Origin of the sequence: Roseivivax halotolerans (assembly GCF_900115815.1) — a bacterium.
Taxonomy (GTDB): domain Bacteria; phylum Pseudomonadota; class Alphaproteobacteria; order Rhodobacterales; family Rhodobacteraceae; genus Roseivivax; species Roseivivax halotolerans.
On the sequence record NZ_FOXV01000007.1, the window covers coordinates 57,672 to 171,136 of the forward strand.

A 113,465-nucleotide genomic window follows, 5' to 3' on the forward strand; every position below is an offset into this window, starting at 1 on the left:
CAGGCGTATCGAGCCGGCCGACCCCTTCCCAGCTCAGCACTTCGTCCCTGCGGTCGAGCGCGTCGAGCGGCGTCGCGCCCTGAGCTGCGGCGAGACAGGGCAGCAGGAGAAAGGCGAGGGCCGTACGGATCATGGCCGGAGGAACTTCGCGTCAGAGCCCGCGGAGCCCGATTGCGTGACCGTCTTCACCCCCGGCAAGCGGGCATTGAGGCTGTCGGCCTCGAGCGCGTCACGCAGCGTCGGCAACGCGGCTTCGACAGAGACGCCAAGGGAGACCGGCACGCCGTCAGATTCGGCCTTGGCAGAGACGATGGACACCACGCGCGGCGTGCCTGTCTCGAAGGAGAAGACGGGCGAGCCCGAGGCACCGAAATCCACTTTGCAGGACATCACGATTACGCCGTCCTGCAAGGATAGCACTTCGCAACGCTCTTGCAGCGACGGCGCGTCCTCGCCATCGGCGGCATAGGACACCGCGCCGATCCGGTCGCCGCGTGCGGGGTCGGTATCTGTCTCGAAGGGCGTAATCGTGGTGTTCTGGATCGGATGCTGCAGCTTGAGCAGCGCGATGTCACGCTCGACCCGCTCCGGGCTCGAAGGGCGGTTCGGGTCGTAATCGGGATGCGCCACGGCGCGGCGCACATGGCGGTAGGCGGCCGCCCGGCCGTTGCGCCAGCCGGCGAGGAACTGCACCTCGTCAACGGGAACGCGCGCGCCGGTCTCTCGGTCGAAGAGGCAATGGGCGGCTGTCAGGACGAGATCCGGTGCGATCAACGCTCCCGTACAGAACGCCTTGCCGCCGACCTCGAGCCGACCCACCCCGTCCCATGCGCCGCCGGAGGCCGATGAGCCGAGCGAAAAGATTCCCTGGGCGGGGCTCTGCCCGGCGGCGAGCATGAAAAGGGCGGCTAGGATAAGACGACGCGGCACTCAGGTCTCCTGCAGGTTCGGATCAGTCCGATCTAGCGATGCGGCATGACGGGAATGCGGCACCGATGGGGCAATGGGTCGCCGTCCTGCGATCAGAGTGTTTCCACGAGTTTCGCCGGTTTCGGCCCGCCTGTCGCCCAATCCAGTAGCTCGACCGTGTGCACGACCGGGATCTCCGTGCCCGAGCCGATCTGCATCATGCAGCCGATATTGCCGGCCGCGATGATGTCGGGGCTCTTGGCCTCGAGCGTACGCACCTTGCGCGTCTTGAGCTGACCCGAGATCTCCGGCTGCATCAGGTTGTAGGTGCCTGCAGAGCCGCAGCAGAGGTGGCTGTCGGCAGGTTCGACCACTTCGAACCCCGCCTGTTTCAACAGTGCCTTCGGATGCGTCTTGATCTGCTGTCCGTGCTGCAGCGAGCAGGCCGCGTGATAGGCCACGCGGAACGCGCCACCCCGCGTGGCTTGTGGTGGCGCAAAGATGCCATGACCGGGCGCGGCATCGATGCCCGCGATCCCGTCGCGCGCTTCCTGTGCCGTCTGCGTGGGCGGCTCCTTCATCAATTCGGCCAGCACCTCCGAGACATCGCGCGCAATGGCGGACACTCGCGCGGCATCCGCCGCCAGCGGCTCGGTGCGGAACATGTGCCCGTAATCCTTGACCGTCGTACCGCAGCCCGAGGTGTTGATGACGATGGCGTCGAGCCCGTCCCCGTCCATCTCGCCGCACCAGGCGCGGATATTGCGCGCCGCCGTGCCGTGCGCCTCGTCCGTCTTCCCCATGTGATGGGTCAGCGCGCCGCAGCAGCCCATGCCGCGCGCGATCACCACCTCCGCGCCAAGCCGAGTCAAAAGCCGGATCGTCGCGTCGTTGATATCGGTATCGAGCGCCTTCTGCGCGCAGCCGGTCATCAACGCGACCCGCATCCGGCGCGCGCCCTCTGCCGGAAAGACCTGGGGGTCGTCGTTGCGGCTGACCGGAGGGATCGTGGCCGGCGCCATGTCCAACATCGCGCGCAGCCGCTTGTCCGGCATCAGCCCCTTGAATGGCCGCCCGATCTTCGCGCCGAGTAGCGCAAGGCGGAAGCGACCCGGATAGGGCAGGATCCGCGCCAGCACCCAACGCAGGGCACGGTCCTGCCATGGGCGCTGGTAATTCTCTTCGATATAGGTCCGGGCATGATCGACGAGATGCATGTAATGCACGCCCGAAGGGCAGGTCGTCATGCAAGCGAGGCAGGACAAGCAGCGGTCGATATGCTTGACCGTCTTCTCGTCAGGCACGCGCTCGTTCTCGAGCATGTCCTTGATGAGATAGATCCGCCCACGCGGCGAATCGAGTTCGTCGCCCAGCACCTGGTAGGTCGGGCAGGTCGCGGTGCAGAAACCGCAATGCACGCAAGCGCGCAGGATCTCGTTCGATCGCTCGAAATCGGGGTTCTGCAATTGCTCGGGGCGAAATTCGGTCTGCATGATGGTCCTTGATCGGGTCAGGAAGTGAGGAATTGCGCGGTGGCGAGGCCGAACCACGGCAAGGTGGTCGCAAGGCTTCCGGTGACGCGGGCCCATTTGCGGAGTGGCGCGGACCTCATCGCGCGCATCGCCGCATGGGCCATGAAGGCGACCGCACTGACCCAGGCGAGCCAGAGACACGCCACGGCCGCGAACGGCGCGCGATCGACAAGGCTCGACCCCGCGACCATCAACGCCAGCGCACCGATGGCCAAAGCGGCCATAAGCGCGACCGAAGGTTCGGCCCGCGTCAGGATGAGAAACAGGAGGGGTCCGGCGCCGAAGGAAATCGCGAAGGCCAGAAGAAGCTCTGTCGTCATGCCGTCACGGGCTCCGACCGGAAGAGGCCTCTGGGGTCGAATTTCCGGCGCAGCCCATCGGTCAACTTCGCGATGGCCGGCGGTTCCGGCTGAAGGCGCGGGAGCTTTGCAAGGTCGGCGGGATCTGCGCGCACCAATGTCGCGTGACCGCTGATGCCGGTAAGCGCATGGCGGGCATCGTCGCCGCGCCGCAGGCACGCCCAGACGAGACCGCCGCCCCAATCGAAGAAATGCGCCTTCGCGCCAAGCCGCTCCGCGACGACCGGGCTGTCGCTCGGCTTGACCGAGATCCGCCAGATATTCCCCGCGCTTTCGGCGAGGTGTTCGGCATCCCGTATCGCTTGCCAGAGGATCGCGTTCTCGGCCGAATCGACAATCCGGTCCTGCGCCGCCTCGGCAAAGAGCTGGCCGAGCGCCTCAAGGCGATACTGCACCGAGCGTTCGAACCCCTCGATCCTGAGGCAGGTGCGCCCGCTGGCTGGCAGATGCGCGGCTCCCGTCACCTCGTAGGGCGAGCCGAGCGCGCGCGACATCGCTGCAACTGCGTCCCTGTCGTTGAGCCCGTGAAGCACCAGTGTCGCCTGCATCTCGGGGACCGGCAGAACCTTGAGCGAGATTTCAGTCAGAACCCCGAGCTGGCCCCAGCTTCCCGCCATCAGCTTCACGAGATCGTAGCCGGTGACGTTCTTCATCACCCGCCCACCATTCTTGACGATGGTCCCGCTGCCATCGACGAAGCGCACGCCCAGCATGAAATCCCGCGCCGCGCCCGCCTGGATCCGCCGGGGGCCGGAGATATTGCCCGCCGCGACGCCGCCCAAAGTCGGCTTGCCGCGCGTGCCCAGAAGCGCGCGATGGTCCATCGGCTCGAAGGCGAGGCGCTGGTTCTCACGGGCCAGCGCGTCCTCGATCTCCGACAGCGGCGTGCCAGCGCGCGCCACGAGCGTCAGCGCGCCCGGCTCGTAGAGCGTGATTCCCGACAGGCCACCGGTCTCGATCACCTCGCCGGTGCCAAAGCCGCCCCGAGTTCCGCCGCCCACGATCCTGACCGGGCCGGACGCCGCGCGGATCGCCTCGCTCATCTCCTGTTCGCTGCCGGGTCTCATCGGGCGGCCTCATGCTCTTTGGGTTGGGACAAATACCGTCGGGGGAGCGCGAGGGGGCAGACGGCCCCCTCGCTCATTCGGCTGCGATCTTTACGCTCCGCCGGGCATCCGAGGCGTCGAGCGGGAAGACCTTGGCCGGGTTCAGCAGCCAGCCGGGATCGAACACGTCCTTCACCGCCATCTGCGCCTCGAGATCCTCCGGCGCGTATTGCGTGTGCATCAGGTCGCGCTTCTCGATGCCGACGCCATGTTCGCCGGTCAGGCAGCCGCCGACCTCGACGCAAAGCTTCAGAATGTCGGCGCCGAGCGCTTCGCACTTTTCCAGCTGACCGGGTTCGTTGGCGTTGAAGAGGATCAGCGGGTGCATGTTGCCGTCGCCCGCATGGAAGACATTCGCCACGTCGAGCCCGTACTCCTTCGACATCTCGGCGATACGCGTCAAAACGCGCGGCAGTTCGGATACCGGGATCGTGCCGTCGAGACACATGTAATCGTTGATCTGGCCCATCGCTCCGAAGGCCGATTTCCGCCCGAGCCAGATCCGCCCGGCCTCGTCGGCATCCTTGGCCTCGCGCAGCTCGACCGGGTCGTGCCGACGCGCGATCTCCATGATGAGGCTCAGCTGGTGATCGATCTCGGCATCCGATCCTTCCACCTCCACGATCAGAAGCGCCTCGCAATCGGGATAGCCGGCCTTTGCGAACGCCTCGCAGGCGCGGATGCAGGGCCGGTCCATGAACTCGATCGCGACGGGCAGGACACCGGCCTTGATGATATCCGACACGCAGGCCCCGGCCACCTCATTCGAACCGAAACCCATCAACACCGGCCGTGCGCCTTCGGGTTTGCGAAGGATCCGCAATGTGGCCTCGGTCACGACGCCAAGCTGCCCTTCGGATCCGCAGATCACGCCCAGAAGATCGAGCCCGCCCGCATCGAGATGCGCGCCGCCGAGTTCGACAACGGTCCCATCCATCTGCACCATCGTGACGCCGAGAAGGTTGTTCGTCGTCACGCCGTATTTGAGGCAATGCGCGCCGCCCGAATTCATCGCGATATTGCCCGCGATGGCGCAGGCCAGCTGCGAGGAGGGGTCAGGGGCGTAGAAGAACTGCTCTTCCTCGACGGCGCCCGTCACCGACAGGTTGGTCCGCCCGGTCTGCACCCGGATGAAGCGGTTGTCGTAGTCGGTTTCGATCACTTCATTGAGGCGCGCGACGCCGAGGATCACGCAATCGGCAGTCGGCAGCGCGCCCCCGGCAAGGGAGGTGCCCGAGCCACGCGGCACGACCGGCACGCCCATCTCGTGGCAGATCCGCAAGACGTCCGAGACCTCTTCGGTGGAGGCGGGCAGCACGGCGGCAAGCGGCGGGCATTTATAGGCGGTTAATGCATCGCATTCGTAGGCGCGGGTTTCGGCCACATCCGCGATCACGGCATCCGCAGGCAGTACCTTTCGCAGTCGCGCGACGATCTCGTCCTTGCGGGACAGAACGGCACTGTCGGGTGTCGGCATATCCATGGCGCGGCCCTCCTCTGACGCGCGGGAAACATCTAGCATACGGGGCCTCAAGTCCAGTGCGCCGCATCTGTCATCTCGCCGCATCGCCCGCACGACATTAGCCTTGCGCGGACCTGTCCGATCGCTCAAACGAGAGACATGACCTGGATCAAGATCGTCCATATTCTCTGCGTGATGGGCTGGATGACCTCCATCTTCGCCGTGCCGCGCGCGCTCATCTACTGGAAGCGCGAATATGCGCGCCTCGGAGAGTTCGGTCCCTTGGGCGACCTGACGATCCGGCTCTACCGCTTTTCGCTGGGCCTCGGTGTGATCGCGCTCATCACCGGGCTTTGGCTCGGCGGGCTTCTGGCCATGCCGGACTGGGTCTGGCTGAAGCTCGCGCTGGTGATCCTTCTGGCCGCGCATTACGGGTGGACCGGTCGCATGGTCCTGCGCGCACGCAAGGGCACCTTCACCGAGAGCGACCGCTTCCTGCGGATCTTCAACGAGGCGAGCGTGTTCGGGGTCATCGCGATCCTCTGGGTCGTCGTCGCGAAGCCGTTCTGACCCATGCCGAGCGTCCTCGACCTTCTGACCTGGCTCGACTGGCTCGCTCTCGCGCTTCTGCTGATCGCCTGGCTCGCCACGACCCGCGCGGTCGAACATCCGCCTTCGCGGCGGCCCTCGACCTCGTCCTTGATGGCTTCCTACCGGCGTGCCTGGATGGTGCATTTCGTGACGCGTCAGCCGCGCATCTTCGACAGCCAGATTGTCGGTATCCTGCGGCAGGGCACGGCGTTCTTCGCTTCGGCCAGCATGATCGCGATCGGCGGCGGGCTCGCGCTGATCGGCAATGCCGATCAGCTTCGCGGGCTGGCGAGCGATCTTGCGCTGGGCACCGATCCGGTCGTCCTGTGGGAGCTGAAGGTGATCCTGATGCTGCTTTTCGCGATCAATGCCTTTCTGAAATTCGTCTGGTCGCACCGGCTGTTCGGCTATTGCGCGGTGCTCATGGCCGCGGTGCCGAACGATATCGCCGATCCGGGCACGTTCGAGAGGGCGCGGCAGGCGGGTGAGATCAACGTGACCGCCGCGCGCAGTTACAATCGCGGCCTCAGGGCCGTCTATTTCGGGATCGCCTCCACCGCATGGCTGGTCGGGGCCTGGGCGCTGATCCTCGCCACGGCTCTGACGACGGCGGTGATCCTCCGGCGCGAGTTCCTGTCGGACAGCCGCGAGGTGCTGTTGTCGAACCTGCCGAAAGACACGGAAAAATGAGCCCCGTTTCATCGCGTCGGTGCTAGCTAGAGACACATGAAATCACTGCTCCTGCCACTCCTCCTCGCCACCACCGCTGCTCATGCCGATCCGGTCACGATCGTCGATGCGTCGATGGAGAAGACGGGCATGGATTGGCGTGTCTCCGTAACGCTCGAACATCCCGATACCGGCTGGGATCATTATGCCGATGGCTGGCGCGTGGAGACCGAGGACGGACAGGTTCTCGGAACCCGGACCCTTCACCATCCTCACGTGACCGAGCAGCCCTTCACCCGGTCTCTGTCATCGGTTCAGGTGCCCGATGGCGTCTGGACAGTCTTCATCCGCGCGAAATGTTCGGTCGACGGCTGGGGAGAGGAGCGGTTGGCCGTGAAGGTGCGCCCGGAGCTGTAAGCCCGGAGCGCTTGCGGTCGTCTGGTTTTCGTGCCCAGCCCTTAGCGCCGTCCCTCGCGAAGCCACGCGCCCAGGATCAGCGCCGAGGCCAGCAGCAGCGTCAGCCAAGCCGGCAGCAGCGGCACGTTCCGTACATCCAGCGTCTGATAGGCGTCACGCGGCGTGATACCGATCCAGCCACGTCCCGCTGCCGGGCGCCCCTCTGCGACTTCGCGAATACGCGGCAGACCTTCTTCGAGGCGGAGGATTCCGCCGTCCCGGCTGTCGATCACCGGCTGCATGACTTCGCCCGAAGCGATGGTTTCCTCGAATTCGCGCGGCGCGGCGGGGCCGAGGCCGACCACGGCCTCCTGCTCGCCTTCCGCAAGCCGGTAGAGCCCGATCTCCGGTCCTTCGTAGAGGGCCTCGAACCGGCCGGGGCTGACCTCTTCCAGCGTGATCTCCTCGGTCTCTCCGTTGGGCCGAGTGACCGTCACTGGGCCGACCTCGTCACCCAGGGTCCGGCGGATGATCCGCATGGTCTGGCCTGTCGCCTTGGCATAGAGCGTCTCTTCCTCGAGCTCTGGCTCTTTCATCATCCAATGGGCGAGACGGCGCAGAAGCTCGAGCTGCGGGCCGCCGCCTTCGTAGCCACGCGACCAGAGCCAGGCCTGATCGGACGCCATGAGCGAGATACGCCCCTCGCCGACCCGGTCGAGCACCAGAAGCGGGCGGTCGCCCACGCCGGACATCAGGGTATCCCCCGCATCGGCACTCGTCTCGATCTCGATCTGCCTGAGCCAGCGTCCCCAGGTCTCCTCACCCAGAAGGCCCGCCGTCACCGGATGCTTGTCGCCGAGATCCGTGATCTGCGGGCGGAAACTCTCATCGATGACCCGAGCGGTCGGCGTGCCTGGCACGATGTCCCCGAGCGGCGACCGGAAGAGCGAATCCGCCGAGGCGAAATCCGGCCCGGCCGAGATCAGAACCGCGCCACCTTCCTCGACATAGTTGCGAACGTTGTCGAGATAGATCGCCGGCAGGATGCCGCGCCGCTTGTAACGGTCGAAGATGATGAGGTCGAAATCCTCGATCTTGTCGAGGAAAAGCTCGCGCGTCGGGAAAGCGATCAGCGAAAGCTCGTTGACCGGCACGCCGTCCTGCTTCTCCGGGGGGCGCAGGATGGTGAAGTGAACAAGGTCGACCGAGCTGTCGGATTTCAGAAGATTTCGCCATGTCCGACCGCCCGCATGCGGCTCGCCCGAGACAAGCAGCACCCGCAGCCGGTCGCGCACACCGTTGATCTGCACGAGCGCGGAATTGTTGCGGTCTGTGAGCTCGCCCTCTGCGGTGGGCGTCGTGAACTGGATCACATTGAGCCCGCCGTGGGGCAGGGTGATCGGCAGCTCGATATCCTCGCCCACGGGAACGGTGAAGGTCTGCGGCTCGGCCCCGTCGACCGAGATGTCGAGCGGCACGGTCCCCGCATCGGGCGCCGCGCCGTCATCCTCGAGCCGCACGGTCAGCGTCACCGGCTCGTCGAGGATCGCGAAGGCGGGCGCGTTCTTGACGATGAGACGTCGATCCCAGTCGTCCTCCTGCCCGGTCAGCAGAAGATGCATCGGCGCGGGCAGGTCGGGCGCACGATCGAGATCGTGCAGACGTCCGTCCGACGCGGTGATGATCCCCGCGATCCGGCCGCGCGGCTCTTCGGCGAGCGCGGTGTTGAGCGCCGTCATCAGGAGCGTGCCCTGATCTTCCTGGCCGTCGCCGACTGCGACGCGGCGAACCTCTGTATTGGGACGATCGGCAAGCTCGGCCTCGATGGCGTCAAGCGCGCTTGCGGTCGTACCTTCCCGTTCGGCCAGCCGCTGCGAGGCTGACCGGTCGTCAAGAAGGATCACGATATCCGACAGCGGCGCGCGGTCCTCGTCCTGCAGCGAAGGCTGCGTCAGCGCGGCGATGAGGACCAGTGCGGCGAGGCCCCGCAAGGCCCATCCCGCCAGTCCCCGGAACACCGCGACGACGAGGCCGCCAAAGGCGATTGCGGCCAGAACGCCGATGGCGATCCAGGGCAGAAGCGGGTCGAAGATGATGCCGTCGATCATTGGCCAAGCCTGTCCAGAAGGGCGGGCACATGCACCTGGTCGGATTTGTAATTGCCGGTCAGCACATGCATCACGAGGTTGACCCCGAAGCGGTAGGCGATCTCGCGTTGACGCTCACCTGAGAAGCCGCTGCCAATCGGGCGCAGGGGCTGCCCGGATTGATCGACCGCCCAAGCGGAGGCCCAGTCATTTCCGCCGATCACCACCGGGGTCACGTTGTCGTTGAGGTTGCGGAAGGGCATCCCCTCGATCTGTTCGGCATCGGGCGGCGCGGCCTCGACCCAGACATCGCGGCTTGCGTAGCGCCCGGGGAAATCCTGCAAGAGATAAAAGGTGCGCGTCAGAACATGGTCCTCGGGGACTGGCTCGAGCGGCGGCACGTCGAGCGGCTGCGCGAGTTCCTGCAGCTTGCGACCGTTGGGCGAGGAAGCTCCGAAACTCGCGATATCCGCATCGCGCGTATCGAACAGGATCATCCCGCCAGAGCGCAGGTATTCGTTGAGCTTGGCATAAGCGGCGGGCGAGGGCGTCGCCTGATCCGGTGTGACCGGCCAGTAGAGCATCGGGAAGAATGCCAGCTCGTCCTCTTCGAGATTCACGCCCACCGGATCACCGGGCTCCACCGAGGTGCGATAGAACAGCGTGTCGGAGAGGCCGCGCAAACCGGCCTGAGCCACGCGGTCGATCTCCTCGTCGCCGGTCAGAATGTGTCCGAGAGTCAACTCGGCGGTCACATCGATTGCAAAGGCGGTCTCGCCCTGAGGCTCGCTGCTCTCCTGAGCGCGCGCTTGCGGCACGGCAAGCGTCATCGCGGCAAGCACGACAGCCGCGGCCCGCGCCGCCATCAGGCGTCCCGAGAGCGCGAGAGAGGCGAGAATGTCCGCGACCAGTAGCAACGTCGCGAGGGCCAGAAGATACCCTGCGAGCGGCGTCTCCTCGGCGCGGTCCAGCCCCTCCACGGTGATCCGGTCGGGCCAGGCCGCCGGTGTCAGCTCCGCATCGCGTGGCGTCACGTTGCGCGACAGGCTGCGCTCGTCGCCTTGGTAGAGGCCGGGTCTCAGATCGGGGCCGAGCGGATCCTCGATCAGGGTCTCGCCGGACACGCCGGGCAGGTTCCCGGCCTCGCCAAGCCCGCCGAAGGCATCGAGTACACGCACCGGCTGCCAGGTCGTGCCCTCTAACTCGCTTGCCTCCGGCTCGGCGGGCATCGAGGACACGGCGAGCCGTTCAAGCATCTGCACGAAGAGGCCCGAGAGCGGCAGGGTCGACCATTCTGCATTCGCCGTGACATGGAAGAGCACGACCTGCCCCTGACCTTCGCGCTTGCGGGTCACGAGCGGTGTGCCATCTGTCAATTGCGCGATCACGCGGGAGGCCAGCGTCGGGTCGGGCTGCGCCATCACCTGCGCGGTGACCGTGACATCCTCGGGAAGTTCAAGGCCGAAGAACGGGCTTTCGGCGTCAAACGGCGCGAGCGTCTTGGGCTCGCCCCAGCTCATCGCGCCGCCCACCGTGCGGCCCCCGGCGCGCAGTCGCACCGGCATCAGCGCGTCTTCGGTCGCGCGGCTCACCTCGCTTGCGGCAAGGCGGGGACCGGCAAAGCGCAGGAGCATCCCGCCGCCCTCGACCCATTCGAGCAGTGCCTCTTTTTCAGCCTCGCTGACCGTGGCGACATCGGCAAGCACGATCACGTCGGGATTGGCGGGCAGGACATCGAGAAGTCCGCCGTCGATCAGGTCGGCGGTCGGCTCAAGCGCGCGGTTGAGATAGTGCAGCGGCGAGAGCAGCTCGAGCCCCTCGCGGTTTTCCGAGCCCGCGATCAGCGCGACCTCGCGGCGGCGCAGGCTGTCGTCGGGCAGCGTGACCGCCCCGGCGGACGACGAGGCTTCGACCTCGAACCGCTCGACGCGGGCGCGCAACTCCGCGGGCAGCGACAATGCGCCCTCGGCCGTGGTCGCGCCATCCTCGAAGGTCATCGGCAGGCGGGCCAGCACGGCAGGGTTGCCAGACGGATCTTGTCCCTCGGCCACGATGCCGACTTCCGCTTCTGCGCCGGCACGCAGACGATGCAGCGTCAATGCGACCTCGCCATCCTCGAACCGGGCAGGCTCGAGCGCATAGACCGGCGCGGGACTTTCGAAGACTGTCACCCGCCCGCGCGCCTCGAGCGCGTTCAGCACGTCGCTCCGGCTGTCGCGGGCGAGCCCGTCCGAGAACCAGAATGTGTCGAAATCTCCCTCCGGCAACGAGGCCAGCGCGGTTTCTACACGCGCTGTATCCGGCTCCCAGGGCTGCGGCGCGAGGCCCGACAACCTGTTGCGCAAGGTTTGCGCGCCTTGAAACGTCGCGGCTTCCGGGCTCGCGAGGTTCAGCGTCGCCACAGGCCTGTCGTTCCGTCCCGCCTCGGCCAAAAGCCCATCCAGCGCCAGTATCTTCGCGCGCCAGTTCTGCGCCGACGCCCAGGAGCCGTCAAAGAGAACGAGAAGCGGCGCGTCGCCATCGGCCGCCGTCTCTTCGTCCGGATTGAGGATCGGCCCGGACAAGCCGATGATGATCGCCGCCACGGCAAGCATCCGCAGCAGGAGAAGCCACCAGGGCGTGCGGTCGCTGACCTGCTCGTCGTCTTTCAGGCCCATCAGGAGCACGACGCCGGGGAACATCCGCCGCACCGGGGCGGGCGGGACAGCGCGCAGGATCACCCAGAGGATGGGAAGGGCCAGAAGACCCAGAAGCAGCCACGGCGTCGTGAAGCCGAGGATCCCGAACAACGTCATGCGGCGCCTCCGTCAATCGCGCGCCAAAGCCACAGAAGCGCGGATTGCGCCGTCGACGAGGTGTGATGGCATTCGTAGTGCCACCCCGTCAGCCGCGCGAGATGGGACAGGCGGTCTTTCCGCTCGGCCAGCCGTTCAAGGTAGCGATCGCGCAGATCGTTGGCCTTGAGCGTCTCGTGCGCCATCGCCCCGCCGACCGATTGAAAGATGGTGCGCCCGCGATAGGGAAAGGCTTCTTCGGCGGGGTCCAGAACCTGCAGGAGCACGCCCCGCACGCCGCGATCCGCAGCCTTTGTCAGCGCTGCCTCGACACCTTCGAAATCCCCCATGAAATCCGAGATGAAGACGGCCCGCGCATGCGGGATCATGCCCCGCGCCTCCGGAGCGGCATATTCCTCGGCGTCCTCGTCCGAGAAATATTCGGCAAGCCGCAAAAGCTGTTCCGACCCGCGCCGGGGCGGCAGTGTGAAGCCGGTCAGGCCCACGCGCTCCCCGCCGCGATTGAGCAGGATCGCGACCGCGAGGCCGAGAAGGCGCGCCCTGTCGGCTTTCTGGGGCAGTTTTTCCTCGGAGGCGAAGCGCATGGATGCCGCGCGGTCCACCCACAGAAGTACGCTCTGCGCGATTTGCCATTCGCGGTCCTTGACGAATTGCGAGTCCCCGCGCGCCGAGCGCCGCCAGTCGATGGAGCGGTAGCTGTCGCCCGGCATCAGCGGGCGGTACTGCCAGAAATCGTCGCCGAGCCCGGCGCGCCGGCGACCGTGATCGCCCAGGAGCACCGTTCCGGCGAGCTTTTCGGCGCGCGCCAGAAGTGGCGGGAGCCGCGAGGCCTCGGCCTCGGCGCGGGCGCGGAGGGCGAGTTCTGGTGTCAAGCGGCGGCCTCGCTCCGCAGGAGCCCGCCTGCAACCTCTTCGATGAGCGCGCCGAGATCCTCGCCACGTGCCCGGGCCGAGAAGGTCAGCGCCATCCGGTGAACAAGCACCGGCCGTGCCAGCGCCGTCACGTCCTCCATCGAAGGAGCGAGCCGACCTTGCAGAAGCGCGCGTGCCCGCACCGTCAGCATCAGCGCCTGCGCGGCGCGCGGTCCCGGCCCCCACGCCACGATATCGCGCACACGCTCGGGCGAGGACGGGTCCGCAGGCCGGAACGCGCGGACGAGATCAAGGATCGTCTCGACCACGGTGTCACCCACGGGCATCCGCCGCAGAAGGCGCTGCGCCGCGATGAGGCTCGCGGGATCGAAGACCTGGTAGGCCTCGGCTTCCTCGGCGCCGGTCGTGGCCAGAAGGATGTCCTTTTCGGTGTCCCGATCCGGGTACGCCACGTCGATCTGCACCAGAAAGCGGTCGAGCTGCGCCTCGGGCAGGGGATAGGTGCCTTCCTGCTCGATCGGGTTCTGCGTGGCGAGAACGTGGAACGGTGCTTCGAGCGCGCGGGTCTCCCCGGCGACAGTCACGACTTTTTCCTGCATCGCCTGAAGGAGCGCCGATTGCGTGCGCGGCGAGGCGCGGTTGATCTCGTCCGCCATCAGGAGCTGGCAGAAGATCGGACCTTCGATGAACTTGAACGCGCGGCTGCCATCCGCGCCCGTCTCGAGCACTTCGGAGCCGAGAATATCGGCGGGCATGAGGTCGGGCGTGAACTGCACGCGATTCCCGTTGAGGCCCATCACGGTCGAAAGCGTCTCGACGAGTCGCGTCTTTCCGAGGCCCGGCAGACCGATCAGCAGCGCGTGCCCGCCGCAGAGCATGGACGCGAGAGTAAGGTCCACAACCTGCTCCTGGCCAATGAAACGGCGGGTGATCGCGGTTTTGGCCTCGGAGAGCTTCGCCTCTAGCACTTCGATCTCGGCGACAAGGTCTTCTGCGTCGGCCATGGCATTGCTCCTCGGTGCGGCTACATTTGTGCTGAGAGTATCCTTCGACACGGAAATGGCAAAACCAATGACGTCACAAAATCGCGGGCAACCATCGGCGGACGGGATCGCGGCTTCTGCGAAGGCGGCCGCCAAGGGCAAGGGCCTGCCGCCCGTTGAGACGTGGGATCCGGCCTTCAGCGGCGATCTCGACATGCGTATCGCGCGTGACGGGACATGGTTCTACAACGGCTCGCCCATCAATCGCCGGGGGCTCGTGAAGCTCTTCTCCTCCATCCTCAAGAAAGAGGGCGACGCCTATTTTCTGGTCACACCGGTGGAGAAAGTCGGCATTACAGTCGAAGACGCGCCCTTCGTCGCCGTCGATTTCGAGGCGGAGGGCGAGGGCGAGTCGCAAATCCTGACCTTTATGACCCATGTCGACGATACGGCCACGGCCGGACCTGATCACCCGATCCGCGTCGAACGCGACCGCGAGACCGGAGAGCCTGCGCCCTATATCCTCGTGCGCCGGAATCTCGAGGCGCTGATCGACCGCAAATCGTTCTACCGCTTGGTGGAACTTGGAGCGGAGCGCGAGGTGGGCGGCACGGCCTGGTTCGGCCTCTGGTCCTCGGGCGAGTTCTTCCCGATGATCCCCAGCAGCGAATTGCCCGGGTAGGTCAAATCCCTATTGAAAAGCGAAAAAAGTGCTACGCTGATAAAATGAGGATCGCAGCGAACATCACCTTTCTGGACTTCGGCGTGCCGCTTGCCGGCCGCGCCCGGCTCGCGCACGAGGCTGGTTTCGACGGTGTGGAGTGCCTGTTCCCCTATGCGCTCAGCACCGGAGAGATGAGCCGCGCGCTCGACGAGATGCCGCTCGCGCTGATCAACACGCCGGTCGACGATTGGGAGGATGGCGCTCGCGGCCGGGCCGCGGTGCCCGGCGAGATGGCGACCTTCGCCGCCGAGATGCAGCGCGCGCTCGACTACGCGAAGGCGCTCGGCGTGCCGCGCATCCATGTGATGGCTGGAAAGGCGAGCGGCGCGCGGGCGCGGGACCGGTTCGAAGCCAACCTTCGCGCGGCCTGCCTTGCCGCGCCTGAGGTCACGATGCTGATCGAGCCGATCAATCCTCATGACGCACCCGGTTACTACCTGAACGATTTCGACCTGGCAGCGGATATCGTCGAGCGGATCGGGCTGCCGAACCTGAAGCTGCAATTCGACACTTGGCACGCTCGGCGCATTCACGGCGATCCCCTTGCCGTCTGGCAGCGTCATGCGCGGCTTGTAGGCCATGTGCAGATTTCCGGCTTCGAGAACCGAGGCGCGCCGCGTCCTGACACCGCCGAGGAGGCGGCGTTCTACGAAGCGGTGACCGCGTCGGGCTACGAGGGCTGGCTCAGCGCCGAATATCACGATCGCGGCGAAGGGTTCGGCTGGCTTTCGGAGCTGCGAGACAGGCTTGGCCGGGCGACGATGGCTGAAGCGTAAGGCGACCTAGTCGCCGAGCTTGGCGTGCACTTCATCAAGATCGATCTCGCCTGTGGGCATCTTGTTGCCCGGGTTCTCGAAATCGTACCTGAAAAGCTCGAAGTCGCGTTTGTAGATCTCATAGACAAGGTGCATCGACAGATCGTCGAAATAGTCTTCGACCGGATGCGCGCGCTTCGGCCCGTGTCCTTCGCTCTCGTTAAAGCGGGGCACGTCCTTGAGCTTTACCTTCTTCGGGGTTTCGATGTCGTTCAGAACCTGCTGCATGCCGTCGTTGAAGGCTTCGGTCCAGAAGATGCGATCGTAACGGCCGCCATTCACGATGAAGGTCGAGACATGGCCCGACATGGCCGACCAATGGATGTCGGGCTCCATCGGGCGGCGCCAGCGGATCGTGTCGCGGGCGAACAAGAGGAAGCGGCGGAACGACCTGATCTGGTCGAACTCCTCCGTCCCGTCGTCGCCGCCGACCTCGATTCCGTATTTCTGGATCAGAAGCGGCACCAGATTGCCGCGGTACCGCTTCCCGTTGCGCTGGATGCCGCAGATCTTGTCGAAGAAGGACGACAGGATGCGCGTGTAAGGGTTCCGCACGCAGGTGAACGCATAGGAGGAGCGGGTCTTCACGTTGGCACGGATGAGCGGCTGGCTTTCCTCGCGGGCCCATTTGTGCAGCCCTTCGGTCGCATCGTGGATGTCCCCGTCGAAGAATTTACCGTGGTCGGAATAGTACATGATCTGACCGATGGTCGAGCAGGCGCATTTCGGCACAACGCGATAAACCACGCTTTCGCTTTCGGTCATCCAGGTTCCGGGAAAGCCCATATTTCTGCTCTGCCTCTTGATCGCGCGCTTGCCTCGCGCGCCGGGTTTGAGCCAAACAAGCAAACAAACCGTGTTCTTTCAATCTAAGTTTAGGGTATCAACCTAGACAATCGGGCAAAAAATGGGCGCTGTGTTTCCTTAATGGCAAAGATCGCCTTCATTCTGCTGTGTCACAAGGACCCCGAGGCGATTGTCCGTCAGGCGCAATCGCTCACAGCCGTGGGCGACTACATCGCGATCCATTTCGACCGGAGCGCCTCGCCGACCGCCTATCGCCAGATCCGCGCGGCGCTGGCCGACAATCCAGGCGTCGTCTTCGCCAAGCGCCGCGTGCGCTGCGGCTGGGGCGAATGGAGCCTCGTGGAAGCCACGCTCGAGGCGCTGAAAGCCGCAGTCGATGCATTCCCGCGCGCCACGCATTTCTACATGCTTTCGGGCGATTGCATGGCGATCAAGACCGCGGAATACGCGCATGATTTCCTCGACCGGCGTGAATGCGACTACATCGAGAGCTTCGACTATTTCAAATCCGACTGGATCAAGACCGGCTGGAAGGAAGAGCGGCTGATCTACCGCCACTGGTTCAACGAGCGGAGTCAGAAAAAGCGCTTCTACGCGATGTTCGAGCTGCAAAAGCGGCTCGGCATCACGCGGCCGATCCCGCCCGACCTCGATATCATGATCGGCAGCCAATGGTGGTGCCTGCGGCGGCGCACTGTGGAATGGGTGCTCGACTTCACGCGGAGGCGGCCCGACGTGGTCTCGTTCTTCCGCACGACCTGGATCCCGGACGAGACCTTTTTCCAGACGCTGGTCCGCCATCTCGTGCCCGAACGGGAAATCGACAGCCGGACGCTGACCTTCCTGATGTTCACCGATTACGGAATGCCGGTCACGTTCTACAACGATCACTACGACGTGCTCTTGAGCCAGGATTTTCTTTTCGCGCGCAAGATCAGCCCCGAGGCGGCTGACCTGAAGCGCCGCCTCGGCGCGCTCTACTCGGCGGAGGGCGTGAAGTTTGACATCTCGAACGAGGGCCGTCAGCTTTTCAAGTTCCTGACCGAACGGGGCCGGATCGGGCGCAGGTTCGCGCCGCGATTCTGGGAGACGGAAAGCTCGCTCGGCCGGGAGCGCGAGCTTCTGATCGTCGTCTGCAAGAAGTGGCATGTGGCCAAACGGCTCCTCGACCGCATCCGGCAGATGACCAACATTCCCTGCATCGAGTACCTCTTCAACGAGGACAACACGGCGCTGCCCGATCTCGGCGGAATCCAGGCCACGATGTCCAAGCGGCATCGGCACCGTCGCGCGCTGATGCGGATGCTGTTCGAGTATTTCGAGAGCGAACGCATGATCATCTGCATGGACCCCGGCAATCTCGACCTTCTTGAGGATTTCTGCCGCGACCGCGCGCTGACGCGGATCCTCGAGGTAGAATGCCATTTCTCCGACGAATACCTGATCGGCCACGCCATGCGCGTCGGCCTTGCCGGGGACAATACCCCGCCCGAGACATTGCAGCGGCTGTTACCGACTATCCGCAACGACATGCTGCACGAAAGCGACCGTATCCGGGATGCCGAGTTCGACAACCATTTGCGTATCCGCGAGACCGATCCGCCCGAAGTGAACGCCCAGGCGATTGCGGCCTTTCTCTCGGTCGGGCAGGACAAGGCGCGCGAGATCGCGCGCACCGATCACCTATTCGCCGACTGAGGAGCCGCCATGCCCTTCGACTACGATGACCAGAACATCTTCGCCAAGATCCTGCGGGGCGAGATCCCGAACGACACGGTGCTCGAGACAGAGCATTCCCTCGCGTTCCGAGACATCCAGCCCCAGGCGCCCGTCCACGTACTGGTGATCCCGAAGGGGCCGTATGTCTCTTATGACCATTTCGCGCAGGAAGCGACCGAGGCGGAACTCGTCGACTACGTTCGCGCCATCGGAGAAGTCTGCCGCATGGAAGGCGTCGAAGAGGATGGCTTCCGGCTGATCTCCAATGCGGGACGGAACGGCGTGCAGGAAGTGCCGCATCTGCACGTGCATATCCTTGCAGGCCGTCCCCTCGGCCGAATGCTCGCCAAAGCCTGATCCGGCGGAGCGGGCGGCAGGGCCGCCCGCGCATCTTATGTCGTCCGGGGCCGGTGGCCCCGGCCTCCGGTATGCCTCCGGCGGGAGTATTTACGGCCGGCTCATACCAGGGGCGAGCGCCTCAGCCATGCGCGCCTTTCGTAAGGGCGAGGAAGACATCTTCGAGGTCCGGCTGTTCCGTCCGCACGTCGGAGATGCGGATGCCTGCGGCGCGGACCGCATCGAGCACATCCTCGGCCCGCATCTCGCGGGCATGATAGGTCAGCGCAAGGATGCCGCCGCCGCGCTCTTCCACCTCGACCCCTTCGAGGTCGGGGAGGGTTTCGGGCGTCGCCTCGGGCTCGATCACCATCGTACGCGCGTCAAGTTCGCCCAGAAGCGCCGATGTCGTGTTGCGGGCGACCAGTTCACCCTCGTTGATGATCGCGATCTCGTCGCACATCTCCTCGGCTTCCTGGAGGTAATGCGTGGTCAGGATGATCGTCATCCCTTCCTCGCGATTGAGGCGGCGCACATTGTCCCAGAGCATCTGGCGCAGCTCGATATCGACGCCCGCCGTGGGCTCGTCGAGCACGAGGATGTGCGGGCGATGCACGAGCGCCTTGCCGAGAAGAAGCCGCCGGCGCATGCCGCCCGAGAGCGTTCGCGCATAGGCTTCGGCCTTGTCGGCAAGGCCGACCATCTCGAGAATCTCGTCCGAGCGCCGCTCGCCTTTCGGCACGCCGTAGAGGCCGGCCTGCACTTCGAGCGCGCCGCGCGGCGTAAAGAACGGATCGAGGTTCAACTCCTGCGGCATCACCCCGATCGAGGCGCGCGACTGGCGCGGATTGCGGTCCTGATCGAAGCCCCAGATCTCCACGCTGCCGGCGCTTTTGAGAACGAGGCCCGCGAGTATATTGATGAGCGTCGACTTGCCCGCGCCGTTGGGGCCGAGCAGCCCGAAGACGGAGCCTTGCGGGATGGTCAGATCGATCCCCTTGAGCGCCACTTTCTCGGGCGCTTTGCCTTGCCCCCCATAGGTTTTCCTGAGGCCCTCTATCCGGATCGCGTCGCCTGCCATGCCTGCCTTGCTCCTTGGTCTGTCATCGGACATAACGCGCATAAGGCAAAGGCAACCGAATGGGAATTCGCAGCATGGCTCCGGACGCGCCAGAAACGAAGATCGTGGACAGCTACCGCGTCGCCTGCGACGGCGGCGAAGGGGCGCTCGGCCATCCGCGGGTCTGGCTCTCGATTCCCGAAGATCGCGGCTGGGTCGAATGCGGCTATTGCGATGCGCGGTTCGTCCATCGCGATTTCGCGGAGAAGGACGGGACGTAAGCCCACGTAGCCTCGCGCGCCCTCGTGCCGGGCGTTCTGCAACATTCCCCCGACTCCTTTCAGAAACGGGCGGGCGCTGGTCACCGTGCCCGCGGGGCGATATGTCCTCGGGCAGAAACGACACCGGTAAGGGAAGGCGGCGCCCATGAGCTTCGGCAAAGGCTCTCATCTGCATCTGATCGACGGCTCGGCCTTCATCTTCCGCGCCTTCCACGCCCTGCCACCGCTGACGCGAAAGTCGGACGGGCTGCCGGTGGGCGCGGTGCAGGGTTTCTGCGACATGCTGCGCCGCTACATAGCGAAGGATCACGGACGCGATGCGCCCACCCATATCGCGGTGATCTTCGACAAGGGCAGCCATACCTTCCGCAATGACCTTTACGATCAGTACAAGGCCAACCGCGACGAGATGCCGGAGGATCTGCGCCCGCAGATTCCGCTGACGCGCCGCGCGACCGAGGCGTTCAACATCGCCTGCAAGGAAGTCGAAGGCTACGAGGCCGACGACATCATCGGAACGCTCGCCTGCCAGGCGCGCGACGCGGGCGGCCGCGTCACGATCGTCTCCTCGGACAAGGATCTCATGCAGCTCGTCGGTGACGGCGTCGAGATGTTCGACGCGATGAAGAACCGGGTGATCGACCGTGAGGGCGTGATGGAAAAGTTCGGCGTCGCACCCGAACGGGTGGTGGACGTGCAGGCGCTTGCGGGCGACAGCGTCGACAATGTGCCCGGCGCGCCCGGGATCGGGATCAAGACGGCAGCACTTCTCATCAACGAGTACGGCACGCTCGAAGACCTTTTGGATCGCGCCGAAGAGATCAAGCAGCCCAAGCGCCGCGAGACGCTGATCGAAAAGCGCGAGCAGATCGAGCTTTCGAAGCGCCTGGTGCAGCTCGATCTCGACACGCCGCTCGATTTCACGCTCGAGGATCTCGAACTGCGCGACCCCGATCCGGACACGCTGCTGGGTTTTCTCGCGGAGATGGAGTTTCGCAGCCTGTCGCGCCGCATCGCCGAGACGCTGGGCGAGGAGGCGCCGGTCATCCCCGAGACAGCGCCCGAAGCCGCCGATGCCGGGGACGCGCCTGAACAGCCGGATTTCGCCGAGGCGAGCTACACGACGATCCGTGATGCAGAGACGCTGCAGACCTGGATCGACGCCGCGTTCGAGCGGGGGCATATCGCGTTCGATACCGAAACGACCGGCCTTGACGAGATGCGGGTCGCGCTTGTCGGCCTGTCCTTCTGCATCGAGGCCGGGACGGCGGGCTATCTGCCGCTTCTCCACCGGGCCAAGGATGATGGCGATCTCTTCACCTCGGACGCGCTGCTGGACGGACAGATGGACCGGGACGAGGCGCTTGCGATGCTGAAGCCGCTTCTGGAAGATCCGAGCGTCATGAAAATCGGCCAGAACGTGAAATACGATGCCAAGATCCTGGCCCGGGTCGGCATCGATGTCGCGCCGATCGATGACACCATGCTCATGTCCTACGCGATGCATGGGGGCTTGCACGGGCACGGGATGGATCAGCTCGCCGAGCGGTATCTCGGCCATCAGCCCATTCCGATCAAGGAGATCATCGGCACCGGCAAGAGCCAGATCACCTTCGACCGCGTGCCCATCGACGATGCGACCAAGTATGCCGCAGAGGATGCGGACATCACTCTGCGCCTGTGGCACCTTTTCAAACCGCAGCTCCATCGCGCACGCGTCACCCGCGTCTACGAGACGATGGAGCGCCCGCTCGTTCCGGTTCTCGCGGACATGGAACGCGCCGGCATCAGGGTCGACCGCAACACGCTCTCGCGCATGTCAGGGGCCTTTGCCCAGAAAATGGCGGCGCTCGAGGAGGAGATCCACGAGCTTGCAGGCGAGAAGTTCAACGTCGGCAGCCCCAAGCAGCTCGGCGAGATCCTCTTCGACAAGATGGGGCTCGAGGGCGGCAAGAAGGGCAAGACCGGCGCCTATGCTACGGGCGCGGACGTGCTCGAGGATCTGGCGACCGAACACGATCTGCCCGCCCGGGTTCTCGACTGGCGGCAGCTTTCGAAGCTGAAATCGACCTATACCGACGCGCTGCAGGAGCATATCCATCCCGAGACGGGGCGGGTGCATACCTCCTACGTGATTTCCGGCGCAAGCACCGGGCGGCTCGCCTCGACCGATCCGAACTTGCAGAACATTCCCGTCCGCTCCGAGGAAGGGCGCCGCATCCGCGAGGCCTTCGTCGCCGAGGAGGGGAAGGTGCTCGTCAGCCTCGACTATTCCCAGATCGAGCTCAGGATCCTCGCGCATATCGCCGGGATCGACGCGCTGAAAGAGGCCTTCCGCGACGGGCAGGACATTCACGCCGCCACCGCATCGGAGATGTTCGGAGTGCCGCTCGATGAGATGACGCCCAAGGTGCGCCGTCAGGCCAAGGCGATCAATTTCGGCGTGATCTACGGGATTTCAGGCTTCGGCCTTGCACGGAACCTGCGTATCCCGCGCGCCGAAGCGCAGGGTTTCATCGACCGTTATTTCGAGCGCTTTCCCGGCATCAAGGATTACATGAACGAGACGACCGCGTTCGCCAAGGAGCACAAGCGCGTCGAGACCCTGTTCGGCCGGGTCATCCATACGCCCGAGATCAGCGCGAGCGGTCCGCGCGCCGGCTTCGCCCGCCGCGCCGCGATCAACGCGCCGATTCAGGGCACTGCGGCTGACATCATCCGGCGCGCCATGGTGCGGATGCCGGACGCGATCGCGGACCTGCCGGCCCAGATGCTGTTGCAGGTGCATGACGAGCTGATCTTCGAGGTGGCCGAAGATTCCGTCGACGAGCTGGTCGACGCAGCGCGTGCCGTCATGGAAGGCGCGACCGATCCGGTACTGAAGCTCGACGTGCCGCTTGTCGTCGATGCCGGACAAGGCGCGAACTGGGCCGAGGCGCATTGAAACGCGCGGCCGGACAGGTCGCGGCATGAGCCTGCCACCGGATACGATCCCGGCGAGCTTGAGCGCCACGCCACACTCTTTGGATTGGCATAAATACCGGCGGGGGAGCGCGAGGGGGCAGCCGGCCCCCTCGCTCTAGCTCATCAGCCCGTGCTGGCGGAAGAGATCGGGGAGCGACGTCTCCGGACGAGGCCCCATATGGCTGATCACCTCGCGCGCGGCGGCGTGGCCCATCTTGCCCGCAATCTCCATATCCGCCCCGGTGACGAGCCCATAGAGGAAGCCAGCGGCGAACTGGTCGCCCGCGCCGGTCGCATCGACGGGCGTGATATGCTCCACCGGCACATCCGTGCGCACGCCGTCGCGGATAATCGAGCATCCATGACCCGAGCGGGTGCAGATCACCAAGGGGCAGATCGCGGCGACGGCCGCGAGATCTGCATCGAGATCATCGTTCTGATACAGCGCCCGGATCTCGGCCTCGTTGCCGATCACGTAATCGAGGTCGTGTTCGATGAGCCGCAGGAAATCCTCGCGATGCCGTTCCACGCAGAACGGATCGGAGATCGCGATCCCTGCGCGGCCCCCGGCGTTGCGGCAGGCGCGCGCCATCTTCTGGAAGGCATTCTTGCCCTTGTCCTTGTCGAAGAGATAGCCCTCTAGGAAGACCACCTCCGCGTCTGCGGCCACGCTCTCGTCCACATCGTCGGGGCCAAGCTCGGCGGAGATCCCGAGATAGGTGTTCATCGACCGCTCCCCGTCGGGCGAGACGAAGATCATCGATCGCGATGTCGGCAACTCGCCTTCGGCTTTCGGCGGATTGACGAACGCGGTGCCGATTTTCTCCATCTCCTCGGCGTAGAAGCGGCCCAGTCCGTCATCTTTCACACGGCCGACAAAGGCCGTGCGCAGGCCGAGGTTTCCAAGGCCCGCGAGCGTGTTCGCAACCGAGCCGCCCGGTGCCTGCACCCGGCCTTCCATCGCACCATAGAGCACCTCGGCCCGTTCCCGCTCAACGAGCTGCATGATGCCCTTCTCGATGCCCATATTGTCGAGGAAGCTGTCCTCGGCCCGGGTCAGCACGTCGACGATGGCGTTGCCGATCCCGGCAACCTGATAGGTCTTGCTCATAAGGTCTTGTCCTCGAATTGGCAGAGGTCGCGGATCAGGCAGGAGGGACATTTCGGCTTGCGCGCGACGCAGGTGTATCGCCCGTGCAGGATCATCCAGTGATGGGCGTGAAGTTGGTAATCGGCGGGCACATTGTCCTCGATGGCCCGCTCGACGGCGACGACATCCTTCCCGGACGCGATGCCCGAGCGATTGCCGAGACGGAAGATATGCGTGTCGACCGCCTGCGCCGGGTAGCGCCACCACATGTTGAGCACCACGTTCGCGGTCTTGCGTCCGACACCGGGCAGGCTCTCAAGAGCGGCGCGGGAATTCGGCACAACGCCGTCATATCGCTCGACCAGAATGCGGCTGAGCTTGATGACATTCTTGGCCTTGTTCCGATAGAGGCCAATCGTCTTGATATGCTCGATCACCCCCTCTTCGCCGAGTGCCAGCATCTTCTCGGGCGTGTCGGCGATCTCGAAAAGGGCGCGGGTCGCCTTGTTCACTCCCGCATCGGTCGCCTGTGCCGAGAGCGCGACCGCGACCACGAGCGTATAGGCGTTCACATGCTCGAGCTCGCCCTTGGGCTCGGGCTCCGCTTCATGGAATCGGCGGAAGATCTCGCGGATCGTCTTGTAGTCGAGCTGCTTGGCCATCCCGCTTGTCTTGCCCGCTGCCTGACGGATACGCAACAATCGGGTCGCCGGGACAGGCGCGGCCGCTGTAAAAAGGGGCGCAGGAGACACGCGGAGCCACGACAATGACCGATCAGACCCCTATCGCAGGCCGCAGCGCCTACCATTTCGAGGTCATGCGCCGGGCGATCGTGCTCGTGGACGAGCTCGGTCCCGGCGCGCGGCTCGACGATCTGGCGCGCGAGATGCAGATGAGCCCCGCGCATTTCCAGCGCGTCTTTTCGGAATGGGCCGGGGTCAGCCCGAAGCGCTACCAGCAATACCTGACGCTCGGCCATGCCAAGGCGCTTCTGCGCGAGCGGTTCACGACGCTCGAGGCCGCGCATGCGTCGGGGCTGTCTGGCACCGGGCGGCTGCACGATCTCTTCATGCGCTGGGAGGCGATGAGCCCAGGCGATTTCGCCAAGGGCGGCGCGGGTCTCAACATCACTTGGGGTATGGCGGACAGTCCGTTCGGCCCGGCGCTCCTGATGGCGACGGATCGCGGCATCTGCGGGATCGCCTTCACCTCCGAGGCCGGTGAGGCGGCCGCGTTCGAGGATCTGAGGTCTCGCTGGCCGGATGCACGCTACACCGAGGATGCCGCGCGCATTACGCCTAAGGCCGAGGCGATCTTCGGGCAGGGCGGCGAGGTGCCTCTGCATTTCATCGGTGCGCCGTTCCAGATCAAGGTCTGGGAGGCACTGATGCAGGTTCCCTCCGGCCACGTGACCACCTATTCCGAGATCGCCGCGGCGATCGGCCATCCCAAGGCTGTGCGCGCGGTCGGAACGGCGGTCGGGCGCAATCCGATCTCCCTGCTGATCCCATGTCACCGCGCGCTTCGGAAAAGCGGAGCGCTGGGCGGCTATCACTGGGGTCTGCCGGTCAAGCGCGCGATCCTCGCCTGGGAATCGGTGCGGGCCGACGCATGACGCCGGTGTCGGCGGAGCCCCGCCTATGCTTTCGGCAATGTTTTTGGATAACACGTGGCATGCGCGCTATGACCAGCGTGTCATTCCGACGAAAAACGTCAAACGGACGAGGACCTAATGATCCGAGCGAAGACTTCCCTGATCCTGTCGGCTGCAAGCCTGATTGCCATCACTGCTTGCGCGCCGCTGAACGATCCCAATAACCCCAACCGCCAGGCGCAAACCGGCGCCTTGATCGGTGCCGGTGTCGGCGCGCTTGCCGGTGCCGCCGCGGGCAACGATCCCGAAGAGCGTCGCCGCAACGCCGCCGCGGGCGCCCTTATCGGTGCAGCCGGCGGCGCGATTGTCGGCAACGAGCTCGATAAGCAGGAAGCCGCGCTGCGCCAGCAGATCGGCAACAACAATATCGACATCCAGAACACCGGTGACCGTCTCATCGTGACGCTGCCGCAGAACATCCTGTTCGCGACCGACTCGACCGCGGTCAGCCCCTCTATCCAAGGCGACCTGATCGCAGTGGCGCGGAACCTGCAGCAATACCCGGACACCAACGTCCAGGTGATCGGTCACACCGACAATACCGGCGATGCGGCGTACAACCAGGGTCTTTCGCAGCGCCGCGCGCAGGCAGTGGCCTCCATCCTGACCTCGAACGGCGTGCCGAGCTTCCGTGTCTCGTCGATCGGACGCGGCGAGGACCAGCCGGTTGCGTCGAACCTCACGCCCGAAGGCCGCGCGCAGAACCGCCGCGTCGAGATCGTGATCCTGCCGACGACTTGATCACGCACTTTTGGTGAAACGTACAGGAACACGCCGCGGCTTGCCGCGGCGTGTTTTCGTTGTAGCTCCTGCGCGGAACGCACCGCACCACGAAGGATCGTCCTATTCATGTCCGAATTGAAGCTGCTCACGATTTCCGGCTCGCTCCGCGCGGCCTCCACCAACCGCAAATTGGCAGCTGAAGCCGCGCGCCGCTTCGGGCCGGCCGAGGTGACCATCGCGGATATCGTCTTTCCGGTTTACGATGGCGACATCGAAGACGGTGAGGGCATACCGGTGCCGGTGCAGCTTCTGGCGGACCAGATTGCAGAGGCGGATGCCGTCGTGATCTCGACACCCGAATACAACAAGGGCATCTCCGGCGTCCTGAAGAACGCGCTGGACTGGATCAGCAGGACGGAGGGCAATCCCTGGCGGGACAAGCCGGTCGCACTGATATCCTCGGCTGCCGGGCGCGCGGGAGGCGAGCGGTCGCAGAACATGGCCCGGCTCTGTCTCAACCCGTTCCGTCCCTATTTGCTGCCGGGGCCTGAGGTGATGGTGGGCAACACGTCCCAGCATTGGGACGACGAGGATCGCTTGACCGACGAGCGCGCGATTAAGCTGCTTGACGAGCTGATGACGCTCCTGAGGGAAGCGGCGCAGTCGCGCCGCGCCTGATCAGCAGCCAGTGCCCTTGATGACGACTCGCACGGTCCGCAGCATCACCGACAGATCGGTCGCGAAGGACAATTCGCGCAGGTAGCTCGCATCGAAGCTCGCCCGTTCGACGAAGCTCGACTCGTTGCGGACGGAGGTTTGCCAGAACCCGGTGATCCCGGGACGCATCGCGTAATAGGCAGAGCCTGGATAGAGTTCTGCCTGTTCCACCATGATCGGGCGCGGGCCGACAATCGACATATCGCCCGTCAGCACGTTCCAGAGCTGCGGCAACTCGTCGAGTGAAGTCTTGCGGATCATTCGGCCGATCGGAGTGATCCGGGGGTCGTTGCGGAGCTTCTGGGTCCGGTCCCATTCCGCGGCGGCCAGCGGATCCTGCGCCAGGTGCTCGGCAAGACGCGCATGGGCGTTCGGCACCATGGAGCGGAGCTTCAACATCCAGAAGATCTCGCCGTTTCGGCCAAGTCGCTTCTGGCGATAGAACGGAGAACTACCATCGAGCGAGATCAGCGCAAGGAGCGGCAGCACGATCAGAAGCGCAGGCAGCGCGGCGATTGCGACCAAGGCGATATCCAGTGCGCGCTTGCCCGCACGCCAATACAGGCCGCCGGACTGCGGCGCGTGCAGGCGACGCGCGAGGTCGCGGTCGAAATCGGCCAGCGAGAATGAGTTCCGAATATGCAGCGTCACGTTGCCGTCCCCGAGTTTACGAACGCACTCGTCGACCGGCGCAGATCACAGCGATCTGCACAGCCGCGTCTCCGCGATGCGTTCAAAAGGTGAGGCACCAACCCCCAGGTGCGTTCGTTACAAGATGGCGGCTTTGGGACCGCCCCTTGCATCCGGAAGATATGCAAATGCGGCCTTTTTTAGTCAATGCGCTTGCGAGGGCGTGAGTGGCATCAGGGCCTGCGAAAACGACGCAAAGCTCAATCTATGCGTGTGCGATTTCGTTGGTTGAGCGCGGGTTTGCGCCGCGAGGCTGCTTTCCGTGACGGTAGACGCTGCTTTGAGAGCAGCGAATTTCGCGAAGTATTGTTTCGGAGAGCTCAGGAAATCTCAGGTTTCGACAGAAATTTCAGAGTATAGTTTCCAAAATTAACTTAAAGGCTCTTGGCTCGATGCGAGCCTGTAGAATTGTGGTGATCGCCTTTAGCGAAAGCACCGAGTGATGACACCGCGCGCGAAGTCGTGATTGCTTATGCCGCCAGGCTCGACGTCCAAATTCGGCCATATATCCCAACCGTTCCGATTTGCGCCACAAAGCGAGCCGTATTGGCGCCATTGTTCGCCCGAACTTCGCCACAATTCGCCCGATTCGCGCCATGAGTGTCCTCGATCCGCCGCTGTCGGGGCGTTGCGCGCCGCAACCGCTGCCTCTATGTCCGGTTCAAACGCAGCGTTGAGCCGGAGGTCCAATGGCCAACCATCTCTACAAGGGCGATCTGCCCGACGGCCTCGATCTCGGTCCCGAGGTCGCGATCGATTGCGAAACGATGGGTCTGAACCCGCATCGCGACCGGCTGTGCGTGGTGCAGCTTTCGGGCGGCGACGGCGATGCCCATCTCGTTCAGATCGAGCGCGGCCAGACGCGTGCGCCAAATCTCGAAGCGCTGCTGACCGATCCCGACACGCTGAAGCTGTTTCACTTTGGCCGTTTCGATATCGCGGCCATGTACAATACGCTCGGCGCGCTTGCGGCGCCGGTCTATTGCACGAAGATCGCCTCGCGGCTCGTGCGGACCTATACGGACCGCCATGGGCTCAAAGCTTTGCTGCAGGAACTTGTCGGCATCGACATCTCGAAACAGCAACAAAGTTCCGACTGGGGCGCAGCATCGCTGAGTGAGGCGCAGATGGAATATGCGGCGTCGGACGTTCTCTATCTGCATCGCCTGCGCGACGTCCTGAACGACATGCTCGAGCGTGAAGGCCGCCTTGAGATGGCGCAGGCCTGCTTCGATTTCCTGCCGATGCGGGCGCAGCTCGATCTGGCCGGATGGCCCGAGACCGACATCTTCGCGCATTCCTGAGCCATGGCGCGGGCGGCGGGAACCTATAGCCGGATCGTTGCGGGGCTGAAGGTGCTGCTGCCTTTCTTGGCCCTGGCGCTCCTGTCGACGCTGTTCCTGTTCGCGCGCAGCACGGATCCGACGCGCAATCTGCCCATGTCGACCGCTGAGGATCTCAGGGACCGGCAATCTCAAAGCGCGACCGGCGCGGTCTATACGGGCGTTGCGGACAACGGCGCGGAGGTCACGATGCGAGCCGAGATGACCCGACCCGATCCCGAGGCGGAGAACAACCTGCTCGCGGACCGCTTCGGGGCGACGCTCGACTTCCCGGATGGCAGCCGGATCGATCTATCCGCGCCGAGCGCGGCGATGGACACCTCTGCCGCGGCGACACGGCTGACCGGCGGCGTCGTCATCGAAAGCTCCACAGGCTACACGGTGCGGACCGAAACACTGAATTCCGCGATGGATCGCATCGACGTCGAGAGCGACGGCACGGTCGAGGCCGATGGTCCGGCCGGGCGTCTTACCGCTGGCAAGATGCGGATCCTGCCTGCCGAAACCGAGACCGGCGAGGAGGGCGACGTGCAACTGCTTTTCACGGACGGCGTTCAGATGGTATACGAGCCGCAACAACAAGACTGAGTGCGATCTATGGTGATGACCCGAACTCTGGCCCTCTTGGGGTGCCTCATTCCATTCGCGGCCTTCGGACAGGGCGCGGAAGTGGCGTTCGGGACCATGCAGCAAGACAGCTCGCTGCCAGTCGAGGTCAGTGCGGACCAGCTTTCGGTCAATCAGTCGAGCGGCACTGCGATCTATACCGGCAATGTCGTGATCGGGCAGGGCGATATGCGTCTCGCCGCGCCGCGGGTTCTGGTGGTCTACGCTGAAGGCGCAGGCCAGATCGACCGTCTCGAAGCGACGGGCGGTGTGACGCTCGTCTCTGGTGAGGAGGCGGCAGAGGCCGACCGCGCCGATTACAATGTCGCCGACGGGACGGTCGTCATGGTTGGCAACGTGCTGTTGACGCAAGGCGAGAATGCGCTGACCTCGGACCGCATGGTCGTGAACCTCGACGATGGCACGGCGCAGATGGACGGGCGCGTGCGGACCGTCTTCCAACCTGACGAGGAAGCGCCGCAAGGCGAGGGCCAATAGGGTGTCCCGTCCCGAGCTGAACGTCACCGAAGGTCAGGCCGGCCTGACGGTTTCGCATCTTCGCAAGAGCTACAAGAAGCGCGTGGTGATCCGCGATGTCTCGATGTCGCTCAAGCGCGGGGAGGTCGTGGCGCTGCTCGGTCCGAACGGCTCGGGCAAGACGACCAGTTTCTACGCCATCGCCGGGCTGGTGAACCCCGAGGGCGGCTCGGTGATGATCGACGGGATCGATGCGACCTATCTGCCGATGTATCGACGCGCCCGGCTCGGTATCGGCTACCTGCCTCAGGAAATGTCGATCTTTCGCGGCCTCTCGGTCGAGGACAACATCTCGGCCATTCTCGAGATCGCGGTCGATGACCACTCCCGGCGGCGCGAGCGTCTCGAAGACCTGCTGTCCGAGTTTTCGATCGAACATCTGCGCCGTGCGCCCGCGCTTGCGCTCTCGGGTGGTGAGCGGCGCCGGGTGGAGATTGCGCGCTGTCTCGCTGCGGATCCCAAGTACCTTCTTCTCGACGAGCCGTTCGCGGGGGTCGATCCGATCAGTGTCGGCGATATCCGGGCCCTTGTCGCGGATCTCAAGACACGGGGCCTCGGTGTTCTCATCACCGACCACAACGTGCGCGAAACGCTCGAGATCGTGGATCGCGCCTACATCCTGCACGATGGACAGGTCCTGATGTCGGGCTCGCCCGACGAGGTTGTTCGCAACGAGAATGTGCGCCGCGTCTATCTCGGCGACAGCTTCAAGATCGGCTGATCGAACGCCCAGCGAAAACGCGCCGGATTCGATTGACAGCCCCCCCGGCTCTGCCCTCAAATAGTCTCATGATGCCGCGCGCCTTCGCAGTTTCGAACCAGAGGACCCTTGCCGAAGGGAGTGCCGCTCACAAGCCGCCGCGCCGGCATCATGTTCCGGCATTTGCCCCGTTCGTTTCCTAGAGATCGATCGCAATCGACCGGACGGGTCGTGCCTCCCATAAGAAGGACAACACCTCATGCGCTACCAGATTTCCGGAAAACAAATCGACATCGGTGCAGCTCTGCAGACCCATGTTCAGACCGAACTGGGCAATGTGGTCGAAAAGTATGCCGGTCGCCCCACCGACGCGATGGTGGTGTTTTCCAAGTCCGGCCATGAGCATGTCTGCGAAGCCACAGTCCACCTGTCTACCGGGCTGACCTGCACGGCCAAGGGGAAAGCCCCTGAAATATATGGATCTTTCGACGCTACGATCGAGAAGATGGACAAGCAGCTGCGTCGCTACAAGCGCCGCCTGAAGGATCACCACAAGGAACGGACGACCCCGGTTGAACTCATTGGCGCTTCTTCGTATATCCTCGCCGGATCAGAAGACGCCGACGACACCGCTGAGCCTGACTCGCTTCAGCCGATCATCGTCGCCGAAATGGAAACCAAGATTCCTTCGCTCTCCGTGGGTGAGGCGGTCATGCAGATGGAACTCGCAGGCGCACCGGTGCTCGTGTTCCGGAACGACAAGAAAGACGGTGTTAACGTTGTATACCGCAGAGACGACGGGAATATCGGCTGGATCGACCCGTGACACGGTACTACGGCAGATCACCTGAAGCGATCTAACGTCTGAGCAGAAAAGTCGAGATACATGAAATTCGTCGATCTCCTGGTCCCGCAGGCGGTGAAAGTGTTCAGCGCGTCATCGAGCAAGAAACGCGTCATGCACGATCTCGCCGACGTGGTCGAAAGCGCTTATGACCTGCCGGCCTCCGGCGTGGTCGAGGCGCTGATCGAGCGCGAAAGCCTTGGCTGCACGGGCGTTGGCCACGGCGTCGCGCTGCCGCATGCGCGCCTCGACGGCATCAATGAGGTCAAAGGCGCGTTCCTGCTTCTCGAAAAGCCCGTCGACTTCAACGCGATCGACCGGCAGCCGGTCGACGTGATCTTCGGTCTTTTTGCACCGGAAGATGCAGGGGTCGAGCATCTGAAGGCGCTGGCGCTTGTCAGCCGGACGTTGCGTAATCCGGCCTTCTGCGACAAGCTCCGGGCAAATCCCGATCCGGCGAAGCTCTATACCATCCTGACCGAGGCGCAGTCCGTCCAAGCCGCGTGAGCGCGGCCGGTCAGCCCCAATCCGAAAAACCGAACATCGTATAGTCGCGGGAATAGGCGTCCTGCGCCAGTTCCTCGAGCGTATCGTCATAGATCTGCGCGAGGCCGAACGGGGCATCCGTGGCCTGCGCCACCGGGTCGGGCGGCGCCGTATGCCCAACCTGCATCGCCAAAGCTGGCAGGAAGACACTCATTTCTTCCTCGCGCACGACTATGTCCGGAAAGGTGAAATCCGCCATTCCGACAAGCGTCTGGCTTTGGCTCGCCCAATGTCCGTCGACGCGGATCGGGGTCTGGCCGGAGAGGTTCGCCTTGCAGAAGCGCAGGAAGCCGGTGAAGGCCTCGCGGTGATCCTCAAGCGTATAGGCGGACTGGTCGTCCTTCAGCGGAAGATCGTAGGCCTTGATGAGATGCGCGCGGATCTTGCCGAATGATCCGGGGCCCGTAGCGAGGATCTTGCTGCAGAAGGCGTCATGTGCGCGGGCCAGCGGATGGCGGATCACGGTGAAGCTGCGGTGGCCGGGCCGTTCGCGCTTCCATTGGCGCAGGCTGTTCTGGCTGAACTTGGTGAGAAGCGCGTCTTCCGCGACCGAGTCGAGCCGCGCCAGCCAATGCAGGACGCTCGCCTCGGGGCCCGAGCGGATCGGCATGTAGAGGAGGGCCGAGTTTGCAGCCGCCACGTAGCTCGGCACAAGCGGTCCCCGGCGCGGCTCGAAGTTCGGCGTGCGGGCGAGGTTGAATCCGTCGAGCCGGATGAGCGCCTCTTCCATCTCCTTGAAGTTCGCCACCTTCTCGGAGAGCGGCTTGGGGTTTTGAACCTTCAGCGACCGGTCCAGCGCCTCGAGCCGGTCGGGCACACCGAGCCAGGCGGCCAGACCGTTCATCACGTCCAGATCCTGCAGATCTTCGTAGGCGAGGTAGAAGGCCGTCTGCCCCGCCTTCTGGAGCGCGTTCAGGATCGTCGTCTGGAAGCCCTGCAATTCGGCCAAATGTCGCTCGAACTCGTCGGGTTTGAAGATCGCTTTCTCTTCCACGCGCCTGCGGACATTGGTCAGTTTCCATTGACCCGTCTGCTGCGCGATCTTCCAGCTGACATAGGACTCGACCGGATTGCGGGTCAGCACGATCTTCGCGCAGCGCGGATCTGCCAGGATCGCGTCCAGCACGCGCGGATCATGGTCGTGGAAATAGCGGAAACCGCCCATGCCCTGTGTCGCCCTGCGGATCTGCTGCAAGAGCCGCTCGGGCTTCCGGTCACGCTCGTCACGGGTGATGCCGAGGATCTCTTCGGAATTGGGATAGCCGATGAAATGCGGATTGAACGCCTCGCCGTGGCAGGTGATCGCGGGCAAGGCGTTCAGGTTCGTCTCGAGAAAGTTGGATCCGGTCCGCATCTCCGCGAACACCACGAAATAGTCGAAACGTTCGCTCATCGGGACCTATTTCTTCACCAGGTAGGGTTTGCGCTGCGGCCTCTGGCCGTGTCGCGGCGCGGGATCGACCGGGAAGTCGCCCATCAGGTAGGGGTGCATCCCGTGGTTCTTGAGGTTCTGCAGGAACTGGCCGAAGCCGGTCAGATCCTCGAGCCGCGGCGCCTCTGTCAGCCGGCGTGACGGGCGCTGGCCGATCTCGTCGATGATGAGCTGCAACGGCTCCATCGGGGCCTCGATGAACTCCGCCATGGTCCAGATGCGGATACGCGCCTTGGCGTCGGGAGAGCGCAGCTCGTCCAGCATCTTCGCCTCGATCTTCTGCAGCGCCGCCGCCTCCTGCCGCAGATCCGCGAAGTCGCGGTTCGACTTGAAGAGCGGCACTGCCCAGGCGCCGGAGATCACCGAGAATTGCGCGTTGGGATCGCGCGAGATCTGCCAGTTGATCTTGGTATTGTCGGCGGGCCCGTACTGAAAGCACTGTCGCTCGCCGCGTGTGTTCCAGATCAGGTTCGTCAGAAAGGCGCGGGGGTTGTAGTCCCGCAGCGCGGCACTGTCGGAAAGCGCCCCGTTCAGGATCCTCTGACCGCCTGCGAACTCCGCACGCTCTGGCGCGAAGAGATGCCCGTGAACCTGGGCGCCGGTGGCCTTGGTAAGCCAAGGCTCGAAGCCCTGGAACAGCTCGGCGAAGCCCTGGAAGACGGAGTATTTGCCGGCGGTCACGCCATTCTCCCAGCCCATGTTGGGATAGCGCGATTGCATGTAGAGACCGGCGCGCCCCCGCGTCCGGCGGTCCACGGCGCGGGCGAAGATGCGGTCGATCTTGCCGGGGTTGGGTTCCATGCGGTTTTTCTGGCGGGCCGCATCGGTCAGGAAGGCGTCGTAGATCCGTTCCGCATGGGGCCAGATCTTGCGGGCGACGAAGCAATCCGACCGCCGCAGAAGCTGGAGGTGATCGTCGTAGAAAATATGCGGTTTGCCCTGGAAATCGAATTTCGACAGCGTCAGGGACCGGCTCTCGATATTGGTCGAGTAGAGCCGCGCGAGCGTCTGGAAATAGGACTCGTCCGGAATCCAGACGGAGCGGAAATACGCATCGTACTTCGGGCGCTTGGGGTCTTGCAGGATCGCTGTCAGCGTCTGGCGCGTGAGGCACCACCATTGGCTGCCCATGTGCGGCACGATACCTGCAGGGATACGGCGGCGGTAGCCGACCGCGCGCTGCAATTCCACGAACCGGTCGAAGAGATAGCGCTGCCTCCGCCAGGAAAACGGAAAGCGCATGGTGAAGCGCTCCTCATCGAGCCCGCCGACCGTCCAGGGCACATCCGCCGTTGTCGCGCTCTCGATGAAATCGGTCCGGGGCCGCTCTGCAAGATAGGCGATCAGCTCCTCGACGGGACGCAGCGGCAGGCAGGACCCCGAAGCGAGATAGACATGGCGCACGTCGGGATGGGCCGCGAGCATCATCTCGCTGGCATCCTGGCTGGCCTGCACGAGCGCCCAACTGCCCCATTCGCATCGATACCGGCGCGAGAAGCGGATCATCGGATCGATCTCGAGCGCGTCCCGGAACGTTTCGTAAGCGGCTTTCGGCACCTTGCTGTCGACATGGATGACCACGGGGCAGCCCGCGGCGGTCCAGTGGCGGGCGACCTGCTCGGCGCGCCCGAGCGCGGTATGGACCAGCATCACGATCCCGACGCTCATGCCCAGTTGCCCTTGGACATGAGGCCCAGAATCTCGAGTTGGCGCCAGTTGATGTATTTCTCGGACCACTTGCACCAGAGGTCGGGGTTATCCTTCAGCCCCTCGGCATAGGCGATATATTCCTTGGAGCCGCCGTAATGCTGCCGGCGGTCCAGCTCTTCTTCGGCCTTCACCGAGAACGTGTCGAGGAACTTCGTGTGCAGAAGAACCCCGCTCGCCTTCTCGCCGCCCCACTCGTCGTAGACGAGGTTCAGGCCGCGCGGCAGCAGGTTGTGGGTGGAACTGACATACGCGTAGCGCCGGTTCCACTTGACCAGCGGGACCTTGTTGAGCGCGGGTGCGCGCGCGGGCTCCTCGGTGAAGAACATGCGCGCGCGGGGGCCGCCCTGTATCCACAGGTTTCCGAAGCGAGGGTTCTTCGAGATCGTGTAATTGCCCGCGTCGAACCAAGACGCGATCTCGAGCGGATCCTGGCCGGGGCTGTAGGGCGCGGCGTCGATACGGCCCTTGGGATACATGTCGAGAAGCATCGCCCCGAAGGACTTGATCGAAGAGGCATCGAGCCAATCTGTCAGCGCCCGGATCGGACGCGTGTCACAGAACGGGTAGAGAAACAGCTCATCGGGATCGACCGTCAGGCACCAGTGGTCGTGCCCGTATTTCATCTGCAGCCAGTTCATCCAGTCGACGCCGAAGCGCGCGCGCTTGTAGCTGGCACGCGTCGTCCAGACCGAAACATCCGGCTGCCGCGCGAGGTAGTCGAGCGAGCCGTCGGTGGAATCGTTGTCGACGATCAGGAAGTGATCGACCCCCATTTCCCTGTAATACTTCAGGAAATAGGGCAGACGCACACCTTCGTTGCGCTGCGTGGAGAACAGCAGGATATCGGAGCTGCGGATCTGGTCGGTCCGGTTCGAGATCGCGCGAAGGTTCCGGCGTTTGCGGAAAGCGCGGATGCGCCAGCGCCGACGCTGCAATCTCAGCATATATGATCGCCAGACGCCCAACCTGCGCTCTGCCCCGCTTTCCCCTCAAAGGCGGCATGCCGCCCGGTTCTTGTTCCGGCTATCAGACGTGGCTTAAGACGGTCTTGAAATGCGCATCCCAGCCGGGCGGAGCCCATTCCGCCGACTGGCTGTCACGATCGTCCTGCCGCGCGAGCCGCATTATATGTTCGCGCCAAAGATAACCGTCTGCCACATCTGCGTAAATGCCCTTGTCGCCGAGCACTTCGCGCGTGACGGGCAGATCGTTGCAGAGGGCCGGAACTCCGAGCGCGGCTGCCTCGAGAGGCGGCAACCCGTAGCCTTCTGCGAGCGAGGGAAAGACGAGGCCCCGCGAAGCCGCGAGAAGCGCGAAGACCTCGGGATCGTCAAGTCCTGGCAGCTCGTGGATGTGGGGCGGTGCGGCGTCGAGACGGGCAAAGACCCTCTCGTTCCTCCAGCCGCGTGATCCGAGGATCAAGAGATGCGGCGCGTCCGCGCCGTGTTCGGCCACGAGGCGCTCCCAGAGGTCCAGCAGAAACCCGTGGTTCTTGCGCGGCTCGATCGTGCCGAGGGCGACGAAGCAGGGTGCGCGTGACCAGGGCCCTATGGGTGGTGTCCCGAGCGGAGGCTGCGACACGCCGAGATGCGCCGCGATGACACCGTCGCGCCGTCCGCTGTGGCGGGCGATATCGGCGGCGGTCGCGCGAGAGTTGGCGATGATCGTATCTGCCTCTGCCGCAACGCGGTCGAACAGCATCTGGAAACGGGTGACGCTCCCCTCCCGCTGCATTTCCGGCAGATCGAGCGGGATCGTGTCGTGGATCATTACCCCGATGCGAAGACCGGGCACCGCGCGAAGCCCGGACAGCGTGTCCCGGCCGAGATTTGTGTGCCCGACATTGATGTAGCTTGTCCCTTCTGGCAGGTGCCGCCGCAGCATCGTGCCAAGCTTGCGCGGCCGCGCGCGCCCCACCGCATCTCGCCTCAGATCGCTTTCCATGCCTGCGCGGGCGGGATCGCCGCGGCGCGCGAGACGCGAAAAGAAGGTGGGCCTGCCGATCTCGCCGGCCCCGAGCCGGGACGCGAAGGCGCGGCAGCCGACATGGTCGATCAGAAGATAGCCGAGCGCTGTTCGGACCAGTCCGAAGAGCGGCTCGTTACGATGCGAAAGGTGCTCCAGATAAGCCCGCTCGACCCGGTCGACCCCCGTCGCCTGCCGCCCGGCGCGGCTGACAAGGCGCGTCAGGTCGAGACAGCGCGCTGGCGACTCAGCGCGCGTAATGGCCGTGCTGCTGCCAGCGCCAGGCATCTTCGATCATCCGGGGCATGGTGGAGCGGTCGGGCGTCCAGCCGAGCTCGCGCGCCGCGCGGTCCGAGCCCGAGACCAGCTTGGTCGCATCGCCTGCGCGGCGGGGGCCTTCGGTCATCGGCACCTCGCGGTTGGTCACGCTGCGCGATGCGTCGACCACCTCGCGGACCGAGAAGCCCGTCCCGGTCCCGAGATTGAACAGCGCGCTTTTATTGCCGTCTTCGAGCCATTTGAGGCCGAGGACGTGGGCATCCACGAGATCCGAGACATGCACGTAATCGCGGATGCAGGTGCCATCGGGCGTGTCGTAGTCGGTACCGTGAATGGTGAGCGCCGGACGCTTGCCCTGGATCGCCTCGAGCATGACGGGAATGAGATGTGTCTCCGGGCGGTGATGCTCTCCGATCTCGCCTTCGGGGTCGGCGCCGGCCACGTTGAAATAGCGGAAGATCACCGAGCGCAGACCATGCGCGGCCTCGAAATCGCCGAGCATATCCTCGATCGCGCGCTTCGATTTGCCATAGGCGTTGAGCGGCTCTTGAGGCGTCGTCTCGTCGAGGACGACATTGTCGTGCTCGCCATAGGTCGCGCAGGTCGATGAAAAGACGATCTGGTCGCAGCCATGCGCGACCATCGCCTCGAAGAGGTTGAGCGCGCCCATCACGTTGGTGCGCCAGTAGAGGCCCGGATTCTCCATTGCCTCGCCCACGAGCGACAGCGCGGCGAAATGCAGGACCGCCTCGGGCCGATGCATCTCGAAGGCCGCATCGAGACTGGCGCGGTCGAGCAGGTCGCCCTCGGCCAGCGGGCCGAACTTCACCGCGTCGCGCCAGCCTGTTGCGAAATTGTCGAAGGTCACCGGAGTATACCCGGCGCGGGCAAGCGCCTTGCAGGCGTGACTGCCGATATAGCCCGCGCCGCCGGTGACAAGGACCGTGCCTGACACGTCGCGCTACCCCGCGGCCTTGTCTTGCGCGACAACCTCGTGGAGGAAGGCGCGCAAATCGTCCCGCAGATCCGGGCGGCTAAGCCCGAAGGCGACGGTCGCCTGAAGGAAGCCCGATTTCGAGCCGCAATCGAAGCGCTCGCCCTCGAAGCAGAGACCGTGGACGCCTTCGCCGTCGATCTCCTGCGCGATGGCGTCGGTGAGTTGCACCTCACCGCCGGCGCCCGACTTCATCTTGTTGAGGTTCTTCAGAACCTGCGGCGTGAGGATGTAGCGGCCGATCACGGCAAGGTTCGACGGCGCCTTGTCGGCATCGGGCTTCTCGACCATGCCCTTGACCTTCACCAGCGGGTCTGCGCCCCGATCGGCGTCGAGGATACCATAGGCCGAGGTCTTCTCCTGCGGGACTTCCATCGCCGCGACCATGTTGCCGCCAGTCTCCGCATAGGCTTCGACCATCTGCTGCAGACACGGTTTCTCGGCGGCGATGACGTCATCCGGCAGCATGACGGCGAAGGGCTCGTCCCCGATCAGACGGCGCGCGCACCACACGGCGTGACCGAGGCCGAGCGCCTTGTGCTGGCGGGTATAGGCGATCTCGCCCGATTCCATGTTGGTCGATTTCAGGATTTCGAGAAGCTCGTCCTTGCCCTTCTTCTTCAGCTCCTGCTCGAGCTGAGGGGCGTGGTCGAAGTAATCCTCGAGAGCGCCCTTGCCGCGCGACGTGATGAAGATGAATTCCTTGATCCCCGCCGCACGCGCCTCGTCGATGGCGTATTGTACGAGCGGACGGTCCACGAGGGTCATGATCTCCTTCGGGACCGACTTCGTCGCTGGAAGGAACCGCGTTCCCATCCCCGCGACCGGAAAGATCGCCTTGGATACCTTTTTCTTCATGACCTCTGTCCTCTGTAAATTCTTTCAATAGTGCCGCATCTCGGTGCCTGCCGCGTGGCGGCTTTCCAGCACAAAATCTCAAACATTACGGAATTTCGAGAGTCGTCGTCCCTCGAGCGCGATTCTTCGCTTCAGTGTGGCTAACCGGAAGAGCGGGCCGCTGCGTTCCGCCCGGCCATATTGTCCGCCGATCTGCCGCCAGATGCCGTCCTCGCCGAAGCGCAGCGTATGATAGAGCGCGGTCGGACTGAGCGACAGGACGGTCGCCGTCTCGCCGGCGATCACAGCGGCGCGGGCCTCGTCTTCGAGTCGCTGCCGCACCCAGCTTCGTCCGGCATGGATGCGGTGCTTCGCACCGGGTCTCGCGGTGAAGGGGCGAAAGCCCTCGGAGGCCGCGGGCAGGGCGGACATGCGGGGGAGATCGCGTCCCGCGCCTTCCGCGATGCCCGCATCAAGGCTTCGCATGATGCGGAACACGTCACCGGCATCGAGCGGCCCGTCCCGCATCGCCCGCAGGAGGCGGGCTTTCTGCTCTGCCCGAAACCGCGCCAGCGCGCGCTTGTGCTCGTCTGGGGCGACGTGCTTGCGCAGAAACACCATCTTCGAGGCCCCGATCTGGTGCAGATCGCGCGGCGTCCGGTCGGCCGCGCGGCGGGCGCTCTCGGCGACGCCGTGATGCACGCGCGCCATCGGGGCGAGCGCGGTGGCATGATCGCGCGCGGCAAGGCGCAGATTCAGATCGGTCTCGTCGAGATAGAACCTGAAGGCCGGATCGAAGCCGCCCATCTCCGCCAGAAGAGAGCGGCGCACGGCCATGTTCGTGCCTTCGGTCTTGATCGCGCGGCCCTCCTGGGGATGCAGTGTGACGGGCTCTTCGCCCTCCAGAGACAGCGCGCAGCGCTCACCCGACGCATCGACGGAGCCAGCCCCCCACTGCAACGAGAAGCCGTTCCGTCCGATCACGTACCCGCCGACAGCCGCGACCTCCTCGTGCTCGAAAGGCGCGGTGAGCCGGGACAGCCAGGAGGGTTCCGGCACCGCGTCATCGTCGATGAAAGCGACGATCTCGCCGGCGGCCGCCGCGATGCCGCGATTGCGCGCTGCGGAGATATTGTCCTGATCGTAGGCAACAAGCTTGATTTCGTCCGCTTTGGGATGCGCGCGGACCGCCTCGCAGCCGGCGGGGCAGGCCACGACGACCACCTCGAAGGGACGGTGGTCGAGCTGCGCGATCCCGGTCAGGCAGCGTGCCAGCCAGCGCGGTCGCGCGCGGCTGACGACGACGACGCTGACCGGAACGGGCTCCATCGGCTCAGCCGTCCTTCAGCGTCACGCCGGGTGCGTGGGCAAGAAAGAACGGGTTGGCGAAGCCCGGTTTGCCATAGGTGAGCGGCGTGTGGTCGTCGAACCGAACGACGCGTCCGCCCGCGCCTGCCAGAACCGCTTGGCCCGCGGCGGTGTCCCATTCCATCGTGCGCCCGAGCCGCGGATAGAAATCCGCCTCACCCGTCGCCACAAGGCAGAATTTCAGCGATGAGCCCGCAGACCGCGAATCCTTTACGTCGTACTTGCCGATATATTCGTTGGTGGCCGCGTCCCGGTGCGATTTCGATGCAACGACCATCAATGCGGAATTGTCCGGCTCGGAGACATGGATCGGCTTGGTTGAGCCTGCCTCGTCGCTATCGAAGGGACCTTCCTCCTCGACCGCGCCGCCCACGCTGTCGGTATAGAACATCCGCTCCCGCGCCGGGGCGTAGACGATCCCCCGCGTCGGCAGGCCGTTTTCCACGAGCGCGATATTCACGGTGAAGTCGCCGCGACGGTTGATGAACTCCTTGGTTCCGTCGAGCGGATCGACGATGAGGAACGTGCTCACCTCCTGGCGGTGGCTGTCGGCTTGCTCCTCGGTGACGAGCGGAATGTCGGGGAAGGCAGCGCGCAGCCCGGCGGAGATAAGGGCATCGGCGGCCTCGTCCGCCTCTGTCACCGGGCTGGAATCGGACTTCGTTTTCACAGCAAAATCGTCGGCGTTGTAGATCTCCATGATCTTTTCACCGGCTTCGAGCGCGAGACGCCGCATGACCTTCGTCAATTCGGAATAATTCAAACTATTGCCTTTCCCGGGGCACATTTCCCGCGTTCATTGATTTGAAATCGCCCCGACCTTATGATCCGCCGTGCAAGCGCGGGCAAGCACGAGGGGCCCGCCACAGAGGCAAAGCAGGCCCGATGTTCGAAAAAGTCCAACCGCGCAGCAAGACGGCCGGTGCAATCCAGATCGCGGAGCTGATTTTTCACAACGCGGTTCGCTCCGTGCGCTCGGGCCACGCGAACGCGATCCTCGCTGTGGTGATGAACATGGCACAGGCGGTGATTTTCACGCTGGCCTTCTATTTCATGTTCCAGCTTCTGGGAATGAGGGGCTCGCCTATCCGGGGCGACTACCTCATCTTCATCATGTCCGGCGTCTTTCTTTACATGACGCATATCAAGACGATCGGCGCGGTGAAGAGCGCGGGCAACGCGCTCGGCCCGATGATGCAGCACGCGCCGATGAACACCGCGATCACCATTCTCTCCGCGATGCTGTCCACGCTCTATATCCAGACATTGTCGCTGATCGCGATCCTGTTCGTGTACGATGTTGTCGTCGCGCCGGGGGCTCTGGCTTCGATTCACGATCCGATCGGCGCCTACGGAATGCTGCTGCTCGCCTGGATGTCAGGTGCTGCGATCGGCCTCGTTTTCATGGCCCTCACGCCGTGGGCGCCGACGCCGATGGGTATCATCTCTACCGTCTACACACGGGCGAACATGATCGCGTCCGGCAAGATGTTCGCGGCCAACATGCTCACGCCGTCGATGCTGGCGATGTTCGACTGGAACCCGCTCTTTCATGCCATCGACCAGGCGCGCGGTTTCGCCTTTCTGAACTACTGGCCGCGCAACTCGTCGATCACGTATCCGGTCTGGGTCATCATCACCCTGGTGATGATCGGCCTCATGCTCGAATTCTACACGCGGCGACGGATCTCCGTCTCCTGGGGCGCACGGCGATGAGGGGGCTTGGCCTGCTCGCGCTGCTTATGGCCGGACCGCTGGCCGCGCAGGATTTGCCGGCGCTTTACGATGTCTCGGACGTGGCGGATTACGACGTTCTGAACGTGCGCGTCGCCCCCGATGCGAGCGCCGAGATGATCGGCGAGCTTGCCCCTGATGCGACCGGGATCGAGGTCACCGCTGCGGAGGACGGCTGGGGCCGGGTCAACGTGAACGGCCAATCGGGCTGGGCATCGCTCTCGTTCCTGACCCGCGCTGCAGATCAGTGGCCTGACGGTCAACCTGCCCCTGAGAGCTGTTTCGGAACGGAACCGTTCTGGACGCTTTCCTTCGACGGCCCGGACATGACGTTCGAGCAGATCGACGCCGCAGAACAAAATGGCCTCGTGACCCACCGCGCGCGATCGGTGAACCGCACCGACCGCTTCCTCATCGCGGGCGATTTGGAGGGCGCGCATGTGACAGCGACCCTCTCTCGACAAAGCTGTAGCGACGGAATGTCCGACCAGCTCTTCGGATTGTCCTCCGAGATCGTCATCGGCGGGACGCTCTATTCCGGCTGCTGCACGATGCAGAGCCGCTAGGTCACGACGCGCAGGGTCAGATTGATCCGGCCGCCCTGCGGCAGAAGACTGGAAGAGCCGTGCCGGATCCGGTCGATCCCGTGATAGCGCAGCCGCGCCTCCCCGCCCATCACCGCAACGTCGCCTGAACGGAGCCAGATCGACTCGGTCTTGCCGCCGCGCGTGTCGTTGCCGACACGGAAAAGCGCCTCGTCGCCGAGCGAGATCGAAACGACAGGCTCCGAGAAATCGATCTCGTCGCGGTCCTGGTGCAGACCCATCTTCGCTCCGTCACCGTACCAGTTGATGAGACAGCATTCGGGCGCGCGTGCCGATCCCGAGACCGCATTCCAGATCTCGAGAACGTCGTCCGGAATTTCGGGCCAGGGCATTCCGTCCGGATGCCGTTCCTCGTAGCGGTAGCCTTTGCGGTCCGTCACCCAGCCGAAGCGCCCCGCCGCCGACATCGCGACGGACATACGCTTGCCGCGCGGAGTAACGGGATGAAACAGGGGCGCTTGCCGCAAACAGCCGCGCAGGCTCTCTACCAGCGCCTCTTGTCGAGCGCGGTCGAGAAAGCCGTGATGCACCCGGACACCTCTGAGGAGAACCTCGGTCATATGCAGAGCCTGCCCGTCCTGCGCGCCGAAGAAAACAGCGCTCGGAGAAGACGAAGCAAATTGCCGGGATTCTTTGCGTCCGTGGCGCTTGCAGCCCCAAAACGCCCTTCTTATATACCCCACGACCGCGTGATCGGGTGTCCCGGTCCGCAACAGCCATCCGGGCACGGAATGCCATAAAGGGTCCGCGCCCCGGAGTATCGCCTTGAATTGAAGAAGGGATCGAAAATCATGGGTAAAGTGATCGGTATCGACCTCGGCACCACCAACTCCTGCGTCGCCATCATGGATGGCAGCCAGTCCCGAGTGATCGAGAACGCTGAAGGCGCACGCACGACGCCGTCCATCGTGGCATTCACCGACGACGAGCGTCTCGTCGGCCAGCCGGCCAAGCGCCAGGCAGTGACCAACCCCGAGAACACGATCTTTGGCGTGAAGCGCCTTGTCGGCCGCCGGTTCGACGACGCGGATCTTGCCAAGGACAAGAAGAACATGCCGTACGATATCATCGACGGCGGCAACGGAGACGCATGGGTCTCCGCCAAGGGTGACAAGTATTCGCCCTCGCAGATTTCCGCCTTCATCCTGCAGAAGATGAAGGAAACCGCCGAGAGCTATCTCGGTGAAGAGGTCACGCAGGCGGTCATCACCGTCCCGGCCTATTTCAACGACCAGCAGCGTCAGGCCACGAAGGATGCCGGCAAGATCGCGGGCCTCGAGGTCCTTCGCATCATCAACGAGCCGACCGCGGCGGCGCTGGCCTATGGCCTCGACAAGAAAGAGACCAAGACGATCGCGGTCTACGACCTCGGCGGCGGCACGTTCGACGTGACCATCCTCGAGATCGACGACGGCCTCTTCGAAGTGAAGTCCACCAACGGCGACACGTTCCTCGGCGGTGAAGACTTCGACATGCGGATCGTCAATTACCTCGCCGACGAGTTCAAGAAAGAGAACCAGGTCGACCTGACGCAGGACAAGATGGCGCTCCAGCGCCTCAAGGAAGCGGCCGAAAAGGCGAAGATCGAGCTGTCGAGCGCAAGCCAGACCGAGATCAACCAGCCGTTCATCTCGATGGGCTCCAACGGCTCGCCGCTGCACATGGTGATGAAGCTGACCCGCGCGAAGCTCGAAAGCCTCGTGGGCGATCTCATCAAGGCGTCGATCAAGCCGTGCCAGGCCGCTCTCAAGGACGCAGGTCTCTCGACCGACGATATCGACGAGATTGTCCTCGTTGGCGGTCAGACCCGGATGCCGAAAGTGGTCGAGGAAGTGACCAAGTTCTTCGGCAAGGAGCCGCATAAGGGCGTGAACCCCGACGAGGTCGTCGCGATGGGCGCCGCCATTCAGGCGGGTGTCCTGCAGGGCGACGTGAAGGACGTGGTCCTTCTGGACGTCACGCCCCTGTCGCTCGGCATCGAGACGCTGGGCGGTGTCTTCACCCGCCTCATCGACCGCAACACCACGATCCCGACGAAGAAGAGCCAGATCTTCTCAACCGCAGAGGACAACCAGTCCGCGGTGACGATCCGGGTTTTCCAGGGTGAGCGCGAGATGGCCTCCGACAACAAGATGCTCGGCCAGTTCAACCTCGAGGAGATCCCGCCCGCACCGCGCGGCATGCCCCAGATCGAGGTGACCTTCGACATTGACGCCAACGGCATCGTCTCCGTCGGCGCGAAGGACAAGGGCACCAACAAGGAGCAGAAGATCACCATCCAGGCCTCCGGCGGTCTGTCCGACGAGGACATCGACAAGATGGTCAAGGACGCCGAGGAGAACGCGGATGCCGACAAGAAGCGCCGCGAACTCGTCGAAGCCCGGAACCAGGCGGAAAGCCTGATCCACGCCACCGAGAAATCGGTCGAGGAGCATGGCGACAAGGTCGATCCGTCCACCGTCGAGGCGATCGAGCTTGCGGTTGCCGCGCTCAAGGACGAGCTTGAGAACGACGATGCCGAGAAGATCAAGTCCGGCATCCAGAACGTGACCGAGGCGTCGATGAAGCTTGGCGAGGCGATCTACAAGTCGCAAGCCGACAGCTCCGACGGCGATGACGGCTCCGAAAGCGGCGGCGGCAACAGCTCGGACGACGATGTCGTCGATGCCGATTTCGAAGATCTCGGCGAAGATCGGAAGCAGGGCTGAGCCCGGTGCGAAACGCCTGAGAGAGGGCCGGTCCGGATGCCGGGCCGGCCCTCTCCGCGTTTTGCCATGCGCGAAGGAGGCTTAGATGTCCAAACGCGATTATTACGATGTGCTCGGCATCTCCAAGGGCGCGTCGGCTGACGAGATCAAGAAGGCTTATCGCCAGAAGGCGAAGGAGCTGCACCCCGACCGCAACGCCGACAACCCCAACGCCGAGACCCAGTTCAAGGAAGCCAACGAGGCTTACGATGTTCTGAAGGACGCCGAGAAGAAGGCGGCTTATGACCGCTTCGGCCATGCGGCCTTCGAAGGCGGCATGGGCGGCGGAGGCGGCGGCCGTCCCGGCGGCGGTTTCCACGGTCAGGGCGACTTCGCCTCGGCATTCTCGGACGTGTTCGACGATCTCTTCGGCGATTTCATGGGCGGCGGCCGGGGTGGTCGCAGCCGGGCGGCGCGCGGCGCGGATCTGCGCTACAATCTGCGGATCACGCTCGAAGAGGCGTTCCAAGGCCTGCACAAGACCATCCAGGTGCCGACGGCAGTGCAATGCGGCTCGTGCAATGGCACCGGCGCCGAGGGCGGTGCCGAGCCGACGACCTGTCCGACCTGCTCCGGCATGGGCAAGGTGCGCGCAACGCAAGGCTTCTTTACGGTTGAGCGGACCTGCCCCACCTGTTCGGGTCTTGGCCAGACGGTCAAGAACCCCTGTGGCACCTGCCACGGCGCGGGCCGTGTCGAAAAGGAGCGTGCGCTGTCGGTGAACATCCCCAAGGGTGTCGAAACCGGGACGCGTATCCGTCTTGCCGGAGAGGGGGAAGCCGGGATGCGCGGCGGGCCTCCGGGAGATCTCTATATATTCGTGGAGGTCACCAGCCATCCGATCTTTGACCGTGACGGCGTGAACCTGCAATGCCGGGTGCCGGTCTCGATGACGGCGGCCGCCCTTGGCGGCGACATCGAGGTGCCGACGATCGACGGCGGGCGCAGCCGGGTTAAGATCCCCGCGGGCTCGCAATCGGGCCGGCAGATGCGCCTCCGCGGCAAGGGCATGCCGGCGCTTCGCGGCGGCGGATCGGGTGACATGTTCATCGAGCTTGCGGTCGAAACGCCCGTCAACCTGACCTCGAAGCAGAAGGAGCTTCTGCGCGAGTTCGAGGAGATGAGCGAAGACAACAACCCCGAATCGAAGAGCTTCTTCCGTTCGGTGAAGAGCTTCTGGGACAGCATGAAGAGCTGACAATCGCGAGGACGCCTGACCGGGCGGAGGAGCAGCTCCTCGAGTCCGGTCGGGCTCTCCTCGCGCTCTGACGCGACGTTGGGCATGACAGCCCAGCGCCCGTCATGTGAACTCCTGCGCGAACAGGGAGGCCCACATGACCGATTATCCGCATCTCCTCGCCCCGCTCGATCTGGGCTTCACCACGCTGCGCAACCGTGTGCTCATGGGGTCCATGCACACCAACCTCGAAGAGAGGGGCGACTGGAACCGCGTCGCTGAATTCTACGCAGCGCGCGCCCGCGGCGGGGCTGGTCTCATGGTTACCGGCGGCATGGCCCCGAACGAGGAAGGCGGTGTCTTCCCCGGCGCGGCTGGCCTCTTCTCGCCGCAGGACATCGACAATCACCGCTTGGTCACGGACCGTGTCCACGAGGCGGGCGGCAAGATCGCCATGCAGGTTCTGCATGCGGGCCGCTATGCCTACGGGCCGAAATGTGTCGCACCTTCCGCGATCAAATCCCCGATCTCGCCCTTCGCGCCGACCGAGCTCGACGAGGCCGGGATCGAGAAACAGATTGCCGACATCGTCACCTCCGCTGCTCGCGCGCGCGAAGCCGGATATGACGGCGTCGAGATCATGGGCTCCGAGGGATACTTCCTGAACCAGTTCCTCGTCACGCACACCAACAAGCGCGAGGATCGTTGGGGCGGCTCCTACGAGAACCGGATGCGCCTGCCGCTCGAGGTCGTGCGCCGCGTTCGTGAAGCCGTCGGGCCCGATTTCATCCTGATCTACCGTCTTTCGATGATCGACCTCGTGCCAAATGGCTCGACCTACGACGAGGTCGTCGAACTGGCAAAACGAGTCGAAGCGGCGGGCGTGACGATCATCAACACCGGCATCGGCTGGCACGAGGCGCGGGTGCCCACCATCGCGACCTCGGTGCCGCGCGCCGCCTTCGCCTGGGTCACGAAGAAGCTGATGGGTCAGGTCTCGATCCCGCTCATCACATCCAATCGGATCAACACGCCGGACGTCGCCGAAGAGGTGCTCGCCACGGGCTGCGCCGACATGGTTTCGATGGCGCGGCCCTGGCTCGCCGACGCGGAGTTCGTGACCAAGGCCGCCTCCGGCCGGACGCGCGAGATCGCACCCTGCATCGCCTGCAACCAGGCCTGCCTCGATCACACCTTTCAGGGCAAGGTTTCGTCCTGCCTCGTGAACCCGCGCGCCGCCTTCGAGACCGAGATCGTCATCGAGCCCGCCGCGGCGCCGCGTCGCATCGCGGTCGTTGGCGCCGGACCCGCCGGTCTCTCGGCGGCGATCACCGCGGCGGAGCGTGGGCATCAGGTGACGCTCTTCGACAAGGCAGAAGAGCTTGGCGGCCAGCTCAACATGGCGAAGGTCATCCCCGGCAAAGAGGAGTTCCGCGGTCTCGTCGACTGGTTCGCGCACATGGTCGAGATCCGCGGTATCGAGACCCGCCTCGGCACCGAGGCGACTTCCGAGACGCTTGCCGGCTTCGACGACGTGATCGTCGCCACGGGTGTTCTGCCGCGTGATCCGGGCATTCCCGGCCAGGAGGGCGAGAACGTTCTCGGCTATGTCGACGTCCTGCGCGGCAAGGCCCCGGTCGGTGCCCGCGTGGCCGTGATCGGCGCGGGCGGTATCGGCTTCGACGTCTCCGAATTCCTCGTCACCGATGACAGCGCCACCGAAAGCCTGCCCGACTGGATGCGCGAATGGGGCGTCGTCGATACATCCGAAGCGCGCTCGGGCCTTGATCCGGACGGGCCGAACCCGCACCCGGCGGTGCGGCAGGTCACGCTTCTTCAGCGCAAATCCGAAAAGCCCGGCAAGCGGCTCGGCAAGACCACCGGCTGGATTCACCGGGCCGGGCTCCAGATGAAGGCGGTCGAGATGAAAGCGGGCGTCAATTACGAGAAGATCGACGCCGAGGGGCTGCACATCTCTTATGGCGAGGCGCGCGAGCGGCCCGAGGTGATCGCCTGCGACAGCATCGTGCTCTGCGCGGGGCAGGTGAGCGAGCGCAGTCTGGCCGATGCGTTGGAGGCGAAGGGTGTGAGCGTTCACGTGATCGGCGGCGCGGACGTCGCGGCCGAACTCGACGCCAAGCGCGCCATCGATCAGGGCGTGCGTCTTGCCGCGACACTCTGAGCGACGCGCCTGCGGCAAGGCTCGGCCATTTCGGTATTTTTGCCAACCCAAAGACAGGGTCCGCGCGCCTGCCTGCAGGAATCGCTTTCGGGGAGCGCGAGGCCGCGCTAGGATTTGATCAAATCCTGTGCGGAGGCGCGGTCCCATGAAAGACGACAATTTCCTCAAAGAAGAAAACGCCCGGCATCTCTGGCATCCGATGGGTCATCCGGGCGCGTTGCGCGAGACCCCGCCGCGGATCATCCGCTCGGCGCAAGGCGTCTCGATCACCGATCAGGAGGGGCACAGCGCGGTCGACGCGGTGGGCGGTCTCTGGTGCGTGAACCTTGGCTATTCCAACCAGAAGGTTAAGGACGCGATTGCGGCCCAGCTTCAGGATCTGCCCTATTATTCAGCTTTTGCCGGCACCACGAATCCCTCCGCGATCGAGGCAAGCCATGCGGTCTGCGAGTTCTTCGCCGAAGACGGCATGGCGCGGGCCTTCTTCACCTCGGGCGGGTCGGATTCGGTCGACACCGCGCTTCGGCTCGCGCGCCAATACCATCGCCTGAACGGCGCGCCGCAGCGCACCAAGTTCCTGTCGCTCAAGAAGGGGTATCATGGCACCCATTGGGGCGGCGCCTCGGTCAACGGCAACAACCGTTTCCGCATCGGCTACGAGCCGCTTCTGCCGGGCTGCTTCCATCTGCCGTCGCCCTACACCTACCGCAACCCCTTCGACGAGACCGACCCTGCGACGCTCGCCCAGAAGATCGCCGCGGCGATGGAGGACGAGATCGCCTTTCAGGGTGCGGAGACCATCGCGGCCTTCATCATGGAGCCGATCCAGGGCGCGGGCGGCGTTATCGTGCCCGACGCCTCCTTCATGAAACTCATGCGCGAGATCTGCGACCGGCACGGCATCCTCCTGATCTCGGACGAGGTCATCACCGGCTTCGGACGTACCGGGCATTGGTCGGGCGCGCGGCACTGGGGCGTGAAGCCCGACATGATGACCACGGCCAAGGGCATTACTTCGGGGTATTACCCGGTGGGCGCGACGCTCGTTTCGGACAAGGTCGCAGAGGTTTTCGAAGGCGCGGGTGCGGAAGGTGCGATCTGGCACGGCTACACCTATTCAGCACATCCCGTCGGCGCGGCAGCGGTCGTGGCGACGCTGGAAGAGACGCTGCGGCTCGATCTTGCAAGCAATGCGGCCGCACGCGGCGATCAGCTTTTCAAGGGGCTGCAAGCACTGGCCGAGCGTCACGAGATCATTGGCGATATACGCGGCGGCCATGGCCTGATGGCCGGGTTGGAGATCGTGTCGGATCGCGGGTCGAAGACGGCCATGGACGCTGCCGGCATGGCGCGTATCCATGCGGCGACCTACGAGGCGGGCGCGATGGTGCGGCTGGGGATGCACAACATCCTGATGTCGCCGCCTCTCGTCATTACCGAGGCCGAGATCGACACGATCCTGACCGCGCTCGACACGGGCCTGGCCGCCGCCTGAGTTCAGCCGCGCTTTCGGGCGCGGCGGATCAGCATGTCCCGCTTGGTCTTCGACAGGTGATCGAAGTACATCCGCCCGTTCAGGTGGTCGATCTGGTGCTGCACCGAAGTCGCCCAGAGACCCACGAGGTCGCGCTCCTCGGTCTCTCCGTCCGCGTTCAGGAACCGCACTGTCACGGCGCGCGGGCGGGCGATGACAGCCGAGACGCCGGGCAGACAGGGGCTCGCCTCGTCATGCTCGCGCGGCTGGATGCTGGCATGGAGGACCTCGGGATTGGCCATGCGGATCGCCTGGCCCCGCGCCTCGGAGGCATCCACGACCGCCAGCCGCAGCATCACGCCAATCTGGGGCGCGGCAAGGCCGACGCCGGGCATCGCCTCCATCGTGGCGATCATGTCGTCCCAATGCGCGCGTACCGTGTCAGTGATCTCCGCCACCGGCTCGGCCGCGGTACGAAGCCGCTTGTCGGGCCAGCGCAGGATCGTCCGGATGCTCATTGAGCGGTATAGATCGACAGGATGTCGGCGCGCACGGCCTCGTCCACGCGATCGAGTGTCACGAGACCGTCGAGATGATCGATCTCATGCTGCGCGATCAGGGCCTCGGCGCCGGTCAGCTCCTCCTCGATCCGCTCGCCCGCGGCACTGGTATACGCCAGCCGGATCGTGGTGGGGCGGGTGACCGGCACGGACACGCCCGGGATCGAAAGGCAGCCTTCCTTGACTTCGCCGGTCTCGTCCGAGCGCCAGGTGATCTCGGGATCGATGCAGGCGCGCGGCGTCATCTCGCCGTCCTTCCAGCCCGAATCCATCACGAAGACGCGCTGCATCACGCCTACCTGCGGCGCGGCGAGCCCGCGTCCGGGCGCGTCATACATCGTCTCAAAAAGATCACGGATCAGCTCTTCCGTCACGCCCTCCGCGCCGACCGGCTCGCAAGGGGTCGAGAGCCGCGGATCGGGCCAGATCAGGATCGGCAGAAGGCTCACGCGCGGGCCTTCTCTCGCTTCAGCTTCTGCATCTTGCGAGTGATCATCTGCCGCTTCATCGGCCCGAGATAATCGATGAATAGCTTGCCGTTGAGGTGATCGATCTCGTGCTGCACGCAGGTCGCCCACAGCCCGTCGAACGTGTCTTCCTGCAACCGGCCGTCGCGATCGAGCCAAGTCACGGTCACCTCGGAGGGCCGTTCGACATCGGCGTATTGATCGGGGATCGACAGGCAGCCTTCCTCGTAGATGTTCCGCTCGTCCGAAGCGGCCTTCACTTCGGGATTGAACATCACGGTCGGCCGCGGATCGGCATCTTCGTTCTTCTCGCAGTCGAGAACGATCAGCCGCGACATCACGCCGACCTGTGGCGCAGCGAGCCCGATACCGGGCGCGTCGTACATCGTCTCGAGCATATCGTCCGCAAGCCGGCGCAGATCGTCCGACAGATCGGAGACCGGATCGCAGACCTTCTTGAGGCGCGGGTCGGGGTGAAGAATGATGGGTCGCTTGGCCATGCGCGCGATTTAAGCATCTCGCCGCCGGGGCGCAACTGAAAGGGCGCTTTGGCTGACCGGCGCTTTCGACTTGCCGCCCGCGCTCTATCTGGCAGTCTTCGCGCGACCAACTTGCGAAGGGCTGTCATGAGTTTCGACGACATCATCGACCGTGTGGGTACGGGCTGCATGAAATGGGATGGCATGGAGGGCATCTACGGCGTTCCAGCCGATGACGGGCTCGCCATGTGGGTCGCGGACATGGATTTCGCGGCGCCGCAAGTGGTGCAGGACCGGCTGAAAGAGCTGATCGCGCACGGCGTCTACGGCTATCCCGGCCCGGATGGCGCATACCGCGACGCCATTACATGGTGGATGCGCGAACGCCACGGCTGGCAGGTTTCGCCCGACTGGATCTTCTCGACCCACGGGCTCGTCAACGGCACCGCCATGTGCGTCGAGACCTGGACCGAGCCGGGCGATGGCATCGTGCTCTTCACACCCGTCTACCACGCCTTCGCAAAGGTCATCCGCGCGGGCGGCCGCGAGGTCGTGGAATGCCCGCTCACCCTGACGGATGGGCGCTACGAAATGGATTTCGACGCCTATGACGCTCAGATGACCGGGCGCGAAAAGATGGTCGTTCTCTGCTCGCCGCACAACCCCGGCGGGCGCTGCTGGAGTGAAGCCGAGCTGAAAGGCGTCGCGGACTTCGCGAGGCGGCACGATCTGATCCTCGTCTCCGACGAGATCCACATGGATCTCGTGATGCCCGGCCAGACCCACAAGGTCTTCGACACGATCGACCACGGCATCCGCGACCGCCTGATGATGATGACCGCGGCGACCAAGACCTTCAACATCGCGGGCGCGCATATCGGCAACGTCATCATTCCAGATCCCGACCTGCGCCGCGCTTTCGCGGGAAAGATGGCCGCGCTCGGCATGTCGCCGGGTCTCATGGGGCGCGAGATGGTGACGGCAGCCTATTCGCCCGAGGGAGCGGCCTGGGTCGACGACCTTTGCGCCTATCTCGACGGCAACCGGAAGATCTTCGACGCGGCGATCGCGGACATTCCGGGCCTTGCGTCGATGCCACTCGAGGCGACGTATCTGTCCTGGGTGGATTTCTCTGGCACCGGCATGGCGCCCGGCGAGTTCCGCAAGCGCGTCGAACAGGATGCCTTGATCGCCGTGAACCACGGGGAGACCTTCGGGACGGGCGGCGAAAGCTTTCTGCGGTTCAACATCGCAACGCCGCGCGCGCGTATCGAAGAGGCCGCGACGCGCCTGCGCGCGGCCTTCTCCGATCTGCAATAGCGCGGACTACCACTCCGGCGGCTGATGCGTCAGTCCGTAGCTCTCGAAGATCGCGGCGATGCGTCCGTCCGCGAGCGCGGCGTTGATCGCGTCATCGACCTCGTAATAGAGCGGCTTCCACGCGAAATGCACGGCAAGGCCGATCTTCCAGCGTGACTTGGCGAAGCCCGCGAGTGGCGGCTCGTGCAGCCCGATGCCCTCGTCCGCGCCGTATTCCAACTGCGCGCGCGGGCCCATAGCCGCCATGGTCTCGCCCTCGCGCAGCGCCTCCATGCCAAGCGCAAGCGAGGGATAGCGGCGGATACCGCCCTGAAGCTGGCCGCCCGCGAAGTTCGACAGATAGAAATCCGAGATCGAATCGTTCTCGACCGCGACCGTATCGAAGCGGAAATAGGCCGGGACGGGTTTTTCGTCGGGATAGCTCTCCGCGTCATAGGCGATGGCGATGGATTCCTCGCCATAGATCCCGCCGAAGCTGACCTGCTCGATCCGGCAGGCGAAGGAGGGATCGAAGGGTACGCGCATCATCACATTGGACACCGCGCCGCCGACGATCGGCCCTTTCCAGATGTGGTTCCGCAGATCTGCATCGAGGTTCTCTCCCGCGGTCACGAAAGAAAAACGTGGCTCGACACCGATGGCCTCGGCGATGAGGCGCGCGATCTCCACGTCGACACCTCGCGCCTTCCCGCCCTCTTCCCAGGAATAGGGCGGATAATCCTCATAGAGCGCGAAGGTCATGAATCCGCGCTCGCGGATCTCGTCGACGCTCTGGCCGATAATGTCCCGCGCGGTGTTCTGCGGTTTCGGCTGCGGCGTGTAATCGGCGCAGGGGTCGGCTGCGCGCACGGGCGCGGCGGCAAGCCCGAAAGCCGCCGCCGCTCCGATAATCAGACCCCGAAGGACCTGTCTCATGGGTCAGTTCGCTGCCGAAAGGCCGATGGTCAGCGTCTCGGCCGCCCTGTCCTGGGTCTCGCCGGCGGCGAGCTGGTTGGCCGCGCGATAGGCAATGGAATCGGCCACCGGAGCGCCGGACATGGTCTCGATCTCACCGGCGATCTCCGCAAGGCGGGCCTGCACGGCGTCGGCATCGGCATTTCCGGCCTCCAGCTCGTCACGGATCGAGGCGAGCTCGTCGTTGAAGCCCTCCATCGTCGCGCCATCGGGGCGCGTCTCGATATAGGTGCGGATCGCCCAGGCGGCCTCCTGGCCCAGAAGCTCGCCAAAGGCGGGCATCTTGGTCGTTCCGTTCTGGGTGTAGCCGTGGATGAAGCGCTCCATATACCATTCGTCGCCGTATTCCTCGGCCTCGAGGAAGCGCAGATCGGGGGCGAGCCCGCCCGAGATCACCTCGAGACCGTGACAGCGCGCACAGTTCTGATTGTAGCCCGACGCACCGATACGAACCGCCTCGGCCCAGACCTCTTCGCCGGCGGCTTCCGCGCGGTAGGGGTTCTCCGTCAGCCATTCTTCGCCGAGTTCGGGCAGGTTGCCCGTGTCGACAGGTTGCGGGGCGACATCGCCGTGGGCCAGCGCGAAGCTCGCGCCTGCGATGATCGCGGCGGCGCTCGCGAGGCTTTGAATCGTGGTGCGGTTCATTGGGTCCCTCCCTTGGACGCAATCGGATGGATTGGCTTGACCTCTTTCATAGGCAGGGGGACCGGGACCGAGATATTGGACTTTCGTCCGCAAACGGTCTCTCCGCGCCCCGACATAGGTCGTATTTCCTGCTTTTTCCGCACCGATATCGTTCGGGACGGGAGGAGACATCATGATCAAAGCGGCGTTTCGTGCGGCGGCTTTCCTTGCGCTTGGCTCTGGCGTCGCGGTCGCGCAGGAGCCTGTCACGCTCGACATCCAATATCTGCGCCAGGAGGTGCCGCCACCGCCCGTCCTGTCGAACCTCGATCCGATCCCGGCGGATCTCGGGATTGCAGGGGCCGAGGTCGGCCTTGCGGACAACGCGACGACCGGCCGCTTCATGGGCCAGGACTGGACCTTGACCGTTACCTCCGTGCCCGAAGGCGGCGACTGGGCGGGCGCGGTCGAGACGGCGCTGGCCGCAAGCCCGCTTCTCCTGATCGACGCACCGCGCGATGCGCTCCTGGCCGCCTCGGACATCGCCGAAGGCAGCGATGCGCTTCTCTTCAACGTCGCGGTGGAGGACAGCGATCTGCGCGCGGGTGCGTGCCGCGCGAACCTCTTTCACACGATCCCGTCCTATTCGATGCGAACAGATGCGCTCGTCCAGATGCTGCGGGTCAAACGCTGGGAGGATCTGGCGCTCGTGGCGGGCCAGAATCCCGAGGATCAAGCCTATGCCGAGGCGCTGCGCGGCTCCCTGACGAAGTTCGGCATGGAGCTTGGCAGCGAGACGGAGTGGAGTTTCGATGCCGACATGCGCCGCTCGGCGAGCGCCGAAGTGCCGCTCCTGACCCAAGACTTGGGCGAGTATGACGTCCTTCTGGTTGCGGACGAGCGCCACGATTTCGGTCGCTACATCCTCTACAACACCTGGCTGCCACGGCCCGTCGCCGGCTCCGAAGGGCTGACCGCCGAAGCCTGGTCCCCCGCGGTGGAGCAATGGGGCGCGGCGCAGCTGCAATCGCGCTTCACCGAACATGCAGGCCGGGACATGGCCCCCCGTGACTACGCGGCCTGGGCCGCGTTGCGGAGCATTGGCGAGGCGGTGACGCGCACGGGCAGCCCCGACGCGCAGGATCTGCGCGCCTACCTTCTTGGTGAAGATTTCGAGCTTGCAGGCTTTCTGGGCCGGCCGCTGACCTTCCGGCCGTGGAATGGCCAGTTGCGCCAGCCAATCCCCATCGTGCAACCCCGCGCGCTCGTCGCGCAGGCGCCGCTCGAAGGTTTCCTTCACCAGACCAACGAACTCGACACGCTGGGCCAGGATCGCGGCGAGGCCGAATGCAGCGCCTTCGACTGACCCCCTCTTTGGATTGGCCCAAATACCGTCGGGGAGCGCGAGGGGCTGGCCCCTCGCTCCCCCATTGCAACAAGGAAAGAGTCATGAAGTTTACCGCTACGCTTGCCACCTTGTCCCTCGTCGCCGCCCCGGCGCTGGCGGGCGAGATCTGGGTCTCCAACGAGAAGGACAACACGCTGAGCGTCATCGACCTCGACACGCTCGAGGTGACGCGCACGATCCCGACCGGGGAACGTCCGCGCGGGATCACCTTCGCGCAGGATCATTCCGTGCTTTATATCTGCGCCTCCGATTCGGACGCGGTTCAGGTCATGGACCCTGAAACCGGCGAGATCCTGCATGATCTGCCCTCCGGTGAAGATCCCGAGCAGTTCGTGCTGCATCCCGACAACCGCCGCCTCTACATCGCCAACGAGGACGACGCGATCACCACGGTGGTCGACACGGAAACCCGCGAAGTCATTGCCCAGATCAATGTCGGGATCGAACCCGAGGGCATGGCGGTCTCGCCCGACGGGTCCATCGTGATTACCACGTCCGAGACGACCAATATGGCGCACTGGATCGACACGGAGACGCAGGAGCTGATCGCGAACACCCTGGTCGATTCGCGTCCGCGCCACGCCGAATTCGTCAAGGGCGGCACCGAGCTCTGGGTCTCCTCCGAAATCGGCGGCACGATCACCGTCTTCGATGTCGAGACCAAGGCGGAAATCGGCAAGATCAATTTTGAGATCCCCTCGATCAACCCTGCGAACGTGCAGCCCGTCGGCTTCGAGTTCACGGAAGGCGACAGCCATGCCTTCGTCGCTCTCGGCCCCTCGAACCATGTCGCCGTGGTCAACGCAGAGACCTACGAGGTCGAGGATTACATCCTCGTGGGACGACGCGTCTGGCACATGGCCTTCAATGGCGACCGCTCGAAGCTCTTCACGACGAACGGTGTCTCGGGCGACGTGACGATGGTCGATGTCGCCTCGCGCAAGGCGGAGAAGACGATCAAGGTCGGCCGCTTTCCCTGGGGGGCCGCCTTCCGTCCGACGAATTAAGCGCAACCCCCAGATTTTTACTTAAAAATCTGGGGGTTGAAGATTGGTTTCTGCTTTTGCCGCGCTGCCATGCTATGTCAGCTTTCAGGAGGATCACATGAAACACATCCTGATCGCGACGCTCGCTGTGTCTCTGCCCTTCGCCGCGTATTCCGAAGAAGACGCGCACGGCACGCTCAACCCTGACGAGATGACCTGGGAATCGATGCTCGACCGCGCCGAGAAGGGCGAGACCGGCATGGTGCTCTGCTCCACCGGCTACATGCTCACGAAGTCGGGCAAGCATGGCGCGGCGCGGGCGCTCTTCGAGAATTGCGCCAATGCGGGCTATACCGGCGCGATGACCTGGATGGGCCAGCTCGACAACAACGGGCTCGGCGGAGACTACAATCCCGATGCCGCCGCTGAATGGGACCGCAAGGCCGCCGAGGCGGGTGATCCCGTGGGCAAGTTCAACTACGGCCTCGCGCTCCTGCGCGGACACGGCGTTGCTCGGGATGAGGAGCGGGGTCGCGCGCTGATCGACGAAGCCGCGGGCGAAGGGCTCCAGATCGCGCAGCGCATGCAGGCTGCGGACTACGATCTTGACGAGGTCACGCCCGACGCGGACGATTGGAAATACGCGCCACTCTTCTGATCGTCTTGGCCGAGACCGAGCCTGAACCGCGACGTCTTTCGGAATCGCCGAATCATTCTCTGTCAAGCGGCTTTGGGTCTTACGACCAAAGCGGCGTATGGCCGCGCAGCGGCTTCCATATACTCCCTAATTGAAGGAATCCCGGGTCCGGGCGCGGAGGAGCGCCAAGCGGCTGACAGGGGTCCCGATCCAAGGGAGGACCGAATGAACAAGTTCATCGCCGCTGTCACACTCGCGCTTGTGGCCACCGCTCCGGTGGCCCACGCGCAGGTGACCGAAGAGATGCTGGCAAATGACCAGGCGACGACCGATCAGATCGTCACCAACGGCATGGGCCGGGACCTCCAGCGCTATTCGCCGCTGGAGATGATCACGAAGGAAAACGTGGACAACCTCGTGCCCGCATGGGCCTTCTCGCTCGGTGGCGAGAAGCAGCGCGGCCAGGAAACCCAGCCGCTCATCTATGACGGCATGATGTACATCACCGGCTCCTATTCGCGCCTCTACGCGATCGACCTCGCGACGGGTGCGGAAGTCTGGCAGTACGATGCACGTCTGCCCGAGGGCATCCTGCCCTGCTGCGACGTCGTCAACCGCGGCGGCGCGATCTGGAACGACAAGATCATCTTCGGCACGCTCGACGCGCAGCTCGTGGCGCTCGACCTCAAGACCGGCGACGTCGTCTGGCGCGACAAGATCGCCGACTACAAGGCAGGCTATTCCTACACCGCCGCGCCGCTCATCGTGGACGGCATGGTCTATACCGGCAATTCTGGCGGTGAGTTCGGGATCGTCGGCGAAGTACAGGCGCGCAATGCCGATACCGGCGAGCTTGTCTGGACCCGTCCGGTGATCGAAGGCCACATGGGCACGCTCAACGGCGAAGAGAGCACCATGACCGGGGAGCTCAACGCCTCCTGGCCCGGCGATATGTGGAAGACCGGCGGCGGTGCGACCTGGCTCGGCGGCTCCTATGATGCCGATACCGACACGCTCGTCTTCGGCACCGGCAACCCCGCGCCGTGGAACTCCTGGCTGCGCAACGCCGGCCAGATGAACGATGGTTCAGGCGACAACCTCTACGCCGCCTCGCGCCTCGGCATCGATCCCGATACGGGCGAGATCAAGTGGCACTTCCAGACCACGCCGCGCGAGGGCTGGGATTATGACGGCGTGAACGAGGTCGTGGCCTATACCGACCGCGACGGCAACATGCGCTACGCCACTGCCGACCGGAACGGCTACTTCTACGTGCTGAACCGCGAAGACGGTGCCTTCGTCTCCGCCACGCCCTTCGTGAAGGACATCTCCTGGGCGAATGGCATCGACGAGAACGGCCGCCCGATCTTCAACGAAGAGAACCGCCCCGGCGATCCGACCGAAGCGGCTGACGGCCAGAAAGGCGAGGTCATCTTCGCATCGCCGTCCTTCCTCGGTGGCAAGAACTGGATGCCGATGGCGTTCAGCCAGAAGACCGGCAACTTCTATATCCCCTCGAACGAATGGGGCATGGATATCTGGAACGAGCCGATCACCTACAAGAAGGGCGCGGCCTATCTCGGCGCGGGCTTCACCATCAAGCCGAACTACGAGGACCATATCGGCTCTCTCAAGGCGATGGACCCCGATACCGGTGAGCTCGTCTGGGAATACAAGAACGACGCACCGCTCTGGAGCGGCGTGATGACCACCGCGGGCGGCCTGGTGTTCTTCGGCACGCCCGAGGGCAAGTTCCTCGCGCTCGACGACGAGACCGGTGAAGAGCTGTGGTCCTTCCAGACCGGCTCGGGCATCGTCGGCCAGCCCGTCACCTGGGAGCAGGATGGCGAGCAGTACGTCTCCGTCATCTCCGGCTGGGGCGGCGCGGTACCGCTCTGGGGCGGCGAGGTCGCGAAGAAGGTGAACTACCTCAACCAAGGCGGCATGCTCTGGACATTCCGCCTTCCCAAAGAGCTGGCCGCCGCCGAGTAACTCTCCCGCTCTGACGGCCAGTCAGGAAACGCCCGGTCATTTCGGCCGGGCGTTTTCGTTTGAATAGAGCTGTGTCATCATTCCGGCGGGGGCCAGAGTGCATATGATGCAAGCGAGGCTGGTATGGAATTTCTTGAAGGAACGACCGGATACGAGGCCGCTCTGACGGATCTGTTCGCAACCACCTTCGAAGACGCCGAGGGGCCAGAGGAAGGCCAGGTGATCGGCGGCCTCGTGAGCGATCTTGTATCGGACACGCCGAAGGTCGATATCCGGGTCTTTCGCGCTGAACAGGATGGCGCGATCATCGCGGCTGCGATCTTCACCAGCTTGAGCTTCCCGCAAGATCCGAATCGGGTCGTTTTGCTCTCGCCGATGGCCGTCGCGACGGTGCATCAGCGCAAGGGGATCGGGCAGGCGCTCTTGCGGCACGCGTTGCGTGCGCTCCGCGAGGGCGGCGCGGATGTCGCGATCACCTATGGCGATCCCGAATATTACAAGCGGGTGGGTTTCCAGCCGATCACCGAGGCGCAGGCGGCCGCGCCCCTGCCGCTCAGCATGCCGCAGGGGTGGCTCGGCCAGAGCCTGACAGGCACGGATATGCCGAAGCTGGTCGGCGCGTCCCGCTGCGTTGAGGCGCTTCACCGCAAGGATGTCTGGTAGGCTCTGTCCTGCACGGGAGGCGCCGCTACCGCCATCGCCGCCGTTTCTGAGGTGACTTCGCGCGCCCGCTTGCGTATCACTTGGAGCAAGATGCGCCGGAAGGGCCGCGAAGAGGCAGGGACATGTCGATACTGGAGCGCTGGAGGGCCCGGTCGAGCCTCCTGATGAACCGCTATCATGCACGCCGCGCCGCACGCTCGCGCGCGGCGACCGATTTCGTCTCTCGTCCCGAGCCGCGCACAGTAGGGTCTTTCGCGCGGGGACGGCAGCTCGCGGCAGGCAATCTCCTTTTCGCAGGGCATCTCGTGCAGGCTCCGGGGCATCTGCCTTGGGATCTCGACGCGCCTGACGCCGCCTTCGAGGAGGAGCTGCACGGCTTCGGCTGGCTCGATCATTTTGCCGCGGTGAGCGATCCCAAGGCGCGCCGGGCCGCGCAGGATTGGGTCTGGGGCTGGAATGCGCGCTACGGGCGCGGCACCGGTCCCGGCTGGACGCCAGAGCTGGCCGGATGCCGAATCCTTCGCCTCGTGCATCACGCGCTCTTCCTTCTGTCTGGCCGCACGTCCGAGCAAAGCGCGGAGTTCTACGCCATGCTGACCGCCCAGGCGGTCTTCCTGTCGCGCCGCTGGAAAGCGTCGAGACCCGGGCTCAGCCGGTTCGAGGCGCTGACAGGGCTGCTTTATGCCGGGCTTTCGCTCAAGGGCATGGAAGATCAGGTTGCCCCGGCGTTGGCCGCGCTCGAACGCGAATGCGGGCGCCAGATCGATGAGACCGGGGGACTGCCGACGCGCAATCCCGAAGACCTTCTGGCGGTGTTCACCCTGCTCACATGGGCCAAGACCGCGCTGGACGAAGCGGGGCACACCGAAAGCCCGGCGATCGAGGCCGCGCTTGGGCGCGTCGCGCCGACGCTGCGGGCGCTTCGGCATTCCGACGGCGGGCTCGCGCGGTTTCATGGCGGCGGGCGCGGGCTAGACGGTCAGCTCGACCAGGCCCTCGCGGCAAGCGGCGTCAAACGGCGGCGCACCGACGAGCTTGCGATGGGCTTTGCCCGGATGTCGGCGGGACGCACGAGCCTCGTTGTCGACGCGGCGCCGCCTCCGACCGGCGAGGCCTCGCTCAACGCACATGCCTCGACGCTGGCATTCGAGGTCACCTCGGGCCGCCGTCCCTTGATCGTGAATTGCGGCTCCGGCGCGATTTTCGGGGAAGGCTGGCGCAAAGCGGGACGCGCGACGCCGTCGCATTCGACGCTCAGCCTCGATGGGTATTCCTCTGCCCGACTTGGACCCTTAGGCAAAATCGGCGCGGCGGCGCGCGAGCATCTGGTCGACGCGCCGACCCATGTGCCGACCGAGTTTTCTCGCGCGCCGGACGGTCTCAGCTTCCAGGGAGGGCATGACGGCTACGTATCCACGCACGGTCTGACCCATGCCCGCACGCTCGAGATGACTTTCGACGGACGCGCCGTCGCGGGCGAGGATCTCCTCCTCGCGGTCGAGCCCTCCGAGAAAGCCCTCTTCGACCGCCGTATGGATGCGGTGTCGCTTTCGGGTCTGCCCTTCCAGATCCGGTTCCATCTGCATCCCGAAGTCGACGCCGAGATCGACCTGGGCGGCGCGGCGGTGTCGCTGGGCCTCAGGTCGGGCGAAATCTGGGTGTTCCGGCACGATTCTTCCGCCGATCTGGCGCTGGAGCCATCGGTTTACCTCGAAAAAGGGCGGCTGCGGCCACGTGGCAGCCAACAGATCGTTTTATCCGGCCGCGCGATGGAGTATGCGACCCGCGTCCGCTGGTCGCTCGCCAAGGCGCAGGAGACGGCAATTGCCATCCGGGATCTGGCGCGAGACGACGACAAGGACGACACGACCGAGCCATATCAGGACCAGACATGACCGATCTCACCCCCGTCCGCCGCGCCCTCCTTTCCGTCTCCGACAAGACCGGTCTGGTCGAGCTGGCCAAGACGCTCGCCGCCCGGGGGATCGAGCTCGTCTCCACCGGCGGGACGGCGCGCACCATGCGGGAAGCGGGTCTCGAGGTGCAGGATGTCTCCGACCTCACGGGCTTTCCCGAGATGATGGACGGGCGCGTAAAGACGCTGCATCCCGGCGTGCATGGCGGGCTTCTGGCGCTTCGGGACGATGACGCGCATGTCGCCGCGATGAAAGAGCACGGCATCGGTGCGATCGATCTGCTTGTCGTGAACCTCTACCCGTTCGAAGAGACAGTCGCGCGCGGCGCGGGCTATGACGAGGCGATTGAGAATATCGACATCGGCGGCCCTGCGATGATCCGCGCCGCGGCCAAGAACCATGCATTCGTCAACGTCGTGGTCGATGTCGAGGATTACCAGCCGCTGCTCGACGAGCTCGAGGTCCATGACGGACGGACGAGCTACGCCTTCCGCCAACGCCTTGCGCTGAATGCCTATGCGCGCACCGGCGCTTACGATGCGGCGGTGTCGGCCTGGATGGCGGACACGCTGGGTGAGACTGCGCCGCGCCGCCGGGTCTTTGCCGGAACGCTCGCGCAGACCCTGCGCTACGGCGAGAACCCGCATCAGGGCGCGGCCTTCTATACCGATGGCACCGCGCGCGCCGGGATCTCCACCGCCGAACAGCACCAGGGCAAGGAGCTATCCTACAACAACATCAACGACACCGACGCGGCTTTCGAGCTTGTGAGCGAGTTCCTGCCCGAGGACGGCCCGGCCTGCGCGATCATCAAGCATGCCAACCCTTGCGGCGTCGCGCGAGGGGCGAGCCTGACCGAAGCCTATTCCCGCGCCTTCGACTGCGACCGGACCTCGGCTTTCGGCGGGATCGTCGCGCTCAACCAGCCGCTCGACCGGGCCACCGCCGAGGCGATCGCGGAGATCTTCACCGAAGTCGTGATCGCGCCCGGCGCGGACGAGGGCGCGCGCGAGGTCTTCGCGGCGAAGAAGAACCTGCGGCTGCTGACAACGGATGGGCTTTCGGATCCGGCTGCGGGCGGTCTTGCCGTGCGGCAGGTCTCGGGGGGCTTTCTCGTGCAGGACCGCGACAACGGGCGCATCGGCGAATGGGAGCTGAAGACCGTCACCAAGCGCCAGCCCACGAGCGAGGAACTGGCCGATCTGCTGTTCGCCTGGAAAGTTGCCAAGCACGTGAAGTCGAACGCCATCGTCTACGTCAAGGACGGCGCGACCGTGGGTGTCGGCGCGGGCCAGATGAGCCGGGTCGATTCCACCCGCATCGCCGCGCGCAAGAGCCAGGACATGGCCGAAGCGCTGGGCTTCTCCACGCCGCTCACGCAAGGTTCCGTCGTGGCGTCGGACGCCTTCTTCCCTTTCCCCGACGGGCTTCTGACCGCGGCCGAAGCCGGCGCCACGGCGGTGATCCAGCCGGGTGGCTCCATGCGGGACGACAAGGTGATCGAGGCGGCCGACGAGGCGGGCCTTGCCATGGTCTTCACCTCCATGCGTCATTTCCGGCATTGACCTTCCACCTATGCACAGGAGGACGGCCATGAAGCTGCTCTGGTCCGTTGCCGCGGTCACTTTCGTGCTCGATCAGCTTACGAAATGGCTGGTCGTTCACGTCATGGGGCTCGCGCAGAAGGGCGAGATCCTGGTCTTTCCGCCGTTCCTGCAATTCCGCATGGCTTGGAATTACGGCATCAATTTCGGCCTACTGTCCGGCGAGCGCGATACTACCCGCTGGGTGCTGATCGCGGTGGCCATCGGCATTGTGCTTCTGGTTCTCGTGTGGCTCAGGCGCGATCCGCCGGGGCGGATGGGCTTTGTTTCGGCGGGCCTGCTCATCGGCGGCGCTGTCGGCAACGTGATCGACCGTCTGCTCTACGGGGCGGTGGCAGATTTTCTCAACATGTCCTGCTGCAGCATCAACAATCCCTTTGCCTTCAACGTCGCGGATATCGCGATCTTCGCAGGCGCGATCGGGCTTGCGTTGATGCCGGGAAAACCCGAAGGAAAAAACGGCTCGTGACCTCGGCCCGGACATCGGCTAATCAGGGGCGAGTGACACGGAGGTGGCCCATGCGCCGCGCGCAATTCGCAATGTTGATCTCGGTTCTGGCTCTCGGCGCTTGTGGCGACGGGACGCTGAGGACCTTCGGCAGCGACGACCGCTCCCCCGAGGAGTTCGACATCGTGCCGAACCAGCCTCTCGAGACGCCCGTGAACTTCGCAGAGCTGCCCGCGCCGACGCCTGGCGGGGCGAACCGCGCCGACCAGCAGCCGCTTGGCGCGGCGGTCGCCGCCCTCGGTGGCAACCCGGCGGCGCTTTCGGCGACCGGCGTGCCCTCGTCAGACGCAGCGCTGGTGAACGCGGCCAGCCGCTTCGGGCGGTCCGCTGGCATCCGTACGACACTGGCAGAGGAAGACGCGGAGTTCCGCCGTCGCAAGAGCCTCTTCAACTGGCGGCTCGTGCCGGACAACGAATACAATCGCGCGTATCGCTCCCAGTCGCTCGACGCCTACACCTGGCTGCGGAACGTCCGTCAGCCCGGCAGCAACGTCGCGACACCGAGCGCGCCGCCGCAAGAGCGCTGATCCGCCGATTACATTTGCGAAACCTTCGTTGAAGTCGCGGCGGAACAGGGTAGCTTTCCCGTCAGCTCTGACCAAGAGGAGGTAGCTTCATGAGAATCGCTGCGGCGATGCTGAGCGCGGTCGCGCTTTGGGCGATGCCCGGACAGGCGCAGTCCATCGACGAGGCCGTGACGACCTTCACGCTCGACAACGGCATGGACGTCGTCGTGATCGAGGACAACCGCGCCCCGGTGGTCACGCATATGGTCTGGTACAAGGCCGGCGCCGCCGATGAAGAGCCCGGCGTCTCTGGAGTGGCGCATTTCCTCGAGCACCTTCTCTTCAAGGGCACCGATAACATGGAGCCGGGAGAGTTTTCCGAGGTCGTCGCGGCCAATGGCGGGGACGACAATGCGTTCACCAGCTACGACTACACCGGCTACTTTCAGCGCGTCGCGGCCGACCGGCTCAGTCTGATGATGCAGATGGAAGCCGACCGTATGGTCAACCTCAACCTCGACGAAGAGGACATCCTGACCGAGCGCGACGTCATCATCGAGGAGCGCAACCAGCGGGTCGAGAACAGCCCCTCGGCGCTTTTCGGCGAGCAGCGCAATGCCGCGCTCTATCTCAACCATCCTTACGGCACTCCGATCATCGGCTGGCGTCACGAGATGGAAGCCCTCGATCTCGATGACGCGCTGGCCTTCTACGAGCGCCACTATGCGCCGAACAACGCCATCCTCGTCGTGGCGGGCGATGTGACACCGGACGAGGTGCGCGATCTTGCCGAAGAGCATTACGGACCGCTTGCGGCAAATCCTGAGCTCGGGCCGCGTGAACGCCCGCAAGAGCCGCCGCAGACGGCGCCGCGCCGGCTGACCTTCGAGGATCCGCGCGTCTCGCAACCTTACGTGATCCGCAGCTACCTCGCGCCCGAACGCGATCCCGGCGCGCAGGAAGAGGCCGCCGCATTGACGATACTCTCCGAGATCCTCGGCGGCGGTCAGACCTCCGTCCTGTCCCGCGATCTGCAATTCGAAGAGCAGGTCGCCGTCTACAGCTCGGCCTTCTACTCGGGGACGTCCTATGACGACGCCTCTTTCGGATTGATCGTCGTGCCGCAAGACGGCGTGACGTTGCAGGAGGCCGAAGATGCGATGGATGCAAGTCTCGCCCGCTTCCTTGAAGAAGGTGTCGATGCCGAGCAACTTGAACGGATCAAGTTCCAGCTCAGGGCGCAACAAATCTACGCGCTCGACAGCTCGGGCGGCATCGCGCGCCTATACGGCACCGCGCTGACCTCGGGCCTTGGCGTCGACGATGTCGAGGCTTGGCCGGATATCCTCCAGGCCGTGACGGAGGAGGACATCCTGTCTGTCGCTCGAAATGTGCTTGACCTCGACCAGTCCGTCACGGGCTGGCTGATGGCACCCGAGCCGCAAGCCGACGCAGCAGAAGCGCAACCGGAGGTGACCCAATGATCCGCATCGTTCTGACCGGCATCGCCTGCCTCTGGGCGGCCTCTGCCACCGCCGCGATCGATATTCAGGAAGTGACCTCCGAGAACGGGCACGAGGCCTGGCTCGTGGAGGAGCCGTCGATCCCCTTCGTCAATCTCGAATTGCGTTTCGAGGGTGGGGCGTCGCTCGACCCCGAGGGCAAGCGCGGTGCGACGAACCTGATGGTCGGTCTGCTCGAGGAAGGCTCGGGGGAGATGGATGCCCGCGCCTTCATCGCCGCGCAGGAAAGCCTCGCCGCGTCGTTTTCCTACGATGTGGGCGACGACATGGTGACGGTCTCGGCGCGGTTCCTGACCGAGAACATGGACGAGGCCATAGCCCTCCTGCGCCAGAGCCTTGTCGAGCCCGCATTCGACGACGCGTCGATCACGCGGGTCAAAGGTCAGGTGCTTTCGGCCATCCAAGCCGATTCCACCGACCCCGACACGATTGCCGCGAAGGCGTTCACCGCGCGGGTTTTCGGCGATCATCCTTATGGCAGCATGATCCAGGGCACCGCCGAGAGCGTCGAGGCGATCACCCGCGAGGATCTCGTCGCTGCCAAGGAGGCAGCCATCGTCACAAGCCGCGCCCATGTGGGTGCGGCGGGCGATATCTCTGCGGAAGAGCTGGGCGAGCTGATGGATACGCTCTTCGAAGGTCTGCCCGCTGACGGTCCGCCGCTGCCGGAGGCGGTAGAGGTCGAAACGGAAGCCGACACAGAGATCGTGCCGTTCGATACGCCGCAATCCGTTGCCGTCTTCGGTCACGCGGGTATCGACCGCGATGATCCCGACTACTTCGCGGCCTACGTGATGAACCAGATCCTCGGCGGCGGCGGCTTCGAGGCCCGGCTCATGACCGAGGTTCGCGAAAAGCGCGGCCTGACCTACGGAGTTTATTCCTACCTCGCCGACAAGGATCACGCCGATCTCGTCATGGGGCGCGTTGCCTCGGCCAATGATCGTATCGCCGAGGCGATCGAGGTCATCCGCGCCGAATGGCGGCGCATGGCCGAAGAGGGCGTCACTCAAGACGAGCTCGACCAGGCGAAGACATACCTGACCGGCGCCTATCCGTTGCGCTTCGACGGGAATGCGCCCATCGCGAATATCATCGTCGGCATGCAGACGCAGGATCTCGATCCGGATTACGTGAACACGCGCAACGACAAGGTGGACGCGGTCACCATCGAGGATGTCCGCCGCGTCGCCGCCCGGCTCCTGAAGCCGGAGGAGTTGCTGTTCGTGGTGGTCGGTCAGCCCGAGGGGCTGGAGGCCGAGGTCAGCCAGTAAGGCGCCATAGGCAAAAACGAGTGCGGAGGCGTTGGGCCTCCGCACATCGCCGTATCAGTTGACGAGACCGGCGTAGCGCAGCGCGTCATCCACCTTGGCACGGGTCTCGGGCGTCAGCGGCACGAGGGGCGGACGCACCTCTTCGCCGCAGAGACCAAGCTGCGACATGGCGTATTTCGCTCCGCAAAGACCCGGTTCGGTGAAGATCGCGTGATGCAACGGCATCAGCCGGTCCTGCACCTTCAGCGCATGGGCGTAATCGCCTGCAAGGCATGCATCCTGCAACTCGGCGCACATGGCCGGCGCGACATTGGCCGTGACCGAGATGCAGCCCACACCGCCTTGCGCGTTGAAACCATGCGCCGTGGCATCCTCGCCAGAGATCTGAAGGAACTCGGTGCCGCAGGTGATCCGCTGGGCGCAGACCCGCGCGAGGTCGGCGGTTGCGTCCTTTACACCGACGATCCGCGGCAGCTTGGCAAGCTCACCCATCGTGATCGGGGACATGTCCACCGCCGAGCGGCCGGGAATGTTGTAGATGATGATGGGCAGGTTCGTCTCGTCGTGCAGCATCTTGAAATGCGCGTAGAGACCGGCCTGCGTCGGCTTGTTGTAATAAGGCGTGACGACGAGCGCGCAATCGGCGCCCACGGACTCGGCATGCTTGATGAAGCGCAGCGCCTCCGCCGAATTGTTCGACCCCGCCCCGGCAATCACCGGCACGCGACCTGCGGCCTGCCGCACCACGGTCTCCACGACTGCCTCGTGCTCTTCGTGGCTGAGCGTCGGGCTCTCGCCCGTCGTGCCGACCGGCACCAGCCCATGCGTGCCCTGTTCGACATGCCAGTCGACGAGACGTTTGAGCGTGTCGAAATCCACAGCGCCGTCCTTGAACGGCGTCACCAGGGCAACCATCGACCCCTTGAACATGACACGCTCCTTTCCCGTTTCACGAGGCACGCTTTGCCCCATCCGAAGAGGATTCGAAAATTCCCGCGAAAGTGAGTTGCGGGTGCCGCTCTTGGCCATATCCTCAGGGGCGTGTCTATCCATCCTCAGCGCGGAAATTGCAAGACGATGCTCAGCCGGTTCTTCATGGCCAGCCTGGCCGTTTCTCTTTGGCTCACCGCACCTGCGGCGCATGCTCAGGCGGCTCTCGCCCGGGCGATGTCCGACATGCGTGACGGCAACTGGGCCGCTGCCATGATCGAGGCGCGCGGCGACGGTCAGGCAGCGCTCGACATCATCCTATGGCATTACCTGCGCGACGGGCAGGGCGACGCATCGCAGGTGCTCGACTTCGTGGAGCGGAACGCGGATTGGCCCGGTATGCCCTATCTGCGCGAGAAGAGCGAAGAGGCCGTCACCGCCGCAAGCCACGAGGATGTGCGCGATTTCTTCGCTGACAACCGCCCCCAGACCGGCACCGGCGCGCTATCGCTGGCGCGAGCCTACCGGCATTTCGGTGATGAAGGCGCATCGGATGCGGAGATCGTGCTTGCCTGGCGCACGCTGTCGATGTCGAGCGAGGAACACGCGACCTTCCTCGCCAATCACGCCGACCTTCTGCGGCCGCATCATAATGCGCGGCTCGACATGGCGCTCTGGCAGGGCTGGGAAGTCAATGCCCGCCGCATGCTGCCGCTCGTCTCGGACGGCCAACGCGCGCTCGCCGAGGCGCGGCTTGCGCTCTACGACGAAGCGCCCGGCGTCGATACGCTGATCGAGGCGGTGCCCGATGAGCTGGCGAACGATCCCGGCCTCGCCCATGCGCGATTCGTCTGGCGCGCGCGGAAAGGGCGCGACGCCGACGCCATCGAGATGCTGCTCGAGCGCTCAAGCAGCGCCACCGATCTCGGAGAGCCGGCCGCCTGGGCGAACCGCCGGCAAGACCTTGCACGCGAGCGGATGCTCGATGACGCGCATCAGGAAGCCTACCGCATCGCGTCTTCGCATCACCTTCTTGGCGGCAGCGACTTCGCGGCATTGGAATGGCTGTCAGGCTACATCGCGCTCACTTTCCTCGATGATGCCGAAGCCGCGACGCGTCATTTCATGGCGTTCCGCGGGGCAGTCGACACGCCTATCTCTCTCGGCCGCGCCGGCTACTGGCTGGGCCGTGCCCGCGAGGCGGCGGGCGATGTCACCGGCGCGGACGATGCCTACACATTCGGCGCGCAATACCAGACCTCGTTCTACGGGCTTCTGGCTGCGGAGCGCGCGGGGCTCCCGCCGGAGCCACGCCTCGATGGCAACGAGGATTTCGGGGATTGGGAAAGCGCGGACTGGACCGACACATCGGTTTACCGCGCGGCGATGCTTCTGATGGAGAACGGCGAGGATTGGCTTGCCGAGCGCTTCCTGACGCATCTCGCCGAACGGCTCGACCGGCAAGGGATCGGCCAGATGGGCGACATGCTCGCCGAAATGGACAAGCCGCATATCCAGGTGATGCTCGGCAAGCGGGCAGCGCAGGCGGGCCTTGAGGTCTATGGCCCCTATTACCCGCTGCATCCGCTGGTGGATCGCGACCACCCGGTGCCGACCGAGATGGTGCTCGCCATCGCCCGCCGCGAGTCGGAGTTCGATCCGAGCGTCATATCGGGTGCGGGCGCGCGTGGTCTCATGCAGCTCATGCCGGGCACCGCGCAGGAAGTGTCGGGCTGGCTCGGGGAGAATTACGCGCTCGAGCGGCTCACGCGGGAGCCGGTCTACAACTCCCGGCTCGGCGCGGCTTATCTCGCGAACCTGGCCGAGCAATTCGACGGCAACGTTGTCATGGTCTCTGCCGGCTACAACGCGGGCCCCTCGCGGCCCATCGGCTGGATGCGCCTCAACGGGGATCCGCGCCGCGGCGAGATGGATGTGGTCGACTGGATCGAGCACATCCCCTTCGACGAGACGCGCAATTACGTCATGCGCGTCGCCGAAAGCCTGCCGGTCTATCGCGCGCGGCTTGGCAAGGACCCGCACCCGGTGCCGTTCTCGGAGGAGCTCAGGGGATCGACGCTTGGCTCGGGGTCATGACGCGCGACGCGCACGGGCAAGAGTGAAGAGACCCGCCGCCACGATGATCGCCGCGCCGATCGCCACGTTGAGGCGCAGCGTCTCGCCGAAGACGAAGATACCGAGCGCCGAGGCGAAAGGCAGCTGCAAATAGGCGAAGGGCTGAACCGCGCTGGCCTCCGCCGCCTCGTAAGCCTTGATGAGCGTCCAATGCGCGAAAGACGCGGTGAGGCAGAGAAGCCCCATCCACGCCCAATCGCCGCTCGTCATCGGTTCCCATCGCCAGATGCCGAGCGCGGTCGTCACCACCGCGCCGACGACGCCCGTCCAGAAAAAGGTTGTCGCCGCCGTGTCGCGACGCGCAACGTAGCGGTTCAGAAGTCCGTAGAGCGCGAACATCAACGCCGCGAGCAGCGGTATCGCCGCGTAGGGCGAGAAGACACCGCCGGACGGCTGCAGGATGATGATCACCCCGACAAAGCCGACCGCAATCGCGAGCGCGCGCCGCCAGCCGACATACTCGCCAAGAACCGGGCCGGCGAAGAGCGCGATCATGAGCGGGTAGACCGCGAAGACCGCATGGCTTTCGACGAGGCCAAGATAGACGAAGCCCTGAACCATCACGAGAACTTCGAGTGCGAGGAGCGCGGCGCGGAACACCTGCACCCACGGCTGCGCGCTTCGGGCTGCGGCCTTGATCGACCCGGCCTGCACCCGCGCCAACCCGATGACGAAGGCTGCGAAGAACCAGTAGCGGATCATGATGACCATGTAGGTGTTGTACGTCTCGGCGAGGTGCCTCGAGATGCCGTCCTGCATGGCGAAGACGAAAGTGGTCACGACCATCAGGCCGATGCCGCGCGTTGTGTCGTTGCTGGTCATGGGATCTCTTTCCGGGCCACGCTCATGTGCCGCTTCCGCCCGTATCCCGGCACGCGGGAGACTGCAAACCCCGCCGCGGCAAGCGCCCGGCGCACATCCCCCGCGGCGGAATAGGTCGCGGCGGTGCCGCCCGGTGCGGTATGCTCCGCGACGGATGCCAGAAGCGCAGGTTCCCAGAGCTCGGGGTTCTTGGCGGGCGAGAAACCGTCGAGGAACCACGCATCGGCGGTGCCGTCCCACGCCGGAAGCGTGATCCGCGCATCGCCGACGCGCATCTCGAAGATCAGCTCATCGGTCTCAAAACTCGTTCGGCCGTCACGCCACATCGGCTCCAGCGTGGCGGCGATCTCCGCCAGTTCAGGGAAGGCGCCCTGCGCGCGGATCATGTCCTCGGGCGCCATCGGGAACGCCTCGAAGGTGGTGAAGCGCAACGGGCCTGCGGTGCCGCTCGCCCGCCAGGCCTCCAGTGCCGCCAGAAGATTGAGGCCGGTGCCGAAACCCAGCTCGGCGATGTGGAAGCCTGGCGTGAACCGCTCGGGCAGGCCGTTGCCCGCAAGAAAGACATGTCGCGTCTCCGAGAGGCCGTCATCGAGCGAGAAATACGGATCGTCGAACCGGGTCGAGACGGGCACCCGCCCGTCCCGCCAGTCGAGCTCGGCATGCTTGTGCATGGGGCAGGGCCTCGATAGCAGAACGGCGCGACACTGCGACGAAAGGCACGGCGATGACAAGAGACGCGACCGTGATGGGGGCGGGGATCTTCGGCCTGAGCATCGCCTGGGCAATGGTCCAGCGCGGAGCGCGCGTGGCGGTGATCGATCCGAACGGGCCGGGCGCGGGATCCTCGGGCGGGATCGTCGGGGCCCTGGCTCCGCATGTGCCCGAGAATTGGAACGCCAAGAAGGCGTTTCAGCTGGGCAGCCTGCTGATGGCCGAGGCGTTCTGGTCCGAGGTGGCGGAGGCCGGAGGCGAAGCGCCCGGCTATGCCCGGCTCGGGCGTCTTCAACCCATCCCGGACGAGGCCGCACTGGCATTGGCCGAGGCGCGCATCGAAACCGCCAGGGTGCTCTGGAACGGTCAAGCCGACTGGACGATCATCGATCGCGTTGATGCGGATGCCTTCACGCCGCACTCGCCTACGGGCAAGCTCATCTTCGACACGCTGACAGCGCGTGTCCATCCGGCCCGAGGCTGCGCGGCGCTCGTGGCGGCACTAGAGGCGCGGGGCTGTCCGGTTCTGCGCGAAGGCGCTTTGCAAGGCTCGGTGGTCTGGGCGACCGGCTGGGACGGTCTAGAGGCCCTCTCCGAGACGTTCGGCAAGCGGGTGGGCGCGGGCGTGAAGGGGCAGGCTCTTCTTCTCGATCACGACGCGAGGCATGCACCGCAACTCTTCGTGGACGGGTTGCATATCGTGCCGCACGCGGATGGAACGACGGCCATCGGGTCCACGACGGAGCGGGAATTCGATGCGCCACGCAGCACCGACCACGCCGCCGACGCGCTTCTGACCCGCGCGGTCGCCGCTGTGCCGGAGCTTCAGAGCGCCCGCATCCTGCGCCGCTGGGCGGGGGTGCGTCCACGCGCCAAGAGCCGCGCGCCGATGCTCGGGGCCTGGCCGGACCGGCCGGGGCACTTCATCGCGAATGGCGGTTTCAAGATCGGCTTCGGCATGGCGCCAAAGGTCGGAGACGTAATGGCCGATCTGGTGTTGGACGGGCGCGACGCGATCCCCGAGGGCTTCCGCGTCGAGGACAACCTCTAGGAGCGCAACCGCCCCTAGAGGTCTTTCTCTTAGCTTGAGACCTGTTCGCGCAGGATCGATGCCGTGAGCGAGATCATCAGATAGATGCCGGCGAAGATCAGGAACGCCAGGATCGTGTTCTCGAAACTCCGCGGGTAGCTGGGATCCTCGGAGGCCACGGGCACGACGGAGGTGGTCAGGTAGCGCGCCTGGCTGTCGGCCTCGCGGCGCGCGCTTTCCAGTCGTTCGAGCGCCGATTGCAGCATCAGATCGCGCGTGGCGAGGTCCGCCTGGGCCAGCTGCGTTCGGATCGCGATCTCGGCGAGGTTGCCGTCGCCGGTCGTCTCGGTGGTCATGCGCTCGTTGAGCTGGCCGAGCATGTTGTTGATCCGCCGGATATCGCCTTCGACACCTTCAACGCGGCTCTGGTTCGGACGCGGGTTATCGAGCAGCGCTTGCCGCTGCAACTGTTTCTCCTGAAGCTGCACTTCGAGGGAGCTGATCTGGCTACGCAGGGATGCGATCTTGGCCTCGGGGTCGAGCAGCGCGTTCTCCTGCTGGAGACGCACCAGCATCTCCTGCGCGTCGACGCGCTTTTCTTCGGCTTCGGCGAGGCCCTCTTCGGCATCGACCACAGCGGTCTCGCGCTTGCGCTGGGTGAGATTGTCGACCCGCTCTTCGGCGTAGTCGATCAGCGCTTCGGAGAATTGCTTTGCGAGCAGCGGATCCGCGGCGCGGACTTCCATCCGTACGACACCCTCGGTCGGATCGTAACCGATCTCCACGTTGCGCTTGTAGACCTTGTAAGTGTCTTCCATCGACGCATCGGCATCGAGGCGCTGAATGGGGTCGATATCGTCCTGCATGAAATGCTCGCGGAACCCGACATCCTGGTCGAGCCTCAACATCGCATCCTTCGAGGAAAGGTAGGATTGCACCGCAATGGCGTCCTGGTTCGTAGCGAACTGGGTGCCCGAGAGGAGGCCGCCCATGCCGCCCGATCCGCCGCCACCGCCGTCGTTCTTCAGGATAAGGAACTCGGACTTGGTGGCATACATCGGGGTCGCCACGGCGTAGAAGTAATAGCCCGCGATGAGGGTCGGCAGCATCACGAAGAAGGCAAGGCGCGCCATCATCAGCGCGAAGCGGCGACGCCGACGCTTGCCGAGCTCGCGTTGCACCTTCGCCACTTCCATCGCGCGGCGCTCGGCGGTGCTCATTGTCTCCGTCGAGGGGACCTGCTGCTTCTTCAACGGAATCGTCTGCGGCAGTTTCACACCGTCACCGACACGGGCCGGATCGACCGGATTGGCGCGGGTCGGAAGGCCCGGCTCACCGGTGCTCTGCCCGTCGGACTCGTCGCGCCCGACGACGAGCTCGAGCATGTTGGCGCGCTGGAACGGGTCGATCCCCTTGGCGCGCAGGAGCCGCACCGCATCGAAATCCGAGGTCGGCGCGAGGCCGTGTTTCTGCGCCATGCGCCGCGCCATGCGTAGCTGCCGGCCGGTCAGACCTTCCTGGCGGATCTTCTGCATGTCCGTCTCGCCCGCGACCTGCCCGGCGCTGGATACTTCCCCCGAGCGTGGCTGAGGCGCGGAGGACGCTTCGGTCTGACGCGAGGCATCCTCGCGCGGCGCGGTCGCGCGCTGCTCGGAACTTTGCGGCGGTGCGCTCATGCGGGTCTCGGGCTGGGCGGAGGGCGGTGTGTCCTCACGACCCTGTGCAGCCTCCGGTGCCGGCTGCGCCGATCCCTCGTTCCGGCGGATGCGGAACTTCTTAGCTTTGGGTTTCGTAGTCATAGAGCCGCTTGGCCTCTTCCAGGGTATCGAACATGTGCAGGTGGCCATCCATGAGGACACCGGCCTTCTTCGCAAACTTTTCGAGCAGGGCGGGCTGGTGCGACACGATCACGAGCGTCGAGCGCTGGAGCCGTTCGGCCAGAAGGTCGCCCGCCTTCTTGTTGAATTCCACGTCGGTCGAGTTCGGCATCCCTTCGTCGATGAGATACATATCGAAGTCGAGCGCCAGAAGCAGCGAAAACGTGAAGCGGGCCTTCATGCCCGAGGAATAGGTGCCGAGCGGCTGATCGAAATACTCGCCGAGCCCGCAAACCCAGCGCGAGAATGCCTCGACGTAATCGGGATCGAGGCCGTAGATCTTCGCGATGAAACGGGAATTTTCGGCAGCCGAGATCCGGTTGACCACGCCGCCCATATACCCCAGCGGGAAGGAGATGCGGCCTTCGCGTCGGATTGCGCCCTCATCGGGCTTTTCGAGCCCGGCCATCATGTTGACGAGGGTCGTCTTGCCGGTGCCGTTCGGCGCGAGAATCCCGATCGCGTCGCCCATCTCCACGCGGAAGGACGCCTGGTTCAGGATCACCTTGTGATGCGATCCGGTCCAGAAGGATTTGCTGACGCTTTCGAACTCCAACATTGGCGCTATCCGAGACTGCTCTGCCGTTCTGCTAAGAGGCTTATGACGGCTTTGCACCACCATTGAGATGAAAATTTGGTCAGATTATGGCCCATGCAGGAAACAAAATCCAAGGTTTCAGGTGCGCTGTCTCCATTTCCGGAACCCTGCGCGACAGGCATGTGAATTGAAGCCCGCGCCGGGCGATCTACCTCCGCAGCGACGCTAGGATAAACGTCATGCAACAGGAGGTCTCCCATGACACAGACGCGCAGAACCTTCCTCGTCAGCGCCGCAGCACTCGCCGGAGGAACGACGATCATGCCCTTTGCAGCGATGGCGCAGGACCAGACGTCGAACACGTTCGAGACCGAGGCCGGCCCGGTGACGGTACACCCGGTTGAGCATGCGTCTTTCGTGCTCGAAACGCCATCCGGCACGATCTATGTCGACACGGTCGGAGATGCGGACCTGTATTCGGACTTCCCTGCGCCAGACCTCATCCTGATCACGCATGAGCATGGCGACCATTACAACGCGGAGACACTGACCGCGCTTGCGGGCGAGGAAACGCAGATCGTCACCAATCCCGCCGTGTTCGACATGCTACCCGAGGAGCTGGCCTCCAGAGCAACTTCGATGGCCAATGGCGACAGCGGCGAGATGATGGGCATCGCGATCGACGCGATCCCGGCGCACAACACCACCGAGGACCGGATGAACTTCCACCCGGAGGGCCGCGACAATGGTTACGTCCTCGATTGGGGCGGGTTTCGGATGTACATCTCCGGGGATACCGAAGTGACCGACGAGATGCGCGCGCTCGAGAATATCGACGTGGCCTTCGTCTGCATGAATCTGCCTTTCACGATGGGTGCGGAACAGGCCGCCGAGGGCGTGAACGCGTTTCAACCGGCGGTCGTCTACCCCTACCACTACCGGGGCCGCGACGGCGGCACGCAGGATCCCGAAGAATTTGCGTCGATGGTCGACGGCTCCGAGGTCCGCATGGGCGAATGGTATCCCAACGGTATGGGCTGATAGCATCGTGTTGTGACGAGCATGGCCCCCGGCTGAGTGCCCGGGGGCTTTTTTATGCCGCGGTCCGCAGGCGGCTGAAGCTCATGGAGATATGCGCCCGGCGCACGAGCGCCGCAGCCTGCACGTCGCCTGCCTCGAGGGCGGCCAGCGTCTCCCGAATCTCGGCCTCGAAACTCTCGCATTCGCGCATGAGATCGAGCTCTCCGATCCGCGCCAGCCAGATCCGCGCCGTCTTGAGGTAAAGCCGCTCTGCTACCTCGATAAGGGGGCCGTTGCCGGTCAGTCGCAGCCCGAGGCGGAAAAAGGCGGCGTTGAGTTCGGCAAAGGCGCGCGGATCCGGTGCAGCGGAGAGGCGTTCGGCGTCGGCCAGCATGTCTTCCGCGGACGCGACGATGTCTTCTGTCACGGGCCTTGGCGAGAGACGGCCGATCAGTTCGGCAAGCTCCATCCGAAGCGCGTAGATATGGGCGAGTTCCGATGGCTCCACATCGGTGACGAGAGTGCCGACACCGTGCCGCGTCTCGACGAGCCCTTCATCGGACAGACGCGCTAGAACCCGGCGAAGGGGTGTGCGAGAGACGCCGAACTCGGCCGCAAGCGCCTCCTCGCCCAGTTTTGTGCCCGGCGGATAGTCAAGCAGGCAGATCCGCGTGCGTAGCACGTCGTAAAGCTGGTGATGCCGGGTCTCCGCCTCGCTCATGCCGAAAGCTGCGCCCCTAACCCGTGCAGCATGTCGATGCATTGGCTGAGCTGCTCGCGGGTGACGAACTCGTCGGGCTTGTGGGCCTGCGCGATGGAGCCGGGACCGCAGACCACGACCGACATGCCGATCTCCTGGAAGAGGCCCGCTTCGGTGCCAAACGGCACGAGCTCGGCCTTCGTCGCGCCGGTCAGTTCCGCCATGAGATCACGCGCGGCGTTCTCGGACATCGGCTCGAGCCCCGCGACCTCGCCGATCACCTCGGTCACGATATCCGCGTCAGGATGCACCTCGCGCATCGCGGGCAGGAGATCGCGTTCGACATAGGCGCGGATATCGTCCTTCACGAACGCGGCGTCGCTGCCTTGCACGGGCCGCATCTCCCATTGCACCTCGGCCCAGCCGGGGATGACATTGTGCGCGTGCCCGCCCGCAAGACGGCCGATATTGATCGTGGTCCAGGGCGGATCGAACTTGGACGTCTCGGGCGCGCGCCCGCGCAGCTGATCGGCCAGAAGCAAAAGCCGCGTGACGTAGAGCACCGCATAGGACACCGCGTTCACGCCGCGGTCCGGGGCGGAGCCGTGCCCTTCGAGCCCGGTAAAGGTTGCGGTATATTCGCAGCAGCCCTTGTGCCCTTCGATGATCCGCATCTCCGTCGGCTCGCCCACGATGGCGATGGCGGGCCGGATCTCGCGCTCTGCAAGCTCGGGCACCAGCGCCTGCGCGCCGAGGCAGCCGACCTCCTCGTCATGGGTGAAACAGAAATGCACCGGCCGCTTCAGCGTCTTGTGCGAGAACTCCCGCGCCATCGCGAGACTCGCGGCGATGAAACCCTTCATGTCGCACGCCCCGCGCCCGTAGAGTGCATCGTCCCAGGCAGACATGCGGAAAGGATCCGTGGTCCAGTTCTGGTCGGTCACCGGCACGACGTCGGAATGCCCCGAGAGCACGACGCCGCCCGACCGCTCGGGCCCGAGCGTCGCGAAGAGATTCGCCTTCGCGCCGGTCGGATCCGCATAGACATCGACCTTCGCGCCGGCATCGTCGAGGATGTTGGCCATGTGGTCGATCAGGGCGCGGTTCGGCTCTGATGAGACCGTCGGGTGCGCGATCAGATCGGCAAGAATGGTTTCTGTGGCCCAGAGATCGCTCATGTCTTCACGAACATCTTGCGGGGCCGGTTGCAGAAGGTTTCGGCCGGACCGTCTTCGGTGATGAGAATCGACTCGGTGATCTCTAGCCCCCAATCGGCCATCCAGAGGCCGGGCATGAAGTGAAATGTCATGCCGGGTTCAAGCTCGGTCTCGTCCTCGGAGCGCAGGCTGATCGTGCGCTCGCCCCAGTCGGGCGGATAGGACAGCCCGATCGGATAACCGCAGCGCGCGCCGCGTTCGATGCCCGCGCTTTCGAGAGGCGCGGCCAGCGCATTGGCGATGTCACAGGCACGGTTGCCCGCCCGCGCCGCGTCGAGCCCGGCCTCCAGCCCTTCGACAAGCGCCGCTTCCGCGCGCTTGAAGATGTCCGACGGCTCGCCCAGAAAGATCGTCCGGCAGAACGGCGCGTGATAGCGGCGAAAACAGCCCGAGATCTCGAAGAAGGTCGCCTCGCCCTGGTTGAAGGGGCGTCCATCCCACGTGAGGTGCGGCGCGGCCGCGTCAGAGCCCGAGGGCAGCAGCGGAACGATCGCGGCATAATCGCCCCAATGGCCGTCCACACCCGACAGCGCGTCGCGATACACCTCGGCCACGACCTCGTTCTTCGGCACCCCCGGCTCGACCCGTTCGACGAGCCCGTCGATGATCTTTTCGGAGATCTTCGCCGCGCGGCGGATGAAGACGAGCTCCTCTTCCGATTTCACCGCGCGCTGCCAGTTCACGAGCGCCGTCGCGTCGATGAAGGTGGCGTCCGGCAGTTCCTCGGTCAGCGATTGGTAGGCCTTGGCCGAGAAGTAGTAATTGTCCATCTCGATGCCGATCCGCACCTTGTCGAGCCCCATGCCGATCACACGCTGGGCAAGGTCCTGCATCGGGTGTCGTTCGGTCGACTGGACGTAATTGTCGGCATAGCCGATGACGCGGTCGTCGCCCATCCAGACGGTCCGCACCGCGCCATTCGAATCCTGGTTCCTGCCCCACCAGATCGGATCCGCATCGGGAAAGACCAGGACGCCCTGGTGCACGTAGAAGGACCACCCGTCATAGCCTGTCAGCCACGCCATATTGGACGGGTCCGTGACAAGCAGAAGCTCGACGCCCGCGCGGTCCATTGCGCGCCGGGTCTTGTCGAGCCGCCGATTGTACTCGGCCTCGGAGAAAGGAAGGTCCTTCGAGAAACGGTGAAATACCATGGGCAAGCCTTTCCGAAACGGATGTCGTTACCCTGTCATCTGTGCCCCTTTGTGTACAACGGGGCCTCACCAAAAACGACATGCGCGCGCGCAATCTTGCATTTGAACGACAATTTGCTGCCGTGCTCGGCAGAGACGGGTAACTTTTTGGCAGGATGTATACATCCAAAGGCTGGGCTCCGCGCGATTCGTCCTCGCCCGATCTTCAGGCTTCCTGACGTTCTCTCGTCCTCAGTCGCGAGGAAATTTGCCCGAATCTTCGCTTTTCGCAGTTCAAATGCCGCAAATGCCTAGTGGTTGACGCGCAAAGGGCCTTCTTCTTGGGTTTCTGAGCGACCCCACGGTCAAGACAGTTGCAAGTGAGGTCCTCACCATATTTAGTTCTTCAGTGACAAGCGGAGCCATAACCGCGTGAACGACAATCAGGGAGCCGAGATGGCGCAAGCGGCTGAGACCGACTCGTTCGTAGCATTCGAGCGAGTTCAAAAAAGCTATGATGGCGAGACACTCGTCGTTAAGGACCTCAATCTCTCCATGCCGAAAGGCGAGTTTCTGACGATGCTCGGGCCTTCGGGATCGGGCAAGACAACCTGCCTGATGATGCTTGCCGGTTTCGAGACGGCAACGCATGGGGCGATCAAGCTCGACGGCGTGTCGATCAACAATATCCCGCCGCATAAACGCGGGATCGGGATGGTATTTCAGAACTACGCGCTCTTTCCGCACATGTCGGTGGCCGAGAACCTCTCCTTCCCACTGGAGGTGCGCGGCATCTCCAAGTCGGATCGCGAGGATAAGATCAATCGCGCGCTCGACATGGTGCAGATGCGTAGTTTCGCCGGCCGCCGCCCGGCCCAGCTTTCAGGTGGCCAGCAGCAGCGGATCGCGTTGGCGCGCGCGCTTGTTTTCGAGCCCGAACTGGTCCTGATGGACGAGCCGCTCGGTGCGCTCGACAAGCAGCTGCGCGAGACCCTGCAATTCGAGATCACCAACCTGGCCCACGAGCTCGGCATCACGGTGGTCTATGTCACGCACGACCAGACCGAGGCGCTGACCATGTCTGATCGCGTCGCGGTCTTCGACGACGGACGCATCCAGCAGCTCGCGCCGCCGGACGAGCTTTACGAGAGGCCGCAGAACAGCTTCGTCGCCCAGTTCATCGGCGAGAACAACACGCTCGAGGGCGTGGTCGAAAGCATCAACGGCAATCAATGCACCGTTCGGCTCGATTCCGGTGACATCATCGACGCGCTGCCGGTCAATGTCGCAAACAAGGGCGAGCGCACGGTGGTGTCGATCCGGCCCGAGCGGGTGGAGTTCAACAAGGAGCGCCTCCAGGAAGGCGCACACCTGCTGAAGGCCGAGGTCAAGGAATTCATTTACATGGGTGACATCTTCCGCACCCGCCTTTCCGTGGCGGGGAACGACGATTTCATCATCAAGACGCGAAACGCGCCCGACCAGCGGCGTCTCAAGCCTGGCGAACAGCTCGAGATCGGCTGGCTCGCCGAGGATTGCCGCGCTCTGGACGCATAAGCACCGAATACCTCGACGCGCGCCCGGATCGGGCCCGCGCGTCGGGGGTGCCATGAGGGTTCGAACGTCCGACCCGTGACGCGGGCCCCTCAAACCAAAAGACGGGCAATGACTAGGGAGACTGTAATGAAGTTCTCGAAGACACTTATGGCAACGACGGCCCTGACCGTTGCAGCCGGCGCGACCGCGTTCGCGCAGGATCAGGAAATGGTCGACAGCATGACGCTGGTCAGCTGGGGCGGTGCCTACCAGAACAGCCAGCAGCAGGCATATGTCGTACCCTACCTCGAGATGAATCCCGACGTATCCGTGAGCTGGGACGAAAGCTCCGCGGAAGCGGTCGCGCGTCTGCGCGCGATGAACGAAGCGGGCAACATCACCTGGGATCTCGTCGACGTCGTGGCTTCTGACGCCATCCGTCTCTGCGACGAAGGTCTGGCGATGGAGATCGACCACGACGAGATGCTCGAAGCCGCGCCCGACGGCACCGAAGCGTCCGACGATTTCGGCGACCTGATCGTCTCCGACTGCTACATCCCGCAGATCGTCTACTCCACGACCTTCGGCTACCGCACCGACATGGTGCCGGAAGGCGTCGAGGCCCCGAACGACATCTGCGACGTCTGGGATCTTGAAACCTATCCGGGTCAGCGCGCGCTGGAGCGTCGTCCGATCAACAACATGGAATGGGCTCTGCTCTGCGACGGTGTCGCTAAGGACGAGATCTATGACGTGCTCGCGACCGAAGAGGGCCAGGATCAGGCGCTCGCCAAGCTCGACGAGATCAAGGACCAGGTCGTGTGGTGGAACGCAGGCGCAGACACGCCGCAGCTTCTGGCCGACGGCGAAGTCTTCATGGGTTCGACCTATAACGGCCGCCTCTACTCGGCGATCGAAGAGCAGGACCAGCCCATCGGCATGATGTGGGACGCGCAGGTGTTCGACCTTGATGGCTGGATCATTCCCGAAGGTCTGCCGGAAGACCGTCTGGCACGCGTGATGGACTTCGTCCGCTTCGCGACCGACACGCAGCGTCTGGCTGATCAGGCCAACTACATCTCCTACGGTCCGGCGCGCCAGTCCTCGGCTCCGCTGGTTCCGGAGGACATGAAGCAGCACATGCCGACCGATCCGGAAAACTCGGCCAACACGTTCCTCTACAACTACGAGTTCTGGGCTGACTATCGCGACGATATCGACGCGAAGTTCCAGTCCTGGCTCGCTCAGTAAGGATGAGGTTCCGGGCGATGCGTCACAGCATGTATCGCCCGGTGTGATACCGATGGGATGCGCCGCAGAGGCGCATCCCGCCAACCAAGAACGAGCGGCAAGAAGACCGCGGCAGGGATGGGACCAAGCGACATGCCCAAGGGCTATATCATCGCACATATCACCGTTGAGGATCCGGAGGCGTATCGCGAATACGTCGAGAAGGACACGCCCATCCTCACCGGTCTCGGTGGACGCTTCATCGTTCGCGGCGGCCCGTCCGAGGTCGTCGAAGGCGCATCCCATGACCGGCACGTCGTCATCGAATTCGACGATTACGCCAGCGCAGAGCGCGCATACCGCGACCCTGATTACCAGGCTGTCGCCGATATTCGCCGCCGCACCGCGCAAAGCACAATCATCCTCGCAGAAGGGGTCTGAGCCATGAGCGACGCCAGTACCGATCCGGACAAGATCGAGGGTCCGACGCCCGACAATGCGATGCGCGCCGCCAAGGCCGCCGATGACGGTCCGATGCTCGCGGCGGACGGAACGCCGCTCAAGAAATCGCTCGCCAAATCGCTGCGGGTGCAGAAGATGCGCGCGCTTATCCTGATCGCTCCTCTTCTGATCTTCGTTCTGGTCAGCTTCATCGCGCCCATCGGCGACATGCTCTTCCGCTCGGTCGAGAACCAGATCGTCTCGGACACGCTGCCGCGCACCACCGCGCGGATCGACGAGTGGGATTCGGCATCCGGCGAGACGCCGGACGAGGCGCTCTACGAAGCACTGTTCTACGATCTCTTCGTTGCCGAGGCGCGGCGGGAACATACGCGTCTCGGCACCCGTCTCAATTACGAGATGACGGGCATGTCTTCGCTCTTCCGCCGCTCGGGCCGGAGCCTCGATGACATCTCGGACGTCTATCTCGACCAGTTCGAAGACCTCAATGAAGCCTGGGACGAGGCCCTGCCCTGGGCCGAGCTGATGGGCGATCCCGACTGGATCGCGGAGCAGCAGGCGTTCGACGAGGCTGGCGAAGACGGCCGGATGCCGCGGTTCGAACTGCGCGAGGGCGCGATCAACGAATTCCCGAACGCGGCTGCCGCCTACGAGACCTTTGCGCGTTTCTCGCAAACCGAAGAAGAAGACAGCCCGCTGGAAGAAGAGCCTTACGGACTTGTCCATGTGGCGCTTTACAAGGATCTGACCGAAAACGGCTACAGCCAGTATGACGGCCCGCGCGCGGATCTCGTGCAGGAAGCTGATGCCGCGGTCGACGGGTTCGAGAGCATCGGCTTCAAGGAAGGCATGATCGAGATCGACGAGGATTGGGGAAATCCCGAGATCTGGACCACGCTACAGATGTATTCGCCCGACTATACCACGGGCTACTTCCTGAACTCCGTGGACATGCAGAAGACCGCGGATGGTCCTGCGCTCCGCGATGCTGATGAGCGGATCTATGGCCTGTTGTTCCAGCGCACGCTCTTCATGTCGCTGGTCATCACCTTCAGCTGCATCGCGCTCGGCTATCCGGTGGCGTATCTGTTGTCGAACCTGCCGGCGCGTACGGCGAACCTCCTGATGATCCTCGTTCTGCTGCCGTTCTGGACGTCGCTTCTGGTTCGAACCTCGGCCTGGAAGGTGATGCTGCAGCAACAAGGCGTGATAAACGACGTGCTCGTCTGGCTCGGCATGATCGGCGACGGCAGCCGGCTCGTGATGATCAACAACCAGTTCGGTACGATCGTGGCCATGACCCACATCCTGCTGCCATTCATGATCCTGCCGATGTATTCGGTGATGTCGACGATCCCGCCCTCCTATGTTCGGGCGGCCAGGTCTCTTGGTGCGACGCCGACGACGGCGTTCCGGCGGGTTTACTTCCCGCAATCGATCCCGGGGATCGGCGCGGGCTCTATCCTCGTCTTCATCCTGTCGATCGGCTACTACATCACGCCCGAGATCGTCGGCGGCACCACCGGTACGTTCATCTCGAACCGGATCGCCTATCACATCTCGTCGTCTCTCAACTGGGGCCTCGCGGCGGCGCTGGGTACGATCCTGCTGGTGGTCGTGCTGGTGCTCTACTGGGCCTATGACCGCATCGTCGGCATCGACAACGTGAAACTCGGGGGCTGAGCCATGAATGACGTCGTTCTGACCGAAACCAAGGATCAGCCGCTCTGGTTCACCGCTTCCGTGATCGGCGCGGCGGGAGCCTTCTTCGGGCTCTTCGTCGGCACCGCGCAGGGCTCTGGGCTTGGCGGCGTGATCGTCGGCTTCCTGATCGCTGCCGCGCTCGGCGTCGCGGCGATCAAGCTCCTGGGCACGGAAATGGAGAAGACCTTCAAATATGGTCTGATCGCAATCTTCCTCGTCGCGGGCTTCGCCTTCGGCGGCCTCGCCGGCCTCATCGTCATGGGGCTCTTCGCGTGGTTCCTCGGCTGGTTCATCTACTGGATCGGCCGGCAACGATACCGCGAGTTCCTGCCGCCTTACCTGACCGCTCGTGAGGTCTTGTGGCATTACACCTTCCGGGTGCTCTGCGGCGCGGTGCTCGTCTTCCTCATCACCCCGATCCTCGTGGTGATGCCGCTTTCGTTCAACGCCGAGAACTTCTTCACCTTCACGCCCGAGATGCTGCGCCTCGATCCTGACGGCTACAGCCTCAGGCATTACCGCGACTTCCTGACTAACCCCGAATGGACGAACGCGGTCTGGAACTCGGTCCGGGTGGCCCCCGTCTCCACACTGATCGCGGTGACGCTGGGCACGCTCGCGGCGATCGGCCTCAGCCAGAGCCACGTTCCCGGACGGCAAGCGATCATGGCGATTCTGATCTCGCCGATGATCGTGCCGCTCATCATCTCGGCGACGGGGATGTACTTCTTCTATTCGAAGATCGGCATCGTCGGCACCTATTGGGGCGTCGTGCTCGCCCATGCGGTGCTCGGCATTCCCTTCGTCATCATCACTGTGACTGCGACGCTCGTCGGTTTCGACAAGTCGCTGGTGCGCGCCTCTGCCAATCTTGGCGCGAACCCGGTGCGGACGTTCTTCAAGGTGCAGATGCCGCTTATCCTGCCCGGCGTGATCTCCGGCGGTCTTTTCGCCTTCATCACGTCCTTCGACGAGGTGGTGGTGGTGATCTTCATCGGCTCGGCCGAGCTGCAGACGCTGCCCTGGCAGATGTTCACGGGCCTGCGGGAACAGATCTCTCCGACGATCCTCGCCGCGGCGACGATCCTCGTCTGTATCTCCATCGCGCTTCTGTCGACGGTCGAGATCCTGCGGCGTCGGTCGGAGAAACTGCGCGGGCTGAGCCCAAGCTGACATGGCGAAGGCAGCGCTCGCGAGGGTTCTTTACCCGGTCGAGCGCTGGCTCGACCGCCTCCGCCCCAAGCGGCGGACGGATAACCTCGTCATCGACCCCTATCTCGGCTACGCGACGGCCTCGGAGATCATACTCCGGGGCCGCGTCCTGACGGCCCTTCGGCGGACCAATCCGTCGCCCGAAGGGTCGTGGTGGACGAACCTTCGGCAGATGCTGTCGCTGTTCCTGACCCGCGAGGTCGCCGACATCTGCGTCACCGCTGGCGGGACCGAAGCCCGCACCGACGAGGAGGGCTATTTCGACCTGCATCTTCCGCGCGAGGATGCCGCTGCGGGCTGGGTATCGGTGCCTGTCACGGTCGAGGACGGCGAGTCGCGCGAACTGGAAGCCCTCGTTCCGCCGCATGATCCACCCTTCGCGGTGATCTCCGATATCGACGACACGGTGCTCCAAACGGGGGCCTATTCGCTTCTTCGCAACCTGTGGACGTCGCTGACCGGCAATGCGCTGACCCGCCACATCTTTCCCGATGCCGTCGCCTTGGTGCGCGGGTTCGAGGCAGCGGGCGCGCCGGTCTTCTTCGTCTCGTCCTCGCCGTGGAACCTGCACTTCTTCCTGCGCCGCATCTTCGAGCGGCACCATATGCCAAAGGCGCCGATGTTCCTGCGCGACCTCGGACTGTCGCGCACGCAGTTCATCTCGGGCACGCATGGCGACCACAAGGGCGGCTCCATCGACGTGCTGCTGGCCGCCCTGCCGGAGACGCCGTTCGTTCTGGTCGGCGATACCGGCCAGCACGATCCGCAGGTCTATCTCGACGCCGCGAAGCGACATCCGGGCCGCATTACCCGCGTGATCCTCCGCGAGCCGGGCAAAGGCGCGGGTGCCAAGGACAAGGCGGCGATGAAGGCGCTGGAAGCGATCGACGTGCGGGTGGAAAGCGCCCGGGATTTCTCGAAGATCTCGCCGGTCGGTTAAAACGCGGAGACGAGGTCCGATCCCATCCGGATCGCTGTTGCCAGGAGGAACAACCCGAAAGCGAGCCGCAAGGCGCGGCGCGGGATGGCATGGGCGATCATCACCCCGACCCGTGCGAAGGTGGTCGAAAGCGGGATGATCACCGCGGCAAGAAAGAGGTTCACATAGCCCAGTGAGAAGGGCGGCAGGCCCTCGGCGCCGAACCCGGTGGCGGCGTAGATCAGCGCGCCGGGAAGGCCGATGATGAAGCCGATCGCGGCCGAGGTGCCGACCGCCTTGCGGATGTCGTAGCCGAGAAAGCTTAGGAGGGGGACGCAGACCGTGCCGCCGCCGATCCCCATCATCGCCGAGATTGCCCCGGCGACAACGCCGAGCCCAGCCCAGACCGGGCGTGAGAAGCTGCGCGGATTGGGCTCGGGGTTCGGGCTTCGCAGGATCATGTCAGCCGCCACGGCGAGCGCGACGACCGTGAAGACGGCGATCAGGGCATAGCCCGACACGACCCCGCCCAGAATGCCGCCGATGACCACGCCAACGAGGATCGCCAGGGCCCAGAGCTTCAGCACCGAGAAGTCGATCGAGCCCTTCTTGTAATGCCCCCAGCCAGAGGAGAGCGAGGTGAAGACGATGGTCGCAAGCGAGGTGCCGACGGCCACCTGCATGATCAGCGCGGGGTCCATGTCGGTCAGTGACAACGCGATATAGAGCGCAGGGACAATGACGATGCCGCCGCCGACGCCGAGTAGGCCCGCGAGCACGCCGCCAACGACCCCGGCCCCGGCCGCGACGCCTGCCAGCGTCAGAAGCGTTGTCATGTCGAGACCGTCCATGCGTGACCTCTTGCTCTCAAGAAAAAATGCCCGCGCGAAATGGCGCGGGCTGGGCCGGTGCCGACCCTAGGCCGGGGGCACCCGGAAAGACAAGGCGCTCAGGAGCGCACCTTGTCCTCGTAGGCCTGCGCGATCTCGCGGGTGATGCCGCCGACCTCGAAGGTGTAGTCGCCGATCTGGCCGACAGGCGTGACTTCAGCGGCGGTGCCAGTGAGCCAGCATTGCTCGAAGCTCTCGAGTTCCTCGGGCATGATGTGCCGCTCGTGCACCTTGATCTGGCGCTCTTTCAGCATCCCGATCACTGTCTGCCGCGTGAGGCCGTTGAGGAAGCAGTCGGGATCGGGCGTGTGTACCTCGCCATCCTTCACGAAGAAGATGTTTGCGCCGGTCGCTTCTGCGACGTAGCCGCGGTAATCCATGAAGAGCGCGTCCGAGCAGCCCTTGGCCTCGGCGGCATGCTTGGACGTCGTACAGATCATGTAGAGACCGGCGGCCTTGGCATGAACCGGGATCGTCTCGGGCGAGGGGCGCTTCCACTTCGAGATATCGAGCTTGGCGCCCTTCATCTTCGCGTCGCCGTAATAGCTGCCCCATTCCCACGCCGCGATGGCAAGGCGGACGGGGTTCCGCGCGGAGGCGACACCCATATCCTCGCCGGCACCGCGCCATGCGACAGCACGCACGTAAGCGTCCGTCAGGCCGTTTGCCTTAAGCACCTCGGCCTTGGCGGTCTCGATCTGGTCGACGGAGAACGGAATGTCGAAATCGAGGCAACTGGCGGAGTAGTGAAGCCGTTCCGAATGGTCCCGGCTGAGGAAGATCTTGCCGTTATAGGCCCGTTCGCCTTCGAACACCGAACTGGCATAGTGCAGCCCGTGCGTCAGCACATGCACATTCGCCTCGCGCCAATCCACCATCCGACCATCCAGCCAGATCTTACCGTCGCGGTCGTCATAACCTCCGGCCATCGCGAGACTCCTCATTCGCGTTTTCATTTGTTGCGTGGGATACGTCCGGTTCGGACATAAAGTGTCCCAAAATCTGCGAGTCGCTACCAGTTCATGGTTGGAATGTCAACAAGACTGACTTAATGTCCTGAAAAAGACTTGAGGGACACACATGGCCGATCAGGACCACGCCTCACCGGCCGGCGGGGAGACGCTTCTCTTTCTGACGGACGAACAGCTTCGTCAGGGCATCGAGGCGATGTTCTTTGCCTATCGTGGCTTCACCGCCGACCCGGACATGATCCTTGCCGATTACGATTACGGTCGCGCGCATCACCGGGCGCTGCATTTCATCAACGGGGCCCCCGGAACGAACGTCAACAACCTGCTCGCCATCCTCGGTGTTACAAAACAATCGCTTAACCGTGTCTTGCGCACTCTGATCGGAGACGGTCTTGTTGAAAGCCGGGTAGGCCGGTCGGACAAGCGCGAGCGGCATCTCTACCTGACCGAGAAGGGAGCGGCCCTCGAACGGGCCTTGTCGGACGCGCAGCGCGCGCGGATGCGCAAGGCTTACCGGGATGCCGGGCCCGAGGCGGTGGCGGGGTTCAAACGCGTTCTTGAGGCGATGATGGATCCCGAGATGCGGCGCAGATATCATGCGCTCAGGGAGGGAAGGGGATGAGCGATCCAGACGCACATCTGCTGATCGTCGATGACGACGAACGCATACGCGGGTTGTTGCAGAAGTTTCTCGTACGCCACGGGTTTCTCGTAAGCGCGGCGCGCGATGCGGCCCATGCGCGACGTCTCTTGCAAGGGCTCGAATTCGACATGATCGTGCTCGACGTGATGATGCCGGGCGAAGACGGTGTGAGCCTGACGCGGCATATCCGCGAAAGCGCTCTGACGCCGATCCTGCTTCTGACCGCCAAGTCCGAGACCGAAGACAGGATTTCAGGGCTGGAGGCCGGGGCGGATGACTACCTCACCAAACCCTTCGAGCCGAAAGAACTTCTCTTGCGGATCAACGCGATCCTGCGGCGGATGCCCGAACCTGCAGCGGATGCGGCCAAGCCGAAATTCATCACGCTCGGGCCGATCCGCTACGATATCGACCGGGGCGAGATGTGGCGCGGCGAGGAGGTCGTGCGGCTCACCGCCACCGAAACGCAGCTCATGCGGATCTTTGCGAAAACCCCCGGCGAGGCGCTGACCCGATCGCAACTGGTCGAAGACCTCGGCCGCGACAAGGGCCAGGCGCAGGAGCGCGCGGTCGACGTGCAGATCACGCGGCTCCGCCGGAAGATCGAGGTCAATCCGAAAGAGCCGCGCTATCTGCAGACCGTGCGGGGCGCGGGCTACATGCTCTCGCCCGACTGAGGCTCAGAGCTTGTCCATCGCCTGTGCGAGGTCGGTGTCGCGGTCGGTCAGTCCGCCCACGTCATGGCTTGTCAGCGTGACGGTCACGCTGTTGTAGACATTGGACCATTCGGGGTGATGGTCCATCTTCTCGGCATGCATCGCCGCTTTCGACATCCAGCCGAACGCGCCCACGAAATCCTCGAACTTGAAGGTCTTGGTGATGCCCTTGCCGTCATCGGTCTTGGACCATCCGGCGTCGAGCACGGGCTTGAGATCGGCGTCGCTGAGTGTGTCGGTCATTCCTGCTCCTCTGGGTTGGCTTTGCGGAACGGGCCGTAGGAGGTGAGCACTTCGATATCCTCCTCAATGGCCCGGCGCTCTGCCTCAAGGTAATTCGCGACAGCGCCCGAGAAACCCTCGTCGGCAATCCAGTGCAAGGAATGCGTCTCGGTCGGCATGTAGCCGCGGGCGAGCTTGTGCTCGCCCTGCGCGCCCGCTTCGACGGTGGCGAGGCCATGCGCGATGGCATAGTCGATGGCTTGGTAGTAGCACGCCTCGAAATGCAGGCAGGGGTGGTGTTCGGTGCAGCCCCAATACCGGCCATAGAGCGCATCGCGACCGATAAAATTGAGCGCGCCGGCGACGTAGCGCCCCTCGCGCTCGGCCAGAACCAGCATCACGTCCTCGCGCATCGTTTCCTGTACAAGGTCGAAGAAGGCGCGCGTTAGGTAGGGCGTGCCCCATTTCCGCGCGCCGGTATCCTGGTAGAACTGCCAGAAGGCATCCCAATGCTCGGGCCGCAGGTCATCGCCGGAAATCTGGTGGATAGTGCCGCCGAAGTCCTGCGCCTGCCGCCGCTCTTTCCGCATGGTTTTGCGCTTGCGCGAGGAGAGCGAGCCCAGGAAATCGTCGAAACTCTCATAACCGTCGTTCCGCCAGTGGAATTGCTGGGTCACGCGGTGCAGCAGTCCCATCTCCGCGCCGCGCAGAGCCTCGTCTTCGGTGCAGAAGGTGACGTGCAGAGAGGACAGCCGGTTCTCCGCGCCGATCTGGATCGCACCCTGAAGAAGCGCACCGAAGCCCACCTCTTCCATGCCCGGCCGCGTCAGAAGCCTCCGTCCCGTCGCGGGAGTGAACGGCACGGCGATCTGTAGCTTGGGATAGTAGCGCCCGCCCGCGCGCTCATAGGCATGGGCCCAGTTGTGGTCGAAGATGTATTCGCCCTGGCTGTGCCCCTTGGCATAAAGCGGGGCGACCGCGATCACCTGCCCGTCGATTTCGGCGACAAGATAACGCGGATCCCAGCCCGTCCCGGTGCCGACGGAACCCGATTGCTCCAGCGCATAAAGAAAACGATGCGTCGTGAACGGATCGTTCGGCGGTCCGCCATCCGATGTCTCCGGACAGGCGCAGGCATCCCAGACCTCCGGCGCGATATCGCCGAGGCTCTGGTACAGGCTTACGGAAATGCTGCGGTCGGTCTGCCCGTCATCCATGGCGCCCAATCCCCTTTCCGGCCAGTATCTGGCCCGACGTTCAGGTCGATCAAGCGTCGTATCCCTCGAAGGTCACGTTGTCGGCAACGCTGCGGGCGTCTGCCTCCTCTTCGGGCGATCGGATCGTCCAGCACAGGATCGGCAGACCCGCGCGTTTGATCTCGGCGATCCGCGGACTTGTCAGCCCCTTTCTGTCATGGCTGACGAAACTCGCGCCGACGTTTTCAAGATCGGGGATGGCCGCAAGGCGCTCGCGGGTAGCGGCGGGAAGGATCGGCCAGTCGGATTGCAGGAAGGCGCAGGTCGTCAGGCCGCGCGGAATGTCCGGCAGAAGGTCGGCGCATCGGGCGACGCTGTGAGGATTGAACGACATGAGCGCGACCGATCCGTCATAGTCCGCAAGCGCAGCCGCTGCGGCGTCCTCCAGAGGGCCGACATCGGGGCCCATTGCGCCGTCTTGATCCTTGATCTCGATCAGTAGTGGGGCACGCCCGTCGACAAGCGCCAGGATGTCGGCCAGCGTCGGTATCGGCTCGTCACCATAAAGGAGCGGGATCGTCGTCAGCTCCGCGCTGTCGGTCTGGCGAAGCGGGCCGCATTGCCCGGTCAGCCGCCGCAGGTCGTAATCATGAAAGACCATCGCAACGCCGTCGCGCGAGAGCTGTAGATCGAGCTCTATGCCGTAGCCCTTCGCGATGGCGGCCTCGAAGGCCGCGCGGCTATTCTCGGGCCGCGAAAGGCGCGCGTCGTGGAACCCGCGATGCGCGATCGGGCGATCGAGCAAGGCGCGCGGCAGGGGCGGCATCGGTCAGGCGATCTCGAAGATGCCTTCGATCTCGACCGCGACGCCCATCGGCAGGGACGCCGCCGAGACCGCCGACCGCGCGTGCGGCCCGGCCTCTCCGAAGACCGCGACCATCAGGTCGGACGCGCCGTTCACGACCTTCGGTTGATCGGTGAAATTGGCGGTGGAATTTACGAAGCCCACGAGTTTCACCACCCGTTTGACACGCCCCAGATCGCCGCTGCAGGCCGCCTTGGCCTGCGCGATCAGCGACAGCGCGCAGCGCTCCGCCGCCTTTGCCCCGGCGGCGACATCGAGATCCTGACCGAGTTTGCCGGTGATGAGGCCGTCCGCATCCATGCTGATCTGGCCCGAGATGTGAAGAAGCGGCCCGGCCATCACGTACGGCACGTAATTCGCGGCAGGTGCGGGGGCGTCGGGCAGGCTGTGGCCAAGCTCGGCCAGGCGGGTCTCGATATCATTGGGCATTGGTGGTCTCCGATCACGTCTTTGAAAGGACGCTAGTCGCGACAAGGGCTCTGCGAAAGGGCGTTTTTGAAAGACGGGCTTCGCGGAATGCGCGCGTCATGTAATCGGTGAGCGGCTTCAGCAGATAGGCGAGGGGCGTGCGCGCGCCGGTCTTCAGGAAGGCCTCGACCGGCATGCCGGGCACAAGCGAGACACCCTCGGGCAGCGTATCTTCGGCGAACGCGATCTCTGCGCGGTAATAGCTGCGTCCCGATTGCTGCTCGGTCAGCGCATCTGCCGAGACCCAGGACACCGTGCCATCGATCCGGGGCGTGCGCCGCTGATCGAGCGCGGTGAGGCGCAGCGTGACCGGCTGGCCGGGCCAGACACGGTCGATCTCCGACGCCGCGATCTGGGCCATCACGCGGAAACTCTGGTCCTGCGGAACGAGCGTCATGATCGGATCGCGCGGCCCGATCACCGCCCGTGCGGCGGTGACCCGCAGATCGTGGACCACGCCCGCAATCGGCGCGACGATCTCGAGCCTGCGGCGATCCTCGGCCAAGGCCGCGCGGCGGGCGTCCAGGAGCCGCAGATCGGCGCTCGTGTCCCGCAATTCCGCGATAACCTCCGCTCGGCGCTCTTCCTCGAGCCGGGCAGCCAGTGCATCGACCTCCTGGCTTTGCATTCGCGTGGCGCTGGCTTGCACGGCGAGCGTGTCGAGCCGTGCATCGAGCTGTGCCGCGGTTCGCTGGAGGCCCCGCACGCGCGTCATCTGCACCAGCCCCTGGTCGAGGAGGCTCTGCTGATCGCCCAGCTCTTCGCGCACGATGGCCCGCTCCGCGATGATGCCCGCGCGTTCCGTCTCGTAGGCGCGCAGCTCTTCGGCGAGGCGGGCGCGCATGATCTCGCGCTCGCGCGTCTCCTCTGCGCGGGTGCGGGCACGGGCATCGAAGAGGTTTTCCTGCCCGGTCGCAAGTTCGGCCACAGCCGGATCGGTCTTGGCCCGCGCGAGAAGGGGGGGCGCGAAGGAGAGAGTGTCGCTGCCGTCCCGCTCCGCCTCGAGCCGGGCGCGGCGGGCAAGGAGTTCGAAATACTGGCTGTCGGCCTCCGCGATCTCTGCATCGAGACGGGTGGGGTCGAGCCGGACGAGCGTGTCGCCCGCCGCGACGCTGTCCCCCTCACGCAGGGGAACCGCTGCGACAACTCCGCCTTCGGGATGCTGGACGACGACCTCGTCCGTCGCGACCTCGATCACCGCCGGAGCGATCACCGCGCCCTCGATGCTCGCCGTCGCGCCCCAAAGGCCGAGGCCGCCCGCAAGGGCCGCAAGAACGGTGAGCCCGCCAAAGATCGGACCTTTCAGCGAATAGGAACGCCCGCTCATCCCGCCACGCCTTCCGCACCCCGAACGGCGGGCGCGAGGCTTGCATGGTTCGCGACGCGCGCGCGCAAAACCTCTTCGCGCGGGCCGAGCGCCGTGCGCTGCCCCGCTTCGAGCATCATCAGGATATCGCATTCGGCGATGGCTGAAGGTCTATGCGCCATGATGATTGCCGCGCCGCCTGACGCCTTCACGCTACAGACGGCGGCGTTGAGCGCGGTCGCCCCCGGGTGGTCGAGATGCGCGTCGGGCTCATCGAGAACGAGCAGCACCGGATCGCCGTAGAGCGCCCGTGCGAGGCCGATCCGCTGTGCCTGCCCACCCGAGAGAGGCGCGCCGGGGGCGGTTATCTGGGTCTCATATCCTTGCGGAAGGCTCAGAATCATCTCGTGCACGCCGGCTGCCTTGGCAGCTTTCAGGATCGCCTCGGCATCGGGATCTTCGTCCATCCGGGCGATATTCTCCGCCACGGTGCCATCGAAGAGGCTCACGCGCTGTGGCAGGTAACCGATCAATCGCCCGAGGCGTTCGGGATCGTAACGGTCGAGCCGCGCACCGCCGAGGCGGATTTCACCGATCCGCGCAGGCCAGAGGCCGACCAATGCGCGGGCGAGCGTGGTCTTGCCGGCGCCGGACGGCCCGATGACGCCGAGCGCCTGGCCGGGCGCGATCTCGAAGCTGACATTGCGAAGCGCGGGATGCGCTTGTCCCGGCGGCAGAATGGTCACGCCCTGCGCCTCGATGCGGCCTTCGGGACGTGGCAGGGCGAGGAGTTCGGGCGCTTCGGGCTCGGTGTTCAGTGATCGGCTCATGTTGCGCCAGGCGGCAAGCGCGGTGGAGAGGAGCCGCCATTGCCCGATCACCGCCTCGATCGGCGCAAGCGCACGGCCCAGAAGGATCGATGCCGCGATCATCGCGCCGGGACTGACCATTCCGGCGATGGCAAGCCATGCGCCAAGACCGAGCATCGCCGACTGCAGGAGAAGCCGGATCGCGCGCGCCGTGGCTGTGAACCCGCCCACCCTGTCTGAAAGCGTGACATGATCGTCGAGCGCGGTCCGCCGGCGGCGCAGCCAGCGATCCTCGAGACTGCCGCGCATTCCGAGTGCGAAAATGGTCTCGCGTTCCCCCTTGGCCTGCGCCTCGAGTCGCTGCGTGCGGGTCTGCTCTGCAGCGAGGCCGGATTCCTGCGGCGTCGTCGTCCAGCGCTGCGTCAGCGCGATCAGCACGAGGACCGCGCCGCCCGTCAGCGCAAGAAGGCCGAGCCACGGATGGAAGAGCGCGATGACCAGGAGAAACAGTGGTGTCCAGGGAATGTCGAAGACCGAGGCGGCGGCCGACGAGGACAGACCACGGGTCACGGTCGACAGCGCCTCCGGCCCTGGAGCCAGACCTTGATGCATGTTGTCTTCAGTCTGCGCGAGGGAGAGGCGGAACGCGACGGGATCGAGCCGCGCCTGAAAGCTCGCCGCGATCCGCGACAGCGCCCGGCTGCGGAAGGCATCGATGAGCCCCATCGCGGCATAGAGAAACAGCGCCAGCGCCGACAGCGCCACGAGAGTCTCGACCGAACCGGAGCCCAGCACGCGGTCGTAGACTTGCAGCATGTAGAGGGGGCCGGTGAACATCAGAAGGTTGATCGCGGCGCTGAAGAGCGCCACGGCGATCAGCCCGCGCCGCACGCCCCGCCGTGCGCGGCGCAGCTCTGCCCTCGTCGATTCGCCCCTCGATGCCATCGCGTCCGTTCCCTGTCCGGGACGTACCTTACGACACGGTATGTTACCTGTCCATTTACGGTCGCGCGCCTCGCGCCGCCGTTAATTGCCGAAGAGATCGCGCAACACCGAATCGATGATCGCACCTACAGGGTCCTGCGGTTGCTGACGACGCTGCGGTTGTGGCTGGGGTTGCTGCTGCGGTTGCGGCTGTTGCTGCACCTGTGGCTGCGGCGCTTGCGGCACCGACATCGGCAGATCGCGCACCGGCAGACCATCATGGACCCGAGCCATCGTTTCGCGCCAGATCTCGGACGGCAGGCCGCCACCGGTGACACCGCTCAGAGGCGTGTTGTCGTCATAGCCCATCCAGACACCGGCCACGTAATCGGCGGTGAAGCCCACGAACCAGGCATCGCGCTGCTCGTTCGAGGTGCCGGTCTTGCCGGCGGCGGGTCTGCCGATCTGCGCCCGCGTTCCCGTGCCTTCGGAGATCACCTTCTCCATCATGAAGACGAGCTCACGCGCGGCTTCCTCCTGGATCACCCGCTCCCCGATGCCGCCTTGCACGTCGAGCAAGGGCTCGTTGTCGCCCTGGTAACGCAGCTGGTTGACGCCATAAGGCTTGACCGAGGAGCCGCCGTTGAGAATGCCCGCATAGGCGCCCGTCATCTCGAGCAGCGTCGATTCCGACACGCCGAGCGCGACCGACGGGGTGTCCACCACGCGGCTGTCGATGCCGAAATCCGTGGCGACGCGCGCCACGAGGTCGCGCCCAACGCTCTCGGAAATCTTCACCGCGGGAATGTTCAGAGAGCGCTTCAACGCTTCCGTCAGCGTGACGCGGCCGGCGTAGTTTCTAGAGTAGTTCTCGGGGCACCATTGGCCCGACCCTGGAATGTTCATGCAGAATGGCTCGTCGACCACGGTATCGTAGGGGCTGTAGCCGAGCTCGAGCGCGGTTGCGTAGACGAAGGGCTTGAAGGCTGACCCGGTTTGGCGCTTGGCCTGTGTGGCGCGATTGAAGACGCCCGACACGCCTGTCTTGCGGCCGCCGACCATCGCGCGCACCGCGCCGTCCGCGGACATCACGACGATCGCCGCCTGCGCCTTCGAGCCATCGCGGACCTTCTCGTCGAAGATCTGGATCATCGCATCCTCGGCGGCCTGCTGCAGGCGCGGGTCTAGCGTCGTGGTGATCTCCACATCCTCGCGCGAGGAGACATCCGCAAAGGGTGGGAGCGTGTCCATGATCCAATCGGCGAAGTAGCCGCCATCCCGGCGTTCGGCCGCCCGCGAGAGCGTCGCGGGGTTGGCTCTCGCGGTCTGCGCTTCGGCAGAGGTGAGGTATCCTTGGTCCTCCATCAGCCCGATGACCACGTTCGCGCGGTTCTGGCTGCGCTCGAGATCATTGGTGGGCGCGAGTGTCGACGGGGCCGTCAGAAGCCCGGCGAGCATCGCGGACTCGGACGCCTCCAGAAGCGCGGCGGGTTTCGAGAAATAGCGCTGCGACGCGGCCTCCGCGCCGTAGGCGCCGCCGCCCAAATAGGCGCGGTTGAGGTAGATCGAAAGGATCTCGTCCTTGCTGTACTTCGCCTCCATCGCCAGCGCGTAGATCGCCTCGCGGGCCTTCCGCGCGATCGAGCTTTCGCGGCAATCGGCAATGTATTGGCTTTCCGTCTCCCAGACCGAACTGTCGTAGCGCACGCCGAGGCAGAGCAGTTTCGCCGTCTGCTGCGTGATGGTCGAGCCGCCATGACCCGAGAGCGGGCCACGCCCTTCGCGCAGGTTGATGCGAATGGCCGAGGCGATGCCGCGCGGGCTGACACCGACATGCCAGTAAAAGCGTCGGTCCTCTGTCGCGATGACTGCGTGCTTGAGGTGACGCGACACGGTGTCGGCGGTGACCACGCCGCCGAACTGATCGCCGCGCCAGGCGAACACCTCGCCGTTCCGGTCGTAGAGCGTCACGGACCCGTTCGCGCGGCCGTCGAGAAATTCATCGACAGGGGGCAGTGTCGTGTAGGTGTAGCCGACCCATAGCCCGACCAGCAGAATTGCCACCAGGGCGACGCGCGACGTGACAACCCACACAAGCCGCATCAGGAAGCGGAAAAGCCCAAGGATCATGGCTGCGATCGGGTTGAGTTTGCGTCCGCCGCCGCCGCGACCGCCACGCTTTTTCGGAGGCGTTTTGCGGGCCTTCGGTTTGGCCGGCTGTGCCTTGCCCTTGGCCGGCCGCCGGTCGGCGACAAGCCTGCGCTTGTTCTTCGGTGAATCGCTCATGGGTCCTGCCGGGGCCTCGTTCGTTTGGGGGAAGATAAACCTTCGGCGGCCGGATGTGGACAGAGCCTCGCGGATTTTTCAGAGTTTTATAAGTGGTTAATTTTTGTGCGGTTAGCCTAAAGCGCACAAAAATTATGCGAAAACTCTGGCGTGGCGGCTCCAAATAGGGCGTTTTCCTTCCCCTAATCCCTCCGTCTTTCTTTTCTGCAGCTGCGAATTGCAGGTTCCGGCCTGCCAAACCGAAAGGGACGAAGGTGAAACTCATCATTGCGACGATCAAGCCGTTCAAGCTGGAGGAGGTGCGCGAGGCGCTCACCGCCATCGGCGTGCGCGGCATGATGGTGACCGAGATCAAGGGCTTCGGATCGCAGTCCGGCCACACGGAAATCTATCGCGGCGCGGAATATGCCGTGAATTTCGTACCGAAGATCAAACTCGAAATCGCCGTTGCAGCCTCGATGGCCGACCAGGTGATCGAGACGATCGCCAAGACCGCGAAGACCGGCAAGATCGGCGACGGCAAGATTTTCGTGCTCGATGTGGGTCAGGCGATCCGCGTCCGGACCGGCGAAACCGACGCGGACGCGCTCTGAGCGCGCGGCGGCCCGCCAACAAGATCACAAAGGGAAACGGACACAATGAAACTTTTCAAGACACTCGCTCCGGCCGTCGCGCTTGCCGCGCTCCCGAGCCTCGGCCTCGCCCAGGAGGCAGAGGCCGCGCCGGACATCAATCCGTATATCTTCACCACCCTGCTGTTCCTCATCGGCGGCTTCCTGGTGTTCTGGATGGCAGCGGGCTTCGCGATGCTCGAGGCCGGCCTCGTGCGCTCCAAGAACGTCACGATGCAGCTCACCAAGAACATCGCGCTCTTCTCGATCGCGGCCATTATGTACTGGCTCGTCGGCTTCAACCTGATGTATCCCGGAGATGGCTGGATCATCCCCGGCTATGTCGGCGGCTTCTTCAACATCACCTCGCTTGAGCCCGTGGGTCTCGACGCGGCCGATGCCGCGCTCGATTACGCATCGGTCGGCTCGGACTTCTTCTTCCAGCTGATGTTCTGCGCGACCACCGCGTCGATCGTTTCTGGCACCCTGGCCGAGCGTATCAAGCTGTGGCCGTTCCTGATCTTCGTCGTCGTGCTGACCGGCTTCATCTACCCGATCGAAGCATCCTGGCAGTGGGGTGGCGGCTGGCTCTCCGAAGCGGGCTTCTCCGACTTCGCAGGCTCGACGCTGGTACACGCAGCCGGTGGCTGGGCGGCTCTCGCGGGTGCCCTTATCCTCGGTCCGCGCCTCGGCAAGTACTCCAAGGATGGCCGCACCGTGCCGATGCCAGGTTCGAACCTCGCGCTGGCCACTCTGGGCACGTTCATCCTGTGGCTCGGCTGGTTCGGCTTCAACGGCGGCTCGCAGCTCGCAATGGGCACCGTGGGTGACGTCACCGATGTCAGCCGGATCTTCGCCAACACCAACATGGCCGCTGCCTCGGGTGCGGTTGCCGCGCTAATCCTCACGCAGGTGATGTACAAGAAGCCCGACCTCACCATGACGTTGAACGGCGCCCTCGCAGGTCTCGTGTCGATCACGGCAGAGCCGCTCGCTCCATCGCTCTTCGGCGCGCTTCTCACCGGTGCGGTCGGCGGTGTGATCGTGGTCTTCACCGTGCCGCTGCTCGACAAGCTGAAGATCGACGATGTCGTCGGCGCGATCCCGGTGCACCTCTTCGCCGGTATCTGGGGCACGCTCGCTGTGGCCTTCTACACCGGCAACTGGGGTGCACAGATCATGGGCATCGTCTCTATCGGCCTCTTCACCTTCGTGGTCTCGGCCATCGTCTGGTTCATCCTGAAGGCCCTCGGCGGCATCCGGGTGTCCGAAGAAGCAGAGATCGCGGGGCTCGACATGTCCGAGCTCGGTATGGAGGCATATCCCGAGTTCTCCAAGGGCTGAGCTCCTCCCTCACAGCCTTTGAATGACGGACCCGGGCGAGCGATCGCCCGGGTTTTTTGCTGTCAGGAGATCCGGCGGCACCGAGCGCCTTCGAGCCGTAAGCGACACTCGACGCACAGAAGCGGCAGCGCGACGCGAGACGCGGCGAGCGTTACGGGCAGAATCGCGTCGGGCCGGACGAGGAACATCGCCTCGGCCAGCGCCGCCTCGCGTTCGGCCTCGAGCGAGACCAGCAGGAACCGGCAGAGCGCGTCCTCGTCCGGCGTCAGCGTCGCATCGCCGGGATCGCCGAGACGCGGCATGTGCCAGGCGCTTTTCCGCAGGATCCTGTCGAGATCCTCGAACGCAGAGAGGCAGGCGCGGGCTCGTCCCGCACCGAGGTCATGGCAGAGTCCGGACCAGACCTGAGCCTGAGCCTCGGCCCCCTCCGGCCAGAGCCGGAGCATCACGAGAAAGCGTGCTTCGGGACTGCGAAGCATCTCGATACGCCGCGTCGCGATTTCGGAGGAAACGAGGGTCTGATGCATGAGCGATCCTTTCGCGATTATTCCTGATTAAAACAATCAGAAAAGTCAATCACGCCATGGCTTACTGAGGAGCCGAAGGTCGAAGATTCGCCGATTGCGGCGCGACTTTTCAAAAAAGTCAGTTCCGCTTCGCGCCATGTCGCGCTAGCTCAAGTTACATGGATGTCGTTGTCGTCATTGCGATTATCGCGGGATTGTTCATCGTGCTCGGCGTGGCTGAACCGCTCGCCGGTCGCTTGCGGCTGCCTTACACGGTGATCCTCGCGCTGATCGGGATCGTGATCGGCCTTCTTGCCTCGTTCTTCCTCAGAACCGAGCTGACCGATGCTCTGAACCCGGTCGCGAATGCGATCCTCGATTTCCCGATCCGGTCGAACGTCTTCCTTTATGTTTTCCTGCCGACGTTGCTGTTCCAGGTGACGCTTGGCATGAACCTGCGCCGCATGGCGGACGATTGGGTGCCGATCCTCGTCCTTGCCGTGGTCGCGGTCTTCTTCTCGACGCTGGTCGTAGGCTACACGCTGTCGCTGGTCAGCGGGATGGAACTTGTGGCCTGTCTTCTACTGGCGGCGATCGTATCGACGACCGATCCGTCGGCGGTTGTCTCGATCTTCCGCTCCATCGCCGCGCCACGGAGGCTTGCGCGCATCATCGAAGGCGAAAGCCTGATGAACGACGCCGCCGCCATCGCGCTCTTCGGTCTTCTGATGGGCTTCGTGATGCAAGGGGTGCCGGACCCGACATGGACCGGGGCGCTCCTGAGGTTTCCCGGCCTCATCTTCGGCGGCGCGGCGGTCGGGTTCCTGCTGGCGCGGGCGACCGTCTTCGTGATGTCCTTCTTCGACCGCTACGAGGCGGCGCAGGTGTCGCTCTCGGTGGCGCTACCCTATCTGGCCTATATCGCCGCCGAGCAGATGCTCGGGGCTTCGGGCGTCATCGCCGTGGTCGCCTCGGGCATGACGATGACGGTGGCGGCCCCCGGTGCCATCAGCCCGACGAGCTGGAACAACATGCGGGAAGTCTGGACGCTGTTGTCGCATTGGGCGGGCGGCTTCATCTTCGTTCTCGCCGCACTGCTGATCCCGCGCCTTTTGCAGGATGTGACGCTCGTCGATATCGGCCTCATCCTCGTCGTCGCCGGGGCGGCGCTTGCGGCGCGGGCGGTGATCCTGTTCGGGCTTCTGCCCCTCCTGACGCTGGTGCGCCTTTCTCCGGCGGTGGAGCGGCCCTACCGCACTGCGATCCTCTGGGGCGGCTTGCGCGGCGCGGTGACGCTGGTGCTTGCGCTCGCCGTCACCGAAAGCCTCCGAGTGCCCGAAGAGACGCGCCGCATGATCGGCATCCTTGCCACGGGCTATACGCTGTTCACTCTGATCGTTCAGGGCTCGTCGCTGAGATGGGTTATCAGCAAGCTGCGGCTCGACCGTCTCTCGCCGCTCGACGCTGCGCTGGCAAAGCAAGTCATTGCCGTGGCGCTTCAGGCAGTCCGCGAAGAGGTTTCGGAGACCACCAAGAATTACGACATCAGCCATGACATCGCCCGATCCGAAGCCAAGAGCTTCGGTGAGCGGCTCGACGGGGCGGTCAAGGAGGCGGAGAACTCCGAAGACGTTCTCGATCGCGACCGGATCACGCTGGGCCTCGTTGCGCTGGCCAGCGCGGAGCGGGACATCGTTCTGGAACGCCTGAAAGAGCGTGCCGTCTCTTCGCGGCTCGGAGACCGCATCCTGTCGGACGTGGACCGGCTGGTCGAGGCGGCGCGGCAATCGGGCCGCTTCGGATATCGCCGCGCCGCGCGTCAGGCGGTTGGGTTGAACCTGTCCTTCCGAATTGCGGTGCGGCTCTTCAACCGCGCGCGCATCTCTGCGCCGCTCGGGCGGCTGACGGCAGACCGCTTCGAGGTGCTGCTGTTGCAGGGCCTCGTCCTGCGCGATCTCGACGGGTTCATCGACCGGCGCATCCGGCGCATTCACGGCCGGCGCGTGGCCGAGCTCTTGCACGAGCTTCTGGCGCGGCGCGCCGAAATGGTCGAACAGGCGCTCGACGGTCTGCGCCTGCAATATCCCGGGTATGCCGAGGAACTCGAGCGCCGCTTCATCCGGCGCACGGCGCTGCGGCTGGAGAAACGCGAATATGACGAGCTTCTCGAGGAAGGTCTGATCGGGGTCGAGCTGCATACCGACCTGATGCACCGTCTGGCCCGCCGCATGGCGCGCGAGGATCGCCGGCCGGCGCTCGATATCGTGCTGCAGAAGGCGGAGATCGCGCGGCAATTCCCGCTCTTTTCGGAACTCGACGATGCGACGCTGCAGCGTCTCTCCAAGGCGCTGATTACGCGCTACGCCTCCGAAGGCGACATGATCCTCAGCCATGCCTCGGTGCCGGAGACAGTCTATTTCATCGCATCGGGCGCGGTCGAGCTCCGTACGCGCGGTGTGTCCTACCGGCTTGGCCGGGGCGAATTGTTCGGCCAGCTTGCCATGCTCACGAAATCGGCGCGCAAGACAGAAGTGCGCGCGATCGCGCCCTCGACGCTGCTCGCCCTCGACGAGCGGCGGTTCCGCCGGCTCCTGCGCCGCTCGACCGCGCTGCAGGACGCGGTGCGCGAAAGCGCCGAGAAGCGCGGCATCAAGGTGCCCTATCTCGACGAGCTTCAGGAGCAACGCGAGGTGAAATCATCGGGCAAGCGCACTAAGTCCCCCGGATGGACAGAGACGCGCGAAGAGGATAGCCACGACGGTCATGGCAAAGAAGAAAGACGATAACCCGAATTGCAAGGTGATCGCCGAGAACCGGCGCGCCCGCTTCGACTATCAGATCGAAGAGGATGTGGAATGCGGGATCGTGCTGACGGGCTCGGAGGTGAAATCCCTGCGACTCAACCAGGCGAACATCGCCGAGAGCTATGCCGAGGTTAAGGATGGCGAGTTGTGGCTGATCAACAGCTACATCGCGCCGTACGAACAGGCGATGTTCGGCCACGAGGATCGCCGCCCGCGCAAGCTTTTGGCCTCCCGGCGCGAGCTGGCGCGGTTCTGGAACGAGACGGCGCGCAAGGGCATGACGCTGGTTCCGCTGGTCCTTTACTTCAATCATCGCGGCATGGCGAAGATCAAGGTTGCGCTGGCCAAGGGCAAGAAGACCCATGACAAGCGCGAAACCGAAGCCAAGCGCGACTGGAACCGTCAGAAGCAAAGGCTTTTGAAAGAACATGGCTGAGCTTGCCTCTGCCCTGGCCGCACCGTAATCAAAGCCCGCACTCCATGACCCGAGCGAGGTGGTGAACGTGACAGACGATCCCAAGACCCTGGTCTCGACCGACTGGCTGGCCCGGCATCTGTCGGATCCCGACCTTCGTATCCTCGATGCAAGCTGGTACCTGCCGGATATGGGCCGGGAAGGGCGCGCGGAATACGACGCCGCGCATATTCCCGGGGCGCGTTTCGTCAATATCGACGATCTGAGCGACGCGCGGTCCGACTTGCCGCACATGGCCCCGCCGCCCGAGAAGTTCATGAGCCGGATGCGTGCAATGGGCGTCGGTGACGGCCATCAGGTCGTGGTCTATGACGGCGCGGGCATGTTCTCCGCTGCGCGGATCTGGTGGCTCTTCAAGTTGATGGGGCACGCCGATGTCGCGGTTCTCGATGGCGGCTTTCCGAAATGGCAAGCCGAGGGTCATCCCGTGGAGGATGTCGCGCCCGTGGTGCGCGATCGGCACATGACCGTGCGGCGCCAGGCCCATCTTGCACGCGATGTCACGCAGGTCTCTTCGGCGGCGAAACTTGGCGATCACGAGATCATCGACGCCCGCTCTCCCGGCCGCTTCCGGGGCGAGGAGGCGGAGCCGCGCCCGGGCATGCGCGCAGGTCACATTCCCGGCTCCAAGAACGTCCATTACGCAGCCTTGCTCAACGAGGACGGCACGATGAAGGCGCCCGACCAGCTTCGGGACGTGTTCGAGAGCGCCGGGATCGACCTTTCCAAGCCCGCGATCACCACCTGCGGATCCGGCGTCACCGCCGCGATCCTGAGCCTTGCCATGGAGCGGTTCGGCAAGAGCGACCATTCCCTTTATGACGGCTCCTGGTCCGAATGGGGCCAGTTTCCCACCTTGCCCGTCGCAACCGGAGACGACTGATGTTCGAACATCTCAAAGAACAACCCGCCGACAAGATCCTTGCCCTGATGCAGGCCTACAAGGACGATCCGCGCGAGGACAAGATCGACCTCGGGGTCGGCGTCTACAAGGACGCCACGGGCAACACGCCGATCATGCGCGCGATCAAGACCGCCGAGAAGCAGCTCTGGGAGGCCGAGGAGACGAAGGCTTATACCGGGCTCGCGGGCGATCCGAAATTCGGGGATCGCATGGCCGAGCTGGTGCTCGGCGACGCGGTTCCACTCTCCAAGGTCGCGCGGGTCGCAACGCCCGGCGGCACCGGTGCGGTGCGCCAGGCCTTCGATATGATCCGAATGGCCAATCCCGATGCGCGCGTCTTCGTCTCGGATCCGACCTGGCCGAACCACCTGTCGATCCTGAAGCACATGGAAATCCCCCATGTCGCCTATCGGTATTTCGATAGCGAGACGGGCGGCGTCGATTTCGAGGGCATGATGTCCGATCTCGCGGATGCAAAGCGCGGCGACGTCGTGCTGCTGCACGGCTGCTGTCACAACCCGACGGGCGCGAACCTCAACATGGAGGAGTGGAAGGCGGTCGCGGACCTTCTGAACAAGCAGGGCGCGATCCCGATGATCGACATCGCCTACCAGGGGTTTGGCGACGGGCTCGAGGACGACGCCGCTCCGACGCGCCTCGTTGCCGCGCATTGTCCCGAGACGCTGATCGCGGCCTCCTGCTCCAAGAATTTCGGCATCTACCGGGAGCGGACGGGCTGTCTGATGGCCATCGCCCACGAAGAAGGCCGCCACAAGGTGAACCAGGGCACGCTGGCCTATCTCAACCGGCAGAACTTTTCCTTCCCGCCCGATCACGGTGCGCGGCTGGTGCTGATGGTGCTGGGCGACGACGCGCTTCGCACCGATTGGGAGGCCGAGCTCGAGGACGTCCGCACCGGCATGCTGCGCCTGCGCCAGCAACTCGCGGACGAGCTGCGCGAACGCTCCGGCTCGGACCGGTTCGGCTTTCTTGCACAGCATCGCGGCATGTTCTCGCGGCTCGGCGTCGGACCCGACAAGGTCGAGGCGCTGCGGGAGAAACACGGGATCTACATGGTCGGCGACAGCCGCATGAACATCGCTGGCCTCAACGAGGAGACGGTGCCGAAGCTCGCCCGCGCGATCATCGACGTCGGCATTTGATCCGTCGGAGCGGGCGGCAGGGCCGCCCGCGCAGCTCATGTCGTCCGGGGCCATAGGCCCCGGTCTCCGGTTTGCCTCCGGCGGGAGTATTTATCGCCGGCTCATACATGAAGCGCGGACGCGAAACCCCCGCCGGCGTGAGGCGCGGCGGGGGTGGTCATACATCCGTATGATCCGGCGCGGTCATCGGCGCTCCCGCCTGTACCGCGCGTCGACTTTGGCCGGGCCTGGTTAATTCAAGGTTTACGTGCGGTGATAGGGCGTTCCCGCCAGGATCGTGGCGGCGCGGTAGATCTGCTCGGCGAGCATCACGCGGGCCAGCATGTGCGGCCAGACCATCTCTCCGAGGCTGAGCGTGGCGTCGGCGCTGTCGCGAAAGGCATGGTCGAGCCCGTCCGCGCCGCCAATGGCGAAGACGACATCCTGCCGGCCGGTATCGCGCCACTTGGCCAGAAGATCCGCGAATTGAGGGGAAGACAGGCGCGCGCCGCGTTCGTCGAGGCAGCACAGTAGAGCACCTTTGGGCAAGGCGGCGGAGAGAAGAGCGGCCTCCGAGGCTGCGCCGCCGCCTTTCTTGTCCTCGACCTCGGTCACGTTTACCGGACCGAGGCCGAGGCCCCGACCGGTCTTGCCCGCGCGGTCAAGGTAATCGTCAACGAGCGTTTTCTCCGGCCCCTTTCGGAGCCGGCCGACCACGCAGAGATGCAGCCGCACCTACTGGGCTTTGTGGGCCTGCGGCGCTGGCATCCACATCTTCTCGATCTGGTAGAACTCGCGCACTTCGGGACGGAAAACGTGAACGACCACGTCGCCCGCATCGATCAGAACCCAATCGCCGGTTTCCTTGCCCTCGGTCTTGGACATGATGCCGTAGGCTTGTTTGAGATCGTCCGCGACCTTTTCTGCGATCGCTCCGATCTGGCGTGACGACCGGCCCGAGCAGACCACCATGTAATCGGCCATGGCGGATTTACCGCGCAGATCGATCTGCACAACGTCTTCGGCCTTCATGTCGTCGAGGGTGTTCCGGATCGCGGCAAGCGTCGTCTCGCTTGCGGGTTCGGAATGAGTCTGGCCCGTCATCGGGCCGCCGATGTCAGCGGCATAGGCCGCGGAAGCATTAGGCACCAGGACAATGTCCTCCTCTGGATGGCGCGCAGGTTAACGCACCGCGCATGGCGTAAGTAAAGGATAGCATCGTGGGCATGAAATCTCAATGACACAGCCATCATGCGCCGTAAGGAACCCACACGGTCTTGATCTCGGTCGCGGCATCGAGGAACGCGCGGGCGCCTGCCTCCGGTCCGAACCAGTCGCGGCTCTTGCCGTAATTGACCCAGCTGCGCTTCAGGTTGCCCGCCGCGCGGCGTTCGATTCCCGCAGAGAGATCCGCGCCGGAGAAGGACCAGACCGAGTCCACGTCCGCGTGATCGGCGAGTGTCTTCGCCAGATCCTCGTGCGGTCCGGTCAAAAGGTTCACGGCCCCTGCCGGGATGTCCGAGGTTTCGAGGAGCTGGGTCATTTCCTGCGCGATCAGCGGGAACGGCTCGGAGGCGACGAGTACCAGCCGGTTGCCCATCGCGAGCGCGGGCGCCATGACCGAGATCATTCCCAAGAGCGGCACCTCGTCCGGCAGGAGCGCGCCGATCACGCCGGTCGGTTCGCGGAGCGCCATCGCAAGGCCGCGCATGGGCACGGCGCGGGCCTCTCCTGCGAACTTGTCGGCCCAGGCCGCGGCATCGAAGAGACGCGATATCGCCGTTTCGACTTCTTTCGCGCCGGACTTCCCGCCGGTCATCGCGTTGAGGCGCTGCGCCAGTTCGTCGCTACGGGCCGAGAGGTTCTCACCGAGATAGTAGAGCACCTGCGCGCGCGTATGGGCGGTGGCACCGGCCCAGCCTTTCGCGGCGCGTGCCGCCTCGACCGCGTTTCGCACATCCTTGCGGTTCGCGATCGGCGCCTGACCCAGGACCCGACCCTTGGCGTCGTAGACGACCTGCGCGTAGCCCCCATCGGGACGGGTCTGCTTGCCGCCGATATAGAGCTTGGCGGTGCGGTCCACGGCCTGCGGCTCCACGGCGTCGCCCTCGAACGGCTTGATGCGCTTCAGCGCCTTCGCGCTGCCGGCAGGCTTGGTGTAGGCCATGAGGCCCTCCGGGCCGCCCTCGCGGCCGAAGCCCGACTCGCGCATCCCGCCGAAGGGCGCGGCGGCATCGAACATGTTGGTGCCGTTGATCCAGACCACGCCCGAGACGAGTTGCGGCGCGATATCGAGCGCGACGTTGATGTTCTCGGACCAGACCGAAGCGGCTAGGCCGTACCGGGTGTTGTTGGCGAGTTCCACCGCCTCGGTGGGCGTGCGGAACGTGGTCGATACGAGAACGGGGCCGAAGATCTCTTCCTGCATGAGCGGCGAGGCGGGTGCGAGATCGCTGATGAGCGTCGGAGGATAGAAGCAGCCCTCGGGAACGGGCGCATCGGCCCGGTAGACATCGCCCTCGGCCCCATCGACCAGCGCGCGGATTCGCGAGAGCTGCTCGGGATGCACGATCGCGCCGACATCGATGGACTTGTCCAGCGGATCCCCGACACGCAGCTTGTCCATCCGGGCGCGCAGCTTCTGGTGGAAGCGCTCCGCGATGCTCTCCTGCACCAAAAGACGCGAGCCCGCGCAGCAGACCTGCCCGCCATTGAACCAGATCGCATCGACAAGTCCTTCGACTGCGCTGTCGAGATCGGCGTCGTCGAAGACGATGTAGGGAGACTTCCCGCCAAGCTCGAGCGTCAGGGCCTTGCCACTGCCAGCCGTCGCCTCACGGATCTTGCGGCCGACCTCGGTGGAACCGGTGAACGCGACCTTGTCGACCTCGGCGGAGACCAGCGCCGCGCCGGTTACGCCATCGCCCGTGACGATGTTGACGACGCCCTTCGGCAGCCCTGCCTGCCGGCAGATATCGGCGAAGAGAAGCGCGGTGAGCGATGTCCACTCGGCGGGTTTCAGAACCACCGTATTGCCCATGGCAAGCGCGGGCGCGATCTTCCAGGACAGCATCAGGAGCGGGAAATTCCACGGCACGACCTGGCCGCAAACGCCGTGGGCGACGCGGCCCTGCATAGTGTCTTCCATGAGCTGCGCGCAGCCCGCGTGATGGTAGAAGTGCCGCTGGGCGAGGGGGATGTCGATATCGCGGCTTTCCCGGATGGGCTTGCCGTTATCGAGGCTCTCCAGCACGGCGAAGAGCCGCGAATGTTTCTGCAGAAGCCGGGCGATCGCGTAGAGATGCCGGGCGCGGCCCGGCCCGCCAAGCTTTTCCCACGGCCCTTGTGCCTTGCGCGCGGCGGCGACAGCCTTTTCGACGTCGCTTTCGCTGCCTTGCGTGATCTCGGCAAGCACCTCGCCTGTAGCGGGGTTCGTCGTCTCGAACGTCTCGCCGGGCTTCGTGAAGCTGCCGTCGATGAAATGTCCGAACCGAGCGCCCTGGTCCGTGATCCAGGCCAAAGCGTCACCCGCGCCTTCGGGAGCAGTGCCGTAGTCCATTGTCTCGAAGATCTCTTTCACGCCCATTCGGGAATCCTCACGCCGATGCGTGCCGCCAGGCCGCCGAATAGGCGCCGGTGACATGGTGTTCCAGTTGCCGCTCGATATCGCCCAGAAGGCTCGAGGCGCCGAAGCGGAAGAGATGCGGCGAGAGCCAGTCGTCGCCCAGTTCTTCCTTGATGAGAGCGAGATAGGTCAGCGCGTCCTTCGCCTTGGAGATGCCGCCCGCGGGCTTGTAACCGATCCGGACGCCCGTCGCGTCGTGAAAGTCGCGGATCGCGCGGATCATCACCAGGCTGACGGGCAGGGTGGCGTTGACGCTTTCCTTGCCCGTCGAGGTCTTGATGAAATCGGCCCCCGCCATCATCGCAACGAGGCTTGCGCGGGCGACGTTCTGCAGCGTGCCAAGCTCGCCGGTCGCGAGGATCGCCTTCACATGTGCATCGCCGCAAGCCTCGCGGAAGGCGCGCATTTCGTCGTAAAGGGCCTGCCAATTGCCGGACAGGACATGGCGGCGCGAGATCACGATGTCGATCTCCTGCGCGCCGGCATTCACGCTTTCTCCGATCTCGGCGAGGCGCAGATGGAAGGGCGAGAGGCCCGCCGGAAAGCCCGTGGAGACGGCAGCGACGGGGATGCCCGAGCCTTCGAGGAAGGAAACGGCCGGCGCGACCATGTCGTGATAGACGCAGACCGCGCCGGTGGTCAGGCCTTCGAGCCCGAGCGCCTCGAGGATATCGGCGCGCACCGGCTGGCGCGCCTTGGCGCAGAGCCGCCGCACACGACCCTCCGTGTCATCGCCGGAGAGCGTGGTCAGGTCGATCATCGAAACCGCGCGGGCCAGCCAGGCGGCCTGGTGGTCCTTCTTCACGCTTCGGCGACCCGGCAGCGTCGCCGCACGCCGCTCGATCGCCGAGCGGTTCGCGGTCGCGCGCATGACCCAGTCGAGATCGAGCGCGAGCCCCGGATTTCGGGGCTCGACGGTCTGGGGCAGGTGCGTGGCGAGGCGTGTCTCGTGCATGGGAAAGCCGTCTTTCGGTAGATTAGCCGAACGGTCGCATGCGGAGCCTCCATGAGCAAGAAGTGCCGCGCCGTCACGCTGCTCCCCCCGGTATTGGATAACCCGAGCCATGGGGGCTGTGCGCTCGCGCAGGGAGGCTTTGCGCAGGTCGGCATGGACCTCTTCGGGCGTCGCCGTAGTTTTCCATCCAAAGCTCAGGAGGAAGACATGGGAAAGCTTGTCGACGGCGAATGGTTCGATCAGGGGCACGACACATCGAAGACGGGTGGTAAATTCGTCCGTTCGGAGACCGCGTTCCGCAACTGGATCACCGCAGATGGCAGCCCCGGGCCTTCGGGCGAGGGCGGCTTCAAGGCGGAAAGTGGCCGCTACCATCTATATGTCAGTTATGCCTGCCCCTGGGCGCATCGCGCGCTCGTCTTTCGCGCTCTGAAAGGTCTCGAAGATCATATCGGCGTCTCGGTCGTGCATCCCGACATGTTGTCCGACGGCTGGACCTTCGATCAGGATTTCAACGAGGCGACTGGCGACCGGCTCTACGATCTGCCTTTTGCACGGGATATTTATCTCAAAGCGGACCCGAAGATGACGGGCCGCGTGACGGTTCCGATCCTGTGGGACAAGGAGCGCGAGACCGTCGTTTCCAACGAGTCAGCCGAGATCATCCGTATGTTCAATTCGGCCTTCGACGAGATCACCGGGAACACGAACGATTATTGGCCGGAAGAGCTCCGTGACGCGATCGAGCCCGTGAATGCGCGGATCTACGATACGGTCAACAACGGTGTCTACAAGTCAGGCTTTGCCACGACGCAGGAGGCCTATGACGACGCCGTTCATCCGCTCTTCGAAAGCCTCGACTGGATCGAGGAGAGGCTTGGCGAGAACCGATACCTCATGGGCGATCGGATCACCGAGGCAGACTGGCGGCTTTTCACCACGCTCATTCGCTTCGACAAGGTTTATCACGGGCACTTCAAGTGCAATCGCAATCGGATCGTCGATTATCCGCACATGTGGGGATATCTTCGCGAGCTGTATCAGTGGCCTGGCGTGGCGGAGACCGTGCATTTCGATCACATCGTGCGCCACTATCACTACAGCCATGAATCGGTGAACCCGTATCGCATCATCCCGATCGGCCCCGCGCTCGATCTCATGGCGCCGCATGGTCGGGAGTCCCTCAAGGAAGCATGAGCCGCTTTTGCCCCGCGGGATCGGGTGGTAGATGTCGCGGGAATGATGAAGAGGACGCTCATGTTTCGTGCGATCGCCTGCACCGTAACCATTGCGGCTGGACCGGCCTTGGCTCAAACGCCTTGCGGCGGGCCGTTCGGGGGTTTCGTAGAAGCGCTTTCGGCCGAGGCAGTGGAGCGCGGGCAGAAGCCCGATACGGTCGACGCGTTTTTTGACGGGATCAGGCAAGACCAGTCGGTGCTCGATGCCGATCGCCGTCAGGGGATTTTCCAGGCACCATTCATCGACTTCTCGCGCCGGCTCATCAGCTCGGATCGTCTCGAACGCGGACGGTCGCTTGGGCGCGACTATGCCACGACGTTCGAGGCGATCGAGGCGGAATACGGTGTGCCGCGTGGCATATTGCTCGCGTTCTGGGCCTTCGAGACGGATTACGGAAGCTTCCAAGGCGACTACAATACCGCGAACGCGCTGGTAACGCTCGCCCACGATTGCCGCCGCCCGGAGCTGTTCCGTCCCCAGGTCTTCGCCGCGCTTGAACTATTCGCGCAGGACGCGTTCGATCCAGATACCACGACCGGAGCCTGGGCGGGCGAGATCGGCATGGTACAGATGCTGCCCGAGGACATTCTGACAAATGGTATAGACGCGGATGGTGACGGGCGCGTGTCGCTCAAGACCTCGCCGCGCGATGCATTGTTTTCGGGCGCTGCGATGCTGGCGGACCTCGGATGGCGGGCGGGCGAGCCGTGGCTCGAAGAGGTCGAGATGCCCACCGAGTTCGACTGGTATGAAACGGGCCTCGAGACCCGTAAGCCCGCGTCCGACTGGGCTGCGCTCGGCGTCACCGCGCGGGATGGCGAGATCGATGCGCCGGATCTTCCAGCGTCGATCCTCTTGCCGCAGGGCAAGGATGGCCCGGCCTTTCTCGCCTATCCGAACTTTCCGGTGCTTTTTGAGTGGAACCAGAGTTTCACCTACGTTTTGACGGCCGCCTATTTCGCGACGCGCCTCGAAGGCGCTCAGATCTATGACGCCGGCAACCCCGAGCCGGGGCTGAACGGCGCGCAGATGGTCCGGCTGCAGGAGGCATTGCAGGCGCGCGGGTACGATGTGGGCGGCGCGGACGGAATCCTGGGCTCTGGCACACGCGCCGCGGTGCGCGATGTGCAGCGAGAGTTGGGTCTGCCAGCGGATGCCTGGCCGACCTCGGAGCTGTTGGAGCGGCTTTAACCACGTTCCACGGACGCGATTTACGGAATTTCAGGCTGCACGCTATTTTGTAAGTAATCGACAGATGCGCTTTCGGGTGACCACCTCAAGAAAGACAAAGCCGCGCTGAAAGCCCTCAGGCCACCATCTTCTCGGCCTTCTTGAGGTCCACGGATACGAGCTGGCTCACGCCCTGCTCCTGCATCGTCACACCGAACAATCGGTCCATCCGCGCCATCGTCACCGCGTGGTGCGTAATGATGAGGAAGCGTGTCTCGGTGCGGCGGCACATCTCGTCGAGCATGTCGCAGAACCGGGTGACGTTGGCATCGTCGAGCGGCGCGTCCACCTCGTCGAGCACGCAGATGGGGGCAG

The 113,465-nt window shown here is 64.6% G+C and carries 107 protein-coding genes (2 of these 107 cut by a window edge); 55 read left to right on the forward strand and 52 right to left on the reverse strand.

Annotation, left to right across the window (positions count from 1 at the left end):
- The 6 genes from BM171_RS10970 to BM171_RS10995 form a co-directional block, all read right to left on the reverse strand.
- Positions 1-133: the 5' end (the start) of a trypsin-like serine peptidase gene (locus BM171_RS10970; RefSeq protein ID WP_093011942.1), read on the reverse strand. It extends 653 nt beyond the left edge of the window; only the first 133 of its 786 coding nucleotides appear in the window; it begins with the start codon at positions 131-133; its stop codon lies beyond the left edge, outside the window.
- A complete protein-coding gene (locus BM171_RS10975) occupies positions 130-930 on the reverse strand; it encodes a trypsin-like serine peptidase (RefSeq protein WP_245760237.1) in 801 nt (266 codons plus the stop codon). The genes BM171_RS10970 and BM171_RS10975 overlap by 4 nt, the downstream gene beginning before the upstream one ends.
- Positions 931-1,022: 92 nt before the next feature.
- Complete coding sequence (gene glcF, locus BM171_RS10980) at positions 1,023-2,402, reverse strand: glycolate oxidase subunit GlcF (RefSeq protein ID WP_093011944.1); 1,380 nt, start codon at positions 2,400-2,402, stop codon at positions 1,023-1,025.
- Between the two features lie 17 nt (positions 2,403-2,419).
- A complete protein-coding gene (locus BM171_RS10985) occupies positions 2,420-2,761 on the reverse strand; it encodes a hypothetical protein (RefSeq protein ID WP_093011946.1) in 342 nt (113 codons plus the stop codon).
- The gene (locus BM171_RS10990; RefSeq protein WP_093011948.1) at positions 2,758-3,867 is read right to left on the reverse strand and encodes an FAD-binding protein; all 1,110 of its coding nucleotides are present in this window, start codon (positions 3,865-3,867) and stop codon (positions 2,758-2,760) included. Before BM171_RS10990 ends, BM171_RS10985 begins: the two co-directional genes overlap by 4 nt.
- A 73-nt stretch (positions 3,868-3,940) precedes the next feature.
- Entirely contained in the window at positions 3,941-5,389 is a 1,449-nt protein-coding gene (locus BM171_RS10995; RefSeq protein WP_093011950.1) for an FAD-linked oxidase C-terminal domain-containing protein, read from the reverse strand.
- Positions 5,390-5,527: 138 nt separating this feature from the next.
- On the opposite strand from BM171_RS10995, the gene BM171_RS11000 reads away from it, so the two are divergent.
- From BM171_RS11000 to BM171_RS11010, 3 genes are read left to right on the forward strand one after another with little or no spacing between them, the layout of a single operon-like run.
- Positions 5,528-5,938, forward strand: coding sequence for a CopD family protein (locus BM171_RS11000; RefSeq protein WP_093011952.1), 411 nt, complete (start codon positions 5,528-5,530; stop codon positions 5,936-5,938).
- A 3-nt stretch (positions 5,939-5,941) separates the two neighbouring features.
- Positions 5,942-6,649, forward strand: a complete 708-nt coding sequence (locus BM171_RS11005; protein ID WP_093011954.1) for a DUF599 domain-containing protein — start codon at positions 5,942-5,944, stop codon at positions 6,647-6,649.
- Between the two features lie 36 nt (positions 6,650-6,685).
- Positions 6,686-7,045, forward strand: coding sequence for a hypothetical protein (locus tag BM171_RS11010; RefSeq protein ID WP_093011956.1), 360 nt, complete (start codon positions 6,686-6,688; stop codon positions 7,043-7,045).
- Positions 7,046-7,086: 41 nt separating this feature from the next.
- On the opposite strand, the gene BM171_RS11015 is transcribed toward BM171_RS11010, so the two are convergent.
- Genes BM171_RS11015 through BM171_RS11030 form a run of 4 tightly spaced genes read right to left on the reverse strand, consistent with a single transcriptional unit; the run spans position 7,087 to position 13,782 of the window.
- Positions 7,087-9,132 carry a hypothetical protein gene (locus BM171_RS11015; RefSeq protein ID WP_093011958.1) on the reverse strand — a complete coding sequence of 682 codons (2,046 nt, stop codon included), beginning with the start codon at positions 9,130-9,132 and terminating at the stop codon, positions 7,087-7,089.
- Positions 9,129-11,906: a DUF4159 domain-containing protein gene (locus tag BM171_RS11020; RefSeq protein WP_093011960.1), complete on the reverse strand. Its 2,778-nt coding sequence runs from the start codon at positions 11,904-11,906 to the stop codon at positions 9,129-9,131. The genes BM171_RS11015 and BM171_RS11020 overlap by 4 nt, the downstream gene beginning before the upstream one ends.
- Positions 11,903-12,778, reverse strand: coding sequence for a DUF58 domain-containing protein (locus tag BM171_RS11025; RefSeq protein WP_093011962.1), 876 nt, complete (start codon positions 12,776-12,778; stop codon positions 11,903-11,905). Before BM171_RS11025 ends, BM171_RS11020 begins: the two co-directional genes overlap by 4 nt.
- Positions 12,775-13,782 carry an AAA family ATPase gene (locus BM171_RS11030; RefSeq protein ID WP_093011964.1) on the reverse strand — a complete coding sequence of 336 codons (1,008 nt, stop codon included), beginning with the start codon at positions 13,780-13,782 and terminating at the stop codon, positions 12,775-12,777. The genes BM171_RS11025 and BM171_RS11030 overlap by 4 nt, the downstream gene beginning before the upstream one ends.
- 67 nt (positions 13,783-13,849) lie before the next feature.
- Between BM171_RS11030 and BM171_RS11035 the strand changes: the two genes are divergently transcribed.
- Both BM171_RS11035 and BM171_RS11040 read left to right on the forward strand, forming a co-directional pair.
- The gene (locus tag BM171_RS11035; RefSeq protein WP_093011966.1) at positions 13,850-14,443 is read left to right on the forward strand and encodes a DUF1285 domain-containing protein; all 594 of its coding nucleotides are present in this window, start codon (positions 13,850-13,852) and stop codon (positions 14,441-14,443) included.
- Positions 14,444-14,487: 44 nt separating this feature from the next.
- Positions 14,488-15,261, forward strand: coding sequence for a hydroxypyruvate isomerase family protein (locus BM171_RS11040; protein ID WP_093011968.1), 774 nt, complete (start codon positions 14,488-14,490; stop codon positions 15,259-15,261).
- 6 nt (positions 15,262-15,267) lie between these two features.
- Here the strand turns inward: BM171_RS11040 and BM171_RS11045 are convergent, their stop codons facing one another.
- Entirely contained in the window at positions 15,268-16,086 is an 819-nt protein-coding gene (locus tag BM171_RS11045) for a sulfotransferase family protein (protein WP_093011970.1), read from the reverse strand.
- Positions 16,087-16,227: 141 nt separating this feature from the next.
- Here BM171_RS11045 and BM171_RS11050 point away from each other — a divergent pair, with 141 nt between their 5' ends.
- Together BM171_RS11050 and BM171_RS11055 are read left to right on the forward strand one after the other, a co-directional pair.
- A complete protein-coding gene (locus BM171_RS11050; RefSeq protein ID WP_093011971.1) occupies positions 16,228-17,805 on the forward strand; it encodes a DUF5928 domain-containing protein in 1,578 nt (525 codons plus the stop codon).
- A 9-nt stretch (positions 17,806-17,814) separates the two neighbouring features.
- A complete protein-coding gene (locus BM171_RS11055) occupies positions 17,815-18,183 on the forward strand; it encodes a histidine triad nucleotide-binding protein (protein ID WP_093011972.1) in 369 nt (122 codons plus the stop codon).
- Positions 18,184-18,304: 121 nt separating this feature from the next.
- On the opposite strand, the gene BM171_RS11060 is transcribed toward BM171_RS11055, so the two are convergent.
- On the reverse strand, positions 18,305-19,243 hold the full coding sequence (locus BM171_RS11060) for an ABC transporter ATP-binding protein (RefSeq protein ID WP_093011973.1): 939 nt from the start codon (positions 19,241-19,243) through the stop codon (positions 18,305-18,307).
- A 74-nt stretch (positions 19,244-19,317) separates the two neighbouring features.
- Here BM171_RS11060 and BM171_RS11065 point away from each other — a divergent pair, with 74 nt between their 5' ends.
- A complete protein-coding gene (locus BM171_RS11065; RefSeq protein WP_093012343.1) occupies positions 19,318-19,503 on the forward strand; it encodes a zinc-finger domain-containing protein in 186 nt (61 codons plus the stop codon).
- Between the two features lie 145 nt (positions 19,504-19,648).
- Complete coding sequence (polA, locus tag BM171_RS11070; protein ID WP_093011974.1) at positions 19,649-22,447, forward strand: DNA polymerase I; 2,799 nt, start codon at positions 19,649-19,651, stop codon at positions 22,445-22,447.
- 135 nt (positions 22,448-22,582) lie between these two features.
- On the opposite strand, the gene BM171_RS11075 is transcribed toward polA, so the two are convergent.
- Together BM171_RS11075 and nth are read right to left on the reverse strand one after the other, a co-directional pair.
- The gene (locus BM171_RS11075) at positions 22,583-23,578 is read right to left on the reverse strand and encodes an adenosine kinase (protein ID WP_093011975.1); all 996 of its coding nucleotides are present in this window, start codon (positions 23,576-23,578) and stop codon (positions 22,583-22,585) included.
- On the reverse strand, positions 23,575-24,219 hold the full coding sequence (gene nth, locus BM171_RS11080; RefSeq protein WP_093011976.1) for an endonuclease III: 645 nt from the start codon (positions 24,217-24,219) through the stop codon (positions 23,575-23,577). The genes BM171_RS11075 and nth overlap by 4 nt, the downstream gene beginning before the upstream one ends.
- 104 nt (positions 24,220-24,323) lie before the next feature.
- Between nth and BM171_RS11085 the strand changes: the two genes are divergently transcribed.
- The 3 genes from BM171_RS11085 (at position 24,324) to BM171_RS11095 (ending at position 26,612) form a co-directional block, all read left to right on the forward strand.
- Positions 24,324-25,172 (forward strand): methylated-DNA--[protein]-cysteine S-methyltransferase, encoded by an 849-nt coding sequence (locus tag BM171_RS11085; protein ID WP_093011977.1) that lies wholly within the window; start codon positions 24,324-24,326, stop codon positions 25,170-25,172.
- 117 nt (positions 25,173-25,289) lie between these two features.
- Entirely contained in the window at positions 25,290-25,952 is a 663-nt protein-coding gene (locus tag BM171_RS11090) for a YiaD family glycine zipper/OmpA-like lipoprotein (RefSeq protein ID WP_093011978.1), read from the forward strand.
- Positions 25,953-26,060: 108 nt separating this feature from the next.
- Positions 26,061-26,612, forward strand: a complete 552-nt coding sequence (locus tag BM171_RS11095; RefSeq protein WP_093011979.1) for an NADPH-dependent FMN reductase — start codon at positions 26,061-26,063, stop codon at positions 26,610-26,612.
- Here BM171_RS11095 and BM171_RS11100 read toward each other — a convergent pair whose 3' ends face one another.
- Entirely contained in the window at positions 26,613-27,302 is a 690-nt protein-coding gene (locus BM171_RS11100; protein WP_371418225.1) for a sugar transferase, read from the reverse strand.
- A gap of 728 nt (positions 27,303-28,030) precedes the next feature.
- On the opposite strand from BM171_RS11100, the gene BM171_RS11105 reads away from it, so the two are divergent.
- The 6 genes from BM171_RS11105 (at position 28,031) to BM171_RS11130 (ending at position 31,878) form a co-directional block, all read left to right on the forward strand.
- Complete coding sequence (locus BM171_RS11105; protein ID WP_093011980.1) at positions 28,031-28,645, forward strand: ribonuclease D; 615 nt, start codon at positions 28,031-28,033, stop codon at positions 28,643-28,645.
- Positions 28,646-28,648: 3 nt separating this feature from the next.
- A complete protein-coding gene (locus tag BM171_RS11110) occupies positions 28,649-29,272 on the forward strand; it encodes an LPS export ABC transporter periplasmic protein LptC (RefSeq protein WP_093011981.1) in 624 nt (207 codons plus the stop codon).
- Positions 29,273-29,281: 9 nt separating this feature from the next.
- Positions 29,282-29,788 (forward strand): lipopolysaccharide transport periplasmic protein LptA, encoded by a 507-nt coding sequence (gene lptA / locus BM171_RS11115; RefSeq protein ID WP_093011982.1) that lies wholly within the window; start codon positions 29,282-29,284, stop codon positions 29,786-29,788.
- A 1-nt stretch (position 29,789) separates the two neighbouring features.
- The gene (lptB, locus tag BM171_RS11120; RefSeq protein ID WP_093011983.1) at positions 29,790-30,548 is read left to right on the forward strand and encodes an LPS export ABC transporter ATP-binding protein; all 759 of its coding nucleotides are present in this window, start codon (positions 29,790-29,792) and stop codon (positions 30,546-30,548) included.
- 238 nt (positions 30,549-30,786) lie between these two features.
- Positions 30,787-31,353 (forward strand): ribosome hibernation-promoting factor, HPF/YfiA family, encoded by a 567-nt coding sequence (gene hpf / locus BM171_RS11125; protein WP_093011984.1) that lies wholly within the window; start codon positions 30,787-30,789, stop codon positions 31,351-31,353.
- A 60-nt stretch (positions 31,354-31,413) separates the two neighbouring features.
- On the forward strand, positions 31,414-31,878 hold the full coding sequence (locus BM171_RS11130) for a PTS sugar transporter subunit IIA (protein ID WP_093011985.1): 465 nt from the start codon (positions 31,414-31,416) through the stop codon (positions 31,876-31,878).
- A gap of 10 nt (positions 31,879-31,888) precedes the next feature.
- Here BM171_RS11130 and BM171_RS11135 read toward each other — a convergent pair whose 3' ends face one another.
- The 8 genes from BM171_RS11135 to cysQ all read right to left on the reverse strand — a co-directional run bounded on the left by BM171_RS11135 (position 31,889) and on the right by cysQ (position 41,289).
- The gene (locus BM171_RS11135) at positions 31,889-33,310 is read right to left on the reverse strand and encodes a sulfotransferase family 2 domain-containing protein (RefSeq protein WP_093011986.1); all 1,422 of its coding nucleotides are present in this window, start codon (positions 33,308-33,310) and stop codon (positions 31,889-31,891) included.
- Between the two features lie 6 nt (positions 33,311-33,316).
- On the reverse strand, positions 33,317-35,017 hold the full coding sequence (locus tag BM171_RS11140; protein WP_093011987.1) for a DUF5927 domain-containing protein: 1,701 nt from the start codon (positions 35,015-35,017) through the stop codon (positions 33,317-33,319).
- Complete coding sequence (locus BM171_RS11145; RefSeq protein WP_175497539.1) at positions 35,014-36,003, reverse strand: glycosyltransferase family 2 protein; 990 nt, start codon at positions 36,001-36,003, stop codon at positions 35,014-35,016. The genes BM171_RS11140 and BM171_RS11145 overlap by 4 nt, the downstream gene beginning before the upstream one ends.
- An 82-nt stretch (positions 36,004-36,085) precedes the next feature.
- Complete coding sequence (locus BM171_RS11150) at positions 36,086-37,312, reverse strand: glycosyltransferase family 4 protein (protein ID WP_093011993.1); 1,227 nt, start codon at positions 37,310-37,312, stop codon at positions 36,086-36,088.
- Positions 37,272-38,258: a UDP-glucose 4-epimerase GalE gene (gene galE, locus BM171_RS11155; protein WP_093011995.1), complete on the reverse strand. Its 987-nt coding sequence runs from the start codon at positions 38,256-38,258 to the stop codon at positions 37,272-37,274. Before galE ends, BM171_RS11150 begins: the two co-directional genes overlap by 41 nt.
- A 6-nt stretch (positions 38,259-38,264) precedes the next feature.
- Positions 38,265-39,155, reverse strand: coding sequence for a UTP--glucose-1-phosphate uridylyltransferase GalU (gene galU / locus BM171_RS11160; protein ID WP_093011998.1), 891 nt, complete (start codon positions 39,153-39,155; stop codon positions 38,265-38,267).
- 78 nt (positions 39,156-39,233) lie between these two features.
- Positions 39,234-40,463, reverse strand: a complete 1,230-nt coding sequence (locus tag BM171_RS11165; RefSeq protein WP_093012001.1) for a glycosyltransferase family 2 protein — start codon at positions 40,461-40,463, stop codon at positions 39,234-39,236.
- A gap of 4 nt (positions 40,464-40,467) precedes the next feature.
- Positions 40,468-41,289 carry a 3'(2'),5'-bisphosphate nucleotidase CysQ gene (gene cysQ, locus BM171_RS11170; protein ID WP_425438945.1) on the reverse strand — a complete coding sequence of 274 codons (822 nt, stop codon included), beginning with the start codon at positions 41,287-41,289 and terminating at the stop codon, positions 40,468-40,470.
- Between the two features lie 98 nt (positions 41,290-41,387).
- Here cysQ and BM171_RS11175 point away from each other — a divergent pair, with 98 nt between their 5' ends.
- Together BM171_RS11175 and BM171_RS11180 are read left to right on the forward strand one after the other, a co-directional pair.
- Positions 41,388-42,218: an ABC transporter permease gene (locus BM171_RS11175; RefSeq protein WP_093012007.1), complete on the forward strand. Its 831-nt coding sequence runs from the start codon at positions 41,388-41,390 to the stop codon at positions 42,216-42,218.
- Positions 42,215-42,802: a COG3650 family protein gene (locus BM171_RS11180; protein ID WP_245760239.1), complete on the forward strand. Its 588-nt coding sequence runs from the start codon at positions 42,215-42,217 to the stop codon at positions 42,800-42,802. The genes BM171_RS11175 and BM171_RS11180 overlap by 4 nt, the downstream gene beginning before the upstream one ends.
- Here the strand turns inward: BM171_RS11180 and BM171_RS11185 are convergent.
- The gene (locus BM171_RS11185; RefSeq protein ID WP_093012010.1) at positions 42,799-43,401 is read right to left on the reverse strand and encodes an alpha-ketoglutarate-dependent dioxygenase AlkB family protein; all 603 of its coding nucleotides are present in this window, start codon (positions 43,399-43,401) and stop codon (positions 42,799-42,801) included. The two genes, BM171_RS11180 and BM171_RS11185, sit on opposite strands and share 4 nt — an antisense overlap.
- 231 nt (positions 43,402-43,632) lie before the next feature.
- On the opposite strand from BM171_RS11185, the gene dnaK reads away from it, so the two are divergent.
- The 4 genes from dnaK to BM171_RS11205 all read left to right on the forward strand — a co-directional run bounded on the left by dnaK (position 43,633) and on the right by BM171_RS11205 (position 50,442).
- Positions 43,633-45,549: a molecular chaperone DnaK gene (dnaK, locus tag BM171_RS11190; RefSeq protein WP_093012012.1), complete on the forward strand. Its 1,917-nt coding sequence runs from the start codon at positions 43,633-43,635 to the stop codon at positions 45,547-45,549.
- Between the two features lie 85 nt (positions 45,550-45,634).
- Entirely contained in the window at positions 45,635-46,786 is a 1,152-nt protein-coding gene (dnaJ, locus tag BM171_RS11195) for a molecular chaperone DnaJ (RefSeq protein ID WP_093012015.1), read from the forward strand.
- A gap of 136 nt (positions 46,787-46,922) precedes the next feature.
- Positions 46,923-48,947 (forward strand): NADPH-dependent 2,4-dienoyl-CoA reductase, encoded by a 2,025-nt coding sequence (locus tag BM171_RS11200; protein ID WP_093012018.1) that lies wholly within the window; start codon positions 46,923-46,925, stop codon positions 48,945-48,947.
- Between the two features lie 145 nt (positions 48,948-49,092).
- Positions 49,093-50,442: an aminotransferase class III-fold pyridoxal phosphate-dependent enzyme gene (locus BM171_RS11205; RefSeq protein ID WP_093012021.1), complete on the forward strand. Its 1,350-nt coding sequence runs from the start codon at positions 49,093-49,095 to the stop codon at positions 50,440-50,442.
- A gap of 2 nt (positions 50,443-50,444) precedes the next feature.
- Here the strand turns inward: BM171_RS11205 and def (BM171_RS11210) are convergent, their stop codons facing one another.
- Genes def (BM171_RS11210) through def (BM171_RS11220) form a run of 3 tightly spaced genes read right to left on the reverse strand, consistent with a single transcriptional unit; the run spans position 50,445 to position 51,948 of the window.
- Complete coding sequence (def, locus tag BM171_RS11210; RefSeq protein ID WP_093012024.1) at positions 50,445-50,939, reverse strand: peptide deformylase; 495 nt, start codon at positions 50,937-50,939, stop codon at positions 50,445-50,447.
- Positions 50,936-51,430, reverse strand: a complete 495-nt coding sequence (def, locus tag BM171_RS11215) for a peptide deformylase (RefSeq protein WP_093012027.1) — start codon at positions 51,428-51,430, stop codon at positions 50,936-50,938. Before def (BM171_RS11215) ends, def (BM171_RS11210) begins: the two co-directional genes overlap by 4 nt.
- Positions 51,427-51,948 (reverse strand): peptide deformylase, encoded by a 522-nt coding sequence (def, locus tag BM171_RS11220; protein WP_093012030.1) that lies wholly within the window; start codon positions 51,946-51,948, stop codon positions 51,427-51,429. Before def (BM171_RS11220) ends, def (BM171_RS11215) begins: the two co-directional genes overlap by 4 nt.
- Positions 51,949-52,074: 126 nt before the next feature.
- Between def (BM171_RS11220) and BM171_RS11225 the strand changes: the two genes are divergently transcribed.
- Positions 52,075-53,247, forward strand: coding sequence for a MalY/PatB family protein (locus BM171_RS11225; protein WP_093012033.1), 1,173 nt, complete (start codon positions 52,075-52,077; stop codon positions 53,245-53,247).
- 6 nt (positions 53,248-53,253) lie between these two features.
- Here the strand turns inward: BM171_RS11225 and BM171_RS11230 are convergent, their stop codons facing one another.
- Both BM171_RS11230 and pedF read right to left on the reverse strand, forming a co-directional pair.
- Positions 53,254-54,162, reverse strand: a complete 909-nt coding sequence (locus BM171_RS11230) for a substrate-binding periplasmic protein (RefSeq protein ID WP_093012036.1) — start codon at positions 54,160-54,162, stop codon at positions 53,254-53,256.
- Positions 54,163-54,165: 3 nt separating this feature from the next.
- Positions 54,166-54,846 carry a cytochrome c-550 PedF gene (gene pedF, locus BM171_RS11235; protein WP_093012039.1) on the reverse strand — a complete coding sequence of 227 codons (681 nt, stop codon included), beginning with the start codon at positions 54,844-54,846 and terminating at the stop codon, positions 54,166-54,168.
- A gap of 172 nt (positions 54,847-55,018) precedes the next feature.
- Between pedF and BM171_RS11240 the strand changes: the two genes are divergently transcribed.
- The 11 genes from BM171_RS11240 (at position 55,019) to BM171_RS11290 (ending at position 67,842) form a co-directional block, all read left to right on the forward strand.
- The gene (locus BM171_RS11240; RefSeq protein ID WP_093012041.1) at positions 55,019-56,191 is read left to right on the forward strand and encodes an ABC transporter substrate-binding protein; all 1,173 of its coding nucleotides are present in this window, start codon (positions 55,019-55,021) and stop codon (positions 56,189-56,191) included.
- Between the two features lie 83 nt (positions 56,192-56,274).
- Positions 56,275-57,240: a YVTN family beta-propeller repeat protein gene (locus tag BM171_RS11245; protein WP_093012044.1), complete on the forward strand. Its 966-nt coding sequence runs from the start codon at positions 56,275-56,277 to the stop codon at positions 57,238-57,240.
- Between the two features lie 97 nt (positions 57,241-57,337).
- Entirely contained in the window at positions 57,338-57,877 is a 540-nt protein-coding gene (locus BM171_RS11250; protein WP_093012047.1) for a tetratricopeptide repeat protein, read from the forward strand.
- Positions 57,878-58,081: 204 nt separating this feature from the next.
- Positions 58,082-59,848 (forward strand): PQQ-dependent methanol/ethanol family dehydrogenase, encoded by a 1,767-nt coding sequence (locus BM171_RS11255; RefSeq protein WP_093012050.1) that lies wholly within the window; start codon positions 58,082-58,084, stop codon positions 59,846-59,848.
- A gap of 123 nt (positions 59,849-59,971) precedes the next feature.
- Complete coding sequence (locus BM171_RS11260; protein WP_093012053.1) at positions 59,972-60,511, forward strand: GNAT family N-acetyltransferase; 540 nt, start codon at positions 59,972-59,974, stop codon at positions 60,509-60,511.
- 122 nt (positions 60,512-60,633) lie between these two features.
- Positions 60,634-62,406 (forward strand): heparinase II/III family protein, encoded by a 1,773-nt coding sequence (locus tag BM171_RS11265; protein ID WP_245760240.1) that lies wholly within the window; start codon positions 60,634-60,636, stop codon positions 62,404-62,406.
- Positions 62,403-63,992, forward strand: a complete 1,590-nt coding sequence (purH, locus tag BM171_RS11270; RefSeq protein ID WP_093012056.1) for a bifunctional phosphoribosylaminoimidazolecarboxamide formyltransferase/IMP cyclohydrolase — start codon at positions 62,403-62,405, stop codon at positions 63,990-63,992. The genes BM171_RS11265 and purH overlap by 4 nt, the downstream gene beginning before the upstream one ends.
- A gap of 28 nt (positions 63,993-64,020) precedes the next feature.
- Positions 64,021-64,500: a signal peptidase II gene (gene lspA / locus BM171_RS11275; RefSeq protein WP_093012058.1), complete on the forward strand. Its 480-nt coding sequence runs from the start codon at positions 64,021-64,023 to the stop codon at positions 64,498-64,500.
- A 50-nt stretch (positions 64,501-64,550) separates the two neighbouring features.
- Positions 64,551-65,066 (forward strand): DUF3035 domain-containing protein, encoded by a 516-nt coding sequence (locus BM171_RS11280; RefSeq protein ID WP_093012061.1) that lies wholly within the window; start codon positions 64,551-64,553, stop codon positions 65,064-65,066.
- Between the two features lie 89 nt (positions 65,067-65,155).
- Positions 65,156-66,529, forward strand: a complete 1,374-nt coding sequence (locus BM171_RS11285) for a M16 family metallopeptidase (protein ID WP_093012064.1) — start codon at positions 65,156-65,158, stop codon at positions 66,527-66,529.
- Positions 66,526-67,842 (forward strand): M16 family metallopeptidase, encoded by a 1,317-nt coding sequence (locus tag BM171_RS11290; RefSeq protein ID WP_093012067.1) that lies wholly within the window; start codon positions 66,526-66,528, stop codon positions 67,840-67,842. Before BM171_RS11285 ends, BM171_RS11290 begins: the two co-directional genes overlap by 4 nt.
- 54 nt (positions 67,843-67,896) lie before the next feature.
- On the opposite strand, the gene dapA is transcribed toward BM171_RS11290, so the two are convergent.
- Positions 67,897-68,772, reverse strand: coding sequence for a 4-hydroxy-tetrahydrodipicolinate synthase (gene dapA, locus BM171_RS11295; protein ID WP_093012070.1), 876 nt, complete (start codon positions 68,770-68,772; stop codon positions 67,897-67,899).
- A 165-nt stretch (positions 68,773-68,937) separates the two neighbouring features.
- On the opposite strand from dapA, the gene BM171_RS11300 reads away from it, so the two are divergent.
- The gene (locus tag BM171_RS11300) at positions 68,938-70,869 is read left to right on the forward strand and encodes a lytic transglycosylase domain-containing protein (protein WP_093012355.1); all 1,932 of its coding nucleotides are present in this window, start codon (positions 68,938-68,940) and stop codon (positions 70,867-70,869) included.
- Here the strand turns inward: BM171_RS11300 and BM171_RS11305 are convergent.
- Both BM171_RS11305 and mnmC2 read right to left on the reverse strand, forming a co-directional pair.
- Positions 70,864-71,730 (reverse strand): DMT family transporter, encoded by an 867-nt coding sequence (locus BM171_RS11305; protein ID WP_093012073.1) that lies wholly within the window; start codon positions 71,728-71,730, stop codon positions 70,864-70,866. The two genes, BM171_RS11300 and BM171_RS11305, sit on opposite strands and share 6 nt — an antisense overlap.
- Positions 71,727-72,401 carry a tRNA (5-methylaminomethyl-2-thiouridine)(34)-methyltransferase MnmC2 gene (gene mnmC2, locus BM171_RS11310; protein WP_093012076.1) on the reverse strand — a complete coding sequence of 225 codons (675 nt, stop codon included), beginning with the start codon at positions 72,399-72,401 and terminating at the stop codon, positions 71,727-71,729. The genes BM171_RS11305 and mnmC2 overlap by 4 nt, the downstream gene beginning before the upstream one ends.
- A gap of 53 nt (positions 72,402-72,454) precedes the next feature.
- Between mnmC2 and BM171_RS11315 the strand changes: the two genes are divergently transcribed.
- A complete protein-coding gene (locus BM171_RS11315; RefSeq protein ID WP_093012079.1) occupies positions 72,455-73,492 on the forward strand; it encodes an NAD(P)/FAD-dependent oxidoreductase in 1,038 nt (345 codons plus the stop codon).
- A gap of 29 nt (positions 73,493-73,521) precedes the next feature.
- Here BM171_RS11315 and BM171_RS11320 read toward each other — a convergent pair whose 3' ends face one another.
- A complete protein-coding gene (locus BM171_RS11320) occupies positions 73,522-75,270 on the reverse strand; it encodes a capsule biosynthesis protein (protein WP_093012082.1) in 1,749 nt (582 codons plus the stop codon).
- On the reverse strand, positions 75,248-75,907 hold the full coding sequence (locus BM171_RS11325) for an ABC transporter ATP-binding protein (protein ID WP_093012085.1): 660 nt from the start codon (positions 75,905-75,907) through the stop codon (positions 75,248-75,250). Before BM171_RS11325 ends, BM171_RS11320 begins: the two co-directional genes overlap by 23 nt.
- Positions 75,908-76,144: 237 nt before the next feature.
- Between BM171_RS11325 and BM171_RS11330 the strand changes: the two genes are divergently transcribed.
- A complete protein-coding gene (locus tag BM171_RS11330; RefSeq protein WP_093012088.1) occupies positions 76,145-76,927 on the forward strand; it encodes an MBL fold metallo-hydrolase in 783 nt (260 codons plus the stop codon).
- A 52-nt stretch (positions 76,928-76,979) separates the two neighbouring features.
- Here the strand turns inward: BM171_RS11330 and BM171_RS11335 are convergent, their stop codons facing one another.
- The 3 genes from BM171_RS11335 to doeA are packed head-to-tail and all read right to left on the reverse strand — an operon-like array spanning position 76,980 to position 79,977.
- Entirely contained in the window at positions 76,980-77,627 is a 648-nt protein-coding gene (locus tag BM171_RS11335) for a GntR family transcriptional regulator (protein WP_093012091.1), read from the reverse strand.
- Entirely contained in the window at positions 77,624-78,784 is a 1,161-nt protein-coding gene (argE, locus tag BM171_RS11340) for an acetylornithine deacetylase (protein ID WP_093012094.1), read from the reverse strand. The genes BM171_RS11335 and argE overlap by 4 nt, the downstream gene beginning before the upstream one ends.
- Complete coding sequence (doeA, locus tag BM171_RS11345; RefSeq protein ID WP_093012096.1) at positions 78,781-79,977, reverse strand: ectoine hydrolase DoeA; 1,197 nt, start codon at positions 79,975-79,977, stop codon at positions 78,781-78,783. Before doeA ends, argE begins: the two co-directional genes overlap by 4 nt.
- Positions 79,978-80,412: 435 nt before the next feature.
- Between doeA and BM171_RS11350 the strand changes: the two genes are divergently transcribed.
- From BM171_RS11350 to BM171_RS11375, 6 genes are all read left to right on the forward strand, one after another.
- Positions 80,413-81,513 carry an ABC transporter ATP-binding protein gene (locus BM171_RS11350; protein ID WP_093012358.1) on the forward strand — a complete coding sequence of 367 codons (1,101 nt, stop codon included), beginning with the start codon at positions 80,413-80,415 and terminating at the stop codon, positions 81,511-81,513.
- A gap of 126 nt (positions 81,514-81,639) precedes the next feature.
- The gene (locus BM171_RS11355; RefSeq protein WP_093012098.1) at positions 81,640-82,743 is read left to right on the forward strand and encodes an extracellular solute-binding protein; all 1,104 of its coding nucleotides are present in this window, start codon (positions 81,640-81,642) and stop codon (positions 82,741-82,743) included.
- Between the two features lie 132 nt (positions 82,744-82,875).
- Positions 82,876-83,163, forward strand: a complete 288-nt coding sequence (locus BM171_RS11360; RefSeq protein ID WP_093012361.1) for a DUF1330 domain-containing protein — start codon at positions 82,876-82,878, stop codon at positions 83,161-83,163.
- Positions 83,164-83,166: 3 nt separating this feature from the next.
- On the forward strand, positions 83,167-84,867 hold the full coding sequence (locus BM171_RS11365) for an ABC transporter permease (protein ID WP_093012100.1): 1,701 nt from the start codon (positions 83,167-83,169) through the stop codon (positions 84,865-84,867).
- A 3-nt stretch (positions 84,868-84,870) separates the two neighbouring features.
- Positions 84,871-86,061 (forward strand): ABC transporter permease, encoded by a 1,191-nt coding sequence (locus BM171_RS11370; protein WP_093012103.1) that lies wholly within the window; start codon positions 84,871-84,873, stop codon positions 86,059-86,061.
- 1 nt (position 86,062) lies between these two features.
- On the forward strand, positions 86,063-87,040 hold the full coding sequence (locus tag BM171_RS11375) for an App1 family protein phosphatidate phosphatase (protein WP_093012106.1): 978 nt from the start codon (positions 86,063-86,065) through the stop codon (positions 87,038-87,040).
- Here the strand turns inward: BM171_RS11375 and BM171_RS11380 are convergent.
- On the reverse strand, positions 87,037-87,870 hold the full coding sequence (locus BM171_RS11380) for a sulfite exporter TauE/SafE family protein (protein WP_093012109.1): 834 nt from the start codon (positions 87,868-87,870) through the stop codon (positions 87,037-87,039). The genes BM171_RS11375 and BM171_RS11380 overlap by 4 nt on opposite strands.
- Positions 87,871-87,968: 98 nt before the next feature.
- Positions 87,969-88,838 (reverse strand): branched-chain amino acid aminotransferase, encoded by an 870-nt coding sequence (locus BM171_RS11385; protein WP_093012112.1) that lies wholly within the window; start codon positions 88,836-88,838, stop codon positions 87,969-87,971.
- A gap of 151 nt (positions 88,839-88,989) precedes the next feature.
- Here BM171_RS11385 and BM171_RS11390 point away from each other — a divergent pair, with 151 nt between their 5' ends.
- Together BM171_RS11390 and BM171_RS11395 are read left to right on the forward strand one after the other, a co-directional pair.
- The gene (locus BM171_RS11390) at positions 88,990-89,502 is read left to right on the forward strand and encodes a MarR family winged helix-turn-helix transcriptional regulator (protein ID WP_093012115.1); all 513 of its coding nucleotides are present in this window, start codon (positions 88,990-88,992) and stop codon (positions 89,500-89,502) included.
- On the forward strand, positions 89,499-90,200 hold the full coding sequence (locus BM171_RS11395; protein WP_093012119.1) for a response regulator: 702 nt from the start codon (positions 89,499-89,501) through the stop codon (positions 90,198-90,200). The genes BM171_RS11390 and BM171_RS11395 overlap by 4 nt, the downstream gene beginning before the upstream one ends.
- 3 nt (positions 90,201-90,203) lie before the next feature.
- Here the strand turns inward: BM171_RS11395 and BM171_RS11400 are convergent, their stop codons facing one another.
- The 7 genes from BM171_RS11400 to BM171_RS11430 all read right to left on the reverse strand — a co-directional run bounded on the left by BM171_RS11400 (position 90,204) and on the right by BM171_RS11430 (position 98,315).
- The gene (locus BM171_RS11400; protein ID WP_093012122.1) at positions 90,204-90,482 is read right to left on the reverse strand and encodes a 4a-hydroxytetrahydrobiopterin dehydratase; all 279 of its coding nucleotides are present in this window, start codon (positions 90,480-90,482) and stop codon (positions 90,204-90,206) included.
- Positions 90,479-91,678 (reverse strand): GNAT family N-acetyltransferase, encoded by a 1,200-nt coding sequence (locus BM171_RS11405; protein WP_093012125.1) that lies wholly within the window; start codon positions 91,676-91,678, stop codon positions 90,479-90,481. Before BM171_RS11405 ends, BM171_RS11400 begins: the two co-directional genes overlap by 4 nt.
- A gap of 49 nt (positions 91,679-91,727) precedes the next feature.
- Positions 91,728-92,483, reverse strand: a complete 756-nt coding sequence (locus BM171_RS11410; RefSeq protein ID WP_093012128.1) for a glycerophosphodiester phosphodiesterase family protein — start codon at positions 92,481-92,483, stop codon at positions 91,728-91,730.
- Positions 92,484-92,486: 3 nt separating this feature from the next.
- Complete coding sequence (locus tag BM171_RS11415) at positions 92,487-92,951, reverse strand: RidA family protein (RefSeq protein WP_093012131.1); 465 nt, start codon at positions 92,949-92,951, stop codon at positions 92,487-92,489.
- Between the two features lie 13 nt (positions 92,952-92,964).
- A complete protein-coding gene (locus BM171_RS11420; protein ID WP_093012134.1) occupies positions 92,965-94,317 on the reverse strand; it encodes an HlyD family type I secretion periplasmic adaptor subunit in 1,353 nt (450 codons plus the stop codon).
- A complete protein-coding gene (locus BM171_RS11425; RefSeq protein ID WP_093012137.1) occupies positions 94,314-96,050 on the reverse strand; it encodes a type I secretion system permease/ATPase in 1,737 nt (578 codons plus the stop codon). Before BM171_RS11425 ends, BM171_RS11420 begins: the two co-directional genes overlap by 4 nt.
- Positions 96,051-96,131: 81 nt before the next feature.
- Positions 96,132-98,315, reverse strand: coding sequence for a transglycosylase domain-containing protein (locus BM171_RS11430; RefSeq protein WP_093012140.1), 2,184 nt, complete (start codon positions 98,313-98,315; stop codon positions 96,132-96,134).
- 254 nt (positions 98,316-98,569) lie between these two features.
- Between BM171_RS11430 and BM171_RS11435 the strand changes: the two genes are divergently transcribed.
- Positions 98,570-98,908, forward strand: coding sequence for a P-II family nitrogen regulator (locus BM171_RS11435; protein WP_093012143.1), 339 nt, complete (start codon positions 98,570-98,572; stop codon positions 98,906-98,908).
- 45 nt (positions 98,909-98,953) lie between these two features.
- Entirely contained in the window at positions 98,954-100,270 is a 1,317-nt protein-coding gene (locus BM171_RS11440; protein WP_093012146.1) for an ammonium transporter, read from the forward strand.
- A 62-nt stretch (positions 100,271-100,332) separates the two neighbouring features.
- Here the strand turns inward: BM171_RS11440 and BM171_RS11445 are convergent, their stop codons facing one another.
- On the reverse strand, positions 100,333-100,797 hold the full coding sequence (locus BM171_RS11445; RefSeq protein WP_175497540.1) for a hypothetical protein: 465 nt from the start codon (positions 100,795-100,797) through the stop codon (positions 100,333-100,335).
- A 158-nt stretch (positions 100,798-100,955) separates the two neighbouring features.
- Between BM171_RS11445 and BM171_RS11450 the strand changes: the two genes are divergently transcribed.
- The 4 genes from BM171_RS11450 to BM171_RS11465 all read left to right on the forward strand — a co-directional run bounded on the left by BM171_RS11450 (position 100,956) and on the right by BM171_RS11465 (position 106,122).
- Positions 100,956-103,562 (forward strand): cation:proton antiporter, encoded by a 2,607-nt coding sequence (locus BM171_RS11450; protein ID WP_093012149.1) that lies wholly within the window; start codon positions 100,956-100,958, stop codon positions 103,560-103,562.
- Positions 103,540-104,016 carry an SsrA-binding protein SmpB gene (smpB, locus tag BM171_RS11455; RefSeq protein WP_093012152.1) on the forward strand — a complete coding sequence of 159 codons (477 nt, stop codon included), beginning with the start codon at positions 103,540-103,542 and terminating at the stop codon, positions 104,014-104,016. The genes BM171_RS11450 and smpB overlap by 23 nt, the downstream gene beginning before the upstream one ends.
- Positions 104,017-104,083: 67 nt before the next feature.
- A complete protein-coding gene (gene sseA / locus BM171_RS11460; protein ID WP_093012364.1) occupies positions 104,084-104,938 on the forward strand; it encodes a 3-mercaptopyruvate sulfurtransferase in 855 nt (284 codons plus the stop codon).
- Positions 104,938-106,122 carry an amino acid aminotransferase gene (locus tag BM171_RS11465; protein ID WP_093012156.1) on the forward strand — a complete coding sequence of 395 codons (1,185 nt, stop codon included), beginning with the start codon at positions 104,938-104,940 and terminating at the stop codon, positions 106,120-106,122. The genes sseA and BM171_RS11465 overlap by 1 nt, the downstream gene beginning before the upstream one ends.
- A gap of 243 nt (positions 106,123-106,365) precedes the next feature.
- Here BM171_RS11465 and rlmH read toward each other — a convergent pair whose 3' ends face one another.
- From rlmH to deoC, 4 genes are all read right to left on the reverse strand, one after another.
- Positions 106,366-106,836 (reverse strand): 23S rRNA (pseudouridine(1915)-N(3))-methyltransferase RlmH, encoded by a 471-nt coding sequence (gene rlmH, locus BM171_RS11470; RefSeq protein ID WP_093012159.1) that lies wholly within the window; start codon positions 106,834-106,836, stop codon positions 106,366-106,368.
- Positions 106,837-107,205 carry a ribosome silencing factor gene (gene rsfS, locus BM171_RS11475; RefSeq protein ID WP_093012367.1) on the reverse strand — a complete coding sequence of 123 codons (369 nt, stop codon included), beginning with the start codon at positions 107,203-107,205 and terminating at the stop codon, positions 106,837-106,839. It abuts the gene before it with no gap.
- 145 nt (positions 107,206-107,350) lie between these two features.
- Positions 107,351-109,687, reverse strand: coding sequence for an aldehyde dehydrogenase family protein (locus BM171_RS11480; RefSeq protein ID WP_093012162.1), 2,337 nt, complete (start codon positions 109,685-109,687; stop codon positions 107,351-107,353).
- 10 nt (positions 109,688-109,697) lie between these two features.
- Positions 109,698-110,681, reverse strand: a complete 984-nt coding sequence (gene deoC / locus BM171_RS11485) for a deoxyribose-phosphate aldolase (RefSeq protein ID WP_093012165.1) — start codon at positions 110,679-110,681, stop codon at positions 109,698-109,700.
- Positions 110,682-110,888: 207 nt separating this feature from the next.
- Between deoC and BM171_RS11490 the strand changes: the two genes are divergently transcribed.
- Both BM171_RS11490 and BM171_RS11495 read left to right on the forward strand, forming a co-directional pair.
- Positions 110,889-111,878 carry a glutathione S-transferase family protein gene (locus BM171_RS11490; RefSeq protein ID WP_093012168.1) on the forward strand — a complete coding sequence of 330 codons (990 nt, stop codon included), beginning with the start codon at positions 110,889-110,891 and terminating at the stop codon, positions 111,876-111,878.
- A gap of 60 nt (positions 111,879-111,938) precedes the next feature.
- Positions 111,939-113,111, forward strand: a complete 1,173-nt coding sequence (locus BM171_RS11495; RefSeq protein WP_245760241.1) for a lytic murein transglycosylase — start codon at positions 111,939-111,941, stop codon at positions 113,109-113,111.
- Between the two features lie 115 nt (positions 113,112-113,226).
- On the opposite strand, the gene smc is transcribed toward BM171_RS11495, so the two are convergent.
- Positions 113,227-113,465, reverse strand: partial view of a chromosome segregation protein SMC gene (smc, locus tag BM171_RS11500; protein WP_093012373.1) — the 3' portion only. It continues 3,217 nt past the right edge of the window; only the last 239 of its 3,456 coding nucleotides appear in the window; the start codon falls outside the window, past its right edge — the gene reads right to left on this strand; its stop codon occupies positions 113,227-113,229.

Bases quoted from the DNA above. Each gene is read 5' to 3' on its own strand.
- glcF (WP_093011944.1), bottom strand. From the start codon at position 2,402: ATGCAGACCGAATTTCGCCCCGAGCAATTGCAGAACCCCGATTTCGAG.
- BM171_RS10985 (WP_093011946.1), bottom strand. From the start codon at position 2,761: ATGACGACAGAGCTTCTTCTGGCCTTCGCGATTTCCTTCGGCGCCGGA.
- BM171_RS10990 (WP_093011948.1), bottom strand. From the start codon at position 3,867: ATGAGACCCGGCAGCGAACAGGAGATGAGCGAGGCGATCCGCGCGGCG.
- BM171_RS10995 (WP_093011950.1), bottom strand. From the start codon at position 5,389: ATGGATATGCCGACACCCGACAGTGCCGTTCTGTCCCGCAAGGACGAG.
- BM171_RS11000 (WP_093011952.1), top strand. From the start codon at position 5,528: ATGACCTGGATCAAGATCGTCCATATTCTCTGCGTGATGGGCTGGATG.
- BM171_RS11005 (WP_093011954.1), top strand. From the start codon at position 5,942: ATGCCGAGCGTCCTCGACCTTCTGACCTGGCTCGACTGGCTCGCTCTC.
- BM171_RS11010 (WP_093011956.1), top strand. From the start codon at position 6,686: ATGAAATCACTGCTCCTGCCACTCCTCCTCGCCACCACCGCTGCTCAT.
- BM171_RS11015 (WP_093011958.1), bottom strand. From the start codon at position 9,132: ATGATCGACGGCATCATCTTCGACCCGCTTCTGCCCTGGATCGCCATC.
- BM171_RS11020 (WP_093011960.1), bottom strand. From the start codon at position 11,906: ATGACGTTGTTCGGGATCCTCGGCTTCACGACGCCGTGGCTGCTTCTG.
- BM171_RS11030 (WP_093011964.1), bottom strand. From the start codon at position 13,782: ATGGCCGACGCAGAAGACCTTGTCGCCGAGATCGAAGTGCTAGAGGCG.
- BM171_RS11035 (WP_093011966.1), top strand. From the start codon at position 13,850: ATGACGTCACAAAATCGCGGGCAACCATCGGCGGACGGGATCGCGGCT.
- BM171_RS11040 (WP_093011968.1), top strand. From the start codon at position 14,488: ATGAGGATCGCAGCGAACATCACCTTTCTGGACTTCGGCGTGCCGCTT.
- BM171_RS11045 (WP_093011970.1), bottom strand. From the start codon at position 16,086: ATGGGCTTTCCCGGAACCTGGATGACCGAAAGCGAAAGCGTGGTTTAT.
- BM171_RS11050 (WP_093011971.1), top strand. From the start codon at position 16,228: ATGGCAAAGATCGCCTTCATTCTGCTGTGTCACAAGGACCCCGAGGCG.
- BM171_RS11055 (WP_093011972.1), top strand. From the start codon at position 17,815: ATGCCCTTCGACTACGATGACCAGAACATCTTCGCCAAGATCCTGCGG.
- BM171_RS11060 (WP_093011973.1), bottom strand. From the start codon at position 19,243: ATGGCAGGCGACGCGATCCGGATAGAGGGCCTCAGGAAAACCTATGGG.
- BM171_RS11065 (WP_093012343.1), top strand. From the start codon at position 19,318: ATGGCTCCGGACGCGCCAGAAACGAAGATCGTGGACAGCTACCGCGTC.
- polA (WP_093011974.1), top strand. From the start codon at position 19,649: ATGAGCTTCGGCAAAGGCTCTCATCTGCATCTGATCGACGGCTCGGCC.
- BM171_RS11075 (WP_093011975.1), bottom strand. From the start codon at position 23,578: ATGAGCAAGACCTATCAGGTTGCCGGGATCGGCAACGCCATCGTCGAC.
- nth (WP_093011976.1), bottom strand. From the start codon at position 24,219: ATGGCCAAGCAGCTCGACTACAAGACGATCCGCGAGATCTTCCGCCGA.
- BM171_RS11085 (WP_093011977.1), top strand. From the start codon at position 24,324: ATGACCGATCAGACCCCTATCGCAGGCCGCAGCGCCTACCATTTCGAG.
- BM171_RS11090 (WP_093011978.1), top strand. From the start codon at position 25,290: ATGATCCGAGCGAAGACTTCCCTGATCCTGTCGGCTGCAAGCCTGATT.
- BM171_RS11095 (WP_093011979.1), top strand. From the start codon at position 26,061: ATGTCCGAATTGAAGCTGCTCACGATTTCCGGCTCGCTCCGCGCGGCC.
- BM171_RS11105 (WP_093011980.1), top strand. From the start codon at position 28,031: ATGGCCAACCATCTCTACAAGGGCGATCTGCCCGACGGCCTCGATCTC.
- BM171_RS11110 (WP_093011981.1), top strand. From the start codon at position 28,649: ATGGCGCGGGCGGCGGGAACCTATAGCCGGATCGTTGCGGGGCTGAAG.
- lptA (WP_093011982.1), top strand. From the start codon at position 29,282: ATGGTGATGACCCGAACTCTGGCCCTCTTGGGGTGCCTCATTCCATTC.
- hpf (WP_093011984.1), top strand. From the start codon at position 30,787: ATGCGCTACCAGATTTCCGGAAAACAAATCGACATCGGTGCAGCTCTG.
- BM171_RS11130 (WP_093011985.1), top strand. From the start codon at position 31,414: ATGAAATTCGTCGATCTCCTGGTCCCGCAGGCGGTGAAAGTGTTCAGC.
- BM171_RS11135 (WP_093011986.1), bottom strand. From the start codon at position 33,310: ATGAGCGAACGTTTCGACTATTTCGTGGTGTTCGCGGAGATGCGGACC.
- BM171_RS11140 (WP_093011987.1), bottom strand. From the start codon at position 35,017: ATGAGCGTCGGGATCGTGATGCTGGTCCATACCGCGCTCGGGCGCGCC.
- BM171_RS11145 (WP_175497539.1), bottom strand. From the start codon at position 36,003: ATGCTGAGATTGCAGCGTCGGCGCTGGCGCATCCGCGCTTTCCGCAAA.
- BM171_RS11150 (WP_093011993.1), bottom strand. From the start codon at position 37,312: ATGCCTGGCGCTGGCAGCAGCACGGCCATTACGCGCGCTGAGTCGCCA.
- galU (WP_093011998.1), bottom strand. From the start codon at position 39,155: ATGAAGAAAAAGGTATCCAAGGCGATCTTTCCGGTCGCGGGGATGGGA.
- BM171_RS11165 (WP_093012001.1), bottom strand. From the start codon at position 40,463: ATGGAGCCCGTTCCGGTCAGCGTCGTCGTCGTCAGCCGCGCGCGACCG.
- cysQ (WP_425438945.1), bottom strand. From the start codon at position 41,289: ATGTGCCCCGGGAAAGGCAATAGTTTGAATTATTCCGAATTGACGAAG.
- BM171_RS11175 (WP_093012007.1), top strand. From the start codon at position 41,388: ATGTTCGAAAAAGTCCAACCGCGCAGCAAGACGGCCGGTGCAATCCAG.
- BM171_RS11180 (WP_245760239.1), top strand. From the start codon at position 42,215: ATGAGGGGGCTTGGCCTGCTCGCGCTGCTTATGGCCGGACCGCTGGCC.
- BM171_RS11185 (WP_093012010.1), bottom strand. From the start codon at position 43,401: ATGACCGAGGTTCTCCTCAGAGGTGTCCGGGTGCATCACGGCTTTCTC.
- dnaK (WP_093012012.1), top strand. From the start codon at position 43,633: ATGGGTAAAGTGATCGGTATCGACCTCGGCACCACCAACTCCTGCGTC.
- dnaJ (WP_093012015.1), top strand. From the start codon at position 45,635: ATGTCCAAACGCGATTATTACGATGTGCTCGGCATCTCCAAGGGCGCG.
- BM171_RS11200 (WP_093012018.1), top strand. From the start codon at position 46,923: ATGACCGATTATCCGCATCTCCTCGCCCCGCTCGATCTGGGCTTCACC.
- BM171_RS11205 (WP_093012021.1), top strand. From the start codon at position 49,093: ATGAAAGACGACAATTTCCTCAAAGAAGAAAACGCCCGGCATCTCTGG.
- def (WP_093012024.1), bottom strand. From the start codon at position 50,939: ATGAGCATCCGGACGATCCTGCGCTGGCCCGACAAGCGGCTTCGTACC.
- def (WP_093012030.1), bottom strand. From the start codon at position 51,948: ATGGCCAAGCGACCCATCATTCTTCACCCCGACCCGCGCCTCAAGAAG.
- BM171_RS11225 (WP_093012033.1), top strand. From the start codon at position 52,075: ATGAGTTTCGACGACATCATCGACCGTGTGGGTACGGGCTGCATGAAA.
- BM171_RS11230 (WP_093012036.1), bottom strand. From the start codon at position 54,162: ATGAGACAGGTCCTTCGGGGTCTGATTATCGGAGCGGCGGCGGCTTTC.
- pedF (WP_093012039.1), bottom strand. From the start codon at position 54,846: ATGAACCGCACCACGATTCAAAGCCTCGCGAGCGCCGCCGCGATCATC.
- BM171_RS11240 (WP_093012041.1), top strand. From the start codon at position 55,019: ATGATCAAAGCGGCGTTTCGTGCGGCGGCTTTCCTTGCGCTTGGCTCT.
- BM171_RS11245 (WP_093012044.1), top strand. From the start codon at position 56,275: ATGAAGTTTACCGCTACGCTTGCCACCTTGTCCCTCGTCGCCGCCCCG.
- BM171_RS11250 (WP_093012047.1), top strand. From the start codon at position 57,338: ATGAAACACATCCTGATCGCGACGCTCGCTGTGTCTCTGCCCTTCGCC.
- BM171_RS11255 (WP_093012050.1), top strand. From the start codon at position 58,082: ATGAACAAGTTCATCGCCGCTGTCACACTCGCGCTTGTGGCCACCGCT.
- BM171_RS11260 (WP_093012053.1), top strand. From the start codon at position 59,972: ATGGAATTTCTTGAAGGAACGACCGGATACGAGGCCGCTCTGACGGAT.
- BM171_RS11265 (WP_245760240.1), top strand. From the start codon at position 60,634: ATGTCGATACTGGAGCGCTGGAGGGCCCGGTCGAGCCTCCTGATGAAC.
- purH (WP_093012056.1), top strand. From the start codon at position 62,403: ATGACCGATCTCACCCCCGTCCGCCGCGCCCTCCTTTCCGTCTCCGAC.
- lspA (WP_093012058.1), top strand. From the start codon at position 64,021: ATGAAGCTGCTCTGGTCCGTTGCCGCGGTCACTTTCGTGCTCGATCAG.
- BM171_RS11280 (WP_093012061.1), top strand. From the start codon at position 64,551: ATGCGCCGCGCGCAATTCGCAATGTTGATCTCGGTTCTGGCTCTCGGC.
- BM171_RS11285 (WP_093012064.1), top strand. From the start codon at position 65,156: ATGAGAATCGCTGCGGCGATGCTGAGCGCGGTCGCGCTTTGGGCGATG.
- BM171_RS11290 (WP_093012067.1), top strand. From the start codon at position 66,526: ATGATCCGCATCGTTCTGACCGGCATCGCCTGCCTCTGGGCGGCCTCT.
- dapA (WP_093012070.1), bottom strand. From the start codon at position 68,772: ATGTTCAAGGGGTCGATGGTTGCCCTGGTGACGCCGTTCAAGGACGGC.
- BM171_RS11300 (WP_093012355.1), top strand. From the start codon at position 68,938: ATGGCCAGCCTGGCCGTTTCTCTTTGGCTCACCGCACCTGCGGCGCAT.
- BM171_RS11305 (WP_093012073.1), bottom strand. From the start codon at position 71,730: ATGACCAGCAACGACACAACGCGCGGCATCGGCCTGATGGTCGTGACC.
- mnmC2 (WP_093012076.1), bottom strand. From the start codon at position 72,401: ATGCACAAGCATGCCGAGCTCGACTGGCGGGACGGGCGGGTGCCCGTC.
- BM171_RS11315 (WP_093012079.1), top strand. From the start codon at position 72,455: ATGACAAGAGACGCGACCGTGATGGGGGCGGGGATCTTCGGCCTGAGC.
- BM171_RS11320 (WP_093012082.1), bottom strand. From the start codon at position 75,270: ATGACTACGAAACCCAAAGCTAAGAAGTTCCGCATCCGCCGGAACGAG.
- BM171_RS11325 (WP_093012085.1), bottom strand. From the start codon at position 75,907: ATGTTGGAGTTCGAAAGCGTCAGCAAATCCTTCTGGACCGGATCGCAT.
- BM171_RS11330 (WP_093012088.1), top strand. From the start codon at position 76,145: ATGACACAGACGCGCAGAACCTTCCTCGTCAGCGCCGCAGCACTCGCC.
- BM171_RS11335 (WP_093012091.1), bottom strand. From the start codon at position 77,627: ATGAGCGAGGCGGAGACCCGGCATCACCAGCTTTACGACGTGCTACGC.
- argE (WP_093012094.1), bottom strand. From the start codon at position 78,784: ATGAGCGATCTCTGGGCCACAGAAACCATTCTTGCCGATCTGATCGCG.
- doeA (WP_093012096.1), bottom strand. From the start codon at position 79,977: ATGGTATTTCACCGTTTCTCGAAGGACCTTCCTTTCTCCGAGGCCGAG.
- BM171_RS11350 (WP_093012358.1), top strand. From the start codon at position 80,413: ATGGCGCAAGCGGCTGAGACCGACTCGTTCGTAGCATTCGAGCGAGTT.
- BM171_RS11355 (WP_093012098.1), top strand. From the start codon at position 81,640: ATGAAGTTCTCGAAGACACTTATGGCAACGACGGCCCTGACCGTTGCA.
- BM171_RS11360 (WP_093012361.1), top strand. From the start codon at position 82,876: ATGCCCAAGGGCTATATCATCGCACATATCACCGTTGAGGATCCGGAG.
- BM171_RS11365 (WP_093012100.1), top strand. From the start codon at position 83,167: ATGAGCGACGCCAGTACCGATCCGGACAAGATCGAGGGTCCGACGCCC.
- BM171_RS11370 (WP_093012103.1), top strand. From the start codon at position 84,871: ATGAATGACGTCGTTCTGACCGAAACCAAGGATCAGCCGCTCTGGTTC.
- BM171_RS11375 (WP_093012106.1), top strand. From the start codon at position 86,063: ATGGCGAAGGCAGCGCTCGCGAGGGTTCTTTACCCGGTCGAGCGCTGG.
- BM171_RS11380 (WP_093012109.1), bottom strand. From the start codon at position 87,870: ATGGACGGTCTCGACATGACAACGCTTCTGACGCTGGCAGGCGTCGCG.
- BM171_RS11385 (WP_093012112.1), bottom strand. From the start codon at position 88,838: ATGGCCGGAGGTTATGACGACCGCGACGGTAAGATCTGGCTGGATGGT.
- BM171_RS11390 (WP_093012115.1), top strand. From the start codon at position 88,990: ATGGCCGATCAGGACCACGCCTCACCGGCCGGCGGGGAGACGCTTCTC.
- BM171_RS11395 (WP_093012119.1), top strand. From the start codon at position 89,499: ATGAGCGATCCAGACGCACATCTGCTGATCGTCGATGACGACGAACGC.
- BM171_RS11400 (WP_093012122.1), bottom strand. From the start codon at position 90,482: ATGACCGACACACTCAGCGACGCCGATCTCAAGCCCGTGCTCGACGCC.
- BM171_RS11405 (WP_093012125.1), bottom strand. From the start codon at position 91,678: ATGGATGACGGGCAGACCGACCGCAGCATTTCCGTAAGCCTGTACCAG.
- BM171_RS11410 (WP_093012128.1), bottom strand. From the start codon at position 92,483: ATGCCGCCCCTGCCGCGCGCCTTGCTCGATCGCCCGATCGCGCATCGC.
- BM171_RS11415 (WP_093012131.1), bottom strand. From the start codon at position 92,951: ATGCCCAATGATATCGAGACCCGCCTGGCCGAGCTTGGCCACAGCCTG.
- BM171_RS11420 (WP_093012134.1), bottom strand. From the start codon at position 94,317: ATGAGCGGGCGTTCCTATTCGCTGAAAGGTCCGATCTTTGGCGGGCTC.
- BM171_RS11425 (WP_093012137.1), bottom strand. From the start codon at position 96,050: ATGGCATCGAGGGGCGAATCGACGAGGGCAGAGCTGCGCCGCGCACGG.
- BM171_RS11430 (WP_093012140.1), bottom strand. From the start codon at position 98,315: ATGAGCGATTCACCGAAGAACAAGCGCAGGCTTGTCGCCGACCGGCGG.
- BM171_RS11440 (WP_093012146.1), top strand. From the start codon at position 98,954: ATGAAACTTTTCAAGACACTCGCTCCGGCCGTCGCGCTTGCCGCGCTC.
- BM171_RS11445 (WP_175497540.1), bottom strand. From the start codon at position 100,797: ATGCATCAGACCCTCGTTTCCTCCGAAATCGCGACGCGGCGTATCGAG.
- BM171_RS11450 (WP_093012149.1), top strand. From the start codon at position 100,956: ATGGATGTCGTTGTCGTCATTGCGATTATCGCGGGATTGTTCATCGTG.
- smpB (WP_093012152.1), top strand. From the start codon at position 103,540: ATGGCAAAGAAGAAAGACGATAACCCGAATTGCAAGGTGATCGCCGAG.
- BM171_RS11465 (WP_093012156.1), top strand. From the start codon at position 104,938: ATGTTCGAACATCTCAAAGAACAACCCGCCGACAAGATCCTTGCCCTG.
- rsfS (WP_093012367.1), bottom strand. From the start codon at position 107,205: ATGACGGGCCAGACTCATTCCGAACCCGCAAGCGAGACGACGCTTGCC.
- BM171_RS11480 (WP_093012162.1), bottom strand. From the start codon at position 109,687: ATGGGCGTGAAAGAGATCTTCGAGACAATGGACTACGGCACTGCTCCC.
- deoC (WP_093012165.1), bottom strand. From the start codon at position 110,681: ATGCACGAGACACGCCTCGCCACGCACCTGCCCCAGACCGTCGAGCCC.
- BM171_RS11490 (WP_093012168.1), top strand. From the start codon at position 110,889: ATGGGAAAGCTTGTCGACGGCGAATGGTTCGATCAGGGGCACGACACA.
- BM171_RS11495 (WP_245760241.1), top strand. From the start codon at position 111,939: ATGTTTCGTGCGATCGCCTGCACCGTAACCATTGCGGCTGGACCGGCC.